Source organism: Actinoplanes lobatus, from assembly GCF_014205215.1.
GTDB classification, from domain to species: Bacteria; Actinomycetota; Actinomycetes; order Mycobacteriales; family Micromonosporaceae; genus Actinoplanes; species Actinoplanes lobatus.
Genome location: NZ_JACHNC010000001.1, coordinates 5,142,501 through 5,257,843 on the forward strand (window position 1 = coordinate 5,142,501; position 115,343 = coordinate 5,257,843).

General features: G+C 70.5%; 94 protein-coding genes, 2 rRNA genes and 1 pseudogene (2 of these 97 cut by a window edge). 56 read left to right on the plus strand and 41 right to left on the minus strand.

What is annotated here, in order from left to right; translation table 11 throughout:
* From BJ964_RS23690 to BJ964_RS23700, 3 genes are all read left to right on the plus strand, one after another.
* Nucleotides 1–1,680: ribosomal RNA gene (locus tag BJ964_RS23690) — 23S ribosomal RNA — on the plus strand (it extends 1,429 nt beyond the left edge of the window).
* 100 nt (nt 1,681–1,780) lie between these two features.
* Nucleotides 1,781–1,897: ribosomal RNA gene (gene rrf, locus BJ964_RS23695) — 5S ribosomal RNA — on the plus strand.
* Nucleotides 1,898–2,674: 777 nt separating this feature from the next.
* Complete coding sequence (locus tag BJ964_RS23700) at nt 2,675–3,109, plus strand: CBS domain-containing protein (RefSeq protein WP_183222030.1); 435 nt, start codon at nt 2,675–2,677, stop codon at nt 3,107–3,109.
* A gap of 51 nt (nt 3,110–3,160) precedes the next feature.
* Here the strand turns inward: BJ964_RS23700 and BJ964_RS23705 are convergent, their stop codons facing one another.
* Together BJ964_RS23705 and BJ964_RS23710 are read right to left on the minus strand one after the other, a co-directional pair.
* Entirely contained in the window at nt 3,161–3,442 is a 282-nt protein-coding gene (locus tag BJ964_RS23705) for a hypothetical protein (RefSeq protein ID WP_188122721.1), read from the minus strand.
* A gap of 164 nt (nt 3,443–3,606) precedes the next feature.
* The gene (locus BJ964_RS23710; protein WP_188122722.1) at nt 3,607–5,214 is read right to left on the minus strand and encodes a polysaccharide biosynthesis tyrosine autokinase; all 1,608 of its coding nucleotides are present in this window, start codon (nt 5,212–5,214) and stop codon (nt 3,607–3,609) included.
* A 339-nt stretch (nt 5,215–5,553) separates the two neighbouring features.
* On the opposite strand from BJ964_RS23710, the gene BJ964_RS23715 reads away from it, so the two are divergent.
* Entirely contained in the window at nt 5,554–7,053 is a 1,500-nt protein-coding gene (locus BJ964_RS23715) for an alkaline phosphatase D family protein (RefSeq protein ID WP_188122723.1), read from the plus strand.
* Here the strand turns inward: BJ964_RS23715 and BJ964_RS23720 are convergent.
* Both BJ964_RS23720 and BJ964_RS23725 read right to left on the minus strand, forming a co-directional pair.
* The gene (locus BJ964_RS23720; RefSeq protein ID WP_188122724.1) at nt 7,016–7,360 is read right to left on the minus strand and encodes a protealysin inhibitor emfourin; all 345 of its coding nucleotides are present in this window, start codon (nt 7,358–7,360) and stop codon (nt 7,016–7,018) included. The genes BJ964_RS23715 and BJ964_RS23720 overlap by 38 nt on opposite strands.
* A 72-nt stretch (nt 7,361–7,432) precedes the next feature.
* Nucleotides 7,433–8,356: a siderophore-interacting protein gene (locus tag BJ964_RS23725; protein WP_188122725.1), complete on the minus strand. Its 924-nt coding sequence runs from the start codon at nt 8,354–8,356 to the stop codon at nt 7,433–7,435.
* Between the two features lie 150 nt (nt 8,357–8,506).
* Here BJ964_RS23725 and BJ964_RS23730 point away from each other — a divergent pair, with 150 nt between their 5' ends.
* Nucleotides 8,507–8,962, plus strand: coding sequence for a response regulator (locus BJ964_RS23730; RefSeq protein WP_188122726.1), 456 nt, complete (start codon nt 8,507–8,509; stop codon nt 8,960–8,962).
* Nucleotides 8,963–9,072: 110 nt separating this feature from the next.
* Here BJ964_RS23730 and BJ964_RS23735 read toward each other — a convergent pair whose 3' ends face one another.
* On the minus strand, nt 9,073–9,933 hold the full coding sequence (locus BJ964_RS23735) for a universal stress protein (RefSeq protein ID WP_188122727.1): 861 nt from the start codon (nt 9,931–9,933) through the stop codon (nt 9,073–9,075).
* Between the two features lie 46 nt (nt 9,934–9,979).
* Nucleotides 9,980–10,645, minus strand: a complete 666-nt coding sequence (locus BJ964_RS23740) for a type 1 glutamine amidotransferase domain-containing protein (protein WP_188122728.1) — start codon at nt 10,643–10,645, stop codon at nt 9,980–9,982.
* A gap of 75 nt (nt 10,646–10,720) precedes the next feature.
* On the opposite strand from BJ964_RS23740, the gene BJ964_RS23745 reads away from it, so the two are divergent.
* Nucleotides 10,721–11,590 (plus strand): LysR family transcriptional regulator, encoded by an 870-nt coding sequence (locus BJ964_RS23745; RefSeq protein WP_188122729.1) that lies wholly within the window; start codon nt 10,721–10,723, stop codon nt 11,588–11,590.
* On the opposite strand, the gene BJ964_RS23750 is transcribed toward BJ964_RS23745, so the two are convergent.
* Entirely contained in the window at nt 11,568–12,056 is a 489-nt protein-coding gene (locus tag BJ964_RS23750; RefSeq protein ID WP_188122730.1) for a MarR family winged helix-turn-helix transcriptional regulator, read from the minus strand. The two genes, BJ964_RS23745 and BJ964_RS23750, sit on opposite strands and share 23 nt — an antisense overlap.
* Before the next feature lie 169 nt (nt 12,057–12,225).
* Between BJ964_RS23750 and glnII the strand changes: the two genes are divergently transcribed.
* The 7 genes from glnII (at nt 12,226) to BJ964_RS23785 (ending at nt 21,220) form a co-directional block, all read left to right on the plus strand.
* The gene (glnII, locus tag BJ964_RS23755) at nt 12,226–13,227 is read left to right on the plus strand and encodes a glutamine synthetase (protein WP_188122731.1); all 1,002 of its coding nucleotides are present in this window, start codon (nt 12,226–12,228) and stop codon (nt 13,225–13,227) included.
* 36 nt (nt 13,228–13,263) lie between these two features.
* Nucleotides 13,264–14,025 (plus strand): N-formylglutamate amidohydrolase, encoded by a 762-nt coding sequence (locus BJ964_RS23760; protein ID WP_188122732.1) that lies wholly within the window; start codon nt 13,264–13,266, stop codon nt 14,023–14,025.
* A gap of 48 nt (nt 14,026–14,073) precedes the next feature.
* Nucleotides 14,074–14,403 (plus strand): STAS domain-containing protein, encoded by a 330-nt coding sequence (locus BJ964_RS23765; RefSeq protein WP_188122733.1) that lies wholly within the window; start codon nt 14,074–14,076, stop codon nt 14,401–14,403.
* The gene (locus BJ964_RS23770) at nt 14,396–14,773 is read left to right on the plus strand and encodes an ATP-binding protein (RefSeq protein ID WP_188122734.1); all 378 of its coding nucleotides are present in this window, start codon (nt 14,396–14,398) and stop codon (nt 14,771–14,773) included. The genes BJ964_RS23765 and BJ964_RS23770 overlap by 8 nt, the downstream gene beginning before the upstream one ends.
* Nucleotides 14,774–14,858: 85 nt before the next feature.
* Nucleotides 14,859–17,207, plus strand: a complete 2,349-nt coding sequence (locus tag BJ964_RS23775) for a rhamnogalacturonan lyase family protein (protein WP_188122735.1) — start codon at nt 14,859–14,861, stop codon at nt 17,205–17,207.
* 67 nt (nt 17,208–17,274) lie between these two features.
* A complete protein-coding gene (locus tag BJ964_RS23780; RefSeq protein WP_188122736.1) occupies nt 17,275–18,132 on the plus strand; it encodes a hypothetical protein in 858 nt (285 codons plus the stop codon).
* Nucleotides 18,133–18,325: 193 nt separating this feature from the next.
* The gene (locus tag BJ964_RS23785; protein WP_188122737.1) at nt 18,326–21,220 is read left to right on the plus strand and encodes a glycosyl hydrolase; all 2,895 of its coding nucleotides are present in this window, start codon (nt 18,326–18,328) and stop codon (nt 21,218–21,220) included.
* Here the strand turns inward: BJ964_RS23785 and BJ964_RS23790 are convergent.
* A complete protein-coding gene (locus BJ964_RS23790) occupies nt 21,217–22,719 on the minus strand; it encodes a PP2C family protein-serine/threonine phosphatase (protein ID WP_188122738.1) in 1,503 nt (500 codons plus the stop codon). The two genes, BJ964_RS23785 and BJ964_RS23790, sit on opposite strands and share 4 nt — an antisense overlap.
* 69 nt (nt 22,720–22,788) lie before the next feature.
* Here BJ964_RS23790 and BJ964_RS23795 point away from each other — a divergent pair, with 69 nt between their 5' ends.
* Nucleotides 22,789–23,061 (plus strand): hypothetical protein, encoded by a 273-nt coding sequence (locus BJ964_RS23795; RefSeq protein WP_188122739.1) that lies wholly within the window; start codon nt 22,789–22,791, stop codon nt 23,059–23,061.
* A gap of 207 nt (nt 23,062–23,268) precedes the next feature.
* On the opposite strand, the gene rho is transcribed toward BJ964_RS23795, so the two are convergent.
* Complete coding sequence (gene rho / locus BJ964_RS23800) at nt 23,269–24,354, minus strand: transcription termination factor Rho (protein WP_229807427.1); 1,086 nt, start codon at nt 24,352–24,354, stop codon at nt 23,269–23,271.
* 181 nt (nt 24,355–24,535) lie between these two features.
* Here rho and BJ964_RS48110 point away from each other — a divergent pair.
* Nucleotides 24,536–24,775, plus strand: a pseudogene (locus tag BJ964_RS48110) (helix-turn-helix domain-containing protein); the annotation flags it as partial.
* Nucleotides 24,776–24,887: 112 nt separating this feature from the next.
* Here the strand turns inward: BJ964_RS48110 and BJ964_RS23810 are convergent.
* Genes BJ964_RS23810 through BJ964_RS23820 form a run of 3 tightly spaced genes read right to left on the minus strand, consistent with a single transcriptional unit; the run spans nt 24,888 to nt 27,585 of the window.
* On the minus strand, nt 24,888–25,742 hold the full coding sequence (locus tag BJ964_RS23810) for a L,D-transpeptidase (RefSeq protein ID WP_188122742.1): 855 nt from the start codon (nt 25,740–25,742) through the stop codon (nt 24,888–24,890).
* Nucleotides 25,743–25,783: 41 nt separating this feature from the next.
* Entirely contained in the window at nt 25,784–26,932 is a 1,149-nt protein-coding gene (locus BJ964_RS23815) for a sensor histidine kinase (protein ID WP_188122743.1), read from the minus strand.
* Complete coding sequence (locus BJ964_RS23820; protein WP_188122744.1) at nt 26,929–27,585, minus strand: response regulator transcription factor; 657 nt, start codon at nt 27,583–27,585, stop codon at nt 26,929–26,931. Before BJ964_RS23820 ends, BJ964_RS23815 begins: the two co-directional genes overlap by 4 nt.
* A gap of 117 nt (nt 27,586–27,702) precedes the next feature.
* Here BJ964_RS23820 and BJ964_RS23825 point away from each other — a divergent pair, with 117 nt between their 5' ends.
* The 5 genes from BJ964_RS23825 (at nt 27,703) to BJ964_RS23845 (ending at nt 32,105) form a co-directional block, all read left to right on the plus strand.
* Complete coding sequence (locus tag BJ964_RS23825) at nt 27,703–28,158, plus strand: hypothetical protein (RefSeq protein WP_188122745.1); 456 nt, start codon at nt 27,703–27,705, stop codon at nt 28,156–28,158.
* Nucleotides 28,155–29,213 carry a peptidoglycan-binding protein gene (locus BJ964_RS23830; RefSeq protein ID WP_229807428.1) on the plus strand — a complete coding sequence of 353 codons (1,059 nt, stop codon included), beginning with the start codon at nt 28,155–28,157 and terminating at the stop codon, nt 29,211–29,213. The genes BJ964_RS23825 and BJ964_RS23830 overlap by 4 nt, the downstream gene beginning before the upstream one ends.
* On the plus strand, nt 29,210–29,878 hold the full coding sequence (locus tag BJ964_RS23835; RefSeq protein ID WP_188122747.1) for an ABC transporter ATP-binding protein: 669 nt from the start codon (nt 29,210–29,212) through the stop codon (nt 29,876–29,878). The genes BJ964_RS23830 and BJ964_RS23835 overlap by 4 nt, the downstream gene beginning before the upstream one ends.
* 11 nt (nt 29,879–29,889) lie before the next feature.
* Nucleotides 29,890–31,065 carry an ABC transporter permease gene (locus BJ964_RS23840; RefSeq protein WP_188127120.1) on the plus strand — a complete coding sequence of 392 codons (1,176 nt, stop codon included), beginning with the start codon at nt 29,890–29,892 and terminating at the stop codon, nt 31,063–31,065.
* Between the two features lie 95 nt (nt 31,066–31,160).
* Nucleotides 31,161–32,105, plus strand: coding sequence for an S-4TM family putative pore-forming effector (locus BJ964_RS23845; protein WP_188122748.1), 945 nt, complete (start codon nt 31,161–31,163; stop codon nt 32,103–32,105).
* A gap of 4 nt (nt 32,106–32,109) precedes the next feature.
* Here the strand turns inward: BJ964_RS23845 and BJ964_RS23850 are convergent, their stop codons facing one another.
* Nucleotides 32,110–32,736: a TetR/AcrR family transcriptional regulator gene (locus BJ964_RS23850; protein ID WP_188122749.1), complete on the minus strand. Its 627-nt coding sequence runs from the start codon at nt 32,734–32,736 to the stop codon at nt 32,110–32,112.
* A 92-nt stretch (nt 32,737–32,828) separates the two neighbouring features.
* On the opposite strand from BJ964_RS23850, the gene BJ964_RS23855 reads away from it, so the two are divergent.
* The 6 genes from BJ964_RS23855 (at nt 32,829) to BJ964_RS23880 (ending at nt 38,430) form a co-directional block, all read left to right on the plus strand.
* Nucleotides 32,829–33,977: an acyl-CoA dehydrogenase family protein gene (locus tag BJ964_RS23855; protein WP_188122750.1), complete on the plus strand. Its 1,149-nt coding sequence runs from the start codon at nt 32,829–32,831 to the stop codon at nt 33,975–33,977.
* A gap of 16 nt (nt 33,978–33,993) precedes the next feature.
* Nucleotides 33,994–34,743: a 3-oxoacyl-ACP reductase FabG gene (fabG, locus tag BJ964_RS23860; protein WP_188122751.1), complete on the plus strand. Its 750-nt coding sequence runs from the start codon at nt 33,994–33,996 to the stop codon at nt 34,741–34,743.
* A gap of 15 nt (nt 34,744–34,758) precedes the next feature.
* Complete coding sequence (locus BJ964_RS23865) at nt 34,759–35,916, plus strand: acyl-CoA dehydrogenase family protein (RefSeq protein ID WP_188122752.1); 1,158 nt, start codon at nt 34,759–34,761, stop codon at nt 35,914–35,916.
* A gap of 67 nt (nt 35,917–35,983) precedes the next feature.
* Entirely contained in the window at nt 35,984–36,949 is a 966-nt protein-coding gene (locus BJ964_RS23870) for an ornithine cyclodeaminase family protein (protein ID WP_188122753.1), read from the plus strand.
* Nucleotides 36,950–36,973: 24 nt separating this feature from the next.
* Entirely contained in the window at nt 36,974–37,582 is a 609-nt protein-coding gene (locus BJ964_RS23875) for a CG0192-related protein (protein WP_188122754.1), read from the plus strand.
* Complete coding sequence (locus BJ964_RS23880; protein WP_188122755.1) at nt 37,579–38,430, plus strand: nucleotidyltransferase domain-containing protein; 852 nt, start codon at nt 37,579–37,581, stop codon at nt 38,428–38,430. The genes BJ964_RS23875 and BJ964_RS23880 overlap by 4 nt, the downstream gene beginning before the upstream one ends.
* Nucleotides 38,431–39,739: 1,309 nt before the next feature.
* Here the strand turns inward: BJ964_RS23880 and BJ964_RS23885 are convergent.
* Complete coding sequence (locus tag BJ964_RS23885; RefSeq protein WP_188122756.1) at nt 39,740–41,089, minus strand: FAD-dependent oxidoreductase; 1,350 nt, start codon at nt 41,087–41,089, stop codon at nt 39,740–39,742.
* A 205-nt stretch (nt 41,090–41,294) separates the two neighbouring features.
* Here BJ964_RS23885 and BJ964_RS23890 point away from each other — a divergent pair, with 205 nt between their 5' ends.
* The 6 genes from BJ964_RS23890 to yicI all read left to right on the plus strand — a co-directional run bounded on the left by BJ964_RS23890 (nt 41,295) and on the right by yicI (nt 50,826).
* Entirely contained in the window at nt 41,295–44,195 is a 2,901-nt protein-coding gene (locus tag BJ964_RS23890) for a glycoside hydrolase family 3 protein (protein WP_188122757.1), read from the plus strand.
* A gap of 91 nt (nt 44,196–44,286) precedes the next feature.
* Nucleotides 44,287–45,303 (plus strand): LacI family DNA-binding transcriptional regulator, encoded by a 1,017-nt coding sequence (locus BJ964_RS49160; RefSeq protein ID WP_188122758.1) that lies wholly within the window; start codon nt 44,287–44,289, stop codon nt 45,301–45,303.
* Between the two features lie 99 nt (nt 45,304–45,402).
* Complete coding sequence (locus BJ964_RS23900; protein ID WP_188122759.1) at nt 45,403–46,713, plus strand: extracellular solute-binding protein; 1,311 nt, start codon at nt 45,403–45,405, stop codon at nt 46,711–46,713.
* Nucleotides 46,714–46,774: 61 nt separating this feature from the next.
* On the plus strand, nt 46,775–47,674 hold the full coding sequence (locus BJ964_RS23905; protein WP_188122760.1) for a carbohydrate ABC transporter permease: 900 nt from the start codon (nt 46,775–46,777) through the stop codon (nt 47,672–47,674).
* Nucleotides 47,671–48,558, plus strand: a complete 888-nt coding sequence (locus tag BJ964_RS23910) for a carbohydrate ABC transporter permease (protein WP_188122761.1) — start codon at nt 47,671–47,673, stop codon at nt 48,556–48,558. Before BJ964_RS23905 ends, BJ964_RS23910 begins: the two co-directional genes overlap by 4 nt.
* Before the next feature lie 9 nt (nt 48,559–48,567).
* Complete coding sequence (gene yicI / locus BJ964_RS23915; protein ID WP_188122762.1) at nt 48,568–50,826, plus strand: alpha-xylosidase; 2,259 nt, start codon at nt 48,568–48,570, stop codon at nt 50,824–50,826.
* A gap of 44 nt (nt 50,827–50,870) precedes the next feature.
* Here yicI and BJ964_RS23920 read toward each other — a convergent pair whose 3' ends face one another.
* Nucleotides 50,871–54,155, minus strand: coding sequence for an NACHT domain-containing protein (locus BJ964_RS23920; RefSeq protein WP_188122763.1), 3,285 nt, complete (start codon nt 54,153–54,155; stop codon nt 50,871–50,873).
* A 135-nt stretch (nt 54,156–54,290) separates the two neighbouring features.
* Between BJ964_RS23920 and BJ964_RS23925 the strand changes: the two genes are divergently transcribed.
* Entirely contained in the window at nt 54,291–55,973 is a 1,683-nt protein-coding gene (locus tag BJ964_RS23925; RefSeq protein WP_188122764.1) for a rhamnogalacturonan lyase B N-terminal domain-containing protein, read from the plus strand.
* A gap of 9 nt (nt 55,974–55,982) precedes the next feature.
* Here BJ964_RS23925 and BJ964_RS23930 read toward each other — a convergent pair whose 3' ends face one another.
* Nucleotides 55,983–56,324 (minus strand): hypothetical protein, encoded by a 342-nt coding sequence (locus BJ964_RS23930; RefSeq protein ID WP_188122765.1) that lies wholly within the window; start codon nt 56,322–56,324, stop codon nt 55,983–55,985.
* Between the two features lie 337 nt (nt 56,325–56,661).
* On the opposite strand from BJ964_RS23930, the gene BJ964_RS23935 reads away from it, so the two are divergent.
* Both BJ964_RS23935 and BJ964_RS23940 read left to right on the plus strand, forming a co-directional pair.
* On the plus strand, nt 56,662–59,097 hold the full coding sequence (locus BJ964_RS23935; RefSeq protein WP_188122766.1) for a phosphoketolase family protein: 2,436 nt from the start codon (nt 56,662–56,664) through the stop codon (nt 59,095–59,097).
* A 234-nt stretch (nt 59,098–59,331) separates the two neighbouring features.
* The gene (locus BJ964_RS23940; protein ID WP_188122767.1) at nt 59,332–59,784 is read left to right on the plus strand and encodes a peptidoglycan-binding domain-containing protein; all 453 of its coding nucleotides are present in this window, start codon (nt 59,332–59,334) and stop codon (nt 59,782–59,784) included.
* A gap of 20 nt (nt 59,785–59,804) precedes the next feature.
* On the opposite strand, the gene BJ964_RS23945 is transcribed toward BJ964_RS23940, so the two are convergent.
* The 6 genes from BJ964_RS23945 to BJ964_RS23970 all read right to left on the minus strand — a co-directional run bounded on the left by BJ964_RS23945 (nt 59,805) and on the right by BJ964_RS23970 (nt 65,120).
* Entirely contained in the window at nt 59,805–60,557 is a 753-nt protein-coding gene (locus BJ964_RS23945) for an energy-coupling factor ABC transporter ATP-binding protein (protein WP_188122768.1), read from the minus strand.
* Between the two features lie 4 nt (nt 60,558–60,561).
* Complete coding sequence (gene cbiQ / locus BJ964_RS23950) at nt 60,562–61,311, minus strand: cobalt ECF transporter T component CbiQ (protein ID WP_188122769.1); 750 nt, start codon at nt 61,309–61,311, stop codon at nt 60,562–60,564.
* Nucleotides 61,308–61,649, minus strand: a complete 342-nt coding sequence (locus BJ964_RS23955; RefSeq protein WP_188122770.1) for a PDGLE domain-containing protein — start codon at nt 61,647–61,649, stop codon at nt 61,308–61,310. Before BJ964_RS23955 ends, cbiQ begins: the two co-directional genes overlap by 4 nt.
* A complete protein-coding gene (locus BJ964_RS23960; protein WP_188122771.1) occupies nt 61,646–62,350 on the minus strand; it encodes an energy-coupling factor ABC transporter permease in 705 nt (234 codons plus the stop codon). Before BJ964_RS23960 ends, BJ964_RS23955 begins: the two co-directional genes overlap by 4 nt.
* A 64-nt stretch (nt 62,351–62,414) precedes the next feature.
* Nucleotides 62,415–63,386 carry an Acg family FMN-binding oxidoreductase gene (locus BJ964_RS23965; protein WP_407650815.1) on the minus strand — a complete coding sequence of 324 codons (972 nt, stop codon included), beginning with the start codon at nt 63,384–63,386 and terminating at the stop codon, nt 62,415–62,417.
* 57 nt (nt 63,387–63,443) lie between these two features.
* Entirely contained in the window at nt 63,444–65,120 is a 1,677-nt protein-coding gene (locus BJ964_RS23970) for a GAF domain-containing sensor histidine kinase (RefSeq protein WP_188122772.1), read from the minus strand.
* 87 nt (nt 65,121–65,207) lie between these two features.
* On the opposite strand from BJ964_RS23970, the gene BJ964_RS23975 reads away from it, so the two are divergent.
* The 5 genes from BJ964_RS23975 to BJ964_RS23995 all read left to right on the plus strand — a co-directional run bounded on the left by BJ964_RS23975 (nt 65,208) and on the right by BJ964_RS23995 (nt 70,340).
* Nucleotides 65,208–65,855, plus strand: a complete 648-nt coding sequence (locus tag BJ964_RS23975; protein WP_183222082.1) for a response regulator — start codon at nt 65,208–65,210, stop codon at nt 65,853–65,855.
* Nucleotides 65,856–66,168: 313 nt separating this feature from the next.
* Complete coding sequence (locus tag BJ964_RS23980) at nt 66,169–67,536, plus strand: flavin-dependent oxidoreductase (protein WP_188122773.1); 1,368 nt, start codon at nt 66,169–66,171, stop codon at nt 67,534–67,536.
* Nucleotides 67,529–67,972, plus strand: a complete 444-nt coding sequence (locus BJ964_RS23985; protein WP_188122774.1) for a MarR family winged helix-turn-helix transcriptional regulator — start codon at nt 67,529–67,531, stop codon at nt 67,970–67,972. Before BJ964_RS23980 ends, BJ964_RS23985 begins: the two co-directional genes overlap by 8 nt.
* A 27-nt stretch (nt 67,973–67,999) precedes the next feature.
* Nucleotides 68,000–69,748: a CocE/NonD family hydrolase gene (locus BJ964_RS23990; RefSeq protein ID WP_188122775.1), complete on the plus strand. Its 1,749-nt coding sequence runs from the start codon at nt 68,000–68,002 to the stop codon at nt 69,746–69,748.
* A gap of 127 nt (nt 69,749–69,875) precedes the next feature.
* Complete coding sequence (locus BJ964_RS23995; protein ID WP_188122776.1) at nt 69,876–70,340, plus strand: DUF3237 domain-containing protein; 465 nt, start codon at nt 69,876–69,878, stop codon at nt 70,338–70,340.
* A gap of 629 nt (nt 70,341–70,969) precedes the next feature.
* Here the strand turns inward: BJ964_RS23995 and pflA are convergent.
* The 3 genes from pflA to BJ964_RS24010 are packed head-to-tail and all read right to left on the minus strand — an operon-like array spanning nt 70,970 to nt 75,929.
* Nucleotides 70,970–71,704: a pyruvate formate-lyase-activating protein gene (gene pflA / locus BJ964_RS24000; protein ID WP_188122777.1), complete on the minus strand. Its 735-nt coding sequence runs from the start codon at nt 71,702–71,704 to the stop codon at nt 70,970–70,972.
* On the minus strand, nt 71,701–73,941 hold the full coding sequence (gene pflB / locus BJ964_RS24005; protein ID WP_188122778.1) for a formate C-acetyltransferase: 2,241 nt from the start codon (nt 73,939–73,941) through the stop codon (nt 71,701–71,703). Before pflB ends, pflA begins: the two co-directional genes overlap by 4 nt.
* A gap of 8 nt (nt 73,942–73,949) precedes the next feature.
* On the minus strand, nt 73,950–75,929 hold the full coding sequence (locus BJ964_RS24010; RefSeq protein WP_188122779.1) for a hybrid sensor histidine kinase/response regulator: 1,980 nt from the start codon (nt 75,927–75,929) through the stop codon (nt 73,950–73,952).
* 107 nt (nt 75,930–76,036) lie between these two features.
* Between BJ964_RS24010 and BJ964_RS24015 the strand changes: the two genes are divergently transcribed.
* On the plus strand, nt 76,037–76,426 hold the full coding sequence (locus BJ964_RS24015) for an ATP-binding protein (RefSeq protein ID WP_188122780.1): 390 nt from the start codon (nt 76,037–76,039) through the stop codon (nt 76,424–76,426).
* Here the strand turns inward: BJ964_RS24015 and BJ964_RS24020 are convergent.
* The 7 genes from BJ964_RS24020 to BJ964_RS24050 all read right to left on the minus strand — a co-directional run bounded on the left by BJ964_RS24020 (nt 76,423) and on the right by BJ964_RS24050 (nt 83,843).
* The gene (locus BJ964_RS24020; protein WP_188122781.1) at nt 76,423–76,824 is read right to left on the minus strand and encodes an Hpt domain-containing protein; all 402 of its coding nucleotides are present in this window, start codon (nt 76,822–76,824) and stop codon (nt 76,423–76,425) included. The genes BJ964_RS24015 and BJ964_RS24020 overlap by 4 nt on opposite strands.
* 51 nt (nt 76,825–76,875) lie before the next feature.
* Nucleotides 76,876–78,027, minus strand: a complete 1,152-nt coding sequence (gene rhaI, locus BJ964_RS24025) for an L-rhamnose isomerase (RefSeq protein ID WP_188122782.1) — start codon at nt 78,025–78,027, stop codon at nt 76,876–76,878.
* Nucleotides 78,024–79,055, minus strand: coding sequence for an ABC transporter permease (locus BJ964_RS24030; RefSeq protein ID WP_188122783.1), 1,032 nt, complete (start codon nt 79,053–79,055; stop codon nt 78,024–78,026). The genes rhaI and BJ964_RS24030 overlap by 4 nt, the downstream gene beginning before the upstream one ends.
* Nucleotides 79,052–80,047, minus strand: a complete 996-nt coding sequence (locus tag BJ964_RS24035) for an ABC transporter permease (protein ID WP_188122784.1) — start codon at nt 80,045–80,047, stop codon at nt 79,052–79,054. The genes BJ964_RS24030 and BJ964_RS24035 overlap by 4 nt, the downstream gene beginning before the upstream one ends.
* A gap of 112 nt (nt 80,048–80,159) precedes the next feature.
* The gene (locus tag BJ964_RS24040; RefSeq protein WP_188122785.1) at nt 80,160–81,665 is read right to left on the minus strand and encodes a sugar ABC transporter ATP-binding protein; all 1,506 of its coding nucleotides are present in this window, start codon (nt 81,663–81,665) and stop codon (nt 80,160–80,162) included.
* A gap of 3 nt (nt 81,666–81,668) precedes the next feature.
* Entirely contained in the window at nt 81,669–82,697 is a 1,029-nt protein-coding gene (locus BJ964_RS24045) for an autoinducer 2 ABC transporter substrate-binding protein (protein ID WP_188122786.1), read from the minus strand.
* Between the two features lie 279 nt (nt 82,698–82,976).
* The gene (locus tag BJ964_RS24050) at nt 82,977–83,843 is read right to left on the minus strand and encodes a DUF3618 domain-containing protein (RefSeq protein ID WP_188122787.1); all 867 of its coding nucleotides are present in this window, start codon (nt 83,841–83,843) and stop codon (nt 82,977–82,979) included.
* Between the two features lie 607 nt (nt 83,844–84,450).
* Here BJ964_RS24050 and BJ964_RS24055 point away from each other — a divergent pair.
* Complete coding sequence (locus tag BJ964_RS24055) at nt 84,451–84,606, plus strand: hypothetical protein (RefSeq protein ID WP_188122788.1); 156 nt, start codon at nt 84,451–84,453, stop codon at nt 84,604–84,606.
* Nucleotides 84,607–84,904: 298 nt separating this feature from the next.
* On the opposite strand, the gene BJ964_RS24060 is transcribed toward BJ964_RS24055, so the two are convergent.
* Nucleotides 84,905–85,321, minus strand: a complete 417-nt coding sequence (locus BJ964_RS24060; RefSeq protein ID WP_188122789.1) for a phage holin family protein — start codon at nt 85,319–85,321, stop codon at nt 84,905–84,907.
* A 441-nt stretch (nt 85,322–85,762) separates the two neighbouring features.
* Between BJ964_RS24060 and BJ964_RS24065 the strand changes: the two genes are divergently transcribed.
* Nucleotides 85,763–87,493, plus strand: a complete 1,731-nt coding sequence (locus BJ964_RS24065; RefSeq protein WP_188122790.1) for a serine/threonine-protein kinase — start codon at nt 85,763–85,765, stop codon at nt 87,491–87,493.
* 3 nt (nt 87,494–87,496) lie between these two features.
* Here BJ964_RS24065 and BJ964_RS24070 read toward each other — a convergent pair whose 3' ends face one another.
* Nucleotides 87,497–88,831 (minus strand): aminotransferase class I/II-fold pyridoxal phosphate-dependent enzyme, encoded by a 1,335-nt coding sequence (locus BJ964_RS24070; protein ID WP_229806883.1) that lies wholly within the window; start codon nt 88,829–88,831, stop codon nt 87,497–87,499.
* 59 nt (nt 88,832–88,890) lie between these two features.
* Between BJ964_RS24070 and BJ964_RS24075 the strand changes: the two genes are divergently transcribed.
* The 8 genes from BJ964_RS24075 to BJ964_RS24110 all read left to right on the plus strand — a co-directional run bounded on the left by BJ964_RS24075 (nt 88,891) and on the right by BJ964_RS24110 (nt 98,927).
* Nucleotides 88,891–90,375 (plus strand): CoA-acylating methylmalonate-semialdehyde dehydrogenase, encoded by a 1,485-nt coding sequence (locus BJ964_RS24075; protein ID WP_188122792.1) that lies wholly within the window; start codon nt 88,891–88,893, stop codon nt 90,373–90,375.
* A 10-nt stretch (nt 90,376–90,385) separates the two neighbouring features.
* On the plus strand, nt 90,386–91,723 hold the full coding sequence (locus BJ964_RS24080; RefSeq protein WP_188122793.1) for an aspartate aminotransferase family protein: 1,338 nt from the start codon (nt 90,386–90,388) through the stop codon (nt 91,721–91,723).
* Between the two features lie 155 nt (nt 91,724–91,878).
* Nucleotides 91,879–93,315: a gamma-aminobutyraldehyde dehydrogenase gene (locus BJ964_RS24085; protein WP_203832768.1), complete on the plus strand. Its 1,437-nt coding sequence runs from the start codon at nt 91,879–91,881 to the stop codon at nt 93,313–93,315.
* A gap of 44 nt (nt 93,316–93,359) precedes the next feature.
* Nucleotides 93,360–94,484, plus strand: a complete 1,125-nt coding sequence (locus BJ964_RS24090; RefSeq protein ID WP_188122794.1) for an ABC transporter ATP-binding protein — start codon at nt 93,360–93,362, stop codon at nt 94,482–94,484.
* A 41-nt stretch (nt 94,485–94,525) separates the two neighbouring features.
* Entirely contained in the window at nt 94,526–95,734 is a 1,209-nt protein-coding gene (locus BJ964_RS24095) for a polyamine ABC transporter substrate-binding protein (protein WP_203832769.1), read from the plus strand.
* Nucleotides 95,735–95,737: 3 nt separating this feature from the next.
* On the plus strand, nt 95,738–96,601 hold the full coding sequence (locus BJ964_RS24100; RefSeq protein ID WP_188122796.1) for an ABC transporter permease: 864 nt from the start codon (nt 95,738–95,740) through the stop codon (nt 96,599–96,601).
* Nucleotides 96,598–97,392, plus strand: coding sequence for an ABC transporter permease (locus BJ964_RS24105; RefSeq protein ID WP_188122797.1), 795 nt, complete (start codon nt 96,598–96,600; stop codon nt 97,390–97,392). The genes BJ964_RS24100 and BJ964_RS24105 overlap by 4 nt, the downstream gene beginning before the upstream one ends.
* A gap of 155 nt (nt 97,393–97,547) precedes the next feature.
* Entirely contained in the window at nt 97,548–98,927 is a 1,380-nt protein-coding gene (locus BJ964_RS24110) for an aspartate aminotransferase family protein (protein ID WP_188122798.1), read from the plus strand.
* A gap of 320 nt (nt 98,928–99,247) precedes the next feature.
* Here the strand turns inward: BJ964_RS24110 and BJ964_RS24115 are convergent, their stop codons facing one another.
* Complete coding sequence (locus BJ964_RS24115; RefSeq protein ID WP_229806882.1) at nt 99,248–101,326, minus strand: glycoside hydrolase family 3 protein; 2,079 nt, start codon at nt 101,324–101,326, stop codon at nt 99,248–99,250.
* Between the two features lie 170 nt (nt 101,327–101,496).
* Between BJ964_RS24115 and BJ964_RS24120 the strand changes: the two genes are divergently transcribed.
* Together BJ964_RS24120 and BJ964_RS24125 are read left to right on the plus strand one after the other, a co-directional pair.
* Nucleotides 101,497–101,925 (plus strand): response regulator, encoded by a 429-nt coding sequence (locus tag BJ964_RS24120; RefSeq protein WP_188122800.1) that lies wholly within the window; start codon nt 101,497–101,499, stop codon nt 101,923–101,925.
* Nucleotides 101,926–102,008: 83 nt separating this feature from the next.
* The gene (locus tag BJ964_RS24125) at nt 102,009–104,108 is read left to right on the plus strand and encodes a GAF domain-containing protein (RefSeq protein WP_223149602.1); all 2,100 of its coding nucleotides are present in this window, start codon (nt 102,009–102,011) and stop codon (nt 104,106–104,108) included.
* On the opposite strand, the gene BJ964_RS24130 is transcribed toward BJ964_RS24125, so the two are convergent.
* The 6 genes from BJ964_RS24130 to BJ964_RS24155 all read right to left on the minus strand — a co-directional run bounded on the left by BJ964_RS24130 (nt 104,109) and on the right by BJ964_RS24155 (nt 112,373).
* Complete coding sequence (locus BJ964_RS24130; RefSeq protein ID WP_188122801.1) at nt 104,109–105,380, minus strand: NAD(P)/FAD-dependent oxidoreductase; 1,272 nt, start codon at nt 105,378–105,380, stop codon at nt 104,109–104,111.
* A 4-nt stretch (nt 105,381–105,384) separates the two neighbouring features.
* Entirely contained in the window at nt 105,385–105,840 is a 456-nt protein-coding gene (locus BJ964_RS24135; RefSeq protein ID WP_183222112.1) for an Lrp/AsnC family transcriptional regulator, read from the minus strand.
* Nucleotides 105,841–105,888: 48 nt separating this feature from the next.
* The gene (gene gabT / locus BJ964_RS24140; protein ID WP_188122803.1) at nt 105,889–107,157 is read right to left on the minus strand and encodes a 4-aminobutyrate--2-oxoglutarate transaminase; all 1,269 of its coding nucleotides are present in this window, start codon (nt 107,155–107,157) and stop codon (nt 105,889–105,891) included.
* A gap of 2 nt (nt 107,158–107,159) precedes the next feature.
* Nucleotides 107,160–108,596, minus strand: a complete 1,437-nt coding sequence (locus tag BJ964_RS24145; RefSeq protein ID WP_188122804.1) for a gamma-aminobutyraldehyde dehydrogenase — start codon at nt 108,594–108,596, stop codon at nt 107,160–107,162.
* Between the two features lie 140 nt (nt 108,597–108,736).
* Complete coding sequence (locus BJ964_RS24150) at nt 108,737–109,942, minus strand: PP2C family protein-serine/threonine phosphatase (RefSeq protein WP_188122805.1); 1,206 nt, start codon at nt 109,940–109,942, stop codon at nt 108,737–108,739.
* Between the two features lie 46 nt (nt 109,943–109,988).
* Entirely contained in the window at nt 109,989–112,373 is a 2,385-nt protein-coding gene (locus tag BJ964_RS24155; RefSeq protein ID WP_229806881.1) for a beta-xylosidase/alpha-l-arabinosidase, read from the minus strand.
* A gap of 309 nt (nt 112,374–112,682) precedes the next feature.
* Here BJ964_RS24155 and BJ964_RS24160 point away from each other — a divergent pair, with 309 nt between their 5' ends.
* The 3 genes in view from BJ964_RS24160 to BJ964_RS24170 are tightly spaced (at most 10 nt apart) and all read left to right on the plus strand, a layout consistent with a single transcriptional unit that may run on beyond the window.
* Entirely contained in the window at nt 112,683–113,975 is a 1,293-nt protein-coding gene (locus tag BJ964_RS24160; protein WP_223149603.1) for an extracellular solute-binding protein, read from the plus strand.
* On the plus strand, nt 113,972–114,901 hold the full coding sequence (locus BJ964_RS24165) for a carbohydrate ABC transporter permease (RefSeq protein WP_188122806.1): 930 nt from the start codon (nt 113,972–113,974) through the stop codon (nt 114,899–114,901). The genes BJ964_RS24160 and BJ964_RS24165 overlap by 4 nt, the downstream gene beginning before the upstream one ends.
* Before the next feature lie 10 nt (nt 114,902–114,911).
* Nucleotides 114,912–115,343, plus strand: the 5' portion of a protein-coding gene (locus BJ964_RS24170) for a carbohydrate ABC transporter permease (protein ID WP_188127126.1). Its footprint extends 465 nt past the window's final position; 432 of the gene's 897 nt are visible here — the first part of the coding sequence; the start codon lies at nt 114,912–114,914; the stop codon falls past the right edge of the window.

Consider the following 115,343-nt stretch of genomic DNA (forward strand, 5'->3'; position numbering starts at 1 on the left):
CCAGGGCCAGGCTAATCCGCCCTGGGTGAGTCGGGGCCTAAGGCGAGGCCGAGAGGCGTAGTCGATGGATAACGGGTTGATATTCCCGTACCCGCAAAAGAGCGCCCAAGACGAACCTCACTGTACTAACTACTTGAAGTGCCGGCGGTCTTCGGACCAAAAAGCATGGAGACTAGGAACTTGGTGGGTAGTAGTTTAGCGATGGGGTGACGCAGGAAGGTAGATGATCCCGGCCGGTGGTTGTGCCGGGGTAAGCGTGTAGGCCGGTGTGTAGGCAAATCCGCACACCATGAGGCTGAGACGTGATGCCGAGCCGTTCTGGTGAAGTCATTGATCCTATGCTGCCGAGAAAAGCCTCTAGCGATGTTCTGAGCGGCCCGTACCCCAAACCGACACAGGTGGTCAGGTAGAGAATACCGAGGCGACGGGTGAACTGTGGTTAAGGAACTCGGCAAATTGCCCCCGTAACTTAGGGAGAAGGGGGGCCGGACGCGTGAAGCCCCTTGCGGGTGGAGCGTGGTATGGCCGCAGAGAGCAGGGGGAAGCGACTGTTTACTAAAAACACAGGTCCATGCCAAGTCGTAAGACGATGTATATGGACTGACGCCTGCCCGGTGCTGGAACGTTAAGGGGACCTGTTAGCTCTTCGGGGCGAAGCGGAGAACTTAAGCGCCAGTAAACGGCGGTGGTAACTATAACCATCCTAAGGTAGCGAAATTCCTTGTCGGGTAAGTTCCGACCTGCACGAATGGCGTAACGACTTCCCCACTGTCTCAACCACAGGCCCGGCGAAATTGCAGTACGAGTAAAGATGCTCGTTACGCGCGGCAGGACGGAAAGACCCCGGGACCTTTACTATAGCTTGACATTGGTATCTGAATTTAATTGTGTAGGATAGGTGGGAGACTGTGAAGCTCGGACGCCAGTTCGGGTGGAGTCATTGTTGAAATACCACTCTGTTGGGTTTGGGTATCTAACTTGCGGCCCTGATCGGGTCGAGGGACAGTGTCTGGTGGGTAGTTTAACTGGGGCGGTTGCCTCCTAAAGGGTAACGGAGGCGCCCAAAGGTTCCCTCAGCCTGGTTGGCAATCAGGTGTTGAGTGTAAGTGCACAAGGGAGCTTGACTGTGAGACTGACGGGTCGAGCAGGGACGAAAGTCGGGACTAGTGATCCGGCACTTGCGTGTGGAAGCGGTGTCGCTCAACGGATAAAAGGTACCCCGGGGATAACAGGCTGATCTTCCCCAAGAGTCCATATCGACGGGATGGTTTGGCACCTCGATGTCGGCTCGTCGCATCCTGGGGCTGTAGCAGGTCCCAAGGGTTGGGCTGTTCGCCCATTAAAGCGGTACGCGAGCTGGGTTTAGAACGTCGTGAGACAGTTCGGTCCCTATCCGCCGTGCGCGTTGGATACTTGAGAAGGGCTGTCCCTAGTACGAGAGGACCGGGACGGACGAACCTCTGGTGTGCCAGTTGTTCCGCCAGGAGCATGGCTGGTTGGCTACGTTCGGAAGGGATAACCGCTGAAAGCATCTAAGCGGGAAGCCTGCTTCGAGATGAGGTATCCCACCACCTTTGAGTGGGTAAGGCTCCCAGCTAGACTACTGGGTTGATAGGCCGGAGATGTAAGCACGGTAACGTGTTGAGTTGACCGGTACTAATAGGCCGAGGGCTTAACCACCCTAAACATTTTACTTGCGTCCACTGTGTGATTCACAGCAAACGAACAACCACCCCGGGAGAAGTCTTGGGTTGCTGGTTTGTTCCACGCTGATGGCTGTTTCGGTGGTCATAGCGGAGGGGAAACGCCCGGTTACATTCCGAACCCGGTAGCTAAGCCCTCCAGCGCCGATGGTACTGCACTCGGGAGGGTGTGGGAGAGTAGGACGCCGCCGGACTCAACGTGATAGAAAGGCCCACCCCAGACGGGGTGGGCCTTTCTTTTTGCCCTTTTTTCGGTGACGGAAGGCTCACGCCCGGCGGGCGCTGCACGGCTGGGACGGTGCAGCGCCTCGCGGCGACCTCCCGGAACGGGGGTGGTGCGTTTGAGGGCGGGGACTTTCGTACCGGAAATGGGTCTTCTTCAAACGTCGGATCTGGAGCATCATCGGCCGGGGTGCGGTTCGGGAACATGACCAGGGCCAGGCCGGCGGCGGCGAGCAGCAAGCCGGCACCGCCGAACCTCGTGCTCGGGGCGGGCGGGGCGGTCCCCTGAAACTTGGCATGATCCTCAAGCGGGTGCTCGCGACCGGAGCGGTCTCCGGGATCGGAGACTCCGGCGACGGTTGCGGTGGCGGCTACCGGCTCACGACCGGCGACCGCAGTGCGCGGCTCCACTTCAAGGGCATGGCCGCGGTCAGCGCCTCCTGGGGGACCGAGACCGTGGAGGGCATCGGGTTCAACAGCAGCTACGCCGAGGTGCTGGAGGCGTACCCTGACTTCGCGATGGCTTTTGGTGGAAATGCGGAGTTCACGTATGGCGCCTGGGAACAGGGACGCCACCTACCACATCCGGGTGCAGAAGGACCTGGTGGACCGCATCGACCTGGAGATGAGAGGCGAAGCCTGCTGCTAGGTGGCGGCGCTGTGGGCGTACCCCGAAAAGGTCCTTCTTGACAGGAGCGTGCTGTTTTCGGCATAGAGGGGGTACGCAAGCCGACCATGAAGGAGGGGCGATGCGGATCAGTGACATTCTCCGGGTGAAGGGTGGACAGGTCGTCACGGTGAATCCGGATGCTACGACCGAACGGCTGTTGGGCGTTCTGGCGGAGCACCGGATCGGGGCGGCGGTGGTGTCGCGAGATGGTGTGGTGGTCGACGGCATCGTCAGTGAGCGGGACGTGGTGCGGGCCCTCGCGGCTCGTGGCGCGACCGTGCTGACGGAGCCGGTGAGTGCGATCGCGACCACGCAGGTGCGGACGGTGACGCCGGATTCGCGGTTGGAGGACGTCGAGCGGTTGATGACCGAGCGGCGGTTCCGGCATGTTCCGGTGGTGGTGGACGGGGTGCTGCGCGGGGTGGTCAGCATCGGGGACGTGGTCAAGAACCGGATCGACGAGTTGGAGACCGAGCGGAGTGAGCTGGCCGGGTACATCACCGGCGAGCGGTAGACGCGAAGACGCCACCGCCCGAACGTGGGCGGTGGCGTCTTTTCGTGTGGATCAGCGGTGCAGCAGCGAGGCCAGCCGGCCCCGGGCGCCGGCCGCTTTCGCGGCCCGGCGCCGGCGCAGGAAGACGGCCGCCGCCGCCGCGCCGGCCAGCGCGAGAACGGTTACCGTCGTCGACTTCGGATTCCGGCGGGCCGCCTGGCCTGCGGCGGTCGCCTTGGTCCGGGCCGTGGTGACGGCCTGACGGGTGCGGGAGGGGGAGTCGGCGGTGCCGTTCCCGGAGATGGAGTCGACGCTCTCGGGCGCGTCACCGTACGTGATCTGGTTCGTGGTCATCGCTCACCTCTCTGTGGACATATGCCCGATGGAGATTCGCCTCGGCTCGGCTTCTGGATGGGTTTGCCCCGTCGAAACCTGAAACCAACATGGATTCACGCTCCAGGACCGACGCTAATCGGACAGTACGTCCGGCGTTGTCCGAGAACCGACACAACCTGGGGTCAGCTGCGAGACTCGGCAGACTCCTCCGGTTCCGCGGGAGAGTCGGCGGGCTCGTCCGAATCGTCGACGGCAGCCGTCGAGGAGGCGTAGACGGTGGCGGTGTTGGCGGAGCCGTAGATCACCGGGACCGCGACGGTGGTGGTCCGGGCGAAGTACTCGGCCATCGCCTCGGCGTCCTCGTCGTCGTCCTCCTCGGCGACCTCCACGTACGCATGCTGGGTGACCCCGGGCGGCGCCACGTCGTCGGCGTCCGAGACCAGCCGGTCGCGGGTCAGCGGCTCGTGGTGCGGGGCGATCCCGGTCGGCTGGGTACGCGCGTGCGGCACCAGGGCGCCGGCGCTCTTGGGCACGTTGACCAGCACCGGGCTGACGTTGTCGTGCACCACCTCGGCCAGCTCGTCGAGGGCCCGGCGGACCGACTCCCGGCTGGTCCGGGCGAAGTCGCCGACCAGCAGGATGTGGTCGCTGAGCGCGGCCAGAGCGATCGCGTCGGAGGCGCTGAGCACCGCCGTCGAGTCGAGGACGATCACGTCGGCGTGCTTCTGGACGGCGTGCAGCACCCGGGCCAGCTGCCCACTGTCGAGCAGGTCGACGTGTTCGCCCTCCTCGCGCCGGCCGGCCGGGATGACGTACAGGCCGGGCACGGACGTCTCCTCGAGGACCTCCTCGACTCCCGCCTCGCCGTCGAGCAGGGTGGTGAGGCCGTACTCGCCGGAGATCCCGAAGACGTGGTGCAGCTGCGGGTGGCGCAGGTCGGCGTCGACCAGGATCACCGAGCGCCCGGCCTGGGCCAGGGTGACGGCCAGGTTGGCGGCCGTGGTGGTCCGGCCCTGCCGGTCGCCGGGGCTGGTCACCAGGACGGTGGTGGCGGCGGGCGGCCGCAGCGACGGCCGCAGTGACGGCTGCAGGCGGGTGCGCAGGTAGCGGTACGACTCGGCGGCCGGCGAGGTGGGATCGCGCAGCACCACCGGGGCGCCGATCGTGGTGCCGGCCGGGCGCTTGTAGCGGGGCACGGTGGCCAGCACCGGCACACCGGTGAGCCGCTCGTAGTCGTCACGGCCGCGGATCAGGCCACGGGTGCGGGAGCGCAGCAGCGCGGTGCCGGCGCCGAGCAGCAGTCCGGCCGCGAGACCGGCGGCCAGGTCGGGGCCGAGCGGGCGGGTCACCGGCTCGTCCGGGAGGCTGGGCTCGCTGAGCACGGTCGCGCCGGTCGGGCCGGTGGAGCGGTAGTTCACGTACGCCTCGACGAGGGCCCGTGCGCGGATCCGGGCGCTGAAGCGGTTGTCCGCGGTGTAGACGAAGCGGAGAACGTTCGCGTCCGGGGTGACCTCGATGGTGAGGTCCTCCAGGAAGGACGCCTTGTCGGCGCCGACCCGGGCCGCGGCCGGGAGCACGACCGCGTCGGAGAGTGCGACGGCACGCTCCGTGCCGACATCCGGGGTGACCGGTGTGAGGATGGGCGCGGTGGCCGGTGCGGCGCTCGGGCCCACGGTCGCCGGGGCCCCGGCGGTGAGGCGGGCCTCGACCAGGACCGTCGCCTCGGACTCGTAGCCGGATGGCGCCGACTGGTTCAGGCCGTAGGCGGCAGCGAGTGCCGCTGTCGTCACCACCAGTGTCCATGGACCGTATCGGCGCAATAGTCGCGCGGATCGTCCGTAGGTCGTCATCGCGGCAGTCCCTCCCCGTTCTCGGATCTCAAGCCGGAGATTCTTCCACCGACCGATCACTTTCCGCGTCGATCATTACGGCGATTTCCGTCTCGTTGTTACGGCCGGTGAGCGCCGATTCCACCCCGAAAGCGGCGGGCTGTTGCCCGGTATGAGCATTCCGTTTCGCCCGGCGTCGTATGGGATTAAGAGACTGCTCGCCCCTATTTGCCCGTCGTGTCATCCCCTGATCCGCACGCCCGCACCCGCCATTAACGCGGCGCCCGGATGGTACGCAGCATGACGCGCATCGATCGCCGTTACTTCGTGCTCGGCGGGTTGACCGCCGCCGGATCGCTCGTCCTGCCCTCCTCCGCCCTCGCCGCCGTCCCCAACCCGTTCCAGCTCGGTGTCGCCTCCGGGGACCCGGCCACCACCAGCGTGGTGCTGTGGACCCGGCTCGCCGTGAAACCGCTCAACGCCGACGGGCACGGCGGCATGGGCCGCGCCGACGTCCCGGTGCAGTGGCAGGTCGCCACGACCGCCGGATTCGCCAAGGTGGTCGCCTCCGGCACGGCGACCGCCCGGTACGAGGACGCGCACGCGATCCACGTGGTGGCCCGCGGGCTGAAACCGGGAACCGTCTACTACTACCGGTTCCGGGCGCGCGGGCACATCTCGCAGGTGGGCCGGACCCGGACCGCCCCCGCGAGCGGCACGTTCGGGCCGGACCTGCGGATCGCGGTGGCGTCCTGCGCCAACTACGAGTCGGGGTACTACACGGCGTACCGGCGGATGGCTGAGGACCGGCCCGATCTGGTGCTGTTCCTGGGCGACTACATCTACGAGGAGAGCCGGTCGCCGGGGCGGGTGCGGACACACGCCGGTGGGGAGACGGTGACGCTGGCCGACTACCGGCGGCGGTACGCCCAGTACCGGACGGACCCGGATCTACGGGCCGCCCATGCCGCCGCGCCGTGGATCGTGGTGCCGGACGACCACGAGGTGGAGAACAACTACGCGAAGCTGACGCGCGCCAACAACCGGCCGGTGCTCAGCGCGTCGAAGTGGCGGGCCCGGCAGGCGGCCGCGTACCGGGCGTACTACGAGAACATGCCGCTGCGGTCGGCGACCTTCCAGCGGCGGGTGCACTGGGGGCGGCTGGCCACCTTCCACATGCTCGACACCCGGCGGTTCCGCGACGACCAGGCGTGCGGGGACTGGTGGAAGGTGTGCGACGCGGCGGATCTGCCCGGCCGTACGATCACCGGCGCCGCCCAGGAGAAGTGGCTGCTCGACGGGCTCGCCCGCCATGACGGCACCTGGGACGTGCTCGGGCAGCAGGTGTTCTTCGCCCAGTTCGCCGACGAGGACGGCGGCGCCAACATGGACGCCTGGGACGGCTACCGGGCCGCCCGGGACCGGCTCCAGCGCGGCTGGCTGGCCCGTGGGGTGCGCAATCCGCTGGTGCTCACCGGGGACGTGCACGCGGCGTTCGCCAACGATCTGAAACTGGACTACCGGGATCCCGGGTCGGCGACCATCGGGACCGAGCTGATCTGTACGTCGATCAGCTCGAACGGGGACGGCACGCCGCTCACCGAGATCCCGTTCGCCCGCGTGAACCCGCATCTGCGGTACTTCTCCGAGCGGCGCGGCTACACGCTCGTGACGCTCGGGCGGGACCGGGCGCGGGCGGACTTCCGTACCCTCCCGGTGGTGACCCGGCGGGGAGCGCGCGTCGCCACGCACGCCTCCTTCGTCACCGAGGCGGGGCGCCCGGGTCTGCGCCGGCTGTGACGGGGGCGCGGGCGGCACGGGTGAGGAACCGCAGGAGGGGGCGCAGTTCCGCGGGGACCGTGGGCTCGGCCACGGTCGCGCGCCAGTGCCGCCCGCCGCATTCGACGGCCAGCTGGTAACGGGTCAGGTCGGCCCGGCAGGCCGCGCCGATCTCCGCGCTCACCCGGGTCAGGTCCAGGTCCTGGATGAGGCGGCGCAGCTCGCGGGCCTGGTCGAGGGGGAGGGTCGCGGAGTCGAGCACCACGCGCAGTGAGCGGTCCGTGAATCCGCCGGTGCGCCGGAGCTCGGCTCGTATGTGGGAGGTCACGTCTGAAGAGCGTGGCATCGATCCGACACGACGGCTGTCAGATCATGGCCAGAGGGGAGTGTCGATTCTCGGTCAGCCCTCCGGGCGGCCCAGCCGCCAGTAGCCCATGAACGCGACGGCGCGCCGGTCCACCCCGCACTCCGACACGAGGTGGCGGCGCAACGTCTTGATCACCGCGGCCTCCCCGGCCAGCCAGGCGTAGAAGCCGTCCGGCGTGGCCGTGGACGCCTCCGGCACCTCCCACAGCACATCGTGGTCCACGTCCACGTCCTCCAGCTCGGCCGGGGCGGCCGGGGCCGTGCAGTCGGCGAGCAGCCGGGCGGCGGCCGCGCGCACCGCCGGGATCAGCTTCACCCCGTGTGCCTCGCCGTCGCGGGGGAGCCAGGTCACCGTGAACCCGGCCGGCGCGGCGACCGCCAGGTGGTCGCCCGTCGCCGGCACCTCCAGCAGCGCCTCACCGACCGCGTCGGACGGCAGGGCGGACAGGATCGAGCAGATCGCCGGGGTCGCGGTCTCGTCGCCGACCAGCAGGATCCGGCGGGTGGCGGCCGGCGGGTGGAAGTCGATGCCGCCGGTCACGTCCGGGAAGTCGGCGTTCGGGCCGATGATCACCATGGCCGAGCCGGGGACCGCGTCGACCGCCCAGCGGGAGGCCGGGCCGTTCACCCCGTGCAGCACCATGTCGACGTCGATCTCGCGCTCGGCGGCGCGGACGGCGCGGACCGTGTAGGTCCGGATCGGGTTGCGCCGCTCTTCCGGCAGGTCGCGCCACCGTGTGTACCAGTCGAGACCGGTCGGCAGGTGCTCGTGACCGCCCCCGGGCAGCGGCAGGATCAGCTTGATCCGCTGGTCCCAGCCGTTGTCGGCGAACCGCTCCAGGTCGTCGCCGGTGAATGTCACCCGCAGGAAGTTCGGGCTCAGCCGGGTGAGCCGGGTGACCCGGGCCGTGAAGAACCGGAACGGGAGCGCCTCGGTGGGCACGACGGTCTGGGTCACGAAAGCCTCCCGCGTCTCATTAGGTAACCCTAACCTAACCGCCCCGAAGATCGCACCACCGGCCCACCCGCTCCTGTACCGCAACGCCGGTTGTCCGCGGAACCGGCCGTCCGCCGCCGATCGGACTGGTCCCAGCGACAAGGAGGAGACATGCCACAGCCCACGACCACCCAACTCACGTTCAGCGACGCGGGCGTGCCGTGGGCCGTCGAGGATTGGTCCGCCGCCCTCCACCCGCCCACCGTGCTCGTCGTCGACGACGACGAGAGCATCCGCGACCTGATCAGCGTCAAGCTGCAGGCCGCCGGGTACCACACCCTGGAGGCCGGCGACGGCCACGCCGCGATGGCCCTCGCCGTCAACGAGCGACCCCACCTGATCCTGCTCGACATCACCATGCCGGGCCTCGACGGGATCGGCTTCTGCTACCAGCTGCACTCGTCGCCGCAGACCGCGGACATCCCGGTGATCATCGTCAGCAGCCACGGCACGCCGTCCGACGTCGACCTCGGGCGCATCGTCGGCGCCGAGGACTACGTGGTCAAGCCCTTCTCCCCGGCCGACCTCCTGCGCCGGGTCCAGCGCCTGCTTCCTCCCGGCGACTGAAGAAACCCTATTTGTACGCCTACCCGTCCCGCCGTGGGCGACCCGCGAGGCGGGTGGGCGGTGCGGGCCGTGCCGCGCCCGCCGGGCGTGAGCGGGTGGTCGCGGTCTTCTCAGCGGGCGCCGTGTACGAGGGCGATGCTGCACCGGGCGCGATGCAGCAGGTGCCGGCCCACTGACGGGCGCAGCGCCACCCGCAGGACCCGGCGCACCCGGGCCCCGGCCACCACCAGCTGTGCGCCGGCGGCCGCCTCGGCCAGCACCTCGCCCGGGGCGCCGACCATGATCTCGGTGCTCACCGGCACGCCCGGGAAGCGGCGCCGCCAGCAGTCCACCACCGCCTGCAAACGGCGGCGCTCGGTGGCCACCGCGCACAGGTTGGCGTCGGAGAGCAGGTCACGGCCGGCCGGCACCGGCCAGCCGTGCACCGCGCGCACCGGGACTCCCCGGACCGCGGCCTGCTCGAAGGCGAACCCGAGGACCAGGCCGGCGGAGGGGGAGTCGTCCACCCCGGCCACCACCGGATCGGTGTCCCGGGGTTCACCGCGGACCACCACGACCGGGCAGCGGGCGTGCGTGCCGACCGAGGCGCTGGTGGAGCCGAGCAGCGCCCGGACGGCCGAGTGGCGGGGCCCGCCGACCACCACGAGGGCGGCCTCGGCGCTGCGCTGGGCCAGGGCCACCGCCGCGGTGCCGTGCTCGACCCGGGTGGTCAGCCGGACGCCGGGGTGGGTGACGGCGGCGGCCTCGATCGCCCGGGCCAGCATCTCGCCGACCGCGTCGTCGGTGTCGGCGTCGGGGTAGACGGCGGCGGCCGGCATCATCGCGGCGGCGGGGACGTAACTCGGCCACTCGTAGGCGTACAGCAGCTCCACCGTGGCATCGGTGCGCTCGGCCGCGTCCAGCGCCCAGCGGGCGGCCTTGCGCGCGTCGCACGACCCGTCATAGCCCACGACGATCCTCTGAGTGGCCACGGCGCCGCCTCCCTGTGCTTCCTCCCCTGATCGTGGTGGGTCCGGTTCAGTTCTTCAATACCGTGAGCACGGCTTCGGCCACACCGGTCGACGAGGCCGGGTTCTGGCCGGTGACCAGGCGGCCGTCGGTGACGACGTGCGGCTGCCAGTCGGCGGCGCCGGTGTGCTTCGCGCCGAGCTCCTCGAGGCGGCTCTGCAGCGGGAACGGGACCACCTCGGTGAGGCCCACCGCGTTCTCCTCGGCGTCGGTGAACGCCGCGATGTTCTTCCCGGCGACCAGCGGGGTGCCGTCGGAGAGGGTGAGGCCGACCAGGGCGGCCGGGCCGTGGCAGACGGCGGCCACCACGCCGCCGCGCTCGTACAGGTCCCGGGCGAAGGTGTTCAGATGCGGGTCGGTGGGGAAGTCCCACATGGCGCCGTGGCCGCCGGCGAACAGGACGGCGTCGTAGCCGGACGGGTCGACGTCGGCGAAGCGCGGGGTGTCCGTCAGGTCGACCCGCTCGGTGAAGTCGCGCTGCACCGGGTCGGACAGGTCGGCGCCGTCGACCGGCGGTTCGCCGCCGGCCACCGAGGCGAACTCGACGGCGTACCCGGCTTCGGTGAAGACCCGCCACGGGTGTGCGGCCTCGGGCAGGTAGTAGCCGGTGGAGCGGAGCCCGCCCAGGTCGCCGTGACTGGTCAGGCCGATGAGGATCTTGTTTGTTGCGGTCATGTCCCTAACCATGCCTCGGGGCAGCCATCGGAAACCAAGAGAAACAGTTTTGGCAGCCATAGGAATACTGATGGCATGCTGGATCTGCTGCACACGTTCCTGGCGGTCTACCGGGCCGGCACGCTGACCCGGGCGGCCGAGAGTCTCGGGCTGTCCCAGCCGACCGTGACGGCGCAGCTGCGCGGCCTGGAGTCGCGGATCGGGCAGCCGCTGTTCGTGCGCGGGGCTCGCGGGGTCACCCCGACCGCCGCCGCCGACGACCTGGCCCGCCGGCTGGACGGGCCGATGGACACGCTCGCCGGGGTGGTCGGCGGGCTGCTCGGCACACCCGGTCCGGCCGGGCGGACCCTGCATCTGGGCGGGCCGGCCGAGCTGATGACGGCCCGGGTGCTGCCGTCACTGGCCGGCACGTTCGAGGCCGGGGTGAGCGTCCGGGTCCGGCTCGGGCTGGCCGACGACCTGCTGGCCGAGCTGTCCGACGGGCGGCTCGACCTGGTGGTCAGCGCGGTCCGCCCGCGCCGCGCCGGCATCCACGCCGAGCCCCTGTACGACGAGGAGTTCACGCTGGTCGCGGCGCCGCTGTTCCTGAGCGCCCGGGACCGCGCCGACGTGCACGAGCTGCCGCTGCTGGCCTACGCCGAGGAGCTGCCGATCGTGCGCCGCTGGTGGCGGCATGTCCTCGGCGGGCCACCGCCCCGGCGGGCCGTCCTGGTCGTTCCGGATCTGCGGGCGCTGCGCGCGGCCGCGGTCGCCGGGATCGGCGCCACCGTGCTGCCCCGCTACCTGGTGGCCGACGATCTCACCGACGGCACGCTGACCGAGGTCATGCCCACCGACGATCCGCCGATCAACACGCTCTACCTGGCCACCCGCGCGGCGACCCGGGATGAGCCGCACATCGCCCGGGCCCGGGCGGCGCTGCTCAGCCAGGCCCGTCTCTGGTGACCGTCCCGCCGCCGGTGAGGGCGGCCTTCCCGCCGCTGGTCAGGATGCCGGTGATCCAGGGTTCGACGATCTCGCCGAGCAGGGCGGTCAGCGCGGTGGCAGCGCCGGGGGAGAGCGGGGCGAACGCGCCCGAGTTGACGGCCTCGACCGCGGAGGCGGCCCGATCGGCCAGTTCGCGGCCGGCCGGGGTGGGGCAGAGCCAGACCCGCCGCCGGTCGGTCTCGTCGCGTTCGCGCTCGATCAGCCCGGCCGACTCGAGACGGTCGGCGAGCGGGGTGATCGAGGACTGCTGCACATGCAGCATGCGGGCCAGCGCCCGGCCGGTCATGCCCTCGTGCTGCCCGAGCACGTAGAGGGCGAGCAGATCCAGGGAGGGCATCTCGAAATCGTCGGCCACATCGTCCACGGCGCTCTGCACGAGGCGGCCGGCCAGGAGGACCAGATAGCCGAGTTCGCGCCTCACCACTGTTCAAAGTTACCGGGATCACGCTTCCGAGGTGCGGGAACGGAAACGTGGAGTTGATCTAAGGGGGTTACAGTCCTCGCGCTGGGTCTGGATTTAGGGCGTGTTTATCAGCCTAAGCCAGGCTAGGCGGAGTACGCCCCGAGTACCCCGATTTGAGGAGAAAAGAACGATGGCTGTCAAGGCCGAGTACCTGTGGGTCGACGGAACCCAGCCCACCGCCAAGCTGCGTTCCAAGACCAAGATTCTGGCCGACGGCGAGAAGCCCGGTATCTGGGGCTTCGACGGCTCGAGCACCAACCAGGCGCCCGGTGACAAGTCCGACTGTGTCCTCCAGCCGGTCTTCATCTGCCCGGACCCGCTCCGTGGCGGCGACAACATCATCGTGCTGTGCGAGGTCGAGCTGATCAGCGGCGCCCCGCACCCCACCAACACCCGCGCCCCGCTGCGCGCGGTCGCCGAGAAGTACGCCGACCAGGAGTCGATCTTCGGCATCGAGCAGGAGTACACCTTCTTCAAGGACGGCCGCCCGCTCGGCTTCCCGGTCGGCGGCGGCTACCCGGCCCCGCAGGGCGGCTACTACTGCGGCGTCGGCGCGGACGAGGTCTTCGGCCGTGAGATCGTCGAGGAGCACATGGACGCGGTGCTCGCCGCGGGCCTGCACCTGTCCGGCATCAACGCCGAGGTCATGCCGGGTCAGTGGGAGTTCCAGATCGGCCCGGTCGCCGCCCCGCTCGTCGCCGATGAGCTGTGGGTCGCCCGCTGGCTGCTCTACCGCATCGCCGAGAAGCACGGCGTCTCCGCCACCCTCGACCCGAAGCCGGTCAAGGGCGACTGGAACGGTGCCGGCGCGCACACCAACTTCTCCACCAAGGCCATGCGCGAGGGCTACGACGCGATCATCGCGGGCGCCGAGGCGCTGGGCAAGAAGCGCCAGGAGCACGTGGACGGCTACGGCGCCGGCATCGACCAGCGCCTCACCGGCCTGCACGAGACCGCCCCGTGGACCGAGTACAGCTACGGCGTCTCCGACCGCGGCGCGTCGGTGCGCATCCCGTGGCAGGTCGAGAAGGACGGCAAGGGCTACATCGAGGACCGTCGCCCGAACGCGAACGTGGACCCGTACGTCGTCACCCGCCTGCTGATCGACACGATCTGCTCCGAGCTGGCCTGATCATCGCCGAAGGCCACCGCGCGTACTCTTCGCGCGGTGGCCTTCGACGTCCTGCCCGGTGACTCCGCGTCGCCGGTGATCCTGCACGTGCCCCATTCCTCCCGGAACATCGTTGAATCCGGGTTGTATCCGGACATTGTCGCCGAGGAATTGGACCACCTCACCGACGCGCACACCGATCTGATCGCGCTCGGCGCCGCCGAGACCGCGGCCAGGAGGCCGTGGATCTTCATGAACCGGCTGTCCCGCCTCGTCGTCGACCCCGAGCGGTTCCCCGACGACGAGATGGTCCGGGCCGGCATGGGGCCGGTCTACACCCACGGCCACGCCGGCCGGCGGTTGCGCGACGACGACCCCTCGCGCGACGCGAAACTCCTTCACGAGCACTTCCGTCCGTACGCCGAAGCGATGACCCACCTCGTCGACGACCGCCTGGCCGCGACCGGGCGTGCGGTGATCCTCGACGTGCACTCCTATCCGACGGCGCCGCTGCCGTACGAGCTGCACGCCGACGGCCCGCGCCCACCGGTGTGCCTGGGCACCCATCCGCTGCACACCCCGGACCGGTTGCTGGCCGCGGCCCGGGCGGCGTTCGGCGAAACCGGCCTGAACAGCCCGTTCGCCGGTTGCTACGTTCCGCTCAAGCACTACGACCGCGACCCGGCCGTCTCCGCGCTGATGGTGGAGATCCGCCGCGACCAGTACATGGCCGAGCCGGGCGGCCCGCCGGTCGAGGGGATCGACCGTCTGGCCCGGGCGCTGGCGATGCTCGTCGATGCGGTTCCGGCGCCCCGGTGACCCGCCCGGGTGGCAGCGTTCCGGTTGATGGAGTGACATGATGACCCGGTGGTGAACTTCGAGGCGAGGACATCCGCCGGCGACGGCCGCGTCGTCGTGGCTCTCGCCGGGGAGTGCGACCTGGCGACCCGCGAGCAGTTGACCGCCGTCCTGCTCGACGCGGTGAACCAGGCTCGCCTCGTGTTCGTCGACATGGCCGGGCTCACCTTCATCGACTCCAGCGGCGTGCACAGCCTGGTCATCGCGCATCACGCCGCCAAGCAGACCGGCGGGCGGGTCTACGTGCTCAACGCCACCGGCCCGGTCGCCGCCGTCCTCGAGCTCACCGGCCTCGACACCCTGCTGCGCGCTCCGTCCGAAGAGCGCCGTCATGTCTGAGACCGTCGATGGGATGTCGTACCACGTACCCGACGATCTGCGGGCCGTCCGCGCCTTCGTCACCGAGCGGGCGCTGGCGCTCGGGCTGCCCGAGGCCCGGCTCGACATGCTCACCCTCGCGGTCAGCGAGCTGACCACCAACACGTTGCAGCACACCAGCGGCGGCGGCCACATCCGGGTCTGGGTGGAGGAGGGCCGCCTGGTCTGCGACGTCGTCGACCAGGGGTCCGACCGGCCGTTCGGGCGCGCCATGCCGTCGGCCGAGGCGATCCGGGGGCGCGGGCTGGCGATCGTCGAGCGGGTCTGCGACGCCGTCTACACGACCGCGGTTCCGGGCGGCACTCTCGTACGGATCTGCCTGAATCTCTAGATTTTCTGTTATCGCCCGGTGGTGCGGGCATCTACGCCGGTGGACCCCCGTCCATCCCCCGCATCCCCAGGCGAAAGGCAACCCCATGTCCTCACCCCGACCCCGGCGGCTACGCCGGGGCCTGATCGCGGCCGGCGTCCTCGCGGTCGCCGTCCCGGCGGGCATCGTGACCGTCTCCATGATCCCCGCGGCCGCGGCGACGACCCCGGTCGCCGGCGGCGTCTACACGCTGGCCTCCGGATCCAGCGGCAAGTGCGCCGACGTGGCCGGCGCGTCCACCGCCAGCAGCGCGCTGCTCGTCCAGCTGGCCTGCAACGCGGCCACCACCAACCAGCAGTGGACCGCCAAGCAGCAGAACAGCGGGCAGTTCCAGCTGGTCAACGGCAACAGCACCCGGTGCGTCGACGTGCCGAGCTCGACGACCGTGTCCGGCACCCAGCTCCAGCAGTACAGCTGCGGCGACGCCACCAAGAACAACCAGCTGTGGACGTTCACGGCGTCGACCGCGGCGGCCGGCAAGTTCCTGGTCAAGAGCGTGGCCAGCGGCCTGTGCATCAGCAACAAGGACGGCTCGACCGCCGGCAACAACCCGATCGTGCAGGAGACCTGCTCGGACGTGGCCCGGATGCAGTGGTCGTTCAACTACGTCTCCGGGCCGACCGCCACGCCCACCACGCCCACCGAGTCCGGCCGGCAGATGGAGGACCTGGACCGGGGTCTGATCAGCGTCCGCTCCGGCACCGGCAACCTGGTGTCCTGGCGCCTGCTCGGCACCGAGGCGGCGGCCACCGGCTTCAACGTCTACCGGTCCGGCACGAAGCTCACCGCGACGCCGGTCACCAACTCGACGAACTACCTGGACGCGGGCGCCGCAGCGGACGCCACGTACACGGTCCGGGCCGTCGTCAACGGCGCCGAGCAGGGCGACTCGCCCGCGTCGCTGACCTTCGGCAGCGGCTACCTGGACGTGAAGCTCCAGGTTCCGGCCGGCGGGACCACCCCGGACGGCGTCGCCTACACCTACTCGGCCAACGACGCGTCGGTCGGTGACGCGGACGGCGACGGCGACTACGAGATCTTCGTGAAGTGGGATCCGTCCAACTCCAAGGACAACTCGCAGTCCGGGTACACCGGCAACGTGTACGTGGACGCGTACACCCTCCAGGGCACCCGGCTGTGGCGCATCGACCTGGGCAGGAACATTCGGGCCGGCGCGCACTACACCCAGTTCCAGGTGTACGACTACGACGGCGACGGCAAGGCCGAGATCGCCATGAAGACCGCCGACGGCACCGTCTCCGGCACCGGCGTCACCATCGGCTCGGCCGGCGCCGACTACCGCAACTCGTCCGGCTACATCCTGTCCGGGCCGGAATACCTGACCATGTTCAGCGGTCAGACCGGCGCCGCGCTGTCCACCGTCAACTACACCCCGGCGCGCGGGACCGTGAGCAGCTGGGGCGACTCGTACGGCAACCGGGTCGACCGGTTCCTGGCCGGCACCGCCTACCTCGACGGCGCCCGCCCGTCGCTGATCATGGCGCGTGGCTACTACACCCGGGCCGTCATCGCCGCCTGGGACTTCCGCAACGGCACCCTCACCAGCCGCTGGACCTACGACTCCGGGACCAGCAACACCGGGGCGTACGGGCAGGGCAACCACCAGCTGTCCATCGCCGACACCGACGCCGACGGCAAGGACGAGATCATCTACGGCGCCGCGGCGATCAACGACAACGGCACCCTGATGTGGCGCAGCGGCTTCGGCCACGGCGACGCCCTGCACGTCGGCGACCTGATCCCGTCCCGGGCCGGCATCGAGGTGTACCGCCCGTCCGAGTCCACCTCGCAGCCGGCCGACGCCATGCTCGACGGGCGCACCGGCGCGGTCATCTGGTCGCACGCCTCCTGCGGCTGCGACAACGGCCGGGCCGTGGCCGGTGACGTCTACGCCGGCAGCGCGGGCGCCGAGGCCTGGTCGTCCGCGGTCGACGGGCTGACCAGCACCACCGGCGCCAACGTCGGCCGCAAGCCGTCCTCCACCAACTTCCTGGCCTGGTGGGACGCCGACCCGGTCCGCGAGCTGGTCGACGCCACCCGGGTCGACAAGTACGGCACCAGCGGCGACACCCGCCTGCTCACCGCCTCCGGCGTCGCCTCCAACAACAGCACCAAACAGACCCCGGCCCTCTCCGGCGACATCCTCGGCGACTGGCGCGAGGAGATCGTCTGGCGGCTCTCCGACTCGTCCGCGCTGCGCATCTACAGCACCCCGGCCGTCACCGACCGCCGGATCCACACGCTGGCCCACGACTCGCAGTACCGGGTCGCGCTGGCGTGGCAGAACACCGCGTACAACCAGCCGCCGCACCCGAGCTTCTTCCTCGGCGACGGCATGACCACCCCGGCCCAGCCGAACATCTACGTTCGCTGAGTCCCGGCCCCGGCGCCGGGGAGGAAAATCGTCGCGGCGCCGGGGCACCCCGGTCCATCATGGCCGGATGGACCTTCCGTTCGACGTCGTGCCGGCACCAGGTCGCCCGCCGCTGCGGTTCGAGGTGGCCGGCAGCCGGCTTCTGGCGATCCGGCAGGGCGACGACCCGGTGGTTCTGGGCCGCATCGACGACGGCCACTATGGCGTCGACTATGTGCGCACCGGGCGCTACCGGTCGCCGGTCCCGCCTCTGCGAGCCGCCCATGCGGCCGGTCTCGCTGCCGACGGTGGTGAGACCTGGTGGGCGCGGTGGGCGCATCACTTCCGGTCAGAGCTGTCCGATTCGGCGTACGGGCCACTGCACGCCGGTCGATGGCTGCTGAGTTCCCGTGTGCCCCGGTTGCGCCGGGGGTGGCGGTGGGAGCTGTACGCGGCGGACGAGGGCTACGTCGACTACGAGGGTGACCGGCCGCTGTTGCCACTGCGCACGCCGGTCGGCCCGGGAGATGGCCGGGTCAAGGCCTATCGGAAGCAGGCCCGGGACGGCAGCCTGCCCCCGGTGCTGATCTGGTGGGTCAGCTGCCTGTGCGGGTATGTGGTGCTGGACGGGCACGACCGGCTGGCCGCCGCTCTCGCCGAGGACCGCGAACCGCCGTGGCTCGAGCTCACCCGCGTGGACCCGATCAAGGCCGCCGCGGTCACGCGCATGGTCGTCGACCGCTACCTGGAGCGCGAGGCGATCATCCGGCGCAGTCCGGGAACCGCGCCGGCGCTGACTGTTCTCGGACAGCGCTTCGGGGCGGACCTTCGTGAAGCCGAGCACGACGAAGCCCGTACCCGAGCGTGGCCTCTGGCGGGAGGAACCGTGGCCTGGACGCGCGCCGCCGAGGAGTGCGCGCCCGGCTGGCTCACGTCTCTTGGTTAGAGATCCTTCTTGGTCGAGGTCCGACCACAAAGGGTTTATGGCTCGGGGTTCCGTGGGGGCGCGGGGGTCTCCACGCCGGACCGCTGAGAAGCTTGTTTAAAAATTCTGAAACATTGACGACATCCACTGTACGCATTTACCGTTCTGAGTCAGAGAGCGCTCTCACGAGCGGGCCGGACGCAGTGGAGGCGTGATGGGATCTGTCAGCGGGCGGGCCCTCGTACTGACCGCCGTCGCGGCTGTCGTGGCCGGATCGGGGGCGGTGGCCGTCAGCGGGACGGCGGACGCGGCCACCGTCGGCGCGGGTGGCTACACCGAGACCCTGCCGGCCGGCGCCGCCCTGCCCACCGGCTGCGGAGACCTGGCCACGAACCCCCGCCAGTTCATGACCGCCGATGCGCCGCCCGGCCCGGTGCCGACCAACGACTGGTGGTCGTCGCTGGTCTACAAGAAGTTCGACTGCGCCTACAGCGAGAACCTGCACGCGCATCCGACGAGCTACGACACCACCGCGGGCGGGCTGGGCTTCTCCTACAACACCACACCGCAGATCAGCGGCTCGTCCACCGGCGTCGGCGAGTACCACTACATCTACCAGGAGGACTTCACCGCCGGGGTGACCGGGCTGAACGCCCCGCGGACCCTGGTCGACTCCTGGACCGACTGGACCGTCACGCCGTACTGGAGTGACGGCACCCGGACCATGAAGGCGACCATCGGGCACGGGCTGCCGTTCGCGTACTTCCAGATCACCGGCGGCAACGCCCAGATCACCGCGAAGAGCACCCCGACCGTCTGGTCCAACAGCGGAGCGCGGATCGGCTACTCGGTCGCCGGCAAGGACTACGTCGCGTACGCGCCGACCGGGGCCACCTGGACGGTCAGCGGCACCGTCATCACCTCCACCCTGGCCGGCAAGGGCTACTTCTCCATCGCGGTGCTGCCGACCACGCCGGCCACCAGCGTCACGGACAAGACCGCCCTGGCCACGAGCTTCGGCACGTACGCGCACAACCACGTCACCGGCACCCAGATCTCGTACGCCTACCACCAGGCCACCAGCCGGGTCGCCACCACGTACGCCTACACCACCACCGCGCGCGAGGGCTCCGGCACCGGGACCGTCGCCGGCCTCTACCCGCACCAGTGGCGGGCACTGACCGGCGCGACACCCGCCGCGCAGACCTATGTCACCGCCCGCGGCGCCATGAAGCTGCTCGTCGGCGCCTCGTCGTACACCACCTCGGCGGTCTACCAGGGAGTACTGCCCGAGGTGCCCGCGGTCGCCGACAGCGGCGGGGCCGACCTGAGCACCCTCAACGCCTATCTTGACCAGGTCAAGGACAACCCGGTCAACGTGCTGGGCAACGACACCTACTGGACCGGCAAGGCGCTCGGCGCCGGCGCGCGGATCGCGGAGATCGCCGACCAGCTGGGCCGCACCGACGTACGGGACACCGCGCTGGCGGCCATCCGCGCCAAGCTGACCGACTGGTTCACCGCCACGGCGGGCGAGACGGGGAAGCTGTTCTACTACGACCGCAACTGGGGCACGCTGATCGGCTACCCCGCCTCGTACGGCTCCGACGCGGAACTCAACGACCACCACTTCCACTACGGCTACTACATCGCGGCCGCCGCGACGCTGGCCAAGTTCGACCCGTCCTGGGCGACGGGCGCCAACTACGGCGGCATGGTGGACCTGCTGATCCGCGACGCCAACAACTACGACCGTGGCGACAACCGGTTCCCGTACCTCCGGGACTTCGACATCTATGCCGGGCACGACTGGGCGGCCGGGCACGGCGCGTTCTTCGCCGGCAACAACCAGGAGTCGTCGTCGGAGGGGATGAACTTCGCCAACGCGCTGATCCAGTGGGGGCAGGCGACCGGCGACACCGCGATCCGCGACGCCGGCATCTTCATCTGGACGACACAGTCGGCCGCGATCAACGAGTACTGGTTCGACACCCGCGACGAGAACTTCCCGTCGGCGTTCGGCCACGGCACGGTCGGCATGGTCTGGGGCGACGGCGGCGCGTACGCCACCTGGTTCGCCTCCGCGCCCGAGCAGATCCACGGCATCAACATGCTGCCGGTCACCGGTGGGCACTTCTACCTGGGTGACGACCCGGCGTACGTCAGGCGCAACTATGCCGAGATGGTCACCAACGCCGGGCACGAACCGGCCCTCTGGCCGGACATCGCCTGGCAGTACCTGGCGCTCGGCGACGGCGACGCGGCGCTCGCCAAGTTCCGGGCCGGCAGCGGCTACACCCCCGAGGAGGGCGAGACCAGGGCTCACACGTTCCACTGGATCCGCAACCTCGCCGCCCTCGGCACGACCGATCTCACCGTCACCGCCGACCACCCGCTCTACCGGGTGTTCAGCAAGAACGGCGCGAGGACGTACGTCGCGTCCAACATCACCGATGCGCCGCTCACGGTGACCTTCTCGGACGGCAGGGTGCTGGCGGTGCCGGCCGGGCAGACGGTCGCCGGCGGCGCGGTGAACTGGTCCGGCGGCAACGCGACCGGCGGCGGGATCAACCCGACTCCTACCACCCCCACGACCCCCACCAGCCCTACGCCGACCACGCCCACGCCGACCCCGACCACCTCCAGCCCGGTCCGGTACCTCCAGGCGGGTGGCGTGCTGGCGGATGCCGCGGGTACGGCCGGCACCGCGACCGTGGCCAAGGCGTCGGGCGCCAACGACAACCAGCCGCACTCGCCGATCACGTTCACCGCGACCGGGCTGACCATGGCGTACCGCTCCGGCGCCGCGACCGCGTTCAGCATCTCGGTGGACGCGGGCACCTCGGTCGGCAACGCCACCCAGGTCCGCGTCTCGTACGACCTGACCGGCAACGGCAGCTTCGACCGGGTCGAGACGTACCGCTACTTCGCCACCGACCCGGTCACCGGATGGGAGCGGTACACCGGCGCCGTCGGCCAGGTCACCACCACGGGGGCCTTCGGCGACCTGGCGAACGGCACGGTCAAGGTGGAGATCTGGAGCGCCATCGGCTCCGCGGCGAGCACGGTGTCGCTGGGCGAGCTCTCCACCGTGACCCTGCCCTACTAGCTCAGCACCCGGACGGCGAGAGTGCAGGTGTCGTCGTACGGGCTCGGGGCGTAGAGCAGCCGGTGGAGGCGGGGCAGCGGCGCCGTGCCCGGGTCGGCGGAGACGGCCGACAGGTGGCCGCGGACCTCCGCCGACCGGCCGTCGATGCCCAGGCCGCGGCGCTCCACCAGGCCGTCGGTGAAGAACAGGACCAGGTCGCCCGGCTCGAGTTCGGCGCTCACCTCCGGGAAACTCGTCTCCGGCTCGGCGCCCAGCAGCAGACCCGGCGGGCGGTCCAGGTCGTGGCTCGTGCCGGCCCGGCCGAGCATCGGCGACAGGTGGCCGGCCCGCGCCCACGGCAGCGAGCGGGTCCGCGGGTCGTAGAACGCCACCAGCGCGGTGCCGGTGATGCCGAGCTGGGCGCACAGACGGTTCATGTGCCGGAGCAGCTCGCCGGGCGCGTGGATGCCGATCGACAACCACGCCACCAGGGCGAACCGCAGATGCGCCATCCCGCTGGCCGCCTCCAGACCGTGCCCGGCCACGTCACCGATGGCCAGCACCACCCGGCCGTCCTCCAGGGTCTGGGCGTGGTACCAGTCGCCGCCCACCTGGACGGCGCTCTCGGCCGGCAGATAGCTGACCATCGCCTCCAGCCCGGCCAGCGTGAACGGCGCTGACGGCACCGGCTGGATCATGTTCTGCAACTGGCCGGCCAGACGGTGCTCGGCCAGCGCGGTCATCTCCCGGGTCCGCAGTTTGTCGCTGAGCCGCTCGATCTCGGTCCGCGAGTCGACCCGCGCCGTCACGTCCTGCACCACGGCGTAGATCTTCACCGGCACCCCGGCCGCGTCCCGGGCCACGTCGGACAGGATCCGCAGATGCTTGGCCTGCTCGCCGATCAGGAACCGGACCGTCACGTCCGAGGTGGCGCCGCTGTCCAGCGTCTGCCACGCGGTCTCGGCGATGCCGCGGTCGTCCGGCAGCATGGCCCGCGCCTGATCGGTACGCGACAGCGGCCCGTCCGCCGGGTCCCGGCCGAAGATCCGGTACATCCCCGGGGACCAGTCGCTGCGGCCGGTGACCAGGTCGTACTCCGCCCAGCCGAGACTGCCCAGCACCTCGGTGTGCTCCAGCCGGCGCTGGTGCTCGTCGACCCGCTCCCACCAGATCAACAGCCCGCCCAGCACCCGGTAGACACTGATCTCGAAACGGGACTCGGCCACCGCGCCGGTACGCGTCTCCTCGTGGCGGAACTCGTCCATCCGCCCCGGGGCGCCGGTCTCCAGCACCTCGGCGTACAGATTCCACAACGGACCGCCGACCAGCGACGGGTACAGCTCGCCGAGCAGACTGTCGACCCGCTGGGCGCCCCGGCCGAAGATGTCCCTGGTCCGCTCGCTGGTCGCCGCGATCCGGAAATCCCGCAGCTCACCGGAGGGTCCGCGAACGGGCACAACCCAGGTGCAGCCCACCGGAATCGCGGCGAGCAACTCCCGCACCACGGACTCGTCCGCCATCCGAGCAGCCTATCGGTGCCGAGGGCGGTCGGGTGTCACCATCCTGCTGTGGACGTACTTCTTCTCCTGATGCCGTTCTTCTTGATCCTCTTCGTGCTGGTGGGCGCGCAACTCGGCAACGCTTCCCGGGATCGTGCCCGGACGAGCGCACGCCTGGCCGCCGTCGAACGCAAGCTCGACCTGTTGCTCGCCCACCTGAACGTGGCCGATCCCGACTCGGCCTACCCCGACGTGCTGGACCATCTGCGCAACGGCCGCAAGATCCAGGCGATCAAGGCATATCGCGAGCACACCGGTGCCACGCTCGCCGACGCGAAGGCAGCCATCGATCGCCTGACCTGAGCTGTGCCTGATTGCTCCGCTTCGCTCCGCGGCAAAACGCCTTGTAACCGGTGTCGAGGCAGGCGATTTCCCGCCGCAGCACACCCCGCTGCGTCGGCAAATCGCTTGCCTCGACACCGGCGGCGTTTTGCGGGGACGTTGAGTGCACCGCCGTAGGGGTGGGGTGGGCGTTGCGTGGGGGTGAGAGGACGGCGCGGGGGCTTTGCGTCACGCGTACGGTGAATTGGTTTTGATCTTGTGTAGGTAGACCGCGTTGCTGGGCGTTGCGCGAAGCTGTTTTAGCAGCTGGGCCATGTTTTCGCGGCCGGACAGGGCGCGGCGCAGGCGGGCGGTGGCGGCGAGTTCGTCCGGGTGCAGGAGCAGCTCGTCGTGGCGGGTGCCGGAGGCGGGCACGTCCACGGCCGGGAAGATGCGGGCCTCGGCGAGTGAGCGGTCCAGTTTGAGTTCGGCGTTGCCGGTGCTCTTGAACTCCTCGAAGATCACGCCGTCCATGGCCGAGCCGTTCTCCACCAGGGCGGTCGCGATGATCGTGACCGAGCCGCCGCCCTCGAAGGCGCGCGCCGCGCCCAGCAGGCGTTTCGGCGGATGCAGGGCGGAGGTGTCCAGACCGCCGGTGAGAGTGCGGCCGCGGGCCGGCGCCAGCAGGTTGTGGGCGCGCGCCAGGCGGGTGATCGAGTCGAGGAGCAGGACGACGTCCTCGCCCTGTTCGGCCAGGCGTTTGGCGCGTTCGGCGGCGAGTTCGGCGATGTGGGCGTGCTCGTGCGGCGGGCGGTCGAAGGTCGCGGCGATCACCTCGCCCTTCACCGAGCGGCGCATGTCGGTCACCTCCTCGGGACGCTCGTCGATCAACAGGACCATGAGGTGGCATTCGGGATGGTTGCGGGCGATCGCCCGGGCCGTCTCGTGCAGGATCGTGGTCTTGCCGGCCATCGGCGGAGCGACGATCAGGGCGCGCTGGCCCTTGCCGATCGGCATGAACAGGTCGATGACGCGGGTGGTCAGCAGGTGCGGTTCGGTCTCCAGGCGCAGCCGCTCGTGCGGATGCACCGAAGTGCGCTGGTAGAAGTCGGGCCGGGGGCCGGGTGGGCGGCCGTTGACCGCGGTGAGCTGGAGTTTCGCGGGCCGGCCGGTGGCCTGGCCGGTGATGTGGTCGCCGCGGCGCAGGTGCAGGCGGCGCATCTCGGACGTGGCGATCGGCAGGTCGGTGGGGGACGGCGCGTAACCGTCGGTACGGATCCAGGGACGGTCGTCGACGAGATCGACGAGACCGTCCACGGGGACGGGACTGGTCATGGTGGGACTCGTTTCGAGAGAGCGCGCCGACGGCGCGGAAAGCCGGTGAACGGCTCGGGGAGGTGGATCAGCGGGGGCGATGAGAAACGCCTGCATCCGGGATCCGGTTGGGCCTACCGTAGCACCGCCGGGCGCGCCGGGCCATGATGGCAGCGGACGAGTCGGCGAAGGGAGACGGGGCATGCCACTGTTGCGGCGGGTCATCGGGGCGGTGCTGCGGCGCATCCGGCTGGGTCAGGGACGGACGTTGCGGGAGGTGGCCGCGGCGGCCGGGGTTTCGCTGCCGTACCTCTCCGAAGTGGAGCGCGGCACCAAGGAGGCGTCGTCGGAGGTGCTCGCGGCGATCTGCCGGGCGCTCGGCCTGCCGATGCCGGATCTGCTCGACGAGGTGCGCCGGGAGATGCTGCGCGAGGCGGCGCCGACTACAAAGCACGCGTCGAAGATGATCACGCGGCTGGCCGCGAACCGGGGCGGCGGTGGGCCGCGGTGTTCGGTGGGGCGGTGGGCGCGCTGCGCCTCGGTGGCGCAGCCGGTCAGGCTGTGACCACGACCGGGGTGCCCGGGTCCAGCTGAGCGAGCAGTTTCCGCTGGACCGCGGCCGGTGTGCGGACGCAGCCGTTGGAGACGTCCTTGCCGAAGACCGAGCTGTTCGCCCACGCGTGGATGCCGGTGTGCGCCTTCTGGAGGCCGGCCGCCATCTTCTCCGGGTCCTCCGGGACCGAGCCGAGCACCAGCGCGTCCAGCCCGGCGTAGACGCTGCCGGACGTGCCGGTACGGCCCATCACGAAGGTTCGGCCGAGCGGTGTGGGGGTGGCGCCGGTGCCGATCGCCACGGTCCAGTGGGCCTGCTCGGCGCCTTCGCGCAGCCAGGTGAGGCGGCGTTCGCCGAGGTCGACGACGAGCTGGTCGCGCAGCGGCTCGGACTGCCAGCCGGCCTCCGGCACCCAGCCGACGGTGCGGTTGGCGGCCGGGACCAGCACGGCGGCCCAGCCGTTCTGCCGGGCGACGATCGGGACGACGACCGGCAGGCCGCTGATCCGGGGTGGCAGCCAGGCGCGGGGGCGGCCGCCGGGGGCGTCGTACAGCGCCATCCTGGTCTGCGGGCGCAGCGCCTCGGTGAGGGCGGTCGCCGACTCCGGGTCGGGGTCGGCGGGCAGGCCGCGCGGGCCGTCCGCGTAGGCGATCACCGGCAGGCCGTCCGGCGGCTCGGAGGCGGCCGGCACGGTCGTCGCGGTGGCGCTCGGCACGGTGGCGGCCGATGGCGGGGCGCTGAACGTGGCGCGGTCCGGCTCGTTTCCGCGGGCCAGCCCGACCGCCACGACCAGGGCGGCGATCAGGGTGGCCGCCGTCAGCAGCAGGAGGTTGACGCGGGTCCGGCTGGTCGGCATCCGCCCAGGGTAACGTTGTCCCGTTAGAGGTAATTACGGCCCTATCCGCCCGTGGGCGGCAGCGTGACCGTGACGACCAGCCCACCGCCGTCGCGCGGGTGAGTGGTGACCGTGCCGCCGTGCGCCTGCGCGACCGACCGGACGATCGACAGGCCCAGCCCGGAGCCCTTGGCCGAGGTGATGCGGTCCCCGTCCAGGCGGCGGAACGGTTCGAACAGGGTCGGCAGGTCGTAGGGCGGCACGACCGGCCCGCTGTTGCTGACCGTGATCGACGGGCCGGGGCCGCTCTCCACCCGTACCCAGCCGCCGGGACCGGTGTTGTGCCGGAGGCCGTTCTCCACCAGGTTGCGGGTCATCTGTTCGAGCAGCAGCCCGTCGCCGACGGCCGGGGCCGGCCCGGCCACCACGGTGACCTTGACGTCGGCGGTGGCGGCCTCGGCGGCGGTCTGCTCGGCCACGTGCACGACCACGTCGGCCAGGTCGACCGGGGAGTGGTCGGCCAGCTCCTGTTCGGATCGGGCGAGCAGCAGCAGCCCCTCGATCAGCCGCTCGTGCCGTGCGTTGATCTTCAGCAGGTCCTCGCCGAGGCGCAGCACGTCGGGGGAGGCGGTCCGGCGGTGCATGGCCAGCTCGACCAGGGCCCGGTTCAGGGTGAGCGGGGTACGCAGCTCGTGCGACGCGTTCGCCACGAACCGCCGCTGCGTGTCGAAGGTGTGCTCCAGCCGCTCCACCATGCTGTCGAAGGTGTCGGCCAGTTCCTTCACCTCGTCGTCCGGGCCGTGCAGGTCGATCCGCTGGTGCAGGCCGCGCTCGCTGGCCGGGGCGGCGGCGATCCGGCGGGCCGTCGCGGTGACCCGGTGCAGCGGGCTCAGCATCCGGCCGGTCAGCGTCCACGCGAACGCGAACGCGACCGCCGCCACCAGGACGAACGCCACCGCCTCCATCTGGAGCAGCGAGCGGCTCACCTCGGCGGCCTGCGCCTCCACGAACCGGTCGGCGGCCTCACCGGTGAGCGTGACGTCGTTGACGAGCAGGATCCTCTTCAGCTCCCCGTTGCCGCTCGGCGGCATCAGCGAGAACGGCAGCTTCTGGCGGAACAGCACGTAGGTGATGCCGAGCAGCACCACCCCGGCGATCATGAAGAAGCCGAAGTAGACCAGGGTGAGCCTCAGCCGCAGGGTCGGTCTCATGAGATCCGGTACCCGACGCCGGGCAGGGTCTCGATCACCTGCGGGTCACCCAGTTTCCGGCGCAGCTTGAGGATGGCGAGCCGGACCGCGCCGGTGAACGGGTCGGCGTTCTCGTCCCAGGCCTTCTCCAGCAGATGCTCGGCGGAGACCACCGACCCGTCCGCGCGCAGCAGCTCGAACAGCACGGCGAACTCCTTCTTCGACAGCGAGACGTACCGGCCGTCCCGGGTGACCTCGCGGCGGGCCGGGTCCAGGGTGATGCCGGCCCGGCGCAGCACCGGCGGGCTGCCCGGCCGGGTGCGGCGGCCCAGCGCGAGCACCCGGGCGGCCAGCTCCGGCATGGCGAACGGCTTGGTCAGGTAGTCGTCGGCGCCCAGCGACAGCCCGCCCACCCGGTCGGTGACCTCGGCGGCCGCGGTCAGCATCAGGATCCGGGGCTCGGCGCCGGCCGACACCATCCGGCGGCACACCTCGTCGCCGTGCACCCGGGGCAGATCGCGGTCCAGGATCACCACGTCGTACTCGTTGACGTCGACGCGTTCCAGGGCGGCCGCGCCGTCGCCGGCCACGTCGACCGCGTGGGTCTCCTCCCGCAGCCACTCGGCGATCGCGTCCGCCAGCAGCTGCTCGTCCTCCACCACCAGGATCCGCATGCGCCCGATGCTGCCACCCGCCGCGTTTCCGCGCTGTTGGCATGTCGGCAAACGCTCCGGAAACGGCCCGCCGCGTTGCATCGGGGCCCGAGTTCCCCTTTCGAAGGAGAAGAGATCATGCGGTTGGCAATCGTGGGTGTGGCGCTCGCCCTTGTGCTCGGTGGCTGCGCCGGCGGGGAAGAGCCGTCGACGGCGCCTTCTTCCGACCCGGACGCCCGCAATCTGAGGTTCGCCCAGTGCCTGCGGGAGCAGGGTCTGGACGTGCCCGACCCGGAGCCGGGCAAGGGCATGCTGCTCAAGTTCGGGCCGGACAGCGACCAGCGGAAGGTGCAGGCCGCCATGGAGGCCTGCCGCGAGTGGGCGCCGTCCGGGGTGACCGGCGGCGGCGGTCCGGCCGACCCGAAGCAGGACGAGCGGATGCGCGAGCAGTCCCAGTGCATGCGCGACAACGGGGTCGAGGCCTTCCCCGACCCGGAGAACGGCCAGATCCGCATCGACGGCAGCGCCGCCGAGGACCCCGACTTCGAGGCCGCCGAGAAGGCATGCGCGTCGATCATGCAGGGCAGCCGGTGAGTGGCCGCATCCGCACGGTCGTCGCCGGGGTGGTGGTGATCGCCTCGGCGGGGACGGCCGCGGTGCTGGTGGCCCGCCCCGAGGCGGGCGCCGGTTCCGGCGCCGGGAACCGGCTTCCGCCGGCCGGCGCCACGGTCAGCCGGCAGACGTTGCGCGAGTCGGTGGAGGCCGACGGCGAGTTGGGGTACGGGCCGACGCGCACCGCCGCGGCCCGGCGGAACGGGACCGTCACCTGGTTGCCGGACAGCGGCGCGACGGTGACCCGCGGGAAGCCGCTCTACCGCATCGACGACGATCCGGCCGTGCTGATGTACGGCACGACTCCCGCGTACCGGTCGTTGTCTCCCGGCGCGGAGGGCCGGGACGTCGCCCAGCTGGAACGCAACCTGACCGCCCTCGGCTACGACGGCTTCACCGCCGACGACGAGTACACCGCCTCGACGGCGGGCGCGGTCGAACAGTGGCAGGAGGACAACGGCCTGCCGGAGACCGGGGTGGTCGCCCTCGGCCAGGTGGTGTTCGCCTCCGGCGCGGTCCGGGTGGACTCCCTGATCGCTGAGGTGGACCAGGCCGTCGGGCCGGGCCGGGACCTGCTCACCTGGACCGGCACCGGCAAGGTGATCACGGTACGCCTGGACGTGTCGGACGCGGCCGTGGCGAAGGTGGGCGCGGCCGCCGAGGTCACCCTGCCCAGCGGCAGGACCACGGCCGGGAGGGTCACCGAGACGGCCACCGTCATCGAGCCCGCCGAGAAGGCCGGCGACGACCCGACCACCGAGGCCGAGGTGCAGGTGACCCTCACCGATGCCAAGGTGGCCGCGGGACTCGGGTCGGCGGCCGTGGACGTCACGTTCACCGCCGCAGAGCGCAGGGACGTGCTGACCGTGCCGGTGGCGGCGCTGCTCGCGGCGCCGGGCGGCGGCTTCCTGGTCGAGGTGGTCGACGGCGCCGCGGTACGCCGGGTGCCGGTGCGGACCGGACTGTTCGCCGACGGCCGGGTCGAGGTCACCGGGGACGGGCTGGCCGAGGGCATGACCGTGGGGGTGCCCGGATGATCGAGCTGATCGAGGTGTCCAAGACCTACCCGGGCGGGGTGACCGCGCTGGACCGGGTGACCGCCCGCGTCGAGCCGGGTGAGCTGGTGGCCGTGGTCGGCCCGTCCGGTTCCGGCAAGTCCACCGTGCTCCACCTGATCGGCACCCTGGACCGGCCCACCTCCGGCACGGTCCGCATCGACGGCCACGACGTGGCGGGACTGTCCGACCGGCGGCTGTCGGCGTTGCGGGCCACCCGCATCGGGTTCGTCTTCCAGCAGTTCCATCTGGCGGCCGGGACCAGCGCGCTGGACAACGTCGCGGACGGTCTGCTCTACCAGGGGATCCGGCGCGCGGAACGGCGGCGCCGGGCGGCCGGGGCCCTGGACCGCGTCGGCCTCGGCCATCGGCTGCGCCACGATCCGCACGAGCTGTCCGGCGGGGAGCGCCAGCGGGTGGCGATCGCCCGCGCGGTCGTCGGCCGTCCGCCGCTGCTGCTGGCCGACGAGCCGACCGGGGCGCTCGACTCCCGCTCCGGGGAGGGTGTCATGGAACTGCTCACCGAACTGAACGAGGCCGGCACCACGGTCGTGATCATCACGCACGACCGGGAGATCGCCGCGTCGCTGCCCCGCCAGATCCGGATGCGTGACGGCCGGGTCCTCGCCGAGCGGGTGACGGCGTGAGGCCGGCCCGGATGCCGTTCGCCGACGTGGTCCGGGTCGGCGGGGTGGGCCTGCGGACCCGGCCGATGCGGGCGTTCCTGTCCGCGCTGGGCATCGCCATCGGCATCGCCGCGATGGTCGCCGTGGCCGGGATCTCCTCGTCGTCCGGCGCCGGGCTCGACCGCGCCCTGTCCGCGCTCGGCACCAACCTGCTGACCGTCCAGCCCGGCAACACCATCCTCGGCGAACAGGCGGAACTGCCGCTGGAGGCGGAGTCGATGATCGAGCGGGTGGACGGGGTGGAGCGGCTGTCCGCCATCGGCCGGGTCGACGGCGCCAAGGTGTACCGGTCGGCGGAGATCCCGGAGGCGCAGACCAACGGCCTGGTGGCGTACGCGGCCCGGGAGAGCCTGCCCGGCACGGTCGGCGCGACCCTGCACGACGGGGTCTGGCTGAACGCGGCGACCGGCGGCTACCCGGCCGTGGTGCTCGGCGAGGACGCTGCCCGGCGGCTCGGCATCGGCGCGGCCGGCCCGGACACCCAGATCCTGGTCGGTGGCGTCCGGTGCACCGTGACCGGCATCCTGGACCCGGTGCCGCTCGCCGCCGAACTGGACAGCGCCGCCCTGCTCGGCTGGCCGGCCGCGACCCGGTGGCTGGACTTCGACGAGCACGCCACCACGGTGTACACCCGGTCGGTGGAGAGCCGCCTGGAAGCGGTGCGCGAGCTGCTCCCGGCGACCGCGAACCCGGCCGCCCCCAACGAGGTGAGCGTGTCCCGGCCGTCCGACGCGCTGGCCGCCAAGCAGGCCACCAACCAGGCGTTCGCCGGGCTGCTGCTCGGTGTCGGGGCGGTGGCGCTGCTGGTCGGCGGGGTCGGGGTGGCCAACACGATGGTCATCTCGGTGCTGGAGCGGCGCCCGGAGATCGGTCTGCGGCGGGCGCTGGGAGCCACCCGGGGGCAGGTGCGGGTCCAGTTCCTGGCCGAGTCGCTGCTGCTGTCGGCGCTCGGCGGGACGGGTGGCGTGCTGGTGGGGGTCGTCGTGACGGTCGGTTACGCCGCGTACAAGCAGTGGCCCTGGGTGATTCCCGAGTGGGCGCTCGCCGGAGGGCTGGCCGCCACCCTCCTCATCGGCGGGGTGGCAGGGCTCTACCCGGCGGTACGCGCCGCTCGGCTCTCCCCGACGGCGGCCCTCCAATCGCCTTAAACCTTACCGCTATCTGGAGATATAGAAGAACATTTCTGCAATCTGGAGCTAATCTTGGCGGTATCCGATGTGATCCGTGGCAGGCGGTGGCGCGCATGTCCGAGCGGAGATCAGTGGTGCGGCAGCGGCAACTGGAGCCGACGCTCTGTCACCTGATTCGAGCAATGACGGTGTCGCACGCCCGGGTTCGCCGTCTCGCTGCGCTACGGATCGCCATCTCGGTCACACTCGCCGCGATCGGGCTCTGCACGGTCTTCGCCGGGTCGCTGAACTCGACGCCGTTCATCCGCTCGCTGAGCATCACGGTGACGGTGGCCGGGGCCCTGTGGGCGCTGATCTACTCGTTCGGGCTGGCGTCCTGGGCGCACCAGGAACTGCGCCGGGCCGCGCTGCTCCAGGAGGCCTTCGAGGTGCGGCTGTTCCATCTGCGGTGGAACCACGTGCTGGCCGGTGACGAGGTGCCGGCCGAGGACGTGCACAAGCTGAGCAGCCGGTTCCGCGGTTCGGAGACGTCACTGCGGGCGTCGTACGCGATGCCGAACCTGCCGTCCCCGTTCGACGTGCTGATCCGCCAGCAGCTCAACCTCGCCTGGGGCGGCCGGGTCCGCCGCCGGTACGCCAAGGCGGTCATGGTCGGGCTGCTCGCCTGGGCCGCGATCGGTCTGCTCACGGCGATGCTCCGCGGCTCGACGGTCACCGACTTCGTGGTCCAGTGGTGTGTCCCGTCGCTCGGCATGCTGATGCTCGGCTGGGACACGTTCCGCGAACAGCGCGGCATCTACGACGAACGGCGCCGGGTGGCCCGCTGGTCCCGGAGCCGCTGCCTGCAGACCGCGGCGGCCGCCCAGGACCCGGTGGTGACCCAGGATCTGTGGCTGCTGGCCCGGCAGGTGCAGGACCAGCTGTTCCTGGCCCGGCGGCGGGCGCCTCGCGTACCGTCCTGGTTCTTCCACCGCTACTTCGTCCAGGACAGCAGCGACTTCACGGCCGGTCTGGCCGAGACCCGCCGCGACCTGCTGAACGCGGGCCTGCACCGCTGATGCGTCAGGGGCGATGTGACCCGAGGCGGGCGGCGAGGCCGTCGACGAACATCAGCAGGGCGAACTCGAAACTGTCCCGGTCGACCGCGTCGGCGTGCTCGCGCAGCCGGTGGGCGTCGCCGAGGGACGGATAACGATCCAGGTAGACCTGCACGTCGTCGACGAACCCGCGGGAGAAGGAGCCCATCGCCGCGCCCAGGACCAGGTATTTCGTCGAGGCGCCGATCATCGTGGCCTCCCGGGGCGGCCAGCCGGCGGCGACCAGGCCGCCGTGGATGGCGTCGGCGCGGCGCAGCGAGGCGTCCCGCTGGCCGGGGCCGCGGGCCAGGAACGGGACGATGTTGGGGTGCTCGGCGAGCGCCGCCCGGTAGGAGCGGGCCCAGGTGAGCAGGCCCTCCCGCCAGCCGTGGATGAAGGCGGTGACGTCCACCTTCTCCATGATCTCGCTGGCCACGTCGTCGAGCAGCTGCTCCTTGGTGAGGTAGTGGAAGTACAGCGCGGGGGCGCTCACCCCGAGGGCGGCCGCCAGCTTGCGCATGCTCAGCCCGTCCAGCCCGTCCCGGTCGATGATCTCCAGCGCGGAGGCGCGGATGCCGGCCTGGCTCAGCAGCGGCGTCGTCGGCCGGGGCATGCGGTCCTCCCGAGGGGCCTGGTTCAACTAACGGTGTTAAGTTAGCATGGCCCGAGAAACCTGACAGTGTTCAGTTAATCCAGGGGGTCGCCGTGGATCTCAGCCTGACGGCGGAGCAGCAGCAGTTCCGTGATCTCGCCCGCGAGTGGGTCGACCGCGAGGTCGTGCCGCACGCAACCGAGTGGGACCGCGCCGAGCAGGTCGACACCAAGATCGTCGGCAAACTCGCCGACCTGGGCTTTCTCGGCCTCGGAATCGACGAGGAGCTGGGCGGCTCGGGTGGGGACTTCCTCACCTACGCCCTCATGATGGAGGAGCTCGGGCGCGGCGACACCTCGGTGCGCGGCATCGTCTCGGTGTCGCTCGGGCTGGTCGCCAAGAGCATTCAGGCGTACGGGTCAGAGGCGCAGAAGGTGCGCTGGCTGCCGTCGCTGTGTGCCGGCGAGGTGCTCGGCTGCTTCGGGCTCACCGAACCGGGCACCGGCTCCGACGCCGGCTCGCTGGTCACCAGGGCGGTCCGCGACGGCGACGACTGGGTGCTCTCCGGTGAGAAGATCTTCATCACCAACGGCACCTGGGCCGGAGTCGCGTTGATCTTCGCGCGTACCGGTGGGCCGGGCCCGAAGGGCATCACGGCCTTCCTGGTGCCGACGGACAAAGACGGATTTGCTCGAAACGAGATCAAGGGCAAGCTCGGCCTGCGTGGCCAGGCGACCGCGTCGATCAGCCTCGACGAGGTGAGAGTCGGTGAAGACGCCCGTCTCGGCGCCGAAGGTGAAGGCTTCAAGATCGCCATGGCCGCGCTGGACAAGGGCCGGATCGCGGTCGCCGCGGGCTCGGTCGGCCTGGCCCGGGGCTGCCTCGAGGCGAGCATCGCGTACGCGAAGGACCGCACCCAGTTCGGCAAGCCGATCGCCGGCTACCAGCTGGTCCAGGAGATGATCGCCGACATGGCGGTCGAGACCGACGCCGCCCGCCTGCTCGTCTGGCGCGCCGCCGACCTGGTCGACCGGCGGCTGCCGTTCCGGACCGAGGCGTCGATGGCGAAGCTGTTCGCCACCGAGGGCGCCGTCAAGGCCGCCAACCAGGCCATCCAGATCTTCGGAGGGTACGGCTACGTCGACGAGTTCCCGGTCGGCAAGGCCATGCGGGACGCCCGCGTCACCACCCTCTACGAGGGCACCAGCCAGATCCAGAAACTGCTCATCGGCCGTGCGCTGACCGGGATCAGCGCGTTCTGAGACAGGGGTTCGCCATATGAGTCGGGTAGTCATCGTCACCGGCGCCGCGCGCGGCATCGGCGCGGCCACCGCCATCCAGTTCGCCCGCGAGGGTTCCGCCGTCGCGGTGCTCGACCTCGACGAGCAGGCCTGCGACGAGACCGTCGAGCGGATCCGCTCGTCCGGCGGCACCGCCGTCGCGTTCGGCTGCGACGTCTCCGACGAGGCCCAGGTGGACGCCGTGATCAACAAGGTCGCCGGCGAGCTGGGCGGGGTGGACGTGCTGGTGAACAATGCCGGAGTGCTCCGCGACAACCTGCTGCACAAGATGTCCGCGTCGGACTGGGACATCGTGATGAACGTGCACCTGCGCGGCGCGTTCCTGTGCAGCCGGGCGGTGCAGCGGCACATGGTCCCGAAGCGGTCCGGCAAGATCGTCAACACGTCGAGCGTGTCCGCGCTCGGCAACCGGGGCCAGGCCAACTACTCGGCCGCGAAGGCCGGCATCCAGGGCCTCACCCGGACGCTGGCCATGGAGCTCGGCCCGTTCAACATCAACGTCAACGCGGTGGCGCCCGGTTTCATCGTCACCGAGATGACCGACGCCACGGCCGCTCGGGTCGGCATCTCGGCTGCCGATATGCGTGCGAAGGCAGCGGAGGTCACGCCGCTGCGCCGGGTGGGGCGCCCGGAGGACGTGGCACGGGTGGTCGCGTTCCTGGCCAGTGACGCGGCATCCTTTGTCACCGGCCAGACGATTTACGTCGACGGCGGACGCCGTCTCTAGCAAGAAGGATCATCAATGCGTCGAACCGTCTTCAACTCCGACCACGAAGCGTTCCGGCAGACCCTGCGCGACTTCATCGAGGCCCAGGTCGTGCCCCGCTACGACCAGTGGTTCGTCGACGGCCAGGTGCCGCGGGACTTCTACAAGCAGCTGGCCGAACTCGGCCTGTTCGGCATCGAGGTGCCGGAGGAGTACGGCGGCGCCGGTATCGACAGCTTCAAGTTCGCCGCGGTTCAGACCGAGGAGACCATGCGGGCCGGGGTCTCGTTCGGCGCGGCCGGTGCGCACGTCGCGCTGGGTCTGCCGTACCTGCTGGAGCTCGGCACCGAGGAGCAGAAGCGGCGCTGGCTGCCCGACTTCGTCTCCGGCGACACGATGTACGCGCTCGCCATGACCGAGCCGGGCACCGGCAGCGACCTGGCCGGCATGAGCACCACGGCCAAGCTGAGCGAGGACGGCACCCACTACGTGCTCAACGGCGCGAAGATCTTCATCACCGGCGGTGTGCTCGCCGACCGGGTGATCGTCTGCGCCCGGACCTCCCCGCCCAAGCCGGACGACCGCCGCTCCGGCATCACCCTGCTGAACGTCGACACCACGCTGCCCGGCTACTCGGTCGGCCGCAAGCTCGACAAGCTGGGCCTGCGTACCTCCGACACCGGCGAGTTGGCGTTCGTCGACGTGAAGGTGCCGGTGGAGGACCGGCTCGGCGAGGAGGACAAGGGCTTCTACTACCTCGGCAAGAACCTGCCGAAGGAGCGCCTCAGCATCGCCTACGGGGCGTACGCGCAGGCCGCCGCCGCGGTCCGGTTCGCCACGCAGTACGTGCGCGACCGCAAGGTGTTCGGGCAGGCGGTCGCCAGCTTCCAGAACACCAAGTTCGAGCTGGCCGCCTGCCAGGCCGAGGTGGACGCCGCGCAGGCCGTCGCCGACCGTGCCCTGGAGGCCCTCGACGCGGGCGAGCTGACCGCGGCCGAGGCGGCGTCGGCGAAGCTGTTCTGCACCGAGGTGGCGCACCGGGTCATCGACCGGTGTCTCCAGCTGCACGGCGGCTACGGCTTCATCAACGAGTACCCGATCGCCCGCCTCTACGCCGACAACCGGGTCAACCGGATCTACGGCGGCACCTCCGAGGTGATGAAGATGATCATCGCCAAGGACATGGGCCTGTAGGAACCGGCCGTGGCGGTCACCGCCGTCTCAACGGCGAGACGGCGGTGACCCGCCTAGGGTGGGCGGCATGCTCGTGCTCTCCGCCGCCGACGTGCACGCCCTGCTCACCCCCGCGGCCTGCCGGGAACTGATGCGCGAGGCCCTCGTCGCGCTCGCCGACGGCCAGGTGTTCCTGCCGCTGCGCACGGTGGTCCGCCCGCCCGAACTCGACGGGCTGATCGCCCTGATGACCACCCACCTGCACGGGCCGCGCCCGGCGTTCGGCATGAAGTCGGTCTGCGTCTTCCCCGGCAACCCGCGCGCCGGCAAGGACGCCCACCAGGGTGTGGTCACCCTCTTCGACCCGGACAGCGGCGAGCCGCTCGCCGTCGTCAACGCCTCGGCCGTCACCGAGATCCGTACCGCCGCGGTGTCCGCCCTCGCCACCGACGTGCTGGCCGGACCGGACGCCCGTGTCCTCACCGTCTTCGGCACCGGCGTCCAGGCGCGTGCCCACCTGCACGCCCTCCGGCCGCTGCGCCCGTTCACCGAGATCCGCATCGTCGGCCGCGCCCCCGGCTCGGCGGAACGTTTCGCCGCGGCGGAGCCCGGCACCGTGCCGTTCACCGATCCCGCCGCCGCGGCCGCCGGCGCCGACGTCATCGTCACCGCCACCACGTCGGCCGATCCGGTGCTGTTCGCCGAGTGGGTGGCGCCGGGCGCGCACGTCAACGCGGTCGGCTCGTCGATCCCCACCGCCGCCGAACTCGACCCGCACCTGCTCGCCGCCGCCACCCTCGTCGCCGACCGCCGGGAGTCGCTGCTCAACGAGTCGGGCGACTACCTGCGGGCGGCCGAGGCCGGACTGATCGGCCCCGGCCACGTGCACGGCGAACTCGGCGAGATCCTCACCGGCCGAGTCCCCGGCCGCACGCGCCCCGGCGAGATCACCGTCTTCAAGTCGCTGGGCCTGGCCATCGAGGACGTCATCGTGGCCCGCCACCTCTACGAACAGGCTCGCACCACCGGCCGCGGCCGGCACGCCCCGTTCTGAACACCGGGGCATAGGCTGCCTGGCATGGCTCTTCTGCACAAGGCGACGATCGTTCCGTCCAAACTCGAGCTCCTCGCCCGTTGGCTGCCCGGCCGGTCCTGGGGTGGTGACGGGGCGGTGACCCGGGTCGCGGCGGCCCGGTTCGACGACCCGGCCGGGCAGGTCGGCATCGAGACCATGATCATCCGGGCCGGGGAGGGTGCGCTGCTGCACGTTCCGCTCACCTACCGCGGTGCGCCGCTGGCCGGAGCCGAGGCGTTCCTGATCGGCACCACCGAGCACTCGGTGCTCGGCACCCGCTGGGTCTACGACGCGGTCGGCGACCCGGTCTACGTGGCCCAGCTCGCCGAGACGATCCGGGCCGCCGGCCGGGAGGCGCCCGAGGAGGTGGAGAGCGGCGGCGTGCGGGTCGCCCGCGAACCGGATCTGGCGCTGCGCGGCTCGGGCGCCGAACCGCCGGCCTTCGGCGACGTCGTCGAGGTGACCGGCGACGACCCGGTGGCCGTGCGGTCGGCGACGCACGAGCTCACCGTGGCCCGGCGGCTCGGCGCGAGCCTGCCCGGAGCCACCCTGACCGGTGCCTGGGACGGTGACGGCGCCCCGGCGGTGCTCGCCGCGCTGACCACCCGATGATCGACGATCACCTCCGGCTGCGTGGGCTCGGTGAGCGGTTCGCCGCCGGCTTTCCGGGTCTTTCCGGGGTACGGGCGGTGCTGCTCACCGGCTCGGTGGCGCGCGGGCTGGCGGACCGCTGGTCGGACGTCGAGCTGATGGTGTTCTGGGACGGCGAACCGGCCGACGAGTCCCGGCGGGCGGCGGTCGCGGCCGGCGGGGGAGAGCTGACCGCCTTCCACGGCTACGACCCGGACAACGACGAGTGGTCCGAGGACGTGTTGCTCGACGGGGTGGAGATCCAGGTCAGTCACCGTACGGTCGAGGGCACCGGCGCGTGGATCGCCGACGTGACCGAGCGGTTCGACCCGGACCTGACGAAACAGGACCTGATCGCCCTGATCCGGTACGGCGTGGCCCTGCACGACACCGGTGTGGTCACCGGCTGGCGGGCGCGCACCGAGGTGTACCCGGATGCGCTCGGGCTCGCCATGGTCCGCGCCCACCTGGACTTCCGGTCCACCTGGCAGCGCCGCAAGCTGCTGGCCCGCGGCGACGTGCTGCCGCTGGCCCAGGACCGGCTGGACACCGTCCGCAACGTGCTGCTGGTGCTGCTCGGCCTGAACCGGGTGTGGTTCCCGCACCTGGGCTTCAAGTGGGTGCGCGACCTCGCCGAAAGCCTGCCGCTGGCCCCGGCCGCCCTGCCGGCCCGGCTGGAGGCGGTGCTGACCGCCACCCCGGCCAGCGCGGTCCCGGCCGCCGACGCGCTGATCATGGAGACCCTCGACCTGGTCGCCAAGCACCTGCCCGACGCCGGCGCCGAGGAGGAGATCACCCACCAGCTCACCCCTCGCCCAGGACCAGGCTAGGAGACCTTTCATAGTCGAGGTCCGCTTCCGGTTCTTTTCCGGTACGCGCGACGTCGTCCCGCCTTATCCGTCCTGTCCCGTCCGGTCGGCGCGATCTCGCTGCCACTCCGTCCTTTGCCGCGCCCGCCGGGCGCAGATCGGTGGCCGGTCCGGCCCCCTATCCTGCCGCCGGTCACGGCCGGGGCGTCGGCTCTCGTCCTCGGCGACCGGGGTCACGCTGGGCGGGTGGTCGCGGTGTTGCTGGCCAGGCACCGGGGTGGCTGCTTCCGGCTGTTGCGCCGGTTGCCGTGAGTGGGTGGTCGCGGTGTTGCTGGCCAGGCACCCGGGTGCCTGCTCTCGGCCGTTGCGCCCGGTCACGGTAGTCGTCATCCGCGGTCCCGCCAGCCCGGCGGCCGTACACGGCCGTCCTCCGGGCGGGCGGGGTGTTATAGGGCAGGTAGGCGACCACGACATCGCCAGCGTGTGCGCCCACCCCCCGCCCATCGCCATGACGGCCATCCACCCGGCGGCTTTCGCGCCCGCTCACTCCGAAAACCCCGCCGGCCGGAACTCCGTGTGAGCGCGGGACCCTGTTCACCGGCTCTTGTGGAAGATGGAGGTGGCCGGAGAGTCTTCTTCTTGGCTGCCTACGGCCGAATCCGCAATCCCTCGCCAGCAGGACGCGCCACCCGGAGCGATCTTGAACGATTTACCACCGCCTCGGGTGGCAAATCGTTCAAGATCGCACAACAGCGGCGGGCAAAGCGGGCGAAACGGGCGCCTGTTTCCGGCGAAAGCCCCATTTTCGCCTAGTGCGGCGGACGGCGCCCCCATTCGGCGATTCGCCCGACCGGGCGCTTGACGTAGAACCGCGAACGCCCAAGAAGGAGACTCCGGCACCGCACGGATGTACCACGCGCCTTCACACACTCACCGCCATGGTCACGGTGAGTGACTCCCGACGGGTTCCCTGGCGCGACTGGCGTCAACCGCCACCAACCACCCGGCGCGACCGGCGTGGCGGCCGCGAGTGGCGCCCCGGTTGCCTGGCGATCGCGACCGCAACCACCCACCCCGGCGCGACCGGCGTGACGGCCGCGAGTGGCGCCCCGGACGCCTGGCAATCGCCACCCCGACCACCCACCCCGGCGCGACCGGGCGGCACCTGCGGGAGTGTCCGGCCGATCTACGCCCGGCGGGCGCGGCACGGGCCGGAGTGGGCAGCAAGATCGCGCCGACCGGACGGAACGGCCCTGATGAGACGGGGACGGCGTCACGCGTACCGGGAAGGGGTGGAAGCGAAACCACGGACCTCGACCACGAAAGGTCTTCAGCCCCGCAAGGCCTGCTCGGCTTTGCGGGCGGCGATCAGGATGGGGTCCCAGACGGGGGCGTAGGGCGGGGCGTAACCGAGGTCGAGGGAGGTCATCTCGGTGACGGTCATCCGGTTCCAGACGGCGACCGCGAAGGCGTCGATGCGTTTGGCGGCCTCGGCGCGGCCGACGATCTGGGCGCCGAGGAGTACGCCGGTGTCGCGTTCGGCGAGCACCTTGACGGTCATCGGGACGGCGCCGGGGAAGTAGCCGGCCCGGTTGGTGGACTCGATGGTGGCGGTGACGTAGCCGTACCCGGCGGCGTCGGCCTCCCGCGAGGACAGGCCGGTCCGCGCCACCTCGAGGTCGCAGATCTTGGTGATCGCGGTGCCGACGACGCCGGGGAACGTCGCGTAGCCGCCGCCGATGTTGATGCCGGCGACCCGGCCCTGCTTGTTGGCGTGCGTGCCGAGCGGCACGTGCGCGGGCCGGCCGCTGACCCGGTGCAGGACCTGGGTGCAGTCGCCGGCCGCCCAGATCCCGTCGGTGACCTGTTGCCGCAGGTCGGTGACGAGGCCGCCGGTCGGGCCGAGGGGCAGGCCGGCGGCTTCGGCGAGGGCGGTGTTCGGGCGTACGCCGAGGCCGAGGACGACCACGTCGGCGGGGATCGTCCCGGCGTCGGTGACCACGGCCCGGACCCGGTCGCCGTCGGTCTCCAGCGCGCTCACGGTCACCCCGGTACGCAGGTCGATGCCGAGCCCGCGCACCGCCTCGGCGACCAGCGCGCCCATGTCCGGGTCGACGGTGGACATCGGCTGCGGCGCCTTCTCCAGCAGGGTCACGGTGAGCCCGCGGCGGACCAGGGCCTCGGCCATCTCGACGCCGATGTAGCCGCCGCCGACGACGACCGCCGTGCTACGGCCGGGCGCCAGCCAGTCCCGCAGGGCGGCCCCGTCACCGAGCGTCTGCACGCCGAAGACCCCGCCGGCCGGGGTGCCGGCCCACGGTGGGCGGACCGGGGTGGCGCCGGCCGCGTAGACGAGCTGGTCGAACCCCTCGTCGAGGACACGGTCGCCGGCGCGCACCGTGACGGTGCGTCTGTCCAGGTCGATGCCGGTGACCTCGTGCCCGGTGCGGACCTCGATCCGGTCCTGGCGGAACCGTTCGGGGTCGCGGGCGATCAGCGCTTCCGGGCCGTCCACGAGGCCGCCGACCCAGTACGGGATCCCGCACGCCGAATACGACGTGTAGTCACCGCGCTCGAAGGCGAGGATTTCCAGGTCGTCCGGTCCGCGGCGGCGGGCCTGGGACGCGGCGGACATGCCGGCCGCGTCGCCGCCGATGACGATGAGTCGCACGACTTCCATTCTGCCTCGTGTTACCGGCCGATTTCGCGAAAGCTGCGGGCGGCGGTTGCCCGGCGCATCAGCCGGGATCTATGGTGACCTCACCGTACCCCGGAAACACCGTCGCATTTATCCGACCGCCCGTCGAAGCGCTTCGACCGATTCCTGAGAAATCGGATATCGCCGTTGACGGGTTATCAGCCGTGCCTTTTAAAAGGAGACCACCATGCGTTTCCGACGCGGCCTCACCGCGCTCGCCGCCGCCCTGCTGGTCGTGCCGATGACGCCGGGAGCGGCGCACGCCGACCCCGCCTATCCGTTCCGTGACCCCTCCCTGCCGCTCGCGGCCCGCGTCGACGATCTGGTCGGCCGGCTCACCCTGGACGAGAAGATCTCCCTGCTGCACCAGTACCAGCCGGCCATCCCGCGTCTCGGCATCGGACTGTTCAAGACCGGCACCGAGGCCCTGCACGGGGTCGCCTGGTCCAACGACTACCGCGACAACTCCGCCAAGATCGACGCCACGGCCACCGTGTTCCCGCAGGCCGTGGGCCTGGCCAGCACGTGGGACCCGGAGCTGATCACCCGCGTCGGTGATGCGGTCGGCGACGAGCTGCGCGGCTTCCACGCGCAGGACCCGGCGGTCTGGGGCCTGAACGCCTGGGCGCCGGTGGTCAACCTGCTGCGCGACCCGCGCTGGGGCCGCAACGAGGAGGGCTACTCCGAGGACCCGCTGCTGTCCGGCGCGATCGCCACCGCGTACGGCAAGGGCCTGGCGGGCGACGACCCGGACCACCTCAAGGTCGCGCCCACGCTGAAGCACTACGCCGCCTACAACAACGAGACGCTGCGTGACCGCACCTCGTCGAACGTGCCGCAGCGGGTGCTCAACGAGTACGACCGGAAACCCTTCGAGATCGCGCTGCGCAACGGGGCCGCGACCGGGGTGATGGCCTCCTACAACCTGATCAACGGCCGGCCGGCGACCGTCGACCCGGACCTCGGCAGGCTGCTGCGCGACTGGAGCGACCAGCGGCTGTTCAACGTCAGCGACGCGTGGGCGCCGACCAACCTGACCGGCTCGCAGGCCTACTTCGTGACCCAGGCCGAGGCGAACGCGGCCACCGTGAAGGCCGGGCTGGACAGCTTCACGGTCAACGACGCCAACGGGGCGCCCACGGTCACCGCGATCAAGGAGGCGCTGGCCCAGGGACTGCTCGCCGAGTCCGACATCGACGCCTCGGTCGGCAACGCGCTGAGCATCCGCTTCCGGCTCGGCGAGTTCGACCCGGACGGCGGGCCCTACGCGGACATCACCCCGTCCGTGATCGACAGCCCGGCGCATCGCGCGCTCGCCCGGGAGACCGCCGGCGAGGCGTCGGTGCTGCTCAAGAACAACGGCATCCTGCCGCTCAAGGCGGGCGGTTCGGTCGCGGTGGTCGGTCCGACGGCCGACAAGCTTTACAGCGACTGGTACGGGGGACAGCTCCCGTACCGTGTCAGCGTCCTCGACGGCGTCACCGAACGCGCCTCGTCGGTGGCCACCAGCACCGGCACCGACCGGATCGCCCTCAAGGACGTCGCCACCGGCCGGTACGTGGCCGCGCTCGACAGCGCGGTGCTCGGCACGACGGCGGAGTCCGGCCCGGCCGCCCAGTTCGACAGCGTGGACTGGGGCGACGGGGTGTCCACCCTGCGCAACGTCGCGAACGGCAAGCTGGTCACCTACGGCTGGGGCCCGTTCGTGGCCAACTCGGACGAGCCCAACGGCTGGTTCGTGCAGCAGCAGTTCAAGATCGAAGACCAGGGCGACGGTACGGTCGTGCTGCGCTACGCCGGCTACGAGACCCAGGAGCCGTGGTTCCCGGACACCGACTACGTGACCGTGGGCGCGGACGGCAACCTGACCCTCGGCGCCACCTCCGCCGCCACCAGGTTCACCAGGGAACTGCTGGTCGACGGGGTGGCCGAGGCCGCCGCGCAGGCGAAGAAGGCGCAGACCGCGGTGGTCGTGGTCGGCAGCGACCCGTTCGTGGCCGGCCGTGAGGCGCACGACCGGGTCTCCACCGACCTGGGCGCCCGCCAGGAGGCGCTGATCAAGGCGGTCCGGGCGGCCAACCCGCGGACCGTCGTGGTGCTCCAGACCAGCTACCCGCAGACGGTCAACTGGGCGCAGCAGCACGTGCCCGGCATCCTGTGGACCACGCACGCCGGGGCGGAGACCGGACACGCGGTCGCCGACGTGCTCTACGGCGACGTCAACCCGTCCGGCCGGCTCACCCAGACCTGGTACGCGTCGACCGCGCAGCTGCCGGGCGACCTGCTCCAGTACGACATCATCGGTACCAACCAGACGTACCTGTACAGCGAAGCGAAGCCGCTCTACGCGTTCGGCCACGGGTTGTCCTACACGACCTTCCGGTACGGGGTGCCGGTGGTGAGGAACGGCAAGGTCAGCCTGACGGTCACCAACGCCGGCAAGCGGGCCGGTGACGAGGTCGTCCAGCTCTACACCCACCAGCGCACCTCCCGGGACGAGACCGCGAACAAGCAGCTCCGCGGCTTCCGCAAGGTCTCGCTCGCGGCGGGGCAGTCGAAGACCGTCACGTTCGACCTGAAGCCGTCCGACCTGGCCCGCTGGGACCAGACGCGGCAGCGCTGGGTGGTCGAGACCTCGGTGCACGACGTGCTGCTCGGCTCGTCGTCGAGTGACATCCGGCAGCGGGCCACCCTCGCCGTCCAGGGCGAGACGATCCCGGTCCGCGATCTCTCCGTCACGACCAGGGCGGAGACCTTCGACGCGTACGCCGGGGTCAAGCTCCTCGACGAGAGCAAGGCGAGCGGCACCGTGGTCGGGGCCTCGGCGGCCGGCGACTGGATCGCGTTCGAGGACGCCGCGCTGCGCGGTGGGACCACCTTCACGGCCCGCGCCTCCGGGGCCGGGACGATCGAGGTACGCCTCGGCTCGCCGACCGGCCGCCTGCTCGGCACGGCGACGCTGGCCGACACCGGCGGCGTCTACACGTACGCGACCGTGACGGCCACGCTGGCCCGTTTCTCCGGCCGGCAGGACGTCTATCTGGTGCCCGGTCCCGGACTGCGGCTGGCCACCTTCAGCATCGGGTGACGGCCGGCGGGGGTGTACCCGGACGGGTGCACCCCCGCTGATCTCCTAGGATCGACGGAAGGGGAAGGCCGTGGCGACTTGGGGAGGCTCAGTGCCGACGATCAACGACGTCGCCAAGGCGGCCGGAGTCTCACCCAGCACGGTGTCGTACGTGCTGAGCGGCCGCCGCCCGATCTCGGCCGAGACCCGCGCCCGGGTCCAGGCCGCGATCGCCGAGCTCGGCTTCCACCCGCACGCCGGGGCCCGTGCCCTGGCCAGCAGCAAGACCAACGTGATCGCCCTGGTGGCGCCGCTGCGCGTGGACGTGAACGTGCCGGTCATCATGCAGTTCGCCACCGCCGTGGTGACGGCCGCCCGCTCGTACAACCACGACGTGCTGCTACTGACCAAGGACGAGGGCACCGCCGGGGTGGAACGCGTCGCGCACAGCACCATGGTCGACGCGTTGATACTCATGGACCTGGAACGGGACGACCTGCGTATCCCGGCGCTGCGCAAGCTCAAGCAGCCGTCGGTGCTGATCGGCCTGCCCGCCGACCACACCGGCATCGCCTGCGTCGACCTCGACTTCGGCGCCGCGGCCCGGGCGGCTCTCACCCATCTGGCCGGGCACGGCCACCGCAGGATCGGCCTGGTCGGCCCGTCTCCGGCGGTCTACAAGCGGCAGACCACGTACGCCGACCGCTTCCTCACCGGTTTCCTGGAGGCCTCGGTCGACCTGGACCTCCAGACCGTGACCCACCCGTGCGAGCCGGGCGCCGAGGGCGTCCGCTCCTGCATGGCCGATCTGGACGCCGAACTGGCCGGGCTGACCGCGCTGGTGGTGCACAACGAGGAGGCGCTGCGGCCACTGCTCGACCTGCTGCACGCCACCGGCCGCCGGGTGCCGGAGGACGTCTCCATCGTCGCGATCTGCCCGCGGGACGTGGCGACGGCGATGCCGGTCAACCTGACCTCGATCGACATCCCGGCCCACGACGTCGGCACGCTCGCCGTGGAGACCGTGATGCGGCTGCTGGACGGTCGTCGCGTGGAGTACACCCGCCTGCTCGAGCCGAGTCTGGTCGAGCGGGACAGCTGCCGCGAAATCTCCGCGTCACACCGTTGACATGAATGGCGCTCGTTCCATAGCGTCTGCTCAGAGCCCATCGTCGAAGCGCTTCGACGAAATTTCGCTTCCCTGATCAGTCCCCCTGGGAGGACGGCTATGTTCCGATCACGATCCGGCCTGGCGGCCGGTGCATTCTTGCTGGCAGCGTCCCTCGGCCTCGCCGCGTGCGGTGGCGACGACGGAGGCTCGGAGGAGGGCGCCGACGCGAAGGTCCTCACCCTCTGGCACTACGAGGCGCCGGACAGCGCCATGGGCGTCGCCTGGAACAAGGCGATCGAGCTGTTCAAATCGAGCCATCCGGGCGTCGAGGTGAAGTTCGAGGAGAAGGGCTTCGAGCAGATCCAGCAGAACGCCCAGATGATCCTCAACTCCGACAGCGCGCCCGACGTCATGGAGTACAACAAGGGCAACGCGACCGCCGGTCTGCTCTCCAAGCAGGGTCTGCTCACCGACATCTCGGACGAGTTCACCAAGCGTGGCTGGGACAAGAAGCTGAGTGCCAGCCTCCAGACCACGGCGAAGTACGACGAAGACGGCATCATGGGCAGCGGCAAGGCCTTCGGCGTGCCCAACTACGGCGAGTTCGTCACCGTCTACTACAACAAGAAGATGTTCGACCAGTACAAACTGGCCGTTCCCACCACCTTCGACGAGTTCACCAAGGTCATGGACACCTTCGTGGCGAACAAGGTGACCCCGCTGGCCGTCGGCGGCGCCGAGTACCCGGCCCAGCAGATCTTCTACGAGCTCGCGCTGTCGAAGTCCGACCGGGCGTTCGTGGACGACTACCAGCTCTACAAGAACAAGGTCGACTTCAAGGGCCCGCAGCTGTCGTACGGTGCGCAGACCTTCGCCGACTGGGTGTCCAAGGGCTACATCGGCAAGGACTCGGCCGGCATCAAGGCCGAGGACATGGGCGTCTCCTTCACCCAGGGCAAGTTCCCGATCCTGATCTCCGGATCCTGGTGGTACGGCCGGTTCGCCGACGACATCAAGGACTTCGAGTGGAGCACCTTCCTCTTCCCGGGTAACAGCCTGCACCCGGGCTCCAGCGGCAACCTGTGGGTGGTGCCGGAGAAGAGCAAGGCCAAGGCGCTCGCGTACGACTTCATCGACATCACCATGTCGCCCGAGGTCCAGGCGCTGCTCGGCAACAGCGGCGGTGTCCCGGTCGCGGCCGACCCGGCGCAGATCACCGACCCGAAGAACAAGGAACTGGTCGAGACCTTCAACAAGATCTCGACCAGCGACGGCCTCGCCTTCTACCCGGACTGGCCGGCTCCCGGCTACTACGACGTGCTGGTCGCCGGTGTGCAGGGCCTGATCAACGGCTCGAAGACCCCGGACGCCTTCCTCGACGAGATCGCCAAGCCGTACAACGAGAACTTGGCCGACCTCGGTAAATGACCTTGCGTTAGGCGCGGCGTGGGCGGCCGACACCGCCCGCGCCGCGGAAAGGGGGCCCGGCATGGCCGGTAGCGTTACCAAGAACCGCGGATACGCGGTCTATCTGATTCCCGGTGTGCTGGCCTCGCTGGGCGTGATCGTCGTGCCGCTGGTGATGACGGTCTACTACAGCTTCACGAAATGGACCGGTGTCGGCGACCCCCGGTGGGTCGGCCTCGAGAACTACAGCCGGCTCGTCGAGGACACCCTGTTCTGGCAGTCGTTCGGCAACATCGCGCTGCTCGTGATCGCGATGGCGGTGGTGCCGACGCTGCTCGGGCTGGTGCTGGCCGCGGTCCTGTTCGACTACGTCGCCAAGCACTTCGGCGACCGGTGGGCCGGTCTGTTCCGGTCCGGCTACTACCTGCCGCAGGTGCTGCCGGTCGCGGTCACCGGCATCGTCTGGACCTGGATCCTGCATCCCGGCTACGGCGCGCTCAACCAGATCCTCGACGCGGTGGGCCTGGAGGGCCTGGCGAAGAACTGGCTCGGCGACGAGGACTACGCGCTCTACAGCGTGATGGCGGTGATGATCTGGTTCCAGCTCGGCTACCCGATCGTCATGTTCATGTCCGGGCTCTCGCGGATCGACCCGTCGCTCTACGAGGCCGCCGATCTGGACGGCGCGACCTGGTGGCAGCGGTTCCGCAAGATCACAGTGCACATGATCAAGCCCGAGTTCTACGTCGTGCTGGTGACCACCACGATCGCGGCGCTCAAGATCTTCGCGCAGGTGTTCGTGCTGACCAAGGGCGGTCCGGCCAACAGCACCATGGTGCCGTCGTACTTCGCCTACGAGAACTACTTCGAGAAGGCCCGGGTCGGCTACGGCTCGGCGATCTCCACGGTGCTGACCGTACTGATCGTGATTCTCGCCTTCCTGTTCCTGCGACTCCAGCACCGGTCGGAGGAGCTGCGATGACCCTTGCCACGGCGAAAGCTCCCACCCGTACCCCCGAGGTTGGATCTTCTGAGCCTTTGAAGCACCGCAACCCGGTTCGTTTCGTCGTCCTGGCCGCGCTGCTGGTGCTGCTCCTGCTGATGGTCGGGCCGATGCTCGCGGTCGCGGTCAACGCGTTCAAGAGCCCGGCCGACTACGCCGCCAACGGTCCGCTGTCCATTCCGGCGGACATCTACTGGGACGGCATCGTCGACTTCTGGAACCGGGTGAACTTCGGCCAGAAGCTCTGGAACAGCTTCGTCACGGCGCTGGCGGTGTCGGTGTTCGGCGTCGTCCTGTCGATCCTCAACGCGTACGCGCTGGGCATCGGCCGGGTCCGCGGGCGGGTCTGGTTCCTGGTGTTCTTCCTGGTCGCCAACCTGCTGCCGCAGGAGGTGCTCGTCTACCCGCTGTACTACATCGCCAAGGAGGCCGGCCTCTACGACAGCCTGATCGCGATCGTCATCATCTTCACGGTCATCCAGAGCGCCTTCGGCACCTACCTGCTCACCTCGGTCTACGCCGAGTTCCCCCGGGAACTGCTGGACGCCGCCGCCGTCGACGGTGCCGGGAAGTGGCGGACCCTGTGGCGGGTGGTGGTCCCGGTCAGCGGGCCGACCCTCGCGGTCCTGTTCACCTTCTTCTTCATCTGGACCTGGAACGAGTTCTTCCTGCCGCTGATCTTCCTGGTGTCCAACGACAACCAGACCGTCCCGGTGGCCCTCGGCGTCCTCCAGGGCGACCGCATGATGGACGCCACCACGACGAGCGCCTCGGCCCTGATCGGCATCCTCCCGGCGATCCTCTTCTTCCTGATCTTCCAGCGGACCCTCACGCGCGGCATCGCCGCCGGCGCCATCAAGTAAAGGATCTTCATGAAGTTCACCGATGGCTATTGGCGCAAGCGTGGCGGGCTGACCGTCCTGCACCCGGCCCATCTCCAGGACACGGCGACCGCGCCGGACTCCCTGACCGTCTGGGCGGCGACCCGGCCGATCCATCACCGCGGTGACACGCTCAACTCCGCCCTCCTCACCGTCAAGTGCACCGCGCCCGCCCCCGACGTCATCCGGGTGACGGTGTCGCACTTCCAGGGAGAGCGTTCCCGAACCCCAAATTTCACTATTAATGAGACGCCAGGCGATGTATCGGTGGATCGGCTGTCGCTCACCTCGGGCGCGCTGACCGCACGGTTCTCCGACGGCGACAACTGGGGACTCGACTTCCTGGCCGACGGGCGGCGGCTCACCGGCAGCGGCTGGAAGGGCATGGGCGCCGTCTCCGGCCCCGACGGCGACTACCTCCACGAGCAACTCGACCTCGGTGTGGGGCACGTCGTCTACGGCCTCGGCGAGCGGTTCGGACCGCTGATCAAGAACGGCCAGACCGTCGACATCTGGCAGGAGGACGGCGGCACCAGCAGCGAGCAGGCGTACAAGAACGTCCCGTTCTACCTCACCAACGGCGGGTACGGCGTCCTCGTCGACCACCCCGGCAAGGTGTCCTTCGAGGTCGCCTCCGAGATGGTCACCCGCACCCAGTTCAGCGTCGCCGGGCAGAGCCTGTCCTACCTGGTCATCTACGGCCCCACCCCGGCCGACATCATCCGCAAGTACACGGCGCTGACCGGCCGGCCCGCACTGCCGCCGGCCTGGTCCTTCGGCCTCTGGCTGACCACCTCGTTCACCACCGACTACGACGAGGAGACGGTCAACAAGTTCGTCGGCGGGATGGCCGACCGGGACCTGCCGCTGTCGGTCTTCCACTTCGACTGCTTCTGGATGCGCGAGTTCAACTGGTGCGACTTCGAGTGGGACCCGCGGGTCTTCCCCGACCCGCCGGGCATGCTCAAGCGCCTCGCCGACCGAGGGCTCAAGACCTGCCTGTGGATCAACCCGTACATCGCCCAGCGGTCGCCGCTGTTCGCCGAGGGCGCGGCTGCCGGCTATCTCGTGAAACGTCCCAACGGGGACGTCTTCCAGTGGGACCTGTGGCAGGCCGGCATGGCGCTGGTCGACTTCACCAACCCGTCCGCTCGCGAATGGTATGCGGGAAAGCTGCGGGGCCTGGTCGAGATGGGTGTCGACGCGTTCAAGTCGGACTTCGGCGAACGCGTGCCCACCGACGTGGTGTGGCATGACGGGTCCGACCCGGAGCGGATGCACAACTACTACACGCAGCTCTACAACGAGGTCGTCTTCGAGGTGCTGCGTTCGTTGAAGGGCGAGGGGGAGGCGGTCCTGTTCGCCCGCTCGGCCACCGTCGGCGGCCAGCAGTTCCCGGTGCACTGGGGTGGCGACAACTCCAGCACGTACGAGTCGATGGCGGAGAGCCTGCGCGGCGGCCTGTCACTCATGTCGTCCGGCTTCGGGTTCTGGAGCCACGACATCGGCGGCTTCGAGGGCATGCCCGACCCGGCCGTGTTCAAGCGGTGGGTCGCGTTCGGTCTGCTGTCGTCGCACAGCCGGCTGCACGGCAGCTCCTCCTACCGGGTGCCGTGGCTCTTCGACGAGGAATCGGTGGACGTGCTGCGGCACTTCACCCACCTCAAGTACCGGCTCATGCCGTACATCTACGGCGCCGCCCGGGAAGCCCACCTGACCGGGCTGCCGGTGATGCGCCCGATGCCGGTCGCGTTCCCCGCCGATCCGGCCGCCACCTACCTGGACCGGCAGTACATGCTCGGCGCGGACCTGCTGGTCGCGCCGGTCTTCTCGGCCGGGGGAGAGGTGTCCTACTACGTCCCCGAGGGCCGGTGGACCCGCTACGTCCCGTCGACCGGCAACGCCGACGTGGTCGAGGGCCCCCGCTGGGTGCGCGAGATCCACGGTTTCGACAGCGCGCCGCTGCTGGTCCGCCCGGGCGCGGTCATCCCGGTCGGCGCCCGCAGGGACCGCCCCGACTACGACTACCGCGACGGCGTGACACTGCGGCTCTTCGAACCGGCCGAGGGCCGTACCGCGGTGGTGGTCCCCGGCCCGACCGGCGCCGACACGGTCTTCACGGTCTCCCGGTCCGGCGCGGAGATCGTCGTGGGCCGGATAGGCGACGCCCTCCCGTGGCAGGTCCAGCTCGGCGACGAGATCACCACCCTGGCCGCCGACGAGGACAGCTGCACCCTCACCCTGGGCTGACAGCGCGTCCCATGACCGGCGCCGCCCACCGGCGGCGCCGGTCATCAGCCGTCCGGCGCCAACGGCGCGAGCCGTTTGACGAGGTCAGGTCGCTGCCTGGCGACCTTGCGGGTGAGGCTTTCGAACTTCTCCCGTGAACCGGGCATCGCACCGGGTGGGATCGGTAGCCCGAGTTCGTGGAGACGAACCAGCAGGTCGGCGAGCAAGACGGCATCAAGCCTGGGCACCTTGAAGCCGAGAAGCCCGTGCATCAGCTGGACCAGCCGATTGTCGGTCTCGGGGGCCCGGCCGAGGAACCTCAGCACGCAGCGCAGGAATCTCTGAGAGAGATCGGAATTCCAGAAGGCCGGACTCAACCGCTCCAGATCGGAATCCCCCGAACCTGAACCCAGCTGCTCCAGAATGGTGGTGGCCTCGGCCGGCCGGATCGCGAGGTCCGTGGTCAAGCGGTCCAGGATCGCTTCCGTGCAGTGGAGTTGGATCGTCTCCGCCCACTCGGGCGCGGCGCACGTCGCGATCTGGACGCACCGCTGGTATGCCGTGGGTGAGGGCGCGAACCACAGCTCCAGAATCGCGTGCACCGGTGCCTCGAAATCAGACCCGGGCAGCCCGACGAATCTGTTGAGATGCCAGTCGGAGGAACCAGGCCTGAGCGCATCGAGGAGGTGTTCGGTCATGTCGCCCGCCGGCAGGCAGACGAAATTGGTGGTGCGACGCCGTTCCTCCTCCTCGGCGAAGAAACCGGTGCGCAGCCAGACCGGGCGGTCGGTGTCGGCCGCGGGTGGCCCGAGGCTCCACGACAGGTTGACGGACGACGGTGACCACACGCCGATGTAGAGGCCGATGCGGATGTCCCGTCCCCCGGCGGTGGTGATCCGCTCCACGGCGAGACGCTCGATGAAACTGTTCCAGCTACCGCTGGTCAGCTGCGATTGCCACAGCAGGGCCTGGCTGCTCCAGTCGCCGACGATGTCCGGACGGCCGGGGAACAGATCGCTCGCGTGAATTCGGTCGCTTACGCAGACCAGGAGCAGCAGCAGGTTGGCGCTGTAGGCGGCATACCGTGACGGCTCGCCGTGGCCGGACGGCTGATATCCGGCGTAGCGCTGACCCGCCGGGCTGTGTGGCAGAGCCTGGAACAGCCGGAGCAGGAGCGCCTTCAGCGAGTCCCGGACAGCGTGCCTCTCCGCCCACGCCGTCTCGGTCAGAAAGTCGATGATCGTCGACCGGCGGCTCAGCGGCTGATGCGACAGCAGTGCCCGCAGCAGATCGTCGTGCACCGGGGCCGGCCCGAACGGCGAGGTGGACACCGACGCCTGCGCTGCCACGTCGAGCAGCACCTGCCAGGTGAGCCGGGCCACGAAGAACTCGGTGAAGGTGGCGTGCAGGAACTCGTAGGTCTCGACGGCGTCGAGGGCGGCCCCCGCCCGTGCCCGATGGACGAAGAAGAATCGCCCGAGTGTCAGCTCGGCCGGGCGCAACGCGGCCCGCAGACCGCCCGGCGCCTGGTGGACCGGGCCGAGCAGACCGGCCAGATCCGCCTCCAGGTCGGTCTCGTTCACCCACAGCGCCGACCGGTTGAACATCGCGAACGCCACCACGGCGAGCCGTCGCAACTCCTCCTCGACGGCGGCCGCTAGATCCCGGGCGGGCAGGCCGGGCCGCTGTTTGATCACCTCGCGGGTGGCGAAACTGCGCAGCAGCCGCTCGTAGAGCTGGTCCTGCCGCAGGCTCGTGCCGACCCGCTGCAACGCGTTGCCGTCGGCGTCGTAGAGGGCCAGCATGAGCAGCAGCAACGGCTGCTCGGCGAGATGCCGGTGGGTCAGCACGCTGTCGGCGGCCAGCGGCGCGAGCCGGCGGGCGGCGAAACCGGCGGCGTTCGCCCGGTTCCAGACGGCCAGCCAGGTGGCGATCTGCTGCTCGTCGAACGGTTCCAAGCGGATCGTCAGGGTCCCGGCCGGGGTCCGTGCCCGGTTCGCCACCGCGATCCGGCTTGTCACCACGACCGCGACCGGGCGGCCCTGGGCAGCCTCACGGCGCTGGAAAGCGGCGACCCGCTCCAGGTAGTCGGTCTGGCTCACACCAGTGGCCTGCAACAACTCGTCGAAGCCGTCGAGCAGGACGACGGGCAGCGCGTCGCCGGCCGACCGGACCAGGGCCGGCCAGTCGAGCCGTTCCCCGGTGGCGTCGCGAATCGCGTACTCCACCTGGTCTTGAATTTGATCGAGGGACGGGGTGTCGCGGAGCACGACCCGGACCGGCAGGAACTCGGTGGCGGGCAGGCCGGCCGACAGCACCCGGGTGAAGACCGACTTGCCGGAACCGGGTTGACCCAGCACCAGCAGCGGGGTCTGGACGGCCCGTGGCGAGGTCAGGTGCCCGATGAGGAAGTCGCGCAGATCGTCGCGCACCGGCAACCGTGACCACCAGTCGTCATCGCTGACCGGTGCCTGCCCGGCGTCGCCGGGCACTCGAAACCGTGGTGGCAGATAGGCCTCGCCGAGGGTGGGCACGGTGATGCCGTCCGGCAGGTCCCCGCTGTCGACCACCGGCCGGTCCAAGTCGTCGCGGTAGGCTGCGGCCAGCCCGGCCCGCCGCTGGTCCGGCGCTTGCCCGGTGTGGATGGCCAGCAAAACCGGGGACATCTCGGTCAGCGCGGCGCGGACGGCGCGCTGCTCCTGGCGGTCCGTCCAGTAGGCGACCTCGGGGAAGTCGGTGCTGAGCCGCAGGAGGGCCTCGTCGTAACGGGCGGTCGAGGAGAGGGCGACCGAGGTCAGCGCGTCGGCGATCCGGGCGCGGTCGGATCCGGTCAGGTCCGCCACGACCGCGAGACCGTCGAGGAACCGGGCCAAGCCGTCCGCCAGATCGTGGTAGTAGCCCCGCAGGGTTCGGCGGAAGTCGCTCAGGGAACGCTCCGGGCCCGGCAGCAGGCGGCCGGCGGTCATGATCTGGGTGACGAGATCGCCGGGAGCGGCCGGGCCGCCGGTGCCCAGCGCGATCTGTTCGCCGCGGGTCAGCTCGGCGGGCAGGCGCACCTCGGACAGTCCCTCGAAGAAGGCGGCGACCACGATGACGGTGTGGGCGGCCTCGATCCGCTCGGTGCGCCCGTAACGGGAGAGCCCGGAACGGCGCTCGGACAGGTCGCGGACCAGCCGATGGCTGAGGCGGGCCAGATCCGCTTTCGCGTCGAACCAGCCGAGCACCTCGCTGACCAGCGGCGCCGTGCCCAGCATGAGCCAGCTCGCCGTCTTCTCCAGGAGGGCGACGACCCTACTCTCCGGACCGCCGAGAAGCCGGGCGGCGTCGGCGTAACTGAGTGACCTGGCCACCGATCCATCATGGACGTATCCCGTGGGCGGAGACAGGGATAGACGCTGGTATGGGTGAATGTTAGCGTGCTCATTTCCCCCAATTGGGAGCGCGCCCATCCCCAGGAGTGCTCACTGACATCCCCGGAGTCCGCCATGACATCCCCCCAACCGCAACCGCGGCTCAACCGGCGCAGTCTCATCAAGGCCACCGGCGTCGGCGGCCTGGTCATCGGCGCGGGCGCGCTCGCCACCGTGGCGTTGCCCGCCAGCGCGGCCGCCTTCGGCTGGAGCGACGACGGCTCGAACTACGTCGTCGACACCGGCGCCGACCTGGTCTTCAAGGTCAGCAAGAGCAACGGCGACCTGAACTCCTTCGTCCACCGCGGCGTCGAATACCAGGGCTACGGCAAGAACTCGCACGTGGAGAGCGGCCTCGGCGCCTCCACGGTGACCATCTCCGCGAGCGGGTCGACCATCCTGATCACGGTGGTGCACGGCTCGCTGATCCACTACTACGCGGCCCGGTCCGGCGAGAACAACATCTACATGTGGACGTACAAGGCCGCCGACTCGGTGACCATGCAGCGCTACATCGTGCGGCTCAAGCCCGGCCTTCTCACGTTCACCGGCGGCGACGCCTGGGACTCGGCGGCGACCACCACGATCGAGGCCGGGGACGTCTTCCGGGCCACCGACGGCACCACCCACTCGAAGCACTACTCGGGGCTGCGGGTGATGGACTACGACTACATCGGTGCGAAGAACGCGGCCGGCACGGTCGGCATCTGGATGGTGCGCAGCAACCACGAGAAGGCGTCCGGCGGGCCGTTCTTCCGGTCCCTGCTGCGCAGCGGCAGCACCGGATCCCCCGACCTGTACGAGATCGTCTGGTACAACATGGCCCAGACCGAGGCCCAGCGGTACGGCCTGCACGGCCCGTACATCCTCTCCTTCACCGACGGCGGCGCACCGTCGAGCGCGCTCTACGCCCGCAACCTCACCACCTCGTGGGCGGACGGGCTGGGCATCCGGAGCCACGTCCCCGCGTCCGGCCGCGGCCGGGTCGCCGGGGTGGGCATCAACGGCCGGGACGCCGCGTACACGTACACCGTGGGCTTCGCCAACACGGACGCCCAGTACTGGGCCGTGGTGAACGCGGGCACCGGCTACTTCTCCTGCCCCGGGATGCTGCCCGGCACCTACACGATGACGGTCTACAAGGACGAGCTGGCCGTGCAGACCGGCTCGGTCACGGTGACCGCGGGCGGCACCACCACGCTGAACACGATCACCATCACCGGGGACCCGAGCACCGCGCCCGCCGTCTGGCGGATCGGCGACTGGACGGGATCGCCGAAGGGCTTCAAGAACGCCGACCTCATGACGTACGCCCACCCGTCCGACCCGCGGGCCGCCGCCTGGACCGGGAACTTCATCGTCGGCACCTCGGCGGTCAGCGCGTTCCCGTGCTACCAGTGGGTCGCGGTCAACAACGACCTGCTGGTGTATTTCAAGCTCACCGCCGCGCAGGCCGCCGCCGCGCACACCCTGCGGATCGGCCTCTCCGCCAGCTACGCCGGTGGCCGCCACCGGGTCTCGGTGAACGGCTGGACCTCGGCGATCCCGGCCGCGCCCGGCAACTCCGGCACCCGCAGCCTGACCGTGGGCGCCTACCGTTCGTACACGTCGACGCTGACCTACGCGGTCCCGGCGTCGGCGTTCCAGACCGACACCGCCCAGTGGAACGTCCTCAAGCTCAGCGTGGTCAGCGGCTCCTCCGGCGACGGCTACCTGAGCCCGGGTCTCGCCTTCGACTGCATCGACCTGCTCGCCTGAGGGGCGGTCTCAGGAGGCGAAGCGGCGGGCGATGTCGCGGTGGGCGGCGGCCGAGGTGGCGGCGTCCCGGTCGCTGAACGGTGAGCCGGGGCCGGGGCCCAGCGCCTCGACCTGGTCGGCGAACCGGCGGTGCCGCTCGCCCGCGTGCTCCCGGCAGGGCAGGCAGGTGACGCTCTCCGGCAGGGTGGAGGTCATCGCGTAGGGCACCCGGCGGCCGCACGCCGTCGGGACCTCGGCCGGCAGCTGGGCGGCGAGGCCGAACGTGGCGGCCAGCATGTTCCGCTCCGCGGCGCGGGACCGCAGCGCGCCCGCCTCGACGTGGATGTGCGGATCGTCCGACGGATTCGCCATGGCCCCACTGTGCCACGCGCCGGCGGAATCGTCCGGCACGGGTGATGCCGGCGGGTCCGCGGCCGGGAAGCCTGGACACGTGAGCCGGGGAGCGTTCGAGGAGCTATTCCACCGGGCCGCCCGTGCGGGCCGCCGGATCCTGATAGAAGTTTCCTCAAGAGGCCGTGGCGCCGGCCCTCTGCCACTTAACGTGAGCTTCATGTTCCGGCCACGGCATACCGGCGGTCGGCGGGGGTAACGTCCCGATCGGGAGGGTCTTAAGGCCCGTGTCCGTTCTCCGGGCCGCCGATACGTTGATCGTGACCAGTCAGGAACTCGAAAAATTCTGTCGAGAGGAATGATCGTGACCGCCGTTTCGGATCACCGGGCCGCCACGTTCGACCAGCAGGAGCTCGTGCAAAAGCTCGCGGCTCCGAACGACGCCGAGATCGCCAGCCTGGATGCCTGGTGGCGGGCGAACAACTACCTGACAGTCGGGCAGATCTATCTCCAGGGCAACCCGCTGCTGCGCGAGAAGCTCACGTCGGAACACATCAAGCCCCGCCTGCTCGGGCACTGGGGGACCAGCCCCGGCCTGTCGCTCATCTACGCCCACGTCTCCCGGCTCATCAAGCAGACCGGGCAGCAGGCCATCTACCTGGCCGGGCCCGGCCACGGCGGCCCCGCCCTGGTGGCGGCCGGCTACCTGGAGGGCACCTACTCCGAGGTCTACCCGAAGGTCGGCCTCGACGAGGGCGGCATGCTGCACCTGTTCCGCCAGTTCTCCTCGCCGGGCGGTATCCCGAGCCACGTCTCGGTGACCACGCCGGGCTCCATCCACGAGGGCGGTGAGCTGGGCTACGTGCTGGTCCACGCGTTCGGCGCGGTGATGGACAACCCGGACCTGCTGGCCATCGCGGTGGTCGGCGACGGTGAGGCGGAGACCGGCCCGCTGGAGGGCTCCTGGAAGGGCGTCTCCTTCCTGAACCCGGCCCACGACGGCGCGGTCCTGCCGATCCTGCACCTCAACGGCGCGAAGATCGCCGGACCGACGGTGCTGGCCCGCAAGGACCCGGCCGAGGTGCGCAAGCTGTTCGAGGGCCACGGCTACGACGTCCTCGAGGTCGAGGGCGAGGACCTGCCCGGCATGCACCACCGGTTCGCGGCGGTCCTGGCCGAGGCCTGGGGCAAGATCAGGAGCATCCAGACCGCGGCGCGCGGCGGTCAGTGGGACGGCACCCGGCCGCACTGGCCCCTCATCGTCATGCGTACGCCGAAGGGCTGGACCGGTCCGGAGAAGATCGACGGCATCAAGGTGACCGGCACGTGGCGTTCGCACCAGGTTCCGCTCTCCGGTGTCAAGGGCAACGACGACCACCTGGCCGAGCTGGAGAAGTGGCTGCGGTCGTACAAGCCGGAGGAGCTCTTCGACGCCACCGGCGCGCCGGTCGCCAAGATCATGGACCTGAATCCGCCCGGTGACCTGCGGATGAGCGCCACCCCGCACGCCAACGGCGGCCTGCTCACCAAAGACCTCGACATGCCGGACTTCCGGGACTACGCGATCGACGTGAAGCAGCCGGCCCAGGGCCGCGCCGAGTCGACCCGCAAGCTCGGTGAGCTGATGCGCGACCTCTACACCCGCAACCCGGACCGGTTCCGGCTGTTCTGCCCGGACGAGACGAACAGCAACCGGCTGGGCGCGGTGTTCGAGGTGTCCGACCGCGGCTTCATGGAGTCGGTCAACGACGAGGACGTCAAGATCAGCAACACCGGCCGGGTGATGGAGGTGCTGTCCGAGCACAACTGTCACGGCTGGCTGGAGGGCTACAACCTCACCGGGCGGCACGGCATGTTCGCCACCTACGAGGCGTTCGCCATGGTCAGCGCGTCGCAGACGGTCCAGCACGGCAAGTGGCTCCAGGAGGCGGCGCACCTGCCGTGGCGGGCCAAGGTGCCGAGCCTGAACATCCTGCTCACCTCGACGGCGTGGCGCAACGACCACAACGGCTTCTCGCACCAGGGCCCCGGCCTGATCCAGGTGGTGCTCCAGCAGCGCGGCGACGTGGCCCGGGTCTACCTGCCGCCGGACGCGAACACCCTGCTCTCGGTGGCCGACCACTGCTTCCGCTCCCGGTCGTACGTGAACCTGATCGTCATCGACAAGCAGCCGCAGCTCCAGTGGCTGACGATGGACCAGGCGATCGAGCACTGCACCAAGGGCGCCGGCATCTGGGAGTGGGCCGGCAACGACGACGGCGAGCGCGACCCGGACGTCGTCCTGGCCTGCGCCGGCGACGTGGTGACCATGGAGACCGTGGCGGCGGCGCAGATCCTCAACGAGAAGCTGCCGCAGATGAAGGTCCGGGTCGTCAACGTGGTCAACCTGATGACGCTGCCGCGGCCCAAGGACCACCCGCACGGCATGCCCGAGACCATGTTCCGTGAGCTGTTCACCGACCACGTGGACGTGGTGTTCGCCTTCCACGGCTACCCGGGCGCCATCCACCAGCTGGTGCACGGCCGGCCGGACGCCGACCGGTTCCGGGTGCGCGGCTTCATCGAGGAGGGCACCACCACCACGCCGTTCGACATGACGGTCCGCAACCGGGCGTCGCGCTACCACCTGGTGATGGACGCGATCAACAACGCGAAGCGGCTGCCGGCCGGCGCCAGCGAGCTGAAGGCCTGGTGCCAGGCGCAGCTGGCCAAGCACGAGCAGTACGTGGTGGAGCACCTGGAGGACATGCCGGAGGTCCGGGACTGGTCGCTGGGCGACTGGGCCGAGCACTGATCCTGGTCGTGCGATATCCCACTGGGGATTGCACGTAGATGAGCGTTACGGCGCGCGAATCTCCACATTCGCGCGCCGTTCGCGTATCGGAGTTCGCGAATCGGTCAGCGGGCCGAAAAGATTTCCTCCGAAACTACGGCGGAGACCTGTCTCACCCTTTCAATCATCGGCGTGGGGAGCGAAAGTGAGGGAAGCACACACCCGTCGCTCGACGATGAGGAAGGGGACCCCCGTATGACCGCAACCCTGAACCCCTGGCCGACGACCCGGCAGGGATCCACTGACCACCCGGTGCAGACGCTGCAATACCTGCTGCTCGCCCATGGTCACACGGTCACCGTCGATGGCGTTTTCGGCTCCGAGACCGGCGACGCGGTCCGCGCCGTCCAGCGCGCCAAGAACCTGCCCGACAACGGCGTGGTCGACCAGGCCACCTGGCGGGCACTGCTCGTCGCCGTGCGTCCGGGGATGCGGGGTAGCGCGGTCCGCGGCCTCCAGGAGGAGTTCGCCCTGAACGGCGCCGACGGCATCTACGGCCCCAAGACCGAGGCGGCGATCCGCGACCTCCAGGCCAGCATCCGCGACGGGGGAGTACCGGTCGAGGTGGACGGGGTGGTCGGCCCGCAGACCTGGCAGGCGCTGGTCAGCGGCCTGCGCGAGGCGGCTCCATTGACCAAGGTGGCCTGAGAACAGGGCTGCCCAGAGGTTCAGCGCCGGATCGTCGCGGGGTCGAAACCGAACGGGAGCTCCAGCCGGTGCGCGGCCATCAGGTCGCGGTCGGCGAGCAGCTCCCCGGTGGGCGCGTCCGCGACGATCCGGCCGCCGTCCAGGATCACCGCGCGCGGGCAGAGCTCCAGCGCGTAGGGCAGGTCGTGGGTGACCATCAGGATCGTCACCGGCAGTGAGTCCAGGATCTCGGCCAGCTCCCGGCGGCTGGCCGGATCGAGGTTCGACGACGGCTCGTCGAGCACCAGGATCTCCGGCCGCATCGCCAGCACGGTCGCCACCGCGACCCGGCGGCGCTGCCCGAACGACAGGTGATGCGGGATCTGGGCACGGTGCTCCAGCATCCCGACCGCCTCCAGCGCCTCGGTGACACGCTGGTCGAGCTCGTCTCCCCGTACCCCCAGATTTGCCGGGCCGAAAGCCACGTCCTCCGCGACCGTCGGCATGAAGAGCTGGTCGTCGGGGTCCTGGAAGACGACGCCGACCCGGCGGCGGATCTCGGTGATCGCCTTGCGATCGCCGGGCGTGACCGGCAGCCCGGAGATCTCCACCCGGCCCGCGCCGCCGTGCAGGATGCCGTTGAGATGCAGCACCAGCGTGGTCTTGCCGGCGCCGTTCGGCCCGAGCAGCGCCACCCGCTCGCCCGGGGCCAGGGTCAGGTCGATCCCGCGCAGCGCCTCCCGCCCGTCGGGGTAGGCGAAGGTGAGGCCGGTGATCTGGAGCGCCGCGGTCATGCCGTCATGCTAAGAGGGCCGTTACGGCGATCCCGGCGGAGGCCACCGGGAGTGCGGCGGAAAGCACCCATTCGCGGGCCGGCGCCGGCGCGCCCACCGTGACCGGCATCCGCCCGGCGTAACCACGCGACAGCATGGCCAGGTAGACCCGCTCGCCGCGCTCGTAGGAGCGCAGGAACAGCGCCCCGATGCCGACCGCGAACGCCTTCACCTGCCAGAGGAACCGCGGATCGTAGCCGCGGGCCAGCCGGGCGATCCGCATCCGGCGGGCGTCGTCGGCCAGGACGTCCAGGTAGCGCACCATGAACGTCATGATCTGGGTGATCACGTCCGGGCAGCGCAGCCGGTCCAGCCCGATGATCAGGTCACGGGTGGTGGTGGTCGCGGCGAGCAGCAGCGACGCCAGCACACCGAGGGTGCCCTTGGCGACGATGTTCCACGCCCCGTAGAGGCCCTCGACCGACAACGACATGCCCAGCCACTCCACCTGCTCGCCGTGCCCGGCGAACGGCAGCACCACGGCGAGCAGCACGAACGGCAGCTCGATGGTGGCCCGCTTGAGCAGCCAGCCGGCCGGCACCCGGGCCAGCGCGGCGACGATCGCGATCAGGACGGCGTACCCGGCGAAGGCGGCGAACTCCTCGCGCGGCGTGACCACCACGATCACGGTGAAGAGCAGCACCGCCACGATCTTCACCTCGGGGGAGAGCCGGTGGATCGGGCTCTCCCGGTCGAGGTGCAGCGAGTTGTTCAAGAAGACGCCCTGTCCCGCCGCCGCAGCAGCCAGAACAGGCCGCCGCCGATCGCGAAGGTGATCAGCACCCCGGCCACCCCGGACAGCCCGGTGGCCAGGAACTCGTTGTCGATGCCGGCGATCGCGTAGTCGGCCAGGGGGCTGTCGCCGAGCTGGTGCTCACCCTCCCGCTGGGCCATGCAGGCGCCGCCGGTGATCTCGCCGCCGGCGTTGAACGTGCAGCCCTCCCGGGCCGCGTAGTCCAGGCCGTCCGGGCTGCCGGAGGCGAAGTTGGACACCACTCCGGCCAGCAGCAGGGCGACCAGCAGGCCGGCGATCAGGAACGCCTTCTTCTTCATGCCGTCGCTCCAGCCTTGTGGAAAGCCGGGGCCGGCTTGCGGAAGTGGCGCAGCGCGTAGACCAGGTCGGGGCGGACCCGGGCCACCGTGACGACGGTGACCGCGGCGATCAGGCCCTCACCGATGCCGATCAGGGTGTGCACCCCGGCCATGGTGGCGGCGATCGCGCCGATCGACAGCTCGGTGGTGCCGCCCAGCGCGTACTCCACGACGAAGCCCATCGACGCCAGGACCACACCGGCGACCGAGGCGATCAGGGCGGTGGCGCCGAGCCCGGCCGGGTTCCTCGGGAGCACCCGCAGCAGGGCGGCGACCAGCACGTACGCCGCCGCCGCCCCGATCAGGGCCATGTTCGTGACGTTCAGCCCGAGCGCGGTCAGCCCGCCGTCGGCGAACAGCAGACACTGCACGATCAGGACGGTGGCGACGCAGAGTGCCCCCACGTACGGCCCGACGAGCATCACCGCGAGGGTGCCGCCCAGCAGGTGGCCGGAGACCCCGGGCAGGACCTGGAAGTTGAGCATCTGGACGGCGAAGATGAACGCGGCCACCAGACCGGCCATCGGCGCGAGACGATCGTCGAGGTCGAGCTTGGCGCGCCACACGCAGAACGCGAGGCCCACCGCCGCCACTATCAGGAAGATCGCGGAGACGGGACCGTCGACGATCCCGTTCGCGATGTGCATCGCCTGCGTGTCCATGGCGCCAGCATATGAGGACAACATGGTTGTTGCATATCCTTGGCAACTGGCGCAGTGATGATCTTCACCCGATCAGGACGTCGGCGACCTCCCGGCGCGGCGTCGGGTGGCCCTGGTGGCCGTACCCGATCCGGAGCGCGATCTGCGGGAACCCGGTCCGGCCCAGCGAACGCCGCAACTGGTCACGGGCCGCCGGCACCTCGATCGGCTGGGAGATCAGCGAACTCGCCAGCCCGGCGTCGGTCACCGTCAACAGGATGTGCTGGAGCGCCTGGCCCGCCACCAGCTGGTCCAGCTTGCGGTCGCCGCCGGTGCCCAGGATGCCGACCAGCGGCTCCGGCTCGTAGTCCCGGCCCGGCGCCCGGCGCCGTCCGCCGAAGTTGCGCTGCGGCAGCAGATCCTGTGTCTCCGCCACGGTCGCGGCCGCGCCCACCGGGATGCCGTCGAACGCCGACTCGGTGTCCACCCAGGTGATCATCTCGGCCTGGTACTTGGAGTCCCGCCGCAGCACCCGGTCGGCGCTGTGCGCGATCTCCGAGAACCCGGTCAGCGCCGTCATCCCGACCAGCAGGTCCAGCCAGGCGCCCTCCACCCGGGCCGCCTCGATCAGCCGGATCCGGACGTCGGCCGGCACCGGATCGGGCCAGAACGGGTCACGGTTGCTGTGCCGGCGTTCGATCGCGGCGTACAGATCCCGCTCGAGGTAGGTGGGCGGCCGGCTCCGGCCGGGCGTGAGGCGGGCGATCACCTCCGGCTGCGCGCTGTCCGGAAGGAACATCACGTCGGCCGGGGTGCCACCCCAGGTCAGCGCCAGGCGGGCGTTGAAGGTCGCCGCGCCCAGAGCGAGCCGCATGGCCCAGCCTCCGCCGTCGGCCACGGACAACTGCCGCCCCGGATCGGCCAGCACCTCGATGGCGCCGTCATTCAGGCGGAACGCCCACGGCTGGCTGTTGTACATGGAGGGAGCCTGGATGCCGGCCGCGGCGGCGCGCCGCAGGTCGGACTCGTCGTAGCGGGTCACAGCGTTCTCCTTCACTGTCCCCTCCCACGGTGCCCGTTGAGGGCATCGATGGTTAAGGGCCGAAGGTCCCGGTCAGCCGCCGATCGGGACCCGCCAGGTCAGTAGAGTTCCCGAACCGTCCGGGCGGGGGCCGATCTCGAACGAGCCACCCAGATCACTGGCCCGCTCGCCCATGTTCAGCACACCACCCCGTGCCAGGCCCGGCTCGATGCCGGCCCCGTCGTCCTCCACCATCAGTGTCAGCTCCCGATCGGCGACGCGCACCGAAACCCGGACACTGCTCGCCTGCGCGTGCCGGGCCACGTTCGACAGGGCCTCCCGGAGCACGGCCATCAGCTCCGGCACGACATCGTCCGGCACCGCGCTCTCCACCGGCCCGGACGTCTCCAGCGTGGGCCGGAACCCGAGCGTGTCCAGCGCCGCGTCGACGGTGTCCCGCAGCTCGGTACGCAGGGTCGCCCCGACCGGCGCCCGCAGCTCGAAGATCGACCGCCGGATGTCGCGGATCGTGGCGTCCAGGTCGTCGACCGCCGCGTTGATCCGCTTCACCACCTCCGGCTTCACCCCGGCCGGGGCGACCGCGCCCTGCAACTGCATGCCGGTCGCGAACAGCCGCTGGATCACCACGTCGTGCAGGTCCCGGGCGATCCGCTCCCGGTCCTCCAGCACCGCCAGCAACTCCCGCTCCTCCTGGGCGCGGGCCCGCTCCAGCGCCAGCGCCGCCTGCCCGGCGAACGACGACAGCAGGGCCGCGTCGTCGGTGCTGGCCGGGTGGCTGACGATCAGCACACCCTGCGGCGAGTCGGCGCCCGCCAGCGGGGCGAGCAGCGCCGGCCCCTCCGGCACCGGGCCCGGCCACTCGGCGGCGCCCCGCAGATCCTCCACCAGCCGGTACGTCTCCTCCGGGCCGAACGCCGGCAACACCTTGCCGACCATCTGCGCGCACGACGGGTCGGTGCCCTCCACCACCTCGATGCGGTAGCGGTCGCTGTCGCTCTCGTACAGCAGCACCAGCACCAGCTCGGCGTCGGCCACCTCACGGGCCCGGCGGGCGATCAGCCGCAGCGCCTCGGTCCGCCGGACCGTGCCGAGCAGCACGCTGGTGATCTCGGCGGCCGCGGCCAGCCAGCGCTGACGGCGCTGGGCCAGCTCGTACAGCCGGGCGTTGTCGATCGCCACACCGGCCGCGGCGGCCAGCGCCACCACGATCTCCTCGTCGTCGTCGGTGAACTGCTCGCTGCCCCGCTTCTCGGCCAGGTACAGGTTGCCGAAGATCTGATCGCGGGTGCGGACCGGGACGCCCAGGAAGCTGTGCATCGGCGGATGGTTGGGCGGGAACCCGTACGAATTAGGGTGTTTCGTGATGTCCGGCAGCCGCACCGGCTGCGGATCGGTGATCAGCAGACCGAGGACGCCACGGCCGTGCGGCAGGTCGCCGATCTTCGCGTGCGCCGCCGGGTCGATGCCGTGCGTGACGAAGTCGGAGAGACTGCGCCGGTCCGGGCCGACCACACCGAGAGCGCCGTACCTCGCGTCGGCCAGCGCGCACGCCGCCTCCACGATCCGTTGCAGCGTGCTGTTCAGATCCAGGTCGGTGCCGATGCCGACGACCGCGTCGAGCAGGGCGCGCAGCCGCTCCCGGCTGGCGACGATCTCACCGACCCGGTCCAGCGTCTCCTGCAGCAGCTCGTCCAGCCGGACCCGGGAGAGCGGGCTCAGCCCCAGCGACGGAGTAGATCCTTCAACCACACCTATAGAGGCTATCGGCTGTGACAAAAAGGCGGCGCGGGACCTTAGGCCCTTGGTGCTGGGCCGGGCGGGCGGTAGGAATGAGTCATGATCCGAGTCTTTCTCCTCGACGACCACGAGGTCGTCCGCCGCGGCCTCGTCGACCTGCTCCAGGCGGGTGGGGACATCGAGGTGGTCGGCGAGTCCGGGTCCGCCCAGGAGGCGGCCCGGCGCATCCCCGCCCTGCGTCCCGACGTCGCGGTGCTCGACGCCCGTCTGCCCGACGGCAACGGCATCGACGTCTGCCGTGACGTGCGGGCCGTCGACTCGTCGATCAAAGGCCTGATCCTCACCTCCTACGAGGACGACGAGGCCCTCTTTGCCGCGATCATGGCGGGCGCCTCCGGCTACGTGCTCAAGCAGATCCGCGGCACCGACCTGGTCGACGCGGTCCGCCGGGTCGCCGCCGGCCAGTCGCTGCTCGACCCGGCGGTCACCCAGCGGGTGCTGGAGCGCATCCGCAACGGCGTCGAGCAGCCGCGCGAGCTGGCGTCGCTCACCGACCAGGAGCGGCGCATCCTCGAGTTCGTCGCCGAGGGCCTGACCAACCGGGAGATCGCCGGCCGGATGTTCCTGGCCGAGAAGACGGTCAAGAACTACGTCTCCAGCCTGCTCGCGAAGCTGGGCCTGGAGCGGCGCACGCAGGCCGCGGTCCTCGCCACCAAGCTGCTCGGCGAACATCCCTCGCACCACTGACCTCGGCGTTTCCGCGGCCTGGGCGATCCTGTCCAGGGCGTGTCCCGCTGCACCCCCGCACATCCACGGCCCGGGCGTTTCCGTCCGGGCCGTTTCTTTCACCCCGCGCTTCCGCGGCCTCGCGTTTCCGTCCGGGCCGGCTTCTTTCACCCCGCGCTTCCGCGGCCTCGCGTTTCCGTCCGGGCCGTTGCTTTTTCTTTGGTACGACAGAGCACGCGGCCGTCTGCCGGGTCCGGCCCGCGACGCACGGCCGGGCGGTGCTGCCGGGCTGAGCTGTTGACAGGAAACATTTTTGTCACAAAACTATCCGGCCATGGCGATCGTGATCATCGGAGCCGGCATCGGCGGCCTCACCACCGCGCTGAGCCTGCACGCGGCCGGATTCCCGGACATCGCGGTCTACGAGCGGGCCGAGAAGCTGCGGCCGCTCGGGGTGGGGATCAACCTGCTGCCGCACGCGGTGCGCGAGCTGACCGAGCTGGGCCTCGGGGAGCGGATCGGGAAACGGGGCGTCGCCCCGGGGACGCTCGCCTACTACAACCGCTTCGGCCAGCCGATCTGGAGCGAGCCGCGGGGAATCGCGGCGGGATACCGGTGGCCGCAGGTGTCGGTGCATCGTGGTCGGTTGCAGATGGAACTGCTGGCCGCGGTCGAGGAGCGCCTCGGCCCCGGAACCGTCCGCACCGGCCACCGTCTGCTGGCCGTCGAGGCCGCCTCGGCTGCCGGGGTCGGCGGGCCTTTCGGGGCCGCCACGGCCGGCCGGGCCGGTGGGGTGGCGCGGTTCGCGGCGGCCGGGGGCGAAGTGGCGGTCGCGGCCGAGGTGATCGTCGGGGCCGATGGGATGCAGTCGGCGCTGCGGCGGCAGTGGTACCCCGGTGAGGGCGAGCCGGTCTGGAACGGGCTGACCCTGTGGCGCGGCACCGCCCGGATGCCCGGGTTCCTCGACGGCCGCACGATGATCATGGCGGGTGACGCCGGGCAGAAATTCGTGGCCTACCCGATCGGGGCGCCGGACGCCGACGGCAATGCCGAGATCAACTTCATCGCGGAGCGGCGGACCCGCGGCTTCGCGGGCGAGAACGCCGACTGGAACCGGGCCGTCGACCCACAGCCGATCATCGACCTCTTCCGGGACTGGCGATTCCCCTGGCTCGACGTGCCGGCCCTGCTGGCCGCGGCCGGCGAGATCCTGGAATACCCCATGGTGGACCGCGACCCGGTCGACCGCTGGACGCACGGCCACGCCACGCTGCTCGGCGACGCCGCCCACCCCATGTACCCGAACGGCTCCAACGGGGCGTCGCAGGCGATCCTCGATGCCCGTACCCTCGCATTTCATCTGGCCACCAGCGAGACCGCGGCAGAAGGCCTGGCCGCCTACGAGGCCGCGCGCCGCCCGGCCACGACGGCGCTGGTGCTGAGCAACCGGCGGCAGGGCCCCGAACAGGTGATGGTCCTGGCCCACGAGCGGGCGCCGCGGGGGTTCGCGCACATCCACGACGTTCTCACCCCGGACGAGCTCACCGAGATCGCCACCGGCTACAAGAAGGCGGCCGGCTTCCACCCGGACGCCCTCAACAACCGGCCCTCGCTCACCCCGCCCGGTGCCCTCGACAACCGGCCCTCGCCCGCCTCACCCCGCGTGCCCGGCCTCGTGGATGAGGGCCGCTTCCGTGAGTGAGTTCGACGCGGCGCGGCTCGCGGCGGTCATCTCGCCGTTGCGGCGGACACTGCTGGCGGCCGCGCGGGCCGCCGAACATCTGCCGGAGATCCCGGACGCGCAGATCGAGATCATCCGGGCGCTGCCGCGCGGCGCCGTCACCACGCCCGGCGAACTGGCCGACCGGCTCGGGCTGAGCCGTCCGGCGGTCAGCAACCTGCTCACCGCCATGGAGACCGCCGGGCTGGTGGAACGCCGCCCCCGGCCGGGGAACCGGCGGCAGGTCGAGGTCCTCGCCACCGCGAAGGCCCTCAACCTCTTCGACCGTTTCGACCTGGCCAGCGGCGATCTCGTCGCGTACGCGGCGGCCACCCTCACCGCCGCCGACCGGGCCGCGCTCGCCGCCGCCGTACCCGCACTGGAACGGCTCCGCGACGCGCTCACCGAACAGCGATAACGCCAGTCCCCCCGTAAGGAGCCCCGCATGAGCACGCTCCGCCAGCGACTGTCCCGTTGGGTGCAGTCGTGGACCCTCAAAGGCCTGACCCCCGGCCCGTACGACATCGAGCTCCGCAAAGACCTGCGCGTCCCCATGGACGACGGCGTGGAACTGCTCGCCGACCTGATCACGCCTATCGGGGCGACCGATCCGGGGCTGCCGACCATCGTGATCCGCGGCCCGTACGGCCGTCGCGGCATGGTGGCGGGCCAGGCGCGGGCGCTGGCCCGGGAGGGGTTCCCGGTGCTGTTCCAGAGCTGCCGCGGCACGTGGGGCTCCGGTGGCGTCTTCACCCCGCAGATCGACGAGCAGCGCGACGGCATGGCCACCCACCGCTGGGTGCGCGAGCAGCCCTGGTGCACCGGCCGGGTCGTCACGTTCGGCCCGAGCTACATGGGTTTCACCCAGTGGGCGGTCGCCGGCCGGATGACGGTGGACGACCCGGAGAACGCGCCGGACGCCCTCTGCCTGCTCGTCACGATGCCCGACTTCGGGGCGATCACCTGGGACAACGCCGCTTTCTCGCTGCGCAACGCGCTGGGCTGGACGCAGATGATGAGCCGGATGATCAACCGGGAGATGCTGTCGCTGTTCCTCGGCATGCTGCGCCCGGACCGGAAGCTGCTGCGCGGTTTCGGCACGCTCCCGCTCAGCAGCGGCGACACCGTGGCCACCGGGCGTGCGGTGCACTGGTACCAGGACTGGGTGGCCCACGAGCGGCTCACCGACGACTACTGGACCGGGCAGTCGCACACCGCCTCGGTCACCGACATCACCGCCCCGATCTACATGATCACCGGCTGGTACGACATCTTCCTGCCCTGGCAGCTGCGGAACCACGCCACGCTGACCGGGGCCGGCCGCCCACCGCTGCTCACCATCGGACCGTGGGGGCACTCGGCGCCGGAGATGGGCGCCGTCGCCATCCGGGAGACCACGGCGTTCCTGCGGGAGAACTTCGCCGGGGAGCCGGACGGCCGCACCGCCCCGGTCCGCGCCGACCGCACTGGCACCGCCCCGGTCCGCGTTGACCGCACTGGCGCCGACCGCGCCGCCCCGGTCCGCGCCTATCTCACCGGCGCCGGCCGGTGGCACGACCTGCCGTCCTGGCCGCCGCCGGGCACCGCCACCCGGGCCTGGCATCTGCACGAGACAGGCCGCCTGCATCCGGACGTGCCGGACGGGGGAGTGTCCTCGTACGTCTACGACCCGGACGACCCCACCCCCGCGGTCGGCGGCCCGAGCCTGGAACCGAAACAGGGCCCCGTCGACAACGCCGCCCACGAGGCCCGCGCCGACGTGCTGGTCTTCCGCGGCGACCGGCTGGCTGCGCCGGTGACGATCGCCGGAACGCCGGTGGCCCGAATCCGGTTCCGGTCGTCGCGGCCGAGCTTCGACGTTTTCGTACGGATCTGCGACGTCCACCCGGACGGCCGGTCGATGAGCGTCTGCGACGGCATCCGCCGGATCGGCGGCATCGCGGCCGCGGACCCCGGCCCGGACGAGAACGGCTTCCGCGAGGTGACGGTGGATCTGTGGCCGGCGTTCCACACGTTCGCGGCCGGGCACCGGATCAGCGTCCAGGTCAGCTCGGGGGCGCATCCCCGCTACGCCCGCAACCCGGGCTCGGGCGAGCCCGCCGCGACGGCGGCCGAAACCCATCGCGCCACCCAGGAGGTCTCGCACGCCGCGGCCCACCCGTCCCACATCGACCTGCCGGTGTGGCCGTCGTGACCGGGCTGGGTGATCCGTGCCGACCTGCCGGTGTGGCCGTCGTGACCGGTCCGGCGACCCGCGCCCACCCGCGGGTATGGCCGCCGGCGATGCGCGCGTCCCGAGTGGACCCGCTGGGACGGCCGTCATGAGCGCGCCGGCGATCCCCGGGCTGGAGGCCGCGTTCGACGTCGAGGCGCGGCTCGGCCCGCTGGAGGACCACGGCGCGACCCGGGCCGGCCACCGGCGGGTGGTGCCGATCATCGGCGGCCGGGTGTCCGGTCTCTTCACGGCCGAGGTACTGCCCGGCGGCGCCGACTGGCAGGTGGTCCGCCCGGACGGCGCCATCGAGATCGACACCCGCTACTCGGCGCGGACGGCGAACGGCTCGCACGTCTACATCCGCACCTTCGGCGTCCGCAGCGGCCGCCCGGAGATCCTGGAGTCCCTGCTGCGCGGCGACCCGGTGTCACCGTCCGACTATTACTTCCGCCTGGCCGTCCAGCTGGAGACCGCCGACCCGGCCCTCACGGTCCTGGAACAGTCGATCTTCGTGGCCTCCGCCGTCCGCGAGGCGAACCTGGTCCGCTACACGGCTTACCTTGTCACCTGAGCCTGACCGGGCGGCTGGCGCCGCACGGTCCGAGCCGGGTGGCTGGCGCCGTACGGGTCACCGGGTCCGGCTGGTTTCCAGGGTGGTTTCGGGGGCGATGGTCCGAGCCGGGCGGCTGGCGTCGCTCGGGTCACCGGGTCCCGCTGGTTTCCAGGGTGGTTTCGGGAGCGATGGTCCGAGCCGGGCGGCTGGCGTCGCTCGGGTCACCGGGTCCGGCTGGTTTCCAGGGCTGTTTCGGGGGTCTTGCGGGACCGTTCGTGGGCAGGTAAGCCCGGCGGGCGCGGCAGAGGCTGGAGTCGCAGTGGCTCGCGTGGAGCGGGCGGAACTGCCTTGAAAGGGCGGGGCGGGCACTTTCGTACGATAAAGGGGTGTTAATGAGTCTTTGATCTGGCTGCCCACGGCCGAATCTGCATTCCCTCGCCAGCTGGGCGCGTCACCCGGAGCGATCTTGATCGATTTATCACCGGTTTAGGTGGCAAATCGTTCAAGGTCACACAACGTCGGCATGTAAAGCGGGCAAAACGGGCGCCTATTTCCGGTGAAAGCCGCATTTTCGCCTAGCGCGGCGGTCGGCGCCCCCGTTCGGCGATTCGCCCGACCCAAGAACCGCAAACACCAAGAAGAAGACTCTAATAGACAGTGAGGCCGTGGGCGCGGAACTGGGCGCGGACCCGGTCGAGCAGCGCGGGGGTGGGCGCGTCGGTGCCGGCCAGCGGGAATGGCTGGTTGAGGGCGGCGTACTTGGCGGCGCCGAGGCGGTGGAACGGCAGGACCTCGACGCGTTCGACGGTGCTGATCGAGGCGGCGATGGCGGCTACCGCGTCGACGTTCTCGACCGTGTCGGTGAGACCCGGGACCAGGACGAAACGGACCCAGATCGGGATGCCGCGGTCGGCCAGGCGGTGCGCGAAGCTCACGGTCGGTTCGAGGGTTCCGGTACGTGTGACGCGGTGGTACGTCTCCTCGTCGCCGGCCTTGATGTCGAGCAGTACCAGGTCGGTGACGTCGAGCAGTTCGTCGGACGCCTTGGCGCCCAGGTAGCCGCTGGTGTCGAGGGCGGTGTGCAGTCCCCGCTCCTGGCACCGGGTGAAGATCTCGCGGACGAAGTCGGGTTGTTGCAGGGCCTCGCCGCCACTGATGGTGACACCGCCGTGCGCGACCTTGATGAAGCGTTCGTAGCGCTGGATTTCGGTCATCAGTTCGTCGGCGTCCATGATCTGCCCGCTGCGCCGGAACCACGTGTCGGGGCTGTGGCAGTACTGGCAGCGCAGCGGGCAGCCGGCCAGGAACGCGACGAATCGCGTTCCCGGCCCGTCGACGCCCGTGGAGACGTCGAACGAATGCACGCTCCCGGTGACGGTCACAGCGCGCCGTGGAAGGTGCGCGAGATGACGTCGCGCTGCTGCTCCTTGGTGAGCCGTACGAAGTTCACCGCGTAGCCGGAGACACGGATGGTGAGCTGCGGGTACTTCTCCGGGTGCTCCATGGCGTCCTCCAGGGTGGCCCGGTCGAGAACGTTGACGTTCATGTGGAAGCCGTGACCGTCGGTGTAGCCGTCGAGCACGCCGACCAGGTTGCCGACCTGCTCGTCGCGGGTGCGGCCGAGACCGTCCGGCGTTGAGGTGATGGTCAGCGAGATGCCGTCGCGGGCGCTGCGGTAGGGCAGTTTCGACACCGACAGGGCCGCCGCGACCAGGCCGTGCTTGTCCCGGCCGTTCATCGGGTTGGCGCCGGGCGCGAACGGCTCGCCGAGCCGCCGGCCGTCCGGGGTGTTGCCGGTGTGCTTGCCGTAGACGACGTTCGAGGTGATGGTCAGTACCGACATGGTGGGCTCGGCGCCGCGGTACATCGGCTGCCGCCGGATCTTCTCCATGAACCGGTTGACCAGGTCCACCGCGATCTCGTCGACTCGGTCGTCGTTGTTGCCGAAGGTCGGGTAGTCGCCGTCCACCGCGTAGTCGACGACCAGTCCGGTCTCGTCGAGGACCGGCTTCACCTGGGCGTACTTGATGGCGGACAGGCTGTCGACGGCGACCGAGAGCCCGGCGATGCCGGTGGCCAGGAAGCGGTGCACCGGGTAGTCGTGCAGCGCCATCTCGATGCGCTCATATGCATACTTGTCGTGCATGTAGTGGATGACATTGAGTGCATCAACATAGACCTCGGCAACCCAGTCAAGGGTCTTGTCGTACGCCTCGAACACCTCGTCGTAGTCGAGCACCTCCTCGTTCAACGGCTTCGTCGCGGGCGCCACCTGCACGCCGCTGATCTCGTCGCGGCCACCGTTGATCGCGTAGAGCAGGGCCTTCGCCACGTTCGCCCGGGCTCCGAAGAACTGCATGTCCTTGCCGACCCGCATCCCGGACACGCAGCAGGCGATCGCCGCGTCGTCACTCAGGTACGGCCGCAGCAGGTCGTCGTTCTCGTACTGGATGCTGCTGGTGTCGATGCTGACCTGCGAGCAGAACCGCTTGAAGCCCTCGGGCAGCCGCGGCGACCACAGCACCGTCATGTTCGGCTCGGGCGCCGGGCCCAGGTTGTAGAGCGTCTGGAGGTAGCGGAAGCTGGTCCGGGTCACCAGCGGCCGGTCGTCGGAGCCGATGCCACCGATCGACTCGGTCACCCAGGTGGGGTCGCCGGAGAACAGTTCGTCGTACTCGGGGGTGCGCAGGAACCGGACGATGCGCAGCTTGATGACGAAGTCGTCGACCAGCTCCTGGGCCTGCTCCTCGGTGAGGACGCCCTCGGCGATGTCGCGTTCCAGGTAGACGTCCAGGAACGAGGAGGTCCGGCCGAGCGACATGGCCGCGCCGTTCTGCTCCTTCGTGGCCGCCAGGTAGGCGAAGTACAGCCACTGGACCGCCTCGCGGCCGGTGGTGGCCGGGCCGGAGAGGTCGTAGCCGTAGCCCGCGGCCATCGTCTTGAGCTCCTGGAGCGCCCGGATCTGCTCGGACAGCTCCTCCCGGTCGCGGATCACGTCGGCCACCGACAGACGGGCGTTGAGCGCCGTCTTGACCTGCTTGCGCTCCTCGATGAGGAAGTCCACGCCGTAGAGGGCCACGCGGCGGTAGTCGCCGATGATCCGGCCGCGGCCGTACGCGTCGGGCAGTCCGGTGATGATGTGCGAGCGGCGGGCGGCGAGCACGTCGGCCGGGTAGGCGTCGAAGACACCGGCGTTGTGGGTCTTGCGGTAGTCCGTGAAGATCTTGCGCACGCCGGGGTCGAGCTCCCGCCCGTACGCCTTCAGGCCGCCCTCGACCATCCGCAGGCCGCCGGCCGGCATGATGGCGCGGCGCAGCGGGGCGTCGGTCTGGAGGCCGACGATCAGTTCGCTCTCCCGGTCGATGTAGCCCGGCCCGTGCGCGGTGATCGACGACGGGGTGGACGTGTCGGCGTCGTAGATGCCGTTGGCCCGCTCCTCGACGAACATCGCGGACAGCCGGTCCCAGACACGGTTGGTCCGCGCGGTCGGCCCGGCCAGGAACGCGGCGTCGCCCTCGTAGGGCCGCACGTTGTCGTGGATGAAGCCGGCGACGTCGATCCCGGTGCGCCACGACGTCCCGGCGAAGCCGCGCCACGCGTCCATGTTTCCTGCCTGCATGACCCCTCCTAGTGGTTCCCTCCCAGCGTCTCGTCGGGGCGTCCCGGGCGGGCAGGGCCAATGGTCCCGGGACGGCGGGGAAGGCGGACCGTGGCGACCGTTCCGCCGCCGTCGTTCTCGTCCAGCGTGATGCTGCCGCCGTGCAGTTCGACGATTGCCCGGCTCAGCGCCAGCCCCAGGCCGGCGCCCGGGATGTCGCTGTGCCGGGCGTTGGAAGCGCGGTAGAGGCGGGCGAAGAGGCGGTCGCGTTCATCGGCCGGGATGCCGATGCCGCTGTCGGTGACGGTCAGCACGGCGGCGTCCTCGTCGGCGGTGAGGGAGACCCGGACCACGCCGCCCTCGGGGCTGTGCTTGACCGCGTTGCCGATCAGGTTCTCGGCGACCTGGCGCAGCCGGTCGCGGTCGCCGGGGACGGTCAGCCGCTCCGGCAGGTCGAGACGCACCGAGAAGCCCGCGGCCGCGGCCGTCACCACCGATGCCAGGTCCACCTCGGCGGTGATGAGCTCGGCCTGCCCGGACTCCAGGGCGGACAGGTCGAGCAGCCGTTCGACGAGCGAGCGCAGCCGGGCGTTGTTGCGCTCGATCACCGTCAGCAGCTCACGGATCTCGCCGACGGTCGTCTGGTCGGGCTCCTCGGCGATCAGGTCGGTGTAGGTGCCGATCGAGGTGAGCGGGGTGCGCAGCTCGTGGCCGACCAGGGCGATGTACTCGCCGACGCTGGCCGCGAGCTGGTGGGACAGCTCCTCGGCGCGGCGGCGCTCCAGGTAGGCGCCGAGGTGCCCGGCGATGCCGGTGAGCAGGACCTTCAGGGCCGGGTCGGGATCCTGGTACTCCAGGATGAAGCAGCTGAGCACGCCGACGACCTTCTCGGCGCTGGACACCGGCACGGCCAGCGCCGCCCGGTAGTGCCCGGCCTCGGCGAAGCGGGACAGCACCGGTGAGCCGGGGGCCTGGAGGTCGGGCACCCAGATCGGCTCGCCGCGCTCCCAGCAGGAGCCGACCATGCCCTCCCCGCGGTCCAGCACGGACGGCAGCTCGATCGGTGGCGAGCCGGGCGCGAGGTGGGTGACGGCCGGGCGCAGCCGGTCGGTGACCGGGTCGACCAGCCACAGCCGCAGGAACGGCCAGCCCAGTCCGTCCGCCATGGCGCGCAGCACCTGGGCGCCGGCGCTGGCCGTGTCGGGGGCGTGCACCAGGGCCTTGAGGACCTCGCTCTTGCAGCGCTCGTACTGGTGCTGGTGGTGTTCGGCGGTGACGTCGTGGACCGCGGCGACCGCTCCGAGAACGTGGCCGGCGGCGTCGCGGACCGGGCGGGCGTTGACGGCGAACCAGCGGGGCCGGTCCTGCCGGTCGTGGGCGAGGATCACATCGTGCTGGACCTCCTCGCCGCGCAGCGCCCGGTACAGCGCCACGTCGTCGGGGTCCAGCGGGCTGCCGTCCTCGCGGCGCAGGCCGAACCGCTCGGCCCAGTCCCGGGCCGGAACGCCCAGGCTGTCGTCGCCGAAGAAGTCGCGGACCGGCTGGTTGATCACCACGAGCCGGCCCTCCAGGTCGCACGCCACCACCCCGGCGTCGAGGCTGCGCAGCAGCGCCTCGGTGAAGGCCGGGCCCACGCGGGTCCCGGCGGTCCCCTCCAGGCATCCGCGCAGCGTTTCGGTGAGGTCCTCGGCGCTGAACGGTTTCGGCACCACGGCGACGGCCTCGGCCTCGGCCAGGGCGGTGTCGCCGGGCGGCTGGTGGGCGGTGATCAGGACGACCGGCACGTCCGCGGTGGTGGGATGCTCGCGCAAACCACGGCACATCCGGGCGCCGTCCAGGTGCGGCGCGTCGACATCGGCGATGATCAGGTCGGGCCGGTGGGCGAACGCGGCGGTCAGGGCGGCCCGGCCGTCCCCGGCGAGGACCACCTGGTGGCCGAACCGGCCGACCACCTCGGCGATGACCGCCTGGCGTTCCTGGTCGTCCTCGACGATGAGCACCGCTGCCATACCTGAAGCCTAAATCATGTTAAATACGGCAATAAGGACAATGACGTTTCGGGGCGGGGGATCGCGGGGTACTGTGCGGCCGCACGCGAGCCATCCTGGGGTCAATCATGTCCGAGCTGACCGCCCATCTCGACGTACCGCTCGGCCGCGGCGCACCGGCCTCCGCCCGCCGCGCCGTGACCGCGGTGCTCGTCGGCTGGGGTCTCCGCGACGCCGACTGGCTGGACGCCTGCGCCGTGGTGGTGAGCGAGCTCGTCAGCAACGCCGTCCTGCACGGCGGTGGCTTCGTCGAGGTGAGCATCGAGGCGCACGGCGGACGGGTGACCGTCGCGGTGGCCGACGGATCGTCGCTGGTGCCCCGCCGCCGCGACCCGGACGGGATCGGCGGGCGGGGGCTCGCGCTGATCGAGGCGCTGTCGGCCGGCTGGACGGTGGAGAACCACCACGGCGGCAAACGGGTCCGGGTCGAGCTGGAGCACTACCCCGCAATGCCCTAGACCGGCTCCTCGTACCGGGCGGTGACCGCCTGGACCGCCAGCAGCGCGCCGTCGGCCTCGGCGTGCAGACGTTCCACGGTGCGTCCGGGGTCGGCGACGATGCCGGCCCGGGCCTGGTCCTCGACCGTGGCGCACAGGTCCGCGAGCCGGATCGCCCCGATGTTGGCGGCCGACCCCTTCAAACTGTGGGCGGGATCGCTGACCGGCCCCGGATCGCCGGCCTCCAGGAGACGGGCCAGCAGGTCCACCGCGCCCGGGGTCTTCGCGGTGAACGAACGGAGCAGCCGGAGCACGAGAGCCCGTTCGGCCGGTGACGGATCCCCCTCGGCGAACTCGGCGAGGCGGGCCCGGACCTCGGCGACCCGGGCCTCGTGCTCCGGCGGCGTAGCGGTCTCCATCCGCTCATGGTGCGCCCGGGCGGACGGTGCCCGGGGCCGATTCGCGGAGGATTACGCTCCCCAGCCCGCCTGTGTGCCACCGACCCGCTCGGCGGCCACGCTTTCCGCGTACCCCGTCTCCTGGAAGGCCTTGACCGGATCGCGCGGCAGGCCCCGCGCCTCCCGCCGGTCCGCGAGAGCGGACCGCACGTCGGTCTCGTAGGCGTCCATCAGCACCTGATGCGCGCCCAGCACGTCACCCGCCCGCTGCGCGGCGGCCAGCGCCTCCTGGTCCACCAGCAGCGCCTTGGCCAGCGCCGACTCGACGTTGAGGACCGAGCGGATCTGGCCCGGGATCTTCTCCTCGATGTTGTGGCACTGGTCGAGCATGAAGTTGACGCCCGACTCGGGCCGGTGCGCGCCCGCGGCCACGATCTCCGACATGATCCGGAACAGCTGGAACGGGTCGGCCGAACCGACGATCAGGTCGTCGTCGGCGTAGTAGCGCGAGTTGAAGTCGAACGCGCCCAGCCGGTTCTGCCGGATCAGCTGCATCACGATGAACTCGATGTTCGTTCCCGGCGCGTGGTGGCCGGTGTCCAGCACCACGGTCGCCTTCTCGCCCAGCGCCAGGCAGTGCAGCAGCGAGGTGCCCCAGTCGGGGATGTCCATGGTGTAGAAGTGCGGCTCGAAGAACTTGTACTCGAGCAGCATCCGGTGGCCGTCGTCCATCGCGTCGTAGATCGTCCGCAGCGACTCGGCCAGCCGGTCCTGCCGGCCGCGCAGCGAGTCCTGCCCGGCGTAGTTCAGACCGTCCGGCAGCCAGATCTTCAGATCCGTCGAGCCGGTCTGCCGCATCACGTCCAGGCACTGGAGGTGATGGTCGACCGCCTTGCGCCGGACCGCGGCGTCCGGGTGGCACAGCGAGCCGAGCCGGTAGTCGTCGTCCTGGAACAGGTTCGAGTTGATCGCGCCGATCCGCACGCCCAGCTTGTCGGCGTGCGCCCGCAGATCCGGCCAGTCGTCCACCAGGTCCCACGGGATGTGCAGGGAGACCCGGTTGGCCAGGCCGGTCACCCGGTTCACCTGCGCGGCGTCCGAGATCTTCTCGTACGGGTTCCGCGGCCCACCGGGACGGGTGAACACCTTGAACCGGGTGCCCGAGTTCCCGTACGCCCAGCTCGGGACCTCGATCGTGAAGCCGTCGAGTCCGTCGAGGTTCATGATGCGCTTCCTCCGTACTTGCGATTGGTGAGCCCGTTCAACAGCGCGGCGAACACCAGCACCGCGCCCAGGGCGAGAAGCTGGTACTGCGAACCCTCGTTACCGACGAAGGCGAGCAGGATGCCGGCGTTGAGCCAGACGATGAGCAGCGTCGCCAGCACCACGCCGGCGACCCGGCCGATACCACCGGTGATCGCCACCCCGCCGAGCACGGCGATGGTGATGGCCGGCAGGGCCATGCCGTTGCCGGAGACCCCGGCGTCCGGGCGCGCCGAGGCGAACTGGCCCACGGTCACCACGGCCACCAGACCCGAGATCAAACCCGCATAGACGTACGCCTTGAAGCGCGTGTCCTTGACCGGAAGCCCTGCCCAGCGAGCGGCGACGTCGTTGGTGCCGATCGCGTAGAGCCGCCGCCCGTAGGCAGTCCGGGCCAGCAGCACCCAGACCGCGACGACGGTCGGCAGCAGGAACGTGAAGATGCCCAGCGGGACGTCGGGCACGTACTGGCCGAACAGCGGCAGCTCCACCGACTTGCTGATGGAGAACAGCTCCTGGATCGGCTCGGTGCTGATCGGCTGCTGGTCGTTGATCACGATGGCCAGCGACTTGTACGCGTAGAACGTCGCCAGCGTCGCGATCAGCGCCGGGAACCCGATGTACGACACCAGGAAGCCGTTCACCGCGCCGAGCAGCGCACCGAACCCGGCCGTCGCCAGGATCGCCAGCCACAGCGGCCAGCCCCACTCGCCGTACGCGAAGCCGAACACCATGCCGGCCAGCGACACGATCGCCCCGACGCTCAGGTCGATGCCGCCCCGGCCGGACAGGATGACCAGCATCTCCGCCAGGCCCAGCATGGCCAGCGGCACCGCGGTGATCAGCGCCGCCGACATGTAGTCGAAGTCGTACGGCGCCGTCAGGTAGCCGCCCATGTCGTTGATGAAGAACGTCACCACGACGGCCACGATCAGAACCGCGAGCAGCGCGATCCGCTGCGTGAGAAGAATCCGGACCGCCCTGCTCACCGGTTCCTCCTCGCCCGGGCACGCAGCAGGTCGGCCCCGACCGCCACGATGATGAAGATGCCGACGAACAGGTCGGAGAGCTGCGAACGCCAGCCCAGCTGGGTCACCCCGGAGGCGACCGACTGCACCAGCAGCGCGCCGAGCAGGGTGCCGAGCACCGAACCGCGGCCGCCCATGATGCTCGTCCCGCCGATGACCACCGCGGCGATCACCGCCAGCTCCTTGCCGGCGCCGACCGACTGGTCCAGCGTCGAGGTGCCCTGCGCGATCACGAAACACGAGGCCAGGCCGACCAGCAGGCCGGTCAGCACGTAGGCCAGCAGGACCCGGCGCTGCACGCGCACACCGGCCAGCCGGGCCGCCTGCGCGTCGCCGCCGATCGCGAAGAAGTGCCGGCCACCCGCCGTGTGCCGCAGCCACCACCAGGCGGCCGCCGTGATCAGCACGGTGATCAGGAAGGCGTGCGGGACGCCGAGAGTGCGCCCGTCCGGTCCACGGCCGAAGAACGCCAGCGTGCCGGGGATGCCGTTCACCGTCCCGGAGCCGAAGATCCGCAGGCCCAGGAACATGAACAGGTTCGCCGTACCGAAGGTGATGATGATGGCGTGCACCCGGCCGTAGGCGATCAGCACGCCGTTGACCAGGCCGAGCAGAGCGCCCGCCGCGACCGACAGCAACACCGCCACGGCGAGGCCCACCTCGGCCTGGACCAGTGCTTTCGCGGTCAGCACGGAACAGACCATGATCGCGCCGCCGACCGAGACGTCGATGCCACCGGTGATGATCACGATGGTCATGCCGACGCCGATCAGCGCCACCGGGGCGGTCGCCACCAGCAGCGGCTGGATCGAGCCGGCGGTCAGGAACGCCGGGGTGCTCACCGCGAGCGCGGCCCACAGCACGGCGATCACGCCGACCAGCACCACCTCCTGGCCGGTTATGGGTGACGGCAGCACCCGCTTCCTGATCTTCGCTTCCGCGACCGCGGTCATTCGCTGCCTCCCGCGGCGGTCGTCGGTCTTGTTCCGCTTCCGCTTCCGCTTCCGCTTCCGCTTCCGCTTCCGCTTCCGCTTCCGCTTGTTCCGCTTGTTTTGCCGCTCGCGGTCATTCGTTTCCTCCCGCGGCTGCGGCCAGCAGGTCCACCTGGCTGGCGTCCGGGCCGAACTCGTCGGTCGTCGTGCCGCCCCGCACCACCTGGATGCGGTCGGCGATGCGCAGCGCCTCCGGCAGGTCCGAGGTCACCACCAGGACGGCGGTGCCCTCCTCGGCCAGCTCGGTGATCAACCGGTGGATCTCCTCCTTGGCGCCGACGTCGACACCCTGTGTCGGCTCGGCCAGCACCAGCACCCTCGGCCGTTCCACCAGCTGCCGGGCGAGGACAACCTTCTGCGCGTTGCCGCCGGACATCGCGCTGATCGGCTGCCGTTCGTGCGGCGTCTTCACCGCGAGCCGCTCGATCAATTTCAGCGCGACGGCCTTCTCCCGCGCCCGGTCCACCCAGACGCCGAGTCTGGACAGCAGCCGCAGATGACCCGCGGAGATGTTGAAGGCGATCGACTGGAAACCGAACATCCCCTCGACCTTGCGGTTCGCCGGCAACAGGGCGATGCCCAGTCGCTGTGCATGCTCGGGGTTCTTGATGTTGACTTGCGTTGAGTCGACTAGAAGCTGTCCATGTGTAGCGCGATCAATGCCGTACACACATGCAGCGATCTCGGATACACCCGAGCCGACCAGTCCGTACAGGGCGACGATCTCGCCGGCCCGCACGGTCACGTCGACGTCGCGGAACTTCCCGGTGCGGCCCAGGCCGCGCAGCTCCAGCGCGGCCGGTCCCTCCGGGACCTCACGATGCGGCCGGGCGTCCGACAACTCCTCGCCGACCATCAGGTGCGCGATCTGACGCACGCTCAGATCCTTGATCGGGTACGTGCCGATCGTCCTGCCGTCACGCATGACCGTCACCTCGTCAGCGATCCGGAACAGCTCGTCCAGACGGTGCGAGATGTAGATGACCGCGACACCGGTGGCGGTGAGCCGCCGGACCACGTCGAAGAGCACCTCGATCTCGGCGTCGGTCAGGATCGCCGACGGCTCGTCGAGGATCAGCACCTTCGCGTCGGCGGCCAGCGCCTTGGCGATCGAGACCTGCTGCTGCTCGGCCACCGAGAGGGTGCCGACCTCGGCGGTCGCGTACCGCTCCGGGAGGCCGAGCAGCTCCAGCAGCTCGACCACCTTCGCGTTCTGCGCCGCCCAGTCGACCTTCCGGAAAGTCGATCGGATCTCCCGGCCCAGGAAGATGTTCTCCGCCACGGTCAGCTCGGGGAACAGCTGCGGCTCCTGGTAGACGGTGGCGATGCCAAGCGCGATGGCATCGGTGGTGCTCCTGATCTCGGCCGTCACGCCCTCGAACTCGATCCGGCCCGAGTCGGCGGTCTCCGCCCCCGCCACGATCTTGATCATCGTGGACTTGCCCGCGCCGTTCTCACCGACCAGGGCGTGCACCTTGCCCGCCCGTACCGTGAAATCGGCGTGCTGAATGGCCCGGACCGCGCCGAACCGCTTCGAGATAGCGGTCAGGCGCAGTCGGGGCGTCGTTTCGTCGGCCATCGATCAGTAGTTGAACTTGTCGACGTTCTGGTCGGTGATCGCCAGCGCCGGGCCGAGCAGCAGCATCTTGTCGGCCTCGGTGTAGGCGACCGCGGACAGCTCGCTGGACACGTTGTTCGTCGCCGCGAACGGCTTGCCCTGCGCGATCTGCGCGCCGGCCCACGCGGTCAGGTAGCCGAGGTTCTCGACGTCCCAGAGGATCGCCGCGCTCGACGACTTGTCCTGCAGGTACGGCTTCATCGCCTGCGGGGTGCCCAGGCCGACCGTGAAGACCTTGCCGATCTTGCCGGCGTCCTTGACCGCCTGCGCCACACCCGGCGCGGACGAGGTGCACTCGCCGACCAGGCCGGTCAGGTCCGGGTGCGCGTTCATCAGGTCGGTCGCCATCTGGGTGGCCTTCGCCTGGTCCTCACCGGCGTAGACCACGTCGACGATCTCCGCCTCCGGGTACTTGGTCTTGGTGTACTCCTGCTGCACCTTGATCCAGGCGTTCAGGTTCTCCGCGGTCTGGCCGCAGGAGACGATCGCGTACTTGCCCTTGCCGCCCATCTCCTTGAGCAGCGCGTCGGTCAGCCCTTCGCCGATGCCCTGCGCGGTGGCCTGGTTGACGAACACCTCCCGCACACTGCTCGGCGCGTCGGTGTCGGCGGTCGCCACGTGGATGCCGGCGTCCTTGGCCTGCTGGAGCAGCGGGGCCATCGAGTCCGGGTCGTTCGGGGCGACGATCAGGGTGTCGACCTTCTGCTGGATGTACGACCGGACGATGTCGGCCTGCGCGGCCGCGTCGGCCTGCGTCGGACCCTGGTAGAGCCACTCGACGTTGCCGAGCGCGGCGGCCGCCTCCTTGCCGCCCGCGTTCATCGCCTCGAAGTAGGGGACACCCTGCAACTTCGGGACGAAGGCCACCTTGTACGTTTTATCGCCGGACCCGCTGGAAGCGGCCGTGTCGGTGTCGTTCTTCTTGGTACAGCCGGACAGAGCTATGGCGGCCGTCGTGGTGAGCACGACGGCGGCGGTGAACCGAGGGCGCATGAAGCCTCCCGAAGAGGAATTCTTGAAACGTTCTAGCTGAGGTGTGACTCACGTTACGAGGCAGTTAGGGCAGGGTCAAGAGTTGATTCTCCGGGTGCCCTTGATTCCCGCTTCGAGTAGGCCAATTGCCCCATGGTGTCTTATGAGACGTTTCAAGGCTTGCCCTCGGCCGTGACGTGGCGGCCTGGCCGTGACGTGGCGGGCTGGCCGTGACGTGGCGGGCTGGCCGTGACGTGACGGGGCCCCGCCGGGGTGCGGCGGGGCCCCGTCAGTGAACGGTCAGCGGAGTCTCCGGATGACCGCCACGGCGATTGCGGCGATTACCAGGCCTGCGCCGATCAAGAGGTAGCGCTGCCGCTTCTCGGGCATCCGGTCCGGCAGCGTGCCGATCGCCGACGAAGCGCGTTCGCGCATCGTGCCGATCGCCTCGGAAGCGCGCCCGGGCAGAGTGCCGATCGCGGTGGTGGCACGCTCCGCCGCATCAGCGGCGCTTTCGGCGAGGTGGGTGCGAGTCTCCGCCGTGGCCTGCCGCATCCGGCCGTGCTCGGCCGGATCAGCCGCCCGATGGCCGTGCTCCTGCCCGGCTTTGCCGGTCAGTGAGCCCATCACGTCGCTCGCTGCCTCCTTGAGCCGGGTCGGTTCGGCCTTCGAGGCCAGGTTGCCCGCCGACTCCGCCAGCCGGCCGCCCTTGTCCGCGACCGTCGCGGCGATCTTTCCGCTCTTCTCCGCCACGGTGTCGGACACCTTCCCGCTCTTCTCGGCCACGGTGTCCGTGATCTGCCCGCTCTTCTCCGCCACGGTGTCCGTGATCTGCCCGCTCTTCTCGGCCGCGGCCTGCTTGACCCTCCCGGGCACGTCCATCTTCGCGGCCAGGGCCGCTGCCGTCTCGCCCAGTTCGGCCCGGGTCTGCTCGATCTCGGCGCGCAGTGCATCGGCCTGCTCCGAGGCGTCCCCACCGTCACCGTTGCGGGCTCGCTCGGCCGCGGCGTGCACTTCCTCGTCCCGCCTTTCGGTCCGTTCCGCGTTTGCGGTGGTCGAGGTCTTGCCCGGCTTGTCCTTCGGTGCCGCGTGGGCGCCGGCCGGGGCCTCGCCCCGCTGGTGCGTGCTCGCCGTACTCGATGTTGCTGTGTGCTCGGCCGTTTCCACGTCATGCGCCGGGCGGGTGGCTGCCGCCTGTGGTCCAGGCGCGCCGGTGCCCATCTCCGCGACGTGGGCTCCGGCGGGGCTCTCCGTGCCCGGTGCAGCGTCGGAAGCGGCTCCCGTGCCGGATATGGCGCCGCTTCCCACCGCGCCCGTCGTTGCCGTCGAGCCTGGTGTGGGCACGGTCGCCCGGCCGGTTGCCCGCATATCGGCCGCCTCGGGGGAGCCGGTGCCCGGTCTCGAGTGACCACTCGCGGCGAGGCTCGACGGTGTCGGCTTGGCCACCGAACCTGTACCCGACGTTGTCGCCGGTTCGCGCGCGCCCTTCGGTGGGGTGGATTGGGGTGTATTCGTGTTGGGCGCTGTTGCCGGGTGACCGGCCCTGGAACCTGATGATGGTGTGGGTCTGGCCGAAGTGCTTGATGGGCTGCCGGTCCCGGAGCTTGTCGGTGGTGCGGGTTTGGCGGCCGCGCTCGTGCCCGTTGATGACGGGCTACCGGACCCCGAACCAGGCCTGGGCCTCCCGGTGCTGCTCGCTGCGGGTGGCGGCGTTGGCTTGGGTGTGCCGGCATGGCGCGGAGATTCCGTGTGACTGGACGGGATGCTTGGCGGTGTGGGTCTGGGTGTCCCCGGACCGCCGGAACGCGAGGTGCCCGCCGATGGGGTGCCCCTCGTGGACGACGCCTTTCCCGCAGTCTCGGCGGCGCCGATGGTCACCGTGCTGCGTGAGGCCGGTCCCGGAGTCACGGTGCTGTGTGCGGCGCTGTGAGCACCCGTTGCGGGTGTCGGTTTGCTGTGTGCGGCCGGGGCGTTCCGGGCGCCGGCCTGATCGTTCCGCATACCGCTGGTCGGCTTGTTCGTCGCCGACCGGCTCACCGGGCTCGCCCCCGAATGTCCGGTCACTTCGCCCGTGCCCGGCTCACCGCTGCTGGCCGGTGTCTTCGTGGTCGCGTTGCCCGCGGCGGCAGTCGGGGCGGCGTTGCCGGGCGCCCGGGGTGGGCCCGGCTTGGGCCGGTTGCGGCTGGAGGAGGACCGGCGTGCCTCCGCGTGGTTGCCGTCGGAGGCGTTCATGAGTGAGTCCCACGCCGGGCAGCCGCCATGAACTCGTTCACGTCCTTGCGGCCGCTGGCGATCGCCGCGTCAGGAACCGGCGGTACCGCCTCTCGTATCTCCCGTTTGCCGGCGATCCCCGTGATCCCGGCGGCGCAGAGCAGAATCACCGTCACGGTCAGGGCAGCCGCCCACATCGGCATGACCATCGACAGGGCCGCGACAGCGGTGAACAGCAGGGCGCCCATCCCGTACAGCGCGATCACCCCGGCTCCGCCGAGCAGGCCCGCACCCTTTCCGGCCTTTTTGCCTTTGTCGACCATTTCGATCCGGGCGAGTGCCAGTTCGTCCCGGGCCAGGGTGGACACCTGCTCACTGAGCTGACTGACCAACTCCGCAGTCGATTGGTCGTTTCGTGGGTCTGTGTGGGTCATTGTCCCCCTCCGTCCTGCACGGTTCTCCGCGACTGACGTACCCCGGCCAATGCTGACTAATCGCCCTCCCCGCCTCGCAAAATGCCGGAAAAATCATTAAACGTCGGATTTACGGCGCAGGGCTGGCCCCGCCAGATGGGCTCGGTCTCCAGGAGCGTGGTCGTGGCCATCGACGAAGCGGGAACAGAGCGAGCGCTGCCGCGGCCTACCCGGCGCCGGACAGCGTGTCCGGTCCCGGCGTTCCGGCTATCGGGCGCTCCGGTTGGCCGGGGCGACCCGCGGCCAGGTTCTCCGGGCGGTGGCCCGGGTCCTCGCTGTCGGCGCTGCCACGATCCCGGCCGCCCGCCTGGTCCGCCGCCATTCGCCGGCCGGCCCGGCGACCTGACGACAGTGGATGGGGGGCTCGCATCGCGGGTGCGCCTGGCGGGTATAACGGTGCTCATGCCTGATGCGCCCGTGCTCCTCGCCGGACGGTACCGACTGGGTGAGAGCCTCGGCCGCGGAGGAATGGGGCAGGTTCGGCTCGCCCGGGACGAGACCCTGGTGCGCGACGTCGCGATCAAGGAGATCGACCAGCCGCTCGGCGGTGACAGCGCGAGTTCCGCTCGGCGCACGCTCCGGGAGGCGCGTGCGGCGGCCCGGATCAGTCACCCCAACGTCGTCCAGGTGTACGACGTGCTGCAACTCGACGACCGCACCTGGATCGTCATGGAGTACGTGCGGTCACGGTCGTTGCGGGAGGAGATCGCCGAGCGGGGGCGGCTCGATCCGTACCGGGTGGCGCGGATCGGCCTGGACCTCCTCGCCGCCCTGCGTACCGCACACCGGCTCGGTGTGGAGCACCGCGACGTGAAACCGGCGAACGTGCTGCTCGCCGACGACGGACGGGTGCTGCTCACCGACTTCGGCATCGCGGCCGTCGACGACGACGGAGTGATCAGCCGTTCCGACATCCTGGTCGGTTCGCCGCAGTTCATGGCCCCGGAGCGGGCGCAGAGCGGCGCCGGCGGCCGGGAGGCCGATCTGTGGTCGCTCGGCGCGACGCTGTACGCGGCCATCGAGGGCCAGGCGCCCTACCAGCGAAGCTCCACCATGGCGACACTCGCCGCCCTGGCGACCGAGGATCCCGACCCGCCGAAGCACGCCGGTTCGCTTCGGCCGCTGCTCGACGGTCTGCTCAGGAAGAATCCGGCCATCCGTCTCACCGCGGAGGACGCCGAAAGCCTTCTCCGCACCATTCTCGCCAACCTGTCGCCGGAGAGCGGCCCGAACCGGCGGGCCGACGGCAGGGTTCCCCACCCACGGGCCGCGAGCGATCCACTGCCGGCCGCGGGCGCAGCCGGCGCTACCGGAGACGGCGAGCCCGGCGACGCTCTGGCGCCCGAGGACGAGGCGCTGCCCGGCGAGAGCGCCATCGTCGCGGGCGGCGCCGACGAGGCCGGCCGGCCGAAGGACGCCGCGGGAGAGGGCGCCCCGGCTGCTGACCCGGTGGTGGGTGGAGCGATGGTTCGGGCGGCGCCAGGCCGGCCTCGTCGCCTGATCCTGGTGGCCGTGGCGACCGTTGTGGTCCTTCTGACCGGGGGGATCTGGCTCTTCACCGGCCGGGGTGGCGGAACCCCGGCGGCGGACGAGAAGAAGACGGGCGCTACCGCCACGGCAGGCACCCCCGAAGCGACTCCGTCGCGGGCACCGGAGAGCGCGCCGGCCACACAGCCGGCGGGGGACGGGCGACCCGTGCTGCCGGCCGGCTGGGAGCTGTACACGGACCGGACGGGTTTCTCGCTGTACGTACCGAAAGGCTGGAGGCGTACGAAGGAGGGCACGCTCGTCTACTTCCGTGGGGACGGCAAGGTCCTCGGCATCGATCAGACGAACAAGCCCCGGTCGAACCCGGTGGCCGACTGGCGTGAGCAGGCCCGGAACCGGGTGTCGGGAGGCGACTTCCCGGGTTACCGGGAGGTGCGGATCGAGGCGGTGGACTACTTCCGGAAGGCCGCCGACTGGGAGTTCACCTTCAACCGCGGCGGTGCCCGCCAGCATGTCAACAACCGCGGCACGGTGGTACACGACGACAAGGCCTACGGCTTCTACTGGCAGACCCGTGATGACGTCTGGGCCGGGTCGCGCAAGGATCTCCAGCTGGTGTTCGACAGCTTCCGCCCGGCGCGGTGAAGGTCAACGGGGGATCGGCCGGGCAGCCGCCTGAGCAGCCCTGGCCAGATGTTCCGCCACCGCCGCGTGGTCGTCGGTGACCAGCCCGACGGTCACCCGGAGGTGTGGCGTCATGCCCGGCCCGACCGCGAAGGCGGTGCCCGCGGCGGCCCCGATTCCCGCGCTGGCCAGGCTCAGCAAGGCGGCCTGCTCGTCGGCGACCGGCAGCCAGATGTTGAGGCCTTCGCCGGGCGGCAGTGCGATGCCCGACGCCGCGAGGCCGGTGGTGACCAGGCGGCGCCGTCGGGCGTACTCGTCGCGGGCGGCGCGCACGGCCGCGATCGAGGCCGGGTCGGTGAGCAGGCTGAGCAGGAGGTGTTGCAGGAGCCGGCTGGTCCACCCCTGGCCGAGCAGCCGCCGTTCCAGGATCGGGTCGAGCACGGTGGCCGGCCCGCTCACCGCCGCGAGCCGCAGGTCGGGCCCGTGCGACTTGGAGAAGCTGCGCACGTGCACGGTCTGCCGGGGCAGCCTGGCCCCCATCGACAGGAGCGGCCCGGATGCCAGGTCACCGGCGGAATCGTCCTCCACCACGTACACCTCGGGGTGTTGAGCGAGAACCTCGGCGAGTGCGCCGGCCCGCGACGGTGACCACGACGCGCCGGTGGGGTTGAGGGCCCGGGCTTGCAGGAAGACGGCGGCGGGCCGCCGGGCCAGGCCCGCGGCGAGCTGGTCCGGCAGCATGCCGGAGGCGTCGGTGCCGACGCCGGCCACCGTCACGCCGAGTGTTTCGAGCAGGTCGAGCAGCGGGGGGAAGCAGGGGTTCTCGACGAGGGCCAGGTCGCCGAGCCGCAGCAGCGCGGAGGCCACGTGGTCGATGGCGTCCATCGCCCCGTCGAAGATCGCGAGACGGTCGGCGGGGTACGGCCACCGCTCCCGCAGCAACGCGCCCAGTTCGGGCAGGACCGGCTCGTCGAGGTAGCTGGTCGGCGCCGGGGACAGTCCGTGCAGCGCGGGGATCGGGGGCAGGAGCCGTGGATCGGGCACTCCGGTCGACAGGTCGAGCCCGAATCCGGTGGTCTGCCGCAGGGCGGCCCGGTAGCGCCCGGGACCTCCGGCGCCGGGGGTGGCGACGACGGTGCCGCGCCGCCCGTTGGTGCGGATGGCGCCGGCCCGTCGCAGGAGCTGCCATGCCGCGTTGACCGTGCTGGGGGAGAGGTGCAGCTCGGCCGCGACCGAGCGCACGGGCGGCAGTTTGGCGCCTCCGGTGAGGGCGCCTTCACCGACGGCGCGGCTCACCGCCTCGGCGAGACCGCGTGCGCTGGGTTCGGCCAACCGCTCCATGACGGCCTCGTAAAACATTTTGTGACAGTACAACTGCAGCATTGTTCGGTCTAGTGTCGTCACATAACCTCGGCGGCATGATTCACATTGCGCACTGGATCGGCGGCGCGGAGCGTGCCGGCGAGTCCGGCCGGGTCGGCCCGGTCTTCAACCCCGCGACCGGCGAGCAGATCGCCCAGGTCGATCTGGCTTCGGCCGCCGAGGTCGCGGTCGCCGTCGCCAGCGCCAAGGCGGCCGCGAAGGCGTGGCGGGAGGCGAGCCTCTCCAAGCGCTCGGCGGTGCTGTTCAAGTTCCGCGAGCTGCTGGCCGCCCGCACCGGCGAGCTGGCCGCGATCATCACCCGGGAGCACGGCAAGGTGCTCGCCGACGCGGCCGGCGAGGTGGCCCGCGGCCTGGAGAACGTCGAGTTCGCCACCGGCGTCCCGCACCTGATGAAGGGCGGCTTCTCCGAGCAGGCCGCCACCGGGGTGGACGTCTACTCGATCCGCCAGCCGCTCGGTGTGGTCGCCGGTATCACCCCGTTCAACTTCCCGGCTATGGTTCCGCTGTGGATGTGCGCCACCGCGATCGCGTCGGGCAACGCCTTCGTGCTCAAGCCCAGCGAGAAGGACCCGTCGGCGGCGAACTGGCTGGCCGCGCTCTGGGCCGAGGCCGGTCTGCCGGAGGGTGTCTTCACCGTCGTGCACGGTGACAAGGAGGCGGTCGACGCGCTGCTCACGCACCCGGACGTCGCCGCGGTGAGCTTCGTCGGCTCGACGCCGATCGCGAAGTACATCTACGAGACCGGTACGGCGCACGGCAAGCGGGTGCAGGCCCTGGGTGGCGCGAAGAACCACATGATCGTCCTGCCGGACGCCGAGCTGGACGCGGCCGCCGACGCGGCGATCAGCGCGGGCTACGGCGCGGCCGGCGAGCGCTGCATGGCGATCTCGGTGGTGGTGGCGGTCGGCGAGATCGCGGATCCGCTGGTCGAGGCCATCGCGGCGCGACTTCCGAAGATCAGGATCGGCGATGGTACGGACCCGAACAGCGAAATGGGCCCGCTGATCAACGCCCAGCATCGTGACAGGGTCGCCGGCTACATCGCCGCCGGCGCCGACGCCGGCGCCAAGGTGGTCGCCGACGGACGGGACATCTCGGACCGGCCCGGTTTCTTCCTGGGAGCGACGTTGCTCGACAACGTCACCCCGGAGATGACGGTCTACACCGACGAGATCTTCGGCCCGGTGCTGAGCGTCGTCCGCGTGGACACCTACGCCGAGGCCGTCCAGCTGGTCAACGACAACGAGTACGGCAACGGCACCGCCATCTTCACCCGGGACGGCGGCGCGGCCCGGCAGTTCCAGTTCGAGGTGAACGCCGGCATGGTCGGCGTGAACGTGCCGATCCCGGTGCCGGTCGCCTACTACTCGTTCGGCGGCTGGAAGGCGTCGCTGTTCGGCGACACCCACATGTACGGCCCGGACGGCATCCACTTCTTCACCCGCAGCAAGGTCGTCACCTCCCGCTGGCCCGACCCGGGGACCTCGTCCGTCGACCTCGGCTTCCCGCAGACCCGTTGAGGAGGATCCTGTGACATCGGAATCCCAGGTGCGCGCCGATGACCGCGCCCACGTCTTCCACTCCTGGTCCGCGCAGGGCCTGATCGACCCGCTGCCGGTGGAAAAAGCATTGGGCAGCCACTTCTGGGATTACTCAGGCCGCAAATATCTGGACTTTTCCTCTCAGCTCGTCAATATCAACATTGGGCACCAGCATCCGCGTCTTATCGCGGCGATCCAGGAGCAGGCCGCCAAACTCGCCACCATTGCGCCCGCCTTCGCCAACGACAAACGCGGCGAAGCGGCCCGGATGATCGCCGAGATCGCCCCCGCCGATCTGAACAAGGTGTTCTTCACCAACGGCGGCGCCGAGGCCAACGAGAACGCCATCCGGATGGCCCGGCTGCACACCGGCCGGCACAAGGTGCTCTCCACCTACCGCAGCTACCACGGCTCCACCGCCACCGCGATCACCGCCACCGGCGACCCGCGGCGCTGGCCGAACGAGCCGGTCGCGATCGGGGTCGTCCATTTCTGGGGTCCCTACCCCTACCGGTCGCCGTTCCACTCGGAGAGCCCGGAGCAGGAGACCCAGCGGGCGTTGCAGCACCTGCGCGACACCATCGTCTTCGAGGGCCCGGCCACCGTCGCCGCGATCCTGCTGGAGACCGTGGTCGGCACCAACGGCATCCTGGTGCCGCCGCCCGGCTACCTGGCCGGCGTCCGGGAGATCTGCGACGAGTTCGGCATCGTGTTCATCGCCGACGAGGTGATGGCGGGCTTCGGCCGGTGCGGCGAGTGGTTCGCGATCGACCGGTGGGGCGTCGCCCCCGACCTGATCACCTTCGCCAAGGGGGTCAACTCCGGCTATCTGCCGCTGGGCGGTGTGGTGATCTCCGACGAGATCGCCGAGACGTTCCGGGAGCGGCCGTTCCCGGGTGGACTCACCTACTCCGGGCACCCGCTGGCCTGCGCGTCCGCGGTGGCCAGCATGCAGATCTTCAAGGAGGAGGGGATCGTCGAGCACGCCCGCGCGCTCGGCGACGACATCATCGGTCCTTCTCTACACAAGATCGCGGAGAAGCACCCGAGCGTGGGCGAGGTGCGCGGTCTGGGGGTCTTCTGGGCCGTCGAGCTGGTGCGTGACAGGACCACCAGGGAGCCGTTGGTACCCTTCAACGCCGCCGGCCCGGCCGCGGCGCCGATGAACGCGGTGGCCGCCGCCTGCAAGGAACGGGGGCTCTGGCCCTTCGTCCATTTCAACCGGCTCCACGTCGTGCCGCCGTGCACGATCTCGGCGGAGGAGCTGCGCGAAGGGCTGGCGATCCTCGATGAGGCCCTCACCGTGGCCGACGAATACAGCGCCTAAAAAACCGGATTGCGTCGTTGGAACGGGATCGGAGGTTCTGATTCCGTTTCAACTCTGGAAATTACTTCGGATTCCCTTGCTAGCTCACTCGCCGATGTGACAAGGTCCCTCCAGTCCGGGTGAGATCGCCCCTTGACCGGAAGGCCTGAATCCCTGTGAGCACCCCAGTTCCCGTGCTGCGCAACTTCGTTGCCGGGGCCTACACCGACACCGAGGACGGCGTCACGTCCCCGGTGATCGACCCCAGCACGGGGGAAATCTACGCGCAGGCCCCGGTCTCCTCGACGCGGGATGTCGAGAAGGCGGTGGCGGCCGCCGAGCCGGGCTTCGAGACGTGGCGGGACAGCACCCCGGCCGAGCGTCAGCGGGCGCTGCTGAGGATCGCCGACGCGATCGAGGCGCGGTCCGAGGAGATCATCGCGGCCGAGGTCCGCAACACCGGCAAGCCGGTGGCGGCGACCCGCGCCGAGGAGATGGGCCCGCTCCTGGACGAGCTGCGTTTCTTCGCCGGCGCGGCCCGGGTCCTGGAAGGTAGGTCCGCGGGGGAGTACCTGCGGGACCACACCTCCTTCGTTCGCCGTGAGCCGATCGGCGTCTGCGCACAGATCACCCCGTGGAACTATCCGATGGTGATGGCCGTGTGGAAGTTCGCCCCCGCGATCGCGGCCGGCAACTCCGTGGTGCTCAAGCCGTCGGACACCACCCCGGTGAGCACGCTGCTGCTGGCCGAGATCGCCGGTGAGTTCCTGCCGCCGGGCGTGCTCAACGTGGTCTGCGGCGACCGTGACACCGGCCGCGCCCTGGTCACCCACCCGGCCCCGCAGTTCGTGTCGATCACCGGCTCCACCCGGGCCGGCATGGAGGTGGCCGCCGCGGCCGCGCCCGACCTGAAGCGGGTCCACCTGGAGCTCGGCGGCAAGGCGCCGGTCGTGGTCTTCGACGACGTCGACATCGCCGCCACCGCGGAGGCGATCGCCGGCGCCGGCTTCTTCAACGCGGGCCAGGACTGCACGGCCGCCACCCGGGTGCTGGTGCACGAGCGGATCGCCGACGACTTCACCGCCGCCCTGGCCCAGGCCGCCAAGAACACGAGGGCCGGCGCCCCGTCCGACACCGGCGCGTTCTTCGGCCCGGTCAACAACGCGAACCAGCTGGAGCGGGTCACCGGCTTCCTGGACCGGACGCCGGCGCACGCCGAGGTGGCCGCCGGTGGGCGCCGCATCGGTGATCGTGGCTACTTCTTCGAGCCGACGGTGGTCACCGGTCTGCGCCAGCGGGACGAGATGATCCAGGACGAGATCTTCGGCCCGGTCGTCACCGTGCAGACGTTCACCGAGGAGGCCGAGGCCGTGCGCTGTGCCAACGACGTCCGGTACGGGCTGAGCGCCAGCGTGTGGACGCAGAACCACGGCCGGGCCATGCGGGTCTCCCGGCGCCTGAACTTCGGCGCCGTGTGGATCAATACCCACCTACCCTTCGTCTCCGAGATGCCGCACGGCGGATACGGTCACTCCGGTTACGGCAAGGACCTTTCGATGTACGGGTTCGAGGAGTACACCCGGATCAAGCACGTGATGAGTTTCAACGGTTGATCCGCCCCACCCAGATGCTTAATCCACCCTGCTCGAGGTGATAGATGACGACTCCTCCCCCCAATCCGGCCGCTCATCCGGCGATCGAGTTCGTCGGCGTGCGCAAGGACTACCTGTCGCACGGTGAGGCGGTGCCCGCCGTCAGGAGCCTGGATCTGGCGATCGGGCAGGGGGAGTTCTTCTCGCTGCTCGGCCCGTCCGGCTGCGGCAAGACGACCACGATGCGGATGGTCGCCGGCTTCGAGGAGCCGACCGCCGGCCGGGTCATGCTCGACGGCAGGGACGTGACCGGGGTCGCGCCGAACAAGCGTGACGTCAACATGGTCTTCCAGTCGTACGCCCTCTTCCCGCACCTCACCGTGCAGCAGAACGTCGCCTTCGGCCTGGAGCGCAAGAAGGTCGCCAAGGCCGAGATCGCCAAGCGGGTCGGAGAGATGCTCGAGATCGTCTCGCTGACCGGCATGGAGAAGCGGCAGCCCAAGGAGATGTCGGGCGGTCAGCAGCAGCGGGTCGCGCTGGCCCGGGCGCTGGTCAACCACCCGCGGGCGCTGCTTCTCGACGAGCCGCTCGGCGCGCTCGATCTCAAACTGCGCCAACAGATGCAGATCGAGCTGAAGCGGATCCAGCGTGAGGTGGGCATCACCTTCGTCTACGTCACCCACGACCAGGGTGAGGCACTCACCATGTCGGACCGCATCGCTGTCATGAACAGCGGCCTGATCGAGCAGCTCGGCTCGCCGCGGGACATCTACGAGCGCCCGTCGACCCGGTTCGTGGCCGGCTTCATCGGCACCTCCAATCTCATCGACGGCCGCGTGACCTGGACCGACCAGGGTTTCGCGGTCATCGACAAGGGCCCCGGCGAGCGGGTCGTGGTGCCCGTGCCGGGCACCGTGCAGGTCGGCCGGGACCTGGAGGTCTCGGTGCGGCCGGAGAAGATCGATCTACATCGGACGTTGCCCGCCGGCGTCAACGGGAGTCTGCTCTCCGGCACGGTCACCGAGGTGGTCTACCACGGCACCTCGACCAACTACACAGTGGCCACCTCCGATGGAACCGACCTCGTGGTGTTCGATCAGAATGCTCACGATGCAGAGGATGTCGCGTCTCGTGGTGAGCGCGTCTTCCTCACCTGGGCCCCGCAGCACTCGTACCCGATCGGAGTCTGATGTTCCAGTCCAATATGCCGGACCCCTCCCTCCTGCGAGGCATGACGCGTTCCCGGCTCGGCCGGCGTGACGCGCTGCGCCTCGGCGGGTTGTCGGCGATGGGCGCATTCCTCGCCGCGTGCGGCGTGGAGGGCAAGGGCAAGCCGCAGGCCAGTGTGGCACCCGACGCCGTCGCCAAGTTCTGGGCCAACAAGACGCAGAACGGCAAGCTCAACTTCGCCGGCTGGCCGCTCTACATGGACCCGAAGAAGCCCGAGCTCAAGAAGTTCACGCAGAAGACCGGCATCCAGGTGACCTACGACGAGGTCATCCAGGAGATGGCGCCCTGGTTCGCCAAGGTGCAGCCGCAGCTGTCCGCCGGGCAGTCGATCGGCTACGACGTCATGGTCATCACCAACTCGAGCCAGTTCGGCCAGTTCCGGGACTCCGGCTTCCTGGCGCCGCTGGACCACGCGAAGCTGCCCAACTACGCGGCCAACGCCGCCAAGTCGTACGCGAACTCGTCGTACGACCCGGGCAACGTGTTCAGCATCCCGTACGCGTCCGGCATCACCGGCATCGCCTACGACCCGTCCAAGATCAAGGAACCGATCACCAAGCTGTCCGACCTGTGGAACCCGAAGTACAAGGGCAAGGTCGGCATGTTCCGCGACGTGCAGGAGCTGGGCAACTTCGGTCTGCTCGCGGCCGGCATCGACCCGGCCAAGTCGACCGAGACGGACTGGCAGAAGGCGGCGGCGGAGCTCCAGAAGCAGAAGGACGCCGGCATCGTCCGCAACTACTACGACCAGAGCTACGTCGACGCGCTCGGCAAGGGCGAGGTCTGGATCACCATGGCCTGGTCCGGTGACATCTTCCAGAAGAACGTCTCCGACGGTACGAACTTCAAGTTCGTGATCCCCGAGGACGGCGGCACGATCTGGACCGACAACATGGCCATCCCGGTCACCGCCGAGAACCCGGTCGACGCCATCATGCTGATGGACTTCCTCTACGAGCTGGAGAACGCCACCACGCTCGCCGAGTACATCAACTACGTGTGCCCGGTCCCGGCCGCGCAGGCGCAGATGAGGAAGCACGCCGCCGCGCTCACCGGCGAGGACAAGGAGTACCTGCTCTCGGTCGCGGAGAGCCCGCTGGTCTTCCCGGGCGAGACCGAGTACGACCGCCTGCACTACTACGTCGACTTCAACACCGCGGAGGAGAAGAAGGACTTCGAGCGGGTGTTCCAACCGATCGTGCTGGGGTAACCGATGGACCGGGTAAAACGTACACTCTCCCCCTACCTGCTGGTCCTTCCCGGCGGGCTGTGGCTCCTGCTGTTCTTCGCGGTACCGATGGCCACCATGCTGTCGCTGTCGCTGCAGGAGGGCGACATCGTCAACGGGTTCGTCTTCACCGGCCACTGGCAGAACTATGTGGATTCGATCTCGGCCTACCAGACCCAGTTGATCCGTTCGCTGGTGTACGGCGCCATCACGTCGGTCGTCCTGATCGTGCTGGCGTTCCCGGTCGCATACTGGATCGCCTTCTACGGGGGTCGTAAGAAGGCGACCTACCTGTTCCTGATCCTGCTGCCGTTCTTCGTGTCGTTCGTCCTGCGCACCATCTCGTGGCGGATGCTCCTCACGGACGACGGCGTGCTGCTGCACCCCTTGAAGGAGGCCGGGTTGCTCCCGGCCGACTTCCAGATCCTCGGTACGGCGACCGCGGTCATCGCCGGCCTGGTGTACAGCTTCCTGCCGTTCATGGTGCTGCCGATCTACGTGGCGCTGGAGCGGATCGACCCGCGGGTGGTCGAGGCGGCCCGGGACCTGTACGCGTCCCCCCTCACCTCGTTCCGGAAGGTCATCTTCCCGCTGGCGCTGCCCGGTGTGTTCGCCGGCGTGCTGATGACCTTCGTACCGGCCACCTCCGACTACGTGAACTCGGAGCTGCTCGGCAGCTCCGAGACCACGATGATCGGGCAGGTCATCCAGGCGCAGTTCCTCTCGAACTCCGACTACCCGACGGCCTCGGCACTGTCCTTCACCCTGATGACGGTGCTGCTGATCGGCGTCTTCGCCTACGCCCGGGCGCTGGGCACGGAGGATGTCATGAAGGTGGCGGCCCGATGAGACCCCGTATCGGCGGCGACCGCCTGCTCCACGTCTACACCTGGATCCTGATCGCCTGGCTCATCCTGCCCATCGCCGTGATGATCCTGTTCGGCTTCAACGATCCCCAGGGCCGGTACAACCAGACCTGGCAGGGCTTCACGCTCAAGTGGTACGGCGAGGTCTTCGCCCTGGAAGCTCTCACCGACGCCCTGGTGGTCTCGCTGCTCATCGCGGTGGCGACCGCCCTGATCGCCGGCGCCCTGGGCACCGGCATGGGGTACGCGCTGGGCCGCTGGCGGTTCCGCGGCGCCGGCGCGCTGAACCTGCTGATGTTCGCGGCGATCGCCTCGCCCGAGCTGGTGATGGGCTCGTCGCTGCTGAGCCTGTTCGTCTCGCTGGGCGCGCCCCTGGGCCCGGTGAGCATCACCATCGCGCACGTCATGTTCTCGGTGTCGTTCGTGGCGGTGGTGGTCCGGGCCCGGGTGGTGACCCTGGACCGGTCCCTCGAGGAGGCCGCGGCCGACCTCGGGGCGAGCGGGTGGACCACGTTCTGGAAGGTGATCTTCCCGATCATCCTTCCGGCCATCCTCTCCGGCGTGATGCTGGCGTTCGCGCTCTCCATCGACGACTTCGTGATCACCAACTTCACGGCCGGCACCACGCAGACGTTCCCGCTGTGGATCTGGGGCTCCACCCGGGTCGGCCTGCCGCCGCAGGTCAACGTCATGGGCACGATGATCTTCGCGGGCGGCGTGCTGCTCGCCGTCCTGACGAACATCCGGTCCCGGCCCCGCAAAAAGGCCGCGTAGGTCAGAGGAGCAACGGCCCGGCACCCTGGTGGGGGTGCCGGGCCGCTGTTGTTCCAGCACAGAAACTGCGCGGAAATAGTCGTGCCTAGACTTGTGTGCAACGGATTCCGTGGGCAGGATCATGTCTACCTCTGGAACTAGTGGGAGAGATATTCGTGACCGATCGACCTGCTGATGTGGACGCGCTCTCCGCGACCGCCCGTGACCACCTGTGGATGCACTTCACCCGGCTCTCCACGTACCAGGACAACCCGGTTCCGGTGATCACCCGTGGCGACGGCTGCTACGTGTGGGACTCGACCGGCCGGCGCTACCTCGACGGCCTCTCCGCGCTCTTCGTCGTCCAGACCGGCCACGGCCGCCAGGAGCTGGCCGAGGCGGCCGCCAAGCAGGCCGGTGAGCTGGCCTACTTCCCCATCTGGTCGTACGCGCACCCCAAGGCCATCGAGCTGGCCGGCCGCCTCGCCGACCTGGCCCCCGGCGACCTGAACCGGGTCTTCTTCACCACCGGCGGCTCCGAGGCCGTCGAGTCCGCGTGGAAGCTGGCCCGCTCCTACTTCAAGCGGGTCGGCAAGCCGCTGAAGACCAAGGTCATCTCCCGGGCCGTCGCCTACCACGGCAGCTCGATGGGCGCCCTGTCGATCACCGGCATCCCGCCCTTCAAACAGGACTTCGAGCCGCTGGTCCCGTCGACGATGCGCGTACCGAACACGAACTACTACCGCCGCCCCGACGAGAACATGACGCCCGAACAGTTCGGGATCTGGGCCGCCGACCGCATCGCCGAGATGATCGAGTTCGAGGGCCCGGACACGGTCGCCGCCGTCTACCTCGAACCGGTGCAGAACGCCGGCGGCTGCTTCCCGCCGCCGCCCGGCTACTTCCAGCGGGTCCGCGAGATCTGCGACCGCTACGACGTGCTGCTCGTCTCCGACGAGGTGATCTGCGCCTTCGGCCGCCTCGGCGAGTACTTCGGCGCCGACCGCTACGGCTACCAGCCCGACATCATCACCGTCGCCAAGGGCCTGACCTCCGGCTACGTCCCGCTCGGCGCGATGATCGCCTCCGAGCGCCTGGCCGAGCCGTTCCTCACCGGCACCAACTGGTTCGCCCACGGCATCACCTACGGCGGCCACCCGGTCGGTGCCGCGGTCGCGCTGGCCAACCTCGACATCATGGAGCGGGAGGGCCTCAACCGGCACGTCCGCGACAACAGCCCGCTCTTCCGTTCGTACCTGGAGAAGCTCCTCGACCTGCCGATCGTCGGCGACGTCCGCGGCGACGGCTACTTCTTCGGCATCGAAATGGTCAAGGACAAGGCCACCAAGGAGACCTTCAACGCCGAGGAGTCCGAGCGCCTGCTCCGCGGCTTCCTGTCGACCGCCCTCTTCGACGCCGGCCTCTACTGCCGCGCCGACGACCGCGGCGACCCGGTCATCCAGCTCGCCCCGCCGCTGACCGCGACGGAGACCCAGTTCGCCGAGATCGAGCAGATCCTCCGCTCCGTGCTCACCGAGGCCCACAACCGCCTCTGACCAGCGTCACCCCGACCGCCCGGGCGCGCCCAGAGCCGCCCGGGCGCTCCGTTTCGGCTTCCGGATACCGCGAGCGCGCTCGTGGTCCAGCCAGGCGACTCTCTCGCTCTTCCCATTCTTGTACGGGACACGCGAACCCGCCGTCCCGGACCCGCGAGGCGCTGCCGGGTCCGGGCCGTGCCGCGCCCGCCGGGCGTGAGCGGGTGGTCCAGCTGCCTGAACACCCCTGATCTGCCGACGCGGCGGGGCGTGACGAACGGGCGCTGCGGGCCGGTATCGGCGCCCAGCGATGGACCGATCCTCGCCGGGCGCCGGATCCGTCAGCCGGCGAGCCGCTTCAGCAGGGCGGTGGCCTTCGCGGTGTCGCCGGACTCCTCGGCCAGCTGGGCGTCGGCGAATTTCTGCTGCCAGCCGGACGGGGCCTGCCCGGCGGCCGCCTTCTTCTGGGCGGCGTCGCGGGCGTCGGGGGCCGCCATGGTGCGCAGGCCCCAGCCGTAGGGGAACAGCGGCTCGTACGCCTGGTCGCCGACGTTGACCGGAACCTGCTTCACCGAGCCCGGCCAGCTCAACGGCAGGCGGCCGGTGAACGGCCGCTTGCCGAAGAGGACGTCGGCGACGCCGCCGCCCTCGCTGCCGGGCAGCCAGGAGGCCACCAGGGCGTCGATCTCGCCGAGCTGGTCGGTGATCACCTGCGGGCGGCCGGAGACGATCAGGACGACGCACTTGGCGACCGCGCCGCAGACCTTGCCGACCACGGCCCGGTCGGCGGGTTGCAGGGTGAGCGACTTGGGCTCCTTCTGCTCGTCGGTGCCGCGCGTCCAGGTCGTGCTGCCGACGTCACCGAAACCTTCGGCGTACGGTGTCTCGCCGACCACGACCACACCGACGTCGGAGCCGCCGATGGGTGCTGCGGCGTCGGCGCTGTACGTGACGGTCGCACCCGGGGCGACCTCGCGGATGCCGTCGAGGATCGTGGTGCCGGGGATGATGTCGCCGTTGCGGCCCTGCCAATCGATGGTCCAGCCGCCGGCCTGGTTGCCGATGTCGCCGGCGTTGCGGCCGGCCACGTAGATCTTGGCGTCGGCGGCGAGCGGCAGCAGGTTCCCGCTGTTCTTGAGCAGCACCTGCGACCGGGCGGCGGCCTCGCGGGCCAGCGCCCGGTGTTCGGCGCCGCGGACCTCGCCGAGGGTGACGTACGGGTTCTCGAAGAGCCCGAGCCGGAACTTGACGGTGAGGATCCGCTCGACCGCGTCGTCGATCCGGTCCGTGCCGATCCGCCCGGCGTCCACCTCGGCCTTGAGCACCTCCTGGAACCGCGGCGCGGTGTGCGGCTCCATGAACATGTCGATGCCGGCACCGACGCCGGCGCGGACCTGGCTGGGGGTGGGTTCGGCGGTGCCGTCGGGGTCGGTGGACGGCAGCTGGTGGATGCCCTCCCAGTCGGTGATCACGAAGCCGTCGAAGCCCAGGTCGCCCTTCAGCTTGCCGGTGATCAGCTCCTGGTCGGCGTGCATCTTGACCGGGTTGCCGGTGCCGTCCTCGGTCCAGTCGACGCTGGAGTAGGACGGCATGACGCTCTGCACGCCGTGTTCGGTGACGGCGGAGACGTACGGCGCCAGGTCGACGCGGTCGAAGTCGGCGCGGCTGGTGACGGTGACGCCCTGGTCGATGACGTAGTCGCTGTCGCCGGTGCCGTACTCGGTGTCGCCGTCGCCCGCGAAGTGCTTGACGGTGGCGACCACACCGTCTTTCTGGAGGCCGTCGACGGCCGCGCCGCCCAGCCGCCCGACCAGGGCGGGATCCTCGCCGAAGCTCTCGAAGGCGCGCCCCCAGCGTTCGTCGCGGGAGACGCAGACGCACGGCGCGAAGTCCCACCGGATGCCGGTGGCCCGCATCTCCCGGGCGGTGGCCTGGTAGACCCGTTCGACGAGTTGCGGGTCGCGGCCGGCGCCGAGGCCCACGTTGTGCGGGAAGACGGTGGATCCGTGCACGTTGCCGTTGCCGTGCACCGCGTCGATGCCGTAGAGGAGCGGGATCCTCAGCGGGGTGGCGAGCGCCGCCCGCTGGAGCGAGTTGATCATGTCGACCCAGGCCTGCGGTGTGTTCGGGTCGGGCACCGAGCCGCCGCCGGAGAGGACCGAGCCGAGACGCCACTCGGTGACCAGGTGCGGGTCGCCGGCCACCTTGACCCGCTCGGCCTGGGTCATCTGGCCGATCTTGTCGTCCAGGGTCATCCGCCCGAGCAGGTCGGCGACCCGGCTCTCGACGGGCTGCCCGGCGTCCAGGTAGAGCGGAGCGGCGTCGCCGGAACCGGAGTCGTTCCGCACCAGAACGGTGGCGGCGGCCGCCGCCAGCACGATTCCCCCGAGAGCCGCCACCAGCCGGTTCCGTGATCGCATTCGTCTCCTCGATGGTTCGGGTGGAGCGGATCCGAGTCTGCCGGAGCGCTCCCACGGCCCGTCGCGCGGGTCACGTGAGCAGGGACATCCGCGTTCGTAATTGTCCGGAAACGCCCCGGGTCCCGGCTCGCTGGCGCATGCTGGGACGAAGCACTTCCGACGGAGCTGACATGGTCGCATTGCTGATCGCCGAGGACGACGAGGACATCTCCCTGGTTCTGGCCAGGGTGTTCAAGCGAACCGGTATGACCGTCCTGCGCGCATCGGACGGATGGGCGGCGTACGAGACGATCGTCGAACAGCGGCCGGACGTCGTTCTGACCGATCTCGGCATGCCGCGGATGGACGGCTGGGAGCTGATAGACGCCATCCGGGCGCACGCGGACGAGGGGATCCGGCACATCCCGGTGGCGATCCTGAGCGGGCACCTGCGTCCCGGCGACCCACGGGCCGCCTCCTCCAAGGTCTGCGCCATCATGCTCAAGCCCTGCCCCAACGACCAGCTGCTGGCGACCATGGACGAGCTGGTCACGATCGGGCCGCACGACCATGACTCGGCCAACTCCCGCTGCCCCGCTGACCTGCCCGTTTCGGTATGAAAAAGTGGTATATATAGGTGTCGGGGCAAGGGTGGTGTGACAGCCCGTGACCACGGGCCTCGGTCGGGAGAATCGGGCGGGTCATGGTGGTGGTGCTGGACGAGGCGGTGCTGACGGATCCGGCCCGTCTGCGTGCGGTCGACCGCGCCCTCCTCTCGCTGCCCGGCCGGTCCACCCCGCTCGACGACACCGCCCGGCTGGTGGCCCGGCTGCTGCACACCCCGATGGCCTGCGTCACCCTGATCACCGACGACGAGGAGCTGTTCGTCGGCGAGCACGCCATCCCGCACGAGCTGAGCCTGCCCCGCCGGGCCCCGCTGCCCTACTCGGTCTGCAAGTACGTGGTCTCCGCCGACGCGGTCATCCTCAGCCGGGACATGACCGGGGAGACCGACGAGATCCTCAGCAAGCACCTGCTCGTCGTCGAGTTCGGGATCAGGGCGTTCCTCGGTGTGCCGATCCGTGACCGGGACGGCCGCCCGATCGGCTCGCTGACCGTCCTGGACCGCCGCCCGCGGGACTGGACCGCCGAGGACACCGACATCCTCGCCGCGGTCGCCGACACGATCCGGGTGCAGGACGACAGCGCCTTCCACTCCACGTTGCTGGAGAGCATGGAGGCCGGCGTGGTGGCCTGCGACCGCTCCGGCCGGATCGTCTACGCCAACCGCTCGGTGCGGGAGGACCTCGGTTTCAGCACGGAGGGACCGCTGCCGCCCGAGTTCGAGGCGGAGGCCTTCCGGGTGCTCGCCACCCCCGACCACCGGTCGATGTCGCCGGGCGAGAGCCCGCTGCTGCGCGCCCTCAACGGCGAGTGCGTCGTCTCCGAGGACGTGCTGGTCCATCGGCCCGGCCACCGGACCCGGATCTTCGACACCAGCGCGCAGCCCATCCTCGGCCTGACCGGTGACGCGCTCGGCGCGGTGGCGGTCGCCCACGAGGTCACCGCCCTGCGCCGGGTCGAGCGGTTCCGCAACTGCCACATCGCCGTGCAGCACGTGTTGCAGAGCGCCGTCACGGTGGCCGAGGCGACCCCCGAGGTGCTGCGGGCGGTCACCGCCACCCTGGGCTGGCCGGCGGCCGAGCTGTACCTGATCGACGAGGCGACCGGGCTGCTCCAGCCTTCCGGGCACTGGGACGCCTCCGGGCTGGATCCGGACGGCTTCTTCGGGCACATCCCGATCCGCGGGCAGGGCATCACCGGGCGGGTGTGGGAGACCGGACGGCCGATCTGGATGCCCGACCTGAGCCTGAGCACCGATCTGCGGACCGTCCACGAGCGTGAACGGGTGGAGATCTGTCTGCGGCGCGGCGTCCGGACCGCGCTGGCCGTGCCGGTCCGCGACGGCGGGACCCTTCTCGGCGTGCTGACCTGCTACGCCGGCACCCAGGAGTACGAGCCCGACCTGCTCACCGTGCTGCTCGACGGGGTGGCCGCGCAGGTCGGCGTCTTCGTGGCCCAGCGCCGTGCCGAGGAGCTGTCCCGCCAGCTGGCCCGGGCGCAGGCGGACTTCGTCGACCTGGTGGGGCACGAGCTGCGCACCCCGCTCACCTCGATCACCGCGAACGCCGCCCTCCTGGCCGAGGAGACGTCCGGCCTGGACACCGATTCCCGGCACATGGTGGAGACCGTCGCCCGCAACGCGGCCACCCTCCAGCGGATCGCGGACACCCTGCTCGACCTGGCCGGGCTCGACGCCGGGCACCTCGAACTGGACGTCGCCGAGGTGGACCTGGCGGCCCTGCTGTGCGACGCGGTGACCGCGGCCCGGCACACCGCCGACCGGCTCACCCTGGTCACCGAACTGCCCGCCGAGATGCGCCTGCCCGGCGACGCCGAACGGCTCCGTCAGGTCGTCGACGACCTGCTGCTCAACGCCGTCCGGTACAGCCCGCCCGGCGAGCCGGTGCACGTCACGCTGCGCGCCGACGACACGATGGCCGACCTGTGCATCGCCGACCACGGCATCGGAACCCCGGCCGGCGAGCACGACCGGGTGTTCGACCGGTTCTTCCGCGGCAGCAACGTGCGCCACCAGGGCACCCCCGGCAGCGGGCTGGGACTCAGCCTGGCCCGGGCCATCGTGCTGCTGCACGGCGGCACGATCCGGCTCTGCGACAACCGGCCGACCGGGACGATCGTGTGCGTGCGCCTGCCGCTGGCCGGGCCGCCCGGCGCCTGATCAGGCCGCCCGGCGGCGATCCAGGGCGTCGAGCAGGGCGGTGGCCCGCAGGCCCGCGTTGATGCCGAGCCAGCGGGCCGGTTCCGGCTCCCAGCGGCGCGAGCGGTGATTCACCCACGGCAGGGCGGTCAGGTCACTGTCGCGGCCGAGGATCAGATCAGCGAGGGTACGACCGGCGAGGTTCGCGGCCGCGACGCCGTCGCCCACGTAGCCCCCGGCCCAGCCGATCCCGTCCCGCAGGCCGACCGACGGCATCCAGTCGCGCGGGATGCCGAGCGGCCCACCCCACCGGTACGCGATCGGCGGGTCGATCCCGAACAGGTCGGTGAGCGTCGCCCGCAGCGCCTCGAACACTTCCGGCACCAGGTCGTACTCCGGCCGGACCCGGGACCCGAAGTGGTACGGCGCCCCGCGCCCACCGAACGCCAGCCGGTCGTCGGCGGTCCGCTGACCGTAGATGACCAGCCGCCGCTCGTCCGTGAACGTCTCCCGGCGGGCCAGGCCGACCCGCTGCCAGAACTCGGCGGGCAGCGGCTCGGTGACGATCATCAGCGAGTAGACCGGGGCCAGGTCACGGCGGTGACCGGTGAGCCCGGCGGTGTAGCCCTCCAGCGCCCGCACCACGTGCGCGGCGCGCAGCGTACCCCGATCGGTCTTGATCTGCCCGGTGGTGATCTGCTCGGCGCGGGTGCCCTCGTGGACGGTGACGCCGAGCCGCTCGACCGTCTCGGCGAGGCCGCGGACCAGCTTGGCCGGGTGCAGGGCGGCGCAGTGTTCGCTGTAGACGCCGCCGAGCACGTCCCCGGCGGCGCACATGGCGCGGGCCTCGCCGGCGCCGACGAAGCCCGGGTCCCGCCGGGCCCGCCGCAGCTGGACCGGGTTGCGGACCAGCGAGATGACGCCGCCCTTGGCGTAGTCGCAGTCGATGCCCTCGGCCGCGGTGACCCGCCCGACCTCGTCGACGGTGTCCTCGAGCGCCCGGGTCATCGCGGCGGCCGCGCCCGGCCCGAAGCGGCGGGACAGCCTCGCCTCGGAGACCGGGAACAGGCCGGACGCCCAGCCGCCGTTGCGGCCGGACGCGCCGAAGCCGCAGTACTCCGCGTCGACGACGACGATCCTCGTCCCCGGGGCGGCCTTGGCCAGGTAGTACGCGGTCCAGAGGCCGGTGTACCCGCCGCCGGCGATGGCCACGTCGGCGGCGGAGTCGCCGTCCAGCGGCGGGCGTCTCTCGATCGGGCCCAGGGAGTCGAGCCAGAAGGAGGGGCTGCTCATGCGGTTACCGTGTCCCCCAGGCGTAGGTCTGTTTCGCGAGGCGCAGGTACATGAAGGTGTCGGTCTCGCTGACGCCCTCGATGGCCCGGACCTTCTCGTTGAGGATGTCGAGCAGGTGCTCGTCATCGGTGCAGACCAGCTCGACCAGCAGGTCGTAGCGGCCGGCGCAGATCACCACGTAGTCCACCTCGGGGATCTCGGCGATCCGGTCCGCGATGGCGCGCAGGTCACCGTTGACCCGCAGGCCGACCATGGCCTGCCGGGCGAAACCCAGCGTGAGGGGGTCGGTGACAGCGACGATCTGCATGAGCCCGTTGTCCAGCAGCCGCTGTACGCGCTGGCGTACCGCCGCCTCGGAGAGCCCGATCGTCTTGGCCAGCGTCGCGTACGACATCCGCCCGTCGCGCTGCAGGTGCTCGATGATCAGTTTGTTGGTGTCGTCCAGGGTCACGTCCGTCACGGCGCGATTCTTCCCTGTAGAGCTTGACGTAGGCAAAGGGGTCGCCCGTCAGGATCGCAACGCGGCGCGGAGGATGCCGAGGCCGCGCCCGAGGTCCTCGTCGGAGATGACCAGCGGCGGCAGGAAACGCAGCACGTTGCCGTAGGTCCCGCAGGTGAGTGTGAGCAGGCCGGCGTCGTGGCAGGCCTTCGACACGCGCGCGGTCCGGGTGGGGTCCGGCTCGATGCCGCCGGGCAGCACCAGCTCGATCGCCAGCATCGCGCCCCGGCCGCGGACCTCGGCGACACCGGGATCCCTCATCTCCTGGAGAGCCGGCTCGATGATGGACTCGATCCGCCGGGCCGCGGCGCACAGATCCAGCTCGCGCATCGTCTCGATGGCGGCGAGCGCGGCCGCGCAGGCGATCGGGTTGCCGCCGTACGTCCCGCCGAGCCCGCCCGCGTGCACCGCGTCCATCAGCTCGGCCCGGCCCACCACACCGGCGATCGGCAGCCCGCCGCCCATGCCCTTGGCCGTGGTGATCAGATCCGGCTCCAGGCCCTCGTGCTCGGAGGCGAACCACTGACCGGTACGCGCGAAGCCGGTCTGGATCTCGTCGGCGACGAACACCGCCCCGTTCGCCTTCGCCCACGCCGCGATCGCCGGCAGGAAGCCCGGCGCCGGCACCACGAAACCGCCCTCGCCCTGGATCGGCTCGATCAGCACGGCCGCCACGTTCGGCCCGCCGACCTGTTTCTCGATCACGTCGATGGCCCGGCGGGCCGCCTCGGCGCCGGACAGGCCGCCGTCGCGCAGCGGGTACGACATCGGCGCCCGGTACACCTCCGGGGCGAACGGGCCGAACCGGTGCTTGTACGGCATGTTCTTCGCGGTCAGCGCCATCGTCAGGTTGGTCCGGCCGTGGTACGCGTGGTCGAACACCACGACGGCCGGCCGCCCGGTCGCGTGCCGGGCGATCTTCACGGCGTTCTCCACCGCCTCGGCGCCGGAGTTGAACAGCGCGGCCCGCTTCTCGAACGAGCCCGGCGTCAGGGCGATCAGCTGCTCGCAGACCGCCACGTACGACTCGTAGGGGGCGACCATGAAGCAGGTGTGGGTGAACCGCTCCACCTGCGCGCGGACCGCCTCGACCACCCTCGGCGCGGCGTTGCCCACGTTGGTCACGGCGATGCCGGAGGCGAAGTCGATCCACTCCCGGCCGTCGACGTCGGTGATCGTGCCGTTCTTCGCGTGGTCGACGTAGGCGTTCACCACCGAGCCGACGCCCTTGGCGACGGCCGCGAGCCGCCGCTTGTGCAGGTCTTCGGAGGACGTCACGGTCAGGCTCCCACGTTGTGCATGACGTGCTTGATGCGGGTGTAGTCCTCGAACCCGTACACCGACAGGTCCTTGCCGTGGCCGGAGTGCTTGAAACCGCCGTGCGGCATCTCGGCGACCAGCGGGATGTGGCAGTTGACCCAGACGCAGCCGAAGTCGAGCCGCTGGGTCATCCGCATGGCGGTGCCGTGGTCCTTCGTCCACACGCTGGAGGCCAGCGCGTAGTCCACGCCGTTGGCGTGGCGGACCGCCTCCTCCTCGTCGGTGAACCGCTGCACCGTGATGACCGGGCCGAACACCTCGTTCTGGATGATCTCGTCGTCCTGCCGCAGCCCGGAGACGACGGTGGGGGAGTAGAAGAAGCCGCGGTCACCGACCCGGGCGCCGCCGGCCTGGAGCACCGCGTGCTCCGGGAGCCGTTCGATGAAGCCGGCGACCCGGGCCAGCTGGTTCGCGTTGTTGACCGGGCCGTAGAGCACGTCCTCCTGGTCCGGGGCGCCGGTCTTGATCCCGCGGGCCTGCGCGGCCAGCGCCGCCACGAAGTCGTCGTGGACGCCGGCGCCGACCAGCACCCGGGTGGCGGCGGTGCAGTCCTGCCCGGCGTTGAAGTAGCCCGCCTCGGCGATCGACGCGGCGGCCGCCTCGACGTCGGCGTCGTCGAAGACCACGACCGGGGCCTTGCCGCCCAGTTCGAGGTGGGTGCGCTTGAGGTCGGCGGCGGCGCTGCCGGCCACCTCCATGCCGGCCCGCACCGAACCGGTGATCGACACCATCTGCGGGGTCCGGTGGGTGACCAGGGCGCGGCCGGTGTCGCGGTCGCCGAGGACCACGTTGAACAGGCCGGCCGGCAGGAACTCGGCGGCGATCTCGGCCAGCATGACGCTGGTGACCGGGGTGGTGTCGGACGGCTTGAGCACCACGGCGTTGCCCGCGGCCAGCGCCGGGGCGATCTTCCACATCGCCATGAGCAGCGGGTAGTTCCACGGGGTGACCTGGGCGCAGACACCGATCGGCTCGCGCCGCACGTAGCTCTCGAAGCCGTTCATGTACTGCCCCGCGGAGCGGCCCTCCAGCACCCGGGCGGCGCCCGCGAAGAACCGCAGGTGGTCGATGGCCGGCGGCAGCTCCTCGCTGGCGGTCAGGCCGAGCGGCTTGCCGGTGTTCTTCGACTCGGCGGCGACCAGCTCGTCGGCGCGGGCCTCGATGGCGTCGGCGAACTTGAGCAGGGCGCGCTGCCGCTCGCCCGGGGTGGTGTCACGCCACGTCTCGAAGGCGGTGGCGGCGGCCCGCATGGCCCGGTCGACGTCGGCGTCGCCGGAGACCGGCGCCGAGGCGAAGACCTCTCCGGTGGACGGGTCGACGAGATCCGCGTACCGCCCCTCGGCAGGCGCGACGGCCTCGCCACCGATGAGGTTGTGCAGCACCGTCTTCGCCGTCATTCCGCCTCCAGAGCCGTGGTATCAGCGCATTCGGCCCCATCTTTTCCGCTGAATCCGTTGCGAACAAGAGGTTTGAGGAATATTTCCGCACCGGCCGGGGCCGGAAACCGGCCTGCCATGGAACGGTGACACACCGGCCGTCAGTCGCGGCGGCGAACGGCGAGAACCGCGACGTCGTCGGTCGGCGGATCGGCGATCGTGTCCGCCATGACGGTAGCGCAGACCTCCTCCGCCGTGTCGGCCCGGACGATGCGCAGCAACCGGTCCAGCCCTTCGTCGATCACCTGGACGCGCCGCTCCACGAGGCCGTCGGTGTAGCAGAGCAGCAGCGACCCGGGTGGCATCGGCACCGCGGTGCTGCGCCGCGGCCGGCCCGGGTGGGCCACCCCGAGCGGCGGGTCGACCGGCACATCGGCCAGCACCGGCGGGCGGCCCGGCACGGCCAGGACCGGGCGCAGGTGCCCGGCCGTGGAGATCACCGCGTGGTCCCGGCCGGGACTGACCATCGTGTAGAGGGCGGTGGTCATGCTGCCCGCCTCGAAATGCACGACCTTGCGGTCCAGCAGGGTGAGCGCCTCCGCCGGGTCGTCGCAGATCAGCGCGTACGCCCGGAGCGCGCTGCGGATCCGCCCCATCACCACGGCCGACGCCAGCCCGTGGCCGGAGACGTCGCCGATCACCACGCCCAGCCAGCCGGACGGCAGGGGGAAGACGTCGTACCAGTCGCCGCCGATGCCGGTGGCGTGACCCGGGACGTACCGCGCGGCGAGCTCGACGCCGGGCACCTGCGGCAGCCGGGTCGGCAGCAGGCTGCGCTGGAGGGCCAGGGCGGCCGCGCGGTCCAGTTTGGCCGACCGGATCCGCCCGGCCACGGCCGCCCGGTCGGCGACCAGCTCCAGCAGCTTGACGTCGTCGTCGCCGAACTCGCGCCGGGTCAGCGAGCCGATGTGCAGCACGCCGAGCAGGTCCTCCCCGGCCAGGATCGGCACGCCCAGCAGCGACCGGACGCCCCTCTCCAGCAGGAACGGGTTGGCCACCTCGTCCGGGGTGACGTCGGTGATCCGGACCGGGCGGCGGGTCTCGGCCACCCGGCCGGCGAAACCGCGGCCCACGGCCTCCCGGAAACCGGCCCGCACCTCCTCCTCCAGACCCTTGGCCGCGGTCGCGACGAGCTGCCGGGCGTGCGGGTCCAGCAGCAGGATGGCGGCGGTGTCCACGTCCAGCAGATCGCGCACCCGGTCCAGCAGCTCGTCGAGCAGGTCGGAGGTCTCCAGACGGGACAGCGTCGCATCGGTGACCGCTTCGAGACGGCGGAGCCGCTCGTCGTCGTTGATGCGTGGGGACACGACAGAAGCCTAATGTGCCGCGGTCCCGCCGGAGAGCAGCCGCGTGTCATGAATCGGCGGGCCGCACCTCCACCCCGGTCACCAGGCGGCGGTCCGCCCCGGCCGGGCGGACCGGACCGGTCAGCTCGACGGAGCCCTCGCACGGCAGGTCGCCGGCCGACGTGCCGACGAGGATCCGCAGTTCGCCGGGCTCCACGAGGCGCCGCATGTCGCGGCCGGTGAAGGCCGTACGGTCGGTGTGGACCGCGAACGTGACGTCGGCGGCCGCGCCCGCGGCCAGTTCCACCCGCTGGAAGCCGGCCAGCTGGCGGACCGGGCGGGTCACCTGGGCGACCGGGTCGGCGAGGTAGAGCTGCACCACCTCGGCGCCGTCGCGGTCGCCGGTGTTGCGGACCCGGACGGTCACCGTGAACCCGGCGTCGGTCGGCACCCGGGACTCGGAGATCCGCAGATCGCCCACGGTGAACGAGGTGTACGACCGGCCGTGCCCGAACGGGAACATCGGGGTGGGATCCAGGTTGCTCACGCCGGTGTGCTCGGCCCCGAGACGCGGTTGCAGGTAGGTGCCCGGCTGGCCGCCCGGGGTGCGCGGGATCTGCACCGGCAGCCGGCCGCTGGGCTGGACCCGGCCGGACAGCACCCCGGCGATCGCGGGGCCGCCCTCCTCGCCGGGCATGAACGCCTGCACCAGGGCGGCGGCGCGGCCGTCCAGGTCGCCCAGCGCGTACGGCCTGCCGGAGACCACCACGACCACGACCGGGGTGCCGGTCGCCAGCACCGCGTCCAGCAGCTCGCCCTGCACGCCGGGCAGCCGCAGGTCGGCGGCGTCGCAGCCCTCGCCGGAGGTGCCCCGGCCGAACAGCCCGGCCAGGTCGCCGACGAACGCCAGGCACACGTCGGCGGCCGCGGCCGCGGCCACCGCCCCGGCGAAACCGGAGCGGTCGTCGCCGTCCACGGCGCAGCCCTTCGCGTACGCGATCTCGGCGTCCGGGAACTCGGCCCGGACCGACTCGGCCGCGCTGGGCATCGCGATGCCGGCCTCGACCCCGGGGTAGCGGGGGAGCACGTGGTTGGGGAAGGCGTAGCAGCCGAGGAAGGTGCTCGCGTCGTCGGCGCACGGCCCGATCACCGCGATCCGGCCGGGCCCGGTGCGGTCCGGGCCGGTCAGCGGCAGCACGGTGCCCGGGTCGAGCAGCACGATCGAGCGTTCCGCCAGCTCTCGGGCGAGCCGCCGGTTCTCGGCGGAGTCCAGCGTCACGGTGCCGGCGGCGGCCACCGAGGCCTCCGGCGTCCAGCCGTCGTCGAGCAGGCCGAGCTCCGCCTTCTGGGTCAAGAGGCGGCGGGCCGCGCGGTCCACCAGCTCCTCGGGCACCTCGCCCCGGCGGACCCGGGCGACCAGCTCGTCGCCGTAGCCGATGGTGTCCGGCAGCTCCACGTCGATGCCGGCGGCCAGGGCCAGGGCGCCGGCCTCTCCCGACCCGGCGGCGACCCTGTGCATGCCGGCCAGGAACGGGATCGACCAGTAGTCGGAGACGACCGTGCCGGTGAAGCCCCACTCGTCGCGCAGCAGCTCGGTGAGCAGCCACGGGTCGGCGCCGGCCGGGACGCCGTCGACGTCGGCGTACGAGTTCATCACCGAACCGGCGCCGCCGGCCCGGATGGCCGTCTCGAACGGCGGCAGGATCACGTCCAGCAGCTCCCGGCGGCCCATCGGCACCGGGCCGTGGTTGCGGGCGCCGCGCGAGGCGGAGTAGCCGGCGAAGTGCTTCAGTGTGGCGATCACCCCGGCGCTCTGGAGGCCCCGCACGTACGCCGAGCCGACCATGGCCACCAGGTACGGGTCCTCGCCGATGGACTCCTCGACCCGGCCCCAGCGGTAGTCGCGGACCACGTCGAGGACCGGGGACAGCCCCTGGTGCACGCCGAGCGCCGCCATGTCCCGCCCGATCGCCGCGGCCATTCGTTCGACCAGTTCCGGATCGAAGGTGGCTCCCCAGTTGATGGCCGCCGGGTACACACTGGCACCGTGCATGGTGAAACCGGTGAGGCACTCCTCATGGACGATCGCGGGGATCCCCAGGCGGGACGACTCCATCACGATCCGCTGCTGGCGGACGAGCTCGGCGGCGCCCTCGGTGGCCGACACCGGGTAGCTGCCGTAGACCCGGGTGAGGTGGCCGAGCCCGTGCCGGCTGGCGTCCTCCAGGGCGGCGCCCGCGCCGAACTCGCTCTCCATCGGCGCGACGTCGTGCCCGTTCTCCGGCTCGGGGCCGGCCGCGCCGGTCGCCCCCTTGTCCTTGCCGAGCCAGCGGCTGCCGAGCTGCGCGACCTTCTCCTCGAGCGTCATCTCGGCGAGTAGCGCGCCGACCCGCTCGGACACCGGAAGCCCCGGGTCGCGCCACGCGGGCGGCGGCGCTTGGTCTGTGCTCAACGGTACCTCCGATGGTTTCCGAAACTTCCGAGCCGCGCCAGGCCTCGGCGGCGCCTATGGAAAGGGCTCGTGAGCGGCTGCGGGATGTCGCCTACTCTCGCGCTCAGGGCACTGTTACGGCAAGGGACTTGACACTCGTCACAGCGAAACTCTACGTTTACGAAACCTCACCTTAATTTACAGCAGTCGCGCGAAACTTTCGGAAGCTTAACCGGTTTTGAAAAGTTTGCGGCAGGACCTCGCGCGGTATCGTCAGCCGCCCCGCGGCTTCGTTCGAGTACGGAGATCAGCGTGAAGCGCAGGAATTTCTTGACCCTCTCTGCCGGAGCCGCCGCGGGTGCCGCGCTGGCCGCCTGTGGCAACGACGGCCCGGGTGGTAGCGAATCCGGTGGCGGCGGCTCGGCCAGCTACTGGTCGCTGAGCGGTGAGCCGGGCGAGCCCTACCGCCAGGCCTCCATCGACCGGTTCAACAAGGCGAACCCGGACTCCAAGATCACCCCGACGTTCTTCCAGAACGACGCGTACAAGGCGAAGATCAAGACCGCGCTGGGCGCCAACCAGGCCCCGACGCTGATCTGGGGCTGGGGCGGCGGTGGCCTGAAGAGCTACGTCGAGGCGGGCCAGGTCGAGGACCTGACCTCGCTCTTCGGTGACGCCACCCTCAAGGGCAAGCTGCTGCCCGGCTCGTTCGGCGCGGCCACGGTCGACGGCAAGATCTACGCGATGCCGGTCGAGACGGTCCAGCCGATCGTCCTCTACTACAACAAGAAGATCTTCGACCAGGTCGGCGTCAGCGCCCCGCAGACCTACGGCGACATCCTCGACCTGGTCCCGAAGTTCAACGCCAAGGGCATCGCGCCGTTCTCGCTCGCCGGCCAGTCCCGCTGGACCAACATGATGTGGCTCGAGTTCATGCTCGACCGCAACGCCGGCTCCGAGGTGTTCGACAACGTCTTCGCCGGCAAGGCGGGCTCCTGGTCGGACCCGGCCGTGCTGGACATGCTGACCAAGGTCCAGGACCTGGTGAAGATGAACGCCTTCCAGAAGGGCTTCGCCTCGACCGCCGCCGACACCAACGCCGACCAGGCCCTGCTCTACACCGGCAAGGCCGCGATGATGGTGCACGGCTCCTGGTCGTACGGTATCCAGAAGGCCCAGGGCGGCAAGTTCGTCCCGGACGGCGGCCTCGGCTGGATGAACTTCCCGCCGATCGACGGCGGCAAGGGCGACCCGTCCAACACGGTCGGCAACCCCGGCCAGTACCTGTCGATCTCCTCGAAGGCAACCGCCGCCGACAAGGAGACCGCGAAGAAGTTCTTCTCCACCACGCTCGTCGACGACGAGGAGAAGGCCGGCTGGGTCAAGTCCGGTGGCGTTCCGGTGCTGGCGAACAGCGACAGCCTCTACACCGGTGACGACGCGCAGTTCCAGAAGGACATGTCGGCGATCGCGGCCGGCGCCAAGACGTTCGCGCAGTCGTGGGACCAGGCGCTCAGCCCGACCGCGGCCGAGGTGCTGCTGGACAACATCGCCAAGCTGTTCCAGCTCCAGGTCACCCCGCAGCAGTGGGTCGACAACATGAACGGGGTCATCGGCAAATGACGACGCTCGCTCCGCCCGCCGTGCGCGGTCAGGAGCCCACCAGATCACGTGGCGGGCGGAGCGGCTCCGTCCTGGTATGGATGGTCCTGCCCGCGTTCGTCATGTTCGTCTTCTTCGGCATCGTCCCGCTGCTCGGCGTGGTGCTGCTCAGCTTCGCGACGTGGAACGGCATCACGCCGACCATCCAGCTGACCGGCCTGACCAGCTGGAAAGCGGCCCTGACCAATCCCGGGCTGGTGAACGCGCTGTGGGTCACCTTCCTGATCATGGCGCTGTCCTGGCTGGTGCAGACCCCGCTGTCGATCCTGCTCGGCACGTTCATGGCCCGGCAGAGCCGCTACCGGGGCTTCCTGGCGGTCTTCTACTTCATCCCGCTGTTGCTCAGCTCGGCGGCCATCGCGATCACCTACAAGTCGCTGCTGGACCCGAACTTCGGGCTCGGCGCCGGCCTCGGGATCGAGGCGCTCAACCAGGACTGGCTGGGCCAGGCGAACCTCGCCATCGCCACGCTGATCTTCGTGGTGTCCTGGCAGTTCATCCCGTTCCACTCGCTGATCTACCAGGGCGCCGTCCGGCAGATCCCGCAGTCGATGTACGAGGCGGCGCAGATCGACGGCGCCGGCCGGGTCCGGCAGTTCCTCAACATCACGCTGCCGCAGCTCAAGTACACGATCATCACGTCGTCGACGCTGATGGTGGTGGGTTCGCTGACCTTCTTCGACCTGATCTGGGTGCTGACCGCCGGCGGTCCCGGCGACGCCACCCGGGCCCTGGCCGTGCAGATGTACCAACTCGGCTTCCAGGCCAGCCTGATGGGCCCGGCCAGCGCGATCGCCGTGATCCTGGTCCTCGTCGGCATCGGCCTGTCGCTGCTGCTGCGGCGGCTCGGCGGGCGGGCCGACGAGAGTCAGATGGAAGGAGTCTGAGGTGGCGACCATGACCCCCACCCCACCCGGTACGCGGACCGGAAAGGACCCGGCCACGGACGCGACCGGCACCCGGGCGAGCCGTAAACTGACCGAGCGCAACTGGGTCGGCGGCAGCTTCGCCTGGATCTGGCTGATCGTGGTGATGGTGCCGCTCTACTGGCTGGTGATCACCAGTTTCAAGACGCAGGCCAACTACTTCGTCACGAACCCGCTGAAACCGCCGAGCGAGTTCACCTTCGAGAACTACCAGCTGGTGATCGAGAACGACTTCGTCCGCTATTTCGTGAACAGCGTGGTCGTCACCGTCGGCGCGGTCCTGCCGGCGACGCTGATCTCGTTCATGGCCGCCTACGCGGTGGTGCGCGGTGCGACCAGCCGGTTCCTGCGCTGGGTGAACGGTGTCTTCCTGATGGGGCTGGCGATCCCGCTCCAGGCGGTC

Excerpts from the sequence above, each read along its gene's own strand:
- BJ964_RS23700 (WP_183222030.1), top strand. The coding sequence starts at position 2,675 with ATGCGGATCAGTGACATTCTCCGGGTGAAGGGTGGACAGGTCGTCACG.
- BJ964_RS23705 (WP_188122721.1), bottom strand. The coding sequence starts at position 3,442 with ATGACCACGAACCAGATCACGTACGGTGACGCGCCCGAGAGCGTCGAC.
- BJ964_RS23715 (WP_188122723.1), top strand. The coding sequence starts at position 5,554 with ATGACGCGCATCGATCGCCGTTACTTCGTGCTCGGCGGGTTGACCGCC.
- BJ964_RS23730 (WP_188122726.1), top strand. The coding sequence starts at position 8,507 with ATGCCACAGCCCACGACCACCCAACTCACGTTCAGCGACGCGGGCGTG.
- BJ964_RS23740 (WP_188122728.1), bottom strand. The coding sequence starts at position 10,645 with ATGACCGCAACAAACAAGATCCTCATCGGCCTGACCAGTCACGGCGAC.
- BJ964_RS23745 (WP_188122729.1), top strand. The coding sequence starts at position 10,721 with ATGCTGGATCTGCTGCACACGTTCCTGGCGGTCTACCGGGCCGGCACG.
- glnII (WP_188122731.1), top strand. The coding sequence starts at position 12,226 with ATGGCTGTCAAGGCCGAGTACCTGTGGGTCGACGGAACCCAGCCCACC.
- BJ964_RS23770 (WP_188122734.1), top strand. The coding sequence starts at position 14,396 with ATGTCTGAGACCGTCGATGGGATGTCGTACCACGTACCCGACGATCTG.
- BJ964_RS23775 (WP_188122735.1), top strand. The coding sequence starts at position 14,859 with ATGTCCTCACCCCGACCCCGGCGGCTACGCCGGGGCCTGATCGCGGCC.
- BJ964_RS23780 (WP_188122736.1), top strand. The coding sequence starts at position 17,275 with ATGGACCTTCCGTTCGACGTCGTGCCGGCACCAGGTCGCCCGCCGCTG.
- BJ964_RS23785 (WP_188122737.1), top strand. The coding sequence starts at position 18,326 with ATGGGATCTGTCAGCGGGCGGGCCCTCGTACTGACCGCCGTCGCGGCT.
- BJ964_RS23790 (WP_188122738.1), bottom strand. The coding sequence starts at position 22,719 with ATGGCGGACGAGTCCGTGGTGCGGGAGTTGCTCGCCGCGATTCCGGTG.
- BJ964_RS23795 (WP_188122739.1), top strand. The coding sequence starts at position 22,789 with ATGCCGTTCTTCTTGATCCTCTTCGTGCTGGTGGGCGCGCAACTCGGC.
- rho (WP_229807427.1), bottom strand. The coding sequence starts at position 24,354 with ATGACCAGTCCCGTCCCCGTGGACGGTCTCGTCGATCTCGTCGACGAC.
- BJ964_RS23810 (WP_188122742.1), bottom strand. The coding sequence starts at position 25,742 with ATGCCGACCAGCCGGACCCGCGTCAACCTCCTGCTGCTGACGGCGGCC.
- BJ964_RS23815 (WP_188122743.1), bottom strand. The coding sequence starts at position 26,932 with ATGAGACCGACCCTGCGGCTGAGGCTCACCCTGGTCTACTTCGGCTTC.
- BJ964_RS23820 (WP_188122744.1), bottom strand. The coding sequence starts at position 27,585 with ATGCGGATCCTGGTGGTGGAGGACGAGCAGCTGCTGGCGGACGCGATC.
- BJ964_RS23825 (WP_188122745.1), top strand. The coding sequence starts at position 27,703 with ATGCGGTTGGCAATCGTGGGTGTGGCGCTCGCCCTTGTGCTCGGTGGC.
- BJ964_RS23835 (WP_188122747.1), top strand. The coding sequence starts at position 29,210 with ATGATCGAGCTGATCGAGGTGTCCAAGACCTACCCGGGCGGGGTGACC.
- BJ964_RS23840 (WP_188127120.1), top strand. The coding sequence starts at position 29,890 with ATGCCGTTCGCCGACGTGGTCCGGGTCGGCGGGGTGGGCCTGCGGACC.
- BJ964_RS23845 (WP_188122748.1), top strand. The coding sequence starts at position 31,161 with ATGTCCGAGCGGAGATCAGTGGTGCGGCAGCGGCAACTGGAGCCGACG.
- BJ964_RS23850 (WP_188122749.1), bottom strand. The coding sequence starts at position 32,736 with ATGCCCCGGCCGACGACGCCGCTGCTGAGCCAGGCCGGCATCCGCGCC.
- fabG (WP_188122751.1), top strand. The coding sequence starts at position 33,994 with ATGAGTCGGGTAGTCATCGTCACCGGCGCCGCGCGCGGCATCGGCGCG.
- BJ964_RS23865 (WP_188122752.1), top strand. The coding sequence starts at position 34,759 with ATGCGTCGAACCGTCTTCAACTCCGACCACGAAGCGTTCCGGCAGACC.
- BJ964_RS23870 (WP_188122753.1), top strand. The coding sequence starts at position 35,984 with ATGCTCGTGCTCTCCGCCGCCGACGTGCACGCCCTGCTCACCCCCGCG.
- BJ964_RS23875 (WP_188122754.1), top strand. The coding sequence starts at position 36,974 with ATGGCTCTTCTGCACAAGGCGACGATCGTTCCGTCCAAACTCGAGCTC.
- BJ964_RS23880 (WP_188122755.1), top strand. The coding sequence starts at position 37,579 with ATGATCGACGATCACCTCCGGCTGCGTGGGCTCGGTGAGCGGTTCGCC.
- BJ964_RS23885 (WP_188122756.1), bottom strand. The coding sequence starts at position 41,089 with ATGGAAGTCGTGCGACTCATCGTCATCGGCGGCGACGCGGCCGGCATG.
- BJ964_RS23890 (WP_188122757.1), top strand. The coding sequence starts at position 41,295 with ATGCGTTTCCGACGCGGCCTCACCGCGCTCGCCGCCGCCCTGCTGGTC.
- BJ964_RS23900 (WP_188122759.1), top strand. The coding sequence starts at position 45,403 with ATGTTCCGATCACGATCCGGCCTGGCGGCCGGTGCATTCTTGCTGGCA.
- BJ964_RS23905 (WP_188122760.1), top strand. The coding sequence starts at position 46,775 with ATGGCCGGTAGCGTTACCAAGAACCGCGGATACGCGGTCTATCTGATT.
- BJ964_RS23910 (WP_188122761.1), top strand. The coding sequence starts at position 47,671 with ATGACCCTTGCCACGGCGAAAGCTCCCACCCGTACCCCCGAGGTTGGA.
- yicI (WP_188122762.1), top strand. The coding sequence starts at position 48,568 with ATGAAGTTCACCGATGGCTATTGGCGCAAGCGTGGCGGGCTGACCGTC.
- BJ964_RS23925 (WP_188122764.1), top strand. The coding sequence starts at position 54,291 with ATGACATCCCCCCAACCGCAACCGCGGCTCAACCGGCGCAGTCTCATC.
- BJ964_RS23930 (WP_188122765.1), bottom strand. The coding sequence starts at position 56,324 with ATGGCGAATCCGTCGGACGATCCGCACATCCACGTCGAGGCGGGCGCG.
- BJ964_RS23935 (WP_188122766.1), top strand. The coding sequence starts at position 56,662 with ATGATCGTGACCGCCGTTTCGGATCACCGGGCCGCCACGTTCGACCAG.
- BJ964_RS23940 (WP_188122767.1), top strand. The coding sequence starts at position 59,332 with ATGACCGCAACCCTGAACCCCTGGCCGACGACCCGGCAGGGATCCACT.
- BJ964_RS23945 (WP_188122768.1), bottom strand. The coding sequence starts at position 60,557 with ATGACCGCGGCGCTCCAGATCACCGGCCTCACCTTCGCCTACCCCGAC.
- BJ964_RS23955 (WP_188122770.1), bottom strand. The coding sequence starts at position 61,649 with ATGAAGAAGAAGGCGTTCCTGATCGCCGGCCTGCTGGTCGCCCTGCTG.
- BJ964_RS23960 (WP_188122771.1), bottom strand. The coding sequence starts at position 62,350 with ATGGACACGCAGGCGATGCACATCGCGAACGGGATCGTCGACGGTCCC.
- BJ964_RS23975 (WP_183222082.1), top strand. The coding sequence starts at position 65,208 with ATGATCCGAGTCTTTCTCCTCGACGACCACGAGGTCGTCCGCCGCGGC.
- BJ964_RS23980 (WP_188122773.1), top strand. The coding sequence starts at position 66,169 with ATGGCGATCGTGATCATCGGAGCCGGCATCGGCGGCCTCACCACCGCG.
- BJ964_RS23990 (WP_188122775.1), top strand. The coding sequence starts at position 68,000 with ATGAGCACGCTCCGCCAGCGACTGTCCCGTTGGGTGCAGTCGTGGACC.
- BJ964_RS23995 (WP_188122776.1), top strand. The coding sequence starts at position 69,876 with ATGAGCGCGCCGGCGATCCCCGGGCTGGAGGCCGCGTTCGACGTCGAG.
- pflB (WP_188122778.1), bottom strand. The coding sequence starts at position 73,941 with ATGCAGGCAGGAAACATGGACGCGTGGCGCGGCTTCGCCGGGACGTCG.
- BJ964_RS24010 (WP_188122779.1), bottom strand. The coding sequence starts at position 75,929 with ATGGCAGCGGTGCTCATCGTCGAGGACGACCAGGAACGCCAGGCGGTC.
- BJ964_RS24015 (WP_188122780.1), top strand. The coding sequence starts at position 76,037 with ATGTCCGAGCTGACCGCCCATCTCGACGTACCGCTCGGCCGCGGCGCA.
- BJ964_RS24020 (WP_188122781.1), bottom strand. The coding sequence starts at position 76,824 with ATGGAGACCGCTACGCCGCCGGAGCACGAGGCCCGGGTCGCCGAGGTC.
- rhaI (WP_188122782.1), bottom strand. The coding sequence starts at position 78,027 with ATGAACCTCGACGGACTCGACGGCTTCACGATCGAGGTCCCGAGCTGG.
- BJ964_RS24035 (WP_188122784.1), bottom strand. The coding sequence starts at position 80,047 with ATGACCGCGGTCGCGGAAGCGAAGATCAGGAAGCGGGTGCTGCCGTCA.
- BJ964_RS24040 (WP_188122785.1), bottom strand. The coding sequence starts at position 81,665 with ATGGCCGACGAAACGACGCCCCGACTGCGCCTGACCGCTATCTCGAAG.
- BJ964_RS24045 (WP_188122786.1), bottom strand. The coding sequence starts at position 82,697 with ATGCGCCCTCGGTTCACCGCCGCCGTCGTGCTCACCACGACGGCCGCC.
- BJ964_RS24060 (WP_188122789.1), bottom strand. The coding sequence starts at position 85,321 with ATGACCCACACAGACCCACGAAACGACCAATCGACTGCGGAGTTGGTC.
- BJ964_RS24065 (WP_188122790.1), top strand. The coding sequence starts at position 85,763 with ATGCCTGATGCGCCCGTGCTCCTCGCCGGACGGTACCGACTGGGTGAG.
- BJ964_RS24070 (WP_229806883.1), bottom strand. The coding sequence starts at position 88,831 with ATGTTTTACGAGGCCGTCATGGAGCGGTTGGCCGAACCCAGCGCACGC.
- BJ964_RS24075 (WP_188122792.1), top strand. The coding sequence starts at position 88,891 with ATGATTCACATTGCGCACTGGATCGGCGGCGCGGAGCGTGCCGGCGAG.
- BJ964_RS24090 (WP_188122794.1), top strand. The coding sequence starts at position 93,360 with ATGACGACTCCTCCCCCCAATCCGGCCGCTCATCCGGCGATCGAGTTC.
- BJ964_RS24095 (WP_203832769.1), top strand. The coding sequence starts at position 94,526 with ATGACGCGTTCCCGGCTCGGCCGGCGTGACGCGCTGCGCCTCGGCGGG.
- BJ964_RS24100 (WP_188122796.1), top strand. The coding sequence starts at position 95,738 with ATGGACCGGGTAAAACGTACACTCTCCCCCTACCTGCTGGTCCTTCCC.
- BJ964_RS24105 (WP_188122797.1), top strand. The coding sequence starts at position 96,598 with ATGAGACCCCGTATCGGCGGCGACCGCCTGCTCCACGTCTACACCTGG.
- BJ964_RS24115 (WP_229806882.1), bottom strand. The coding sequence starts at position 101,326 with ATGCGATCACGGAACCGGCTGGTGGCGGCTCTCGGGGGAATCGTGCTG.
- BJ964_RS24120 (WP_188122800.1), top strand. The coding sequence starts at position 101,497 with ATGGTCGCATTGCTGATCGCCGAGGACGACGAGGACATCTCCCTGGTT.
- BJ964_RS24125 (WP_223149602.1), top strand. The coding sequence starts at position 102,009 with ATGGTGGTGGTGCTGGACGAGGCGGTGCTGACGGATCCGGCCCGTCTG.
- BJ964_RS24130 (WP_188122801.1), bottom strand. The coding sequence starts at position 105,380 with ATGAGCAGCCCCTCCTTCTGGCTCGACTCCCTGGGCCCGATCGAGAGA.
- BJ964_RS24145 (WP_188122804.1), bottom strand. The coding sequence starts at position 108,596 with ATGACGGCGAAGACGGTGCTGCACAACCTCATCGGTGGCGAGGCCGTC.
- BJ964_RS24165 (WP_188122806.1), top strand. The coding sequence starts at position 113,972 with ATGACGACGCTCGCTCCGCCCGCCGTGCGCGGTCAGGAGCCCACCAGA.